This is a genomic window from Streptomyces sp. NPDC026092 (assembly GCF_040638605.1).
Lineage (GTDB): Bacteria > Actinomycetota > Actinomycetes > Streptomycetales > Streptomycetaceae > Streptomyces.
The window spans coordinates 52,873-165,453 of record NZ_JBEZYN010000017.1; the positions used below are offsets into that span (position 1 = coordinate 52,873).

Sequence of the window (112,581 nt, forward strand, 5' to 3'; positions counted from 1 at the left end):
ACATCGACTCGCCCGAGGCGATGCAGGAGCTCGGCCGCCGCCTCGCCAAGCTGCTCCGCCCCGGCGACCTCGTCATGCTCACCGGCGAGCTCGGCGCCGGGAAGACGACGCTCACCCGCGGCCTCGGCGAGGGCCTCGGCGTGCGCGGCGCCGTCACCTCCCCGACCTTCGTCATCGCCCGCGTCCACCCGTCCCTGGTCGGCGGGCCCGCGCTGGTCCACGTCGACGCGTACCGCCTGGGCGGCGGCCTCGACGAGATGGAGGACCTCGACCTGGACGTCTCGCTGCCCGAGTCGGTGGTCGTCGTGGAGTGGGGCGACGGCAAGGTCGAGGACCTTAACGACGACCGGCTGCACGTGCTCATCCACCGGGTCGTCGGCGACACGGACGACGACCGGCGCACGGTGGTGCTGCGCGGGATCGGTACGCGGTGGGCGACGGAGGACCTCGCGCTGAGCTGAGTCCCGAGGTGCGACCGGTGTGAGTCCCGAGGTGACCGCTTTGAGCTGAACGTACGTAGGTTCCGACAAGGTGTCGGCAAGATGTTGCGTCGGCCCCACGCGCCGTGGTGACATGGATGCACGAGCTGGTTAGGTGAACCTAACCTACGGGAGGCATGCATGGCGACGCCGGAGCGCGAGCACGCGGAAGCGCGGCCGCGGAGGGGCACGTCGATGAGCGAGCTGCTGGCGTCCTGTGCCGCGGCGGAAGCGGTGTCGACACCCCCGCGCACCCCCGAGCACACGCAGGAACCGGACGCCGCCGAGCCGTCGCGCGAGCCGGGGATCCTCGGGGCCGAGCGCGAGGCTGCGTAACCCGTACGGGTTAACCGCGTTCCGTAACGCGGACTACGACGACCTTCGCGTCGACCGCGTCGTACGACGCAGGGCGGACTACGGAACGACGACGACCTTCGCGCCGATCGACGCGAACGTCCACATCGCGTCCCCGTCCGCGCGCTTCATCCGGATGCCGCCGGTCTTCCGCGTCGGGTCCGGCTTCGGCAGCGTGCCGTCGACCGCCGCGCTGAAGCCGATCGAGACGTCCTGCTCCGTCGTGAACCGCACCACGTGCTCGATCTGCACCCCGTCGGAGCCGGTGACCGAGCCCGAGCGGGACGTCACCTTGTACGCCCCCGGGGCCGGGTGGACCGTGCTCGGCATGACCGAGAAGGAGGACGTGGCCTGGCCCTTCGCGTCCACCAGCCACACCCGGCGGTCGGTGAGCGCGTACACGACGCGCGCGCCGGTGCCCGAGTCAGCCGGAACGGCGAGCGGGTCCTTCACGGGCTTCTTGGGGCCGCCGGTCGGGGCCGTCGACGGCGCCGTGCTCGGGGCCGTCGGCTTGGCCGAGACGTCCGCCGGAGCGTTCGCCGACGCCTGGTAGGCGAGGAAGGCGACCGCGGCGATCGCCGCCGCCGTGAGCCCGGCCACGAATCCCGAGCTGCTCCGTGCCACCCTGCTGCCCACCTTTCGTACGTACGTATCGGTCGTGACGGTAGCAGTCGCGGGCCACCGGGACGGGGCGCCGTGCGGACCGCCCGGGAGCCGTAGGCTGTTTGCGTGCTCTTGCTCGCCATGGATACCGCCACACCCGCCGTCACCGTCGCCCTCCACGACGGCGACTCCGTCGTCGCCGAGTCGCGGCAGATCGACGCCCGCCGCCACGGGGAGCTGCTGCTGCCCGCCGTCGACCGGGTCCTCGCCGAGGCCGGGCTGAAGCTCGACGCGGTCACCGGCATCGTCGTCGGCGTGGGGCCGGGGCCGTACACCGGACTGCGCGTCGGGCTCGTCACGGCCGCGACCTTCTCCTCCGCCCTCGGCGTGCCCGTGCACGGCCTGTGCACGCTGGACGGGCTCGCGTACGCCTCCGGGATCGAGGAGCCGTTCGTCGTCGCGACGGACGCGCGCCGCAAGGAGGTCTACTGGGCGCGGTACGAGAACTCTCGTACGCGCGTCACCGACGCCGCCGTCGACCGGCCGGCCGAGATCGCCGAGCAGCTCGCCGGGCTGCCGGTCGTGGGAGCGGGCGCCCGGCTGTACCCAGAGGTCTTCCCCGACGCCCGCGACCCCGAGCACCAGTCGGCGGGCGCGCTCGCCGCCCTGGCGGCCGAGCGGCTCGCCGCGGGCGGCGACGGCTTCCTCGACCCGCTGCCGATGTACCTGCGCCGCCCCGACGCCCAGGTGCCGAAGAACTACAAGGTGGTCACGCCCAAGTGACCGCCGTGACGTCCACGAGCGGCGCCGTCCTGCGCGAGATGCGCTGGTGGGACATCGCGCCCGTGCTCGTCCTCGAACACGAGCTGTTCCCCGAGGACGCCTGGTCCGAGGGGATGTTCTGGTCGGAGCTGGCGCATGCACGCGGGCCCGCGGCCACCCGCCGCTACGTGGTGGCGGAGGCCGAGGGGAAGCTCGTCGGGTACGCCGGGCTCGCCGCCGCGGGCGGCCTCGGCGACGTCCAGACGATCGCCGTCGCCCGCGACCAGTGGGGCACCGGGCTCGGCGCCCGGCTCCTCACCGACCTCCTCCAGCACGCCACCGCGTTCGAATGCGACGAGGTGCTGCTCGAGGTACGGGTGGACAACACCCGGGCCCAGAAGCTGTACGAGCGCTTCGGCTTCGAGCCGATCGGCTTCCGGCGCGGCTACTACCAGCCGGGCAACGTCGACGCGCTCGTGATGCGACTGACCGTCCAGGCAACCGAGACCGAAACCGAAACTGGAACTGAGACTGATTCCGATGGCTGCTGACGAACCGCTCGTACTCGGCATCGAGACCTCCTGCGACGAGACCGGCGTCGGTATCGTCCGGGGAACGACGCTGCTCGCCGACGCCATCGCCTCCAGCGTCGACACCCACGCCCGCTTCGGCGGCGTCGTGCCCGAGATCGCCTCCCGCGCGCACCTGGAGGCCATGGTCCCGACCATCGAGCGCGCCCTGAAGGAAGCGGGCGTCTCGGCCCGCGACCTCGACGGCATCGCCGTCACCGCCGGCCCCGGCCTGGCCGGTGCGCTGCTCGTCGGCACCTCGGCGGCGAAGGCGTACGCGTACGCGCTCGGCAAGCCGCTGTACGGCGTGAACCACCTGGCCTCGCACATCTGCGTCGACCAGCTGGAGCACGGCCCGCTGCCCGAGCCCACCATGGCGCTGCTCGTCTCCGGCGGGCACTCCTCGCTGCTGCTCGCCCCGGACATCACCGCCGACGTCCGGCCGATGGGCGCGACCATCGACGACGCGGCCGGCGAGGCCTTCGACAAGATCGCGCGCGTCCTCGACCTCGGCTTCCCCGGCGGCCCGGTCATCGACCGGCTCGCCAAGGAGGGCGACCCGAAGGCGATCAACTTCCCGCGCGGCCTGTCCGGCTCCAAGGACCCCGCGTACGACTTCTCCTTCTCCGGCCTGAAGACCGCGGTCGCCCGCTGGATCGAGGCCAAGCGCGCGGCGGGCGAGGAGGTGCCGGTACGGGACGTGGCGGCGTCCTTCCAGGAGGCCGTCGTCGACGTGCTCACCCGTAAGGCCGTACGCGCCTGCAAGGACGAGGGCGTCGACCACCTGATGATCGGCGGCGGGGTCGCGGCCAACTCGCGACTGCGGGCGCTGGCCCAGGAGCGGTGCGAGCGGGCCGGCATCCGGCTGCGGGTGCCCCGGCCCAAGCTGTGCACCGACAACGGCGCGATGGTGGCGGCCCTGGGCGCGGAGATGGTCGCCCGCAACCGGCCGGCCTCCGACTGGGAGCTGTCGGCGGACTCGTCGCTTCCGGTGACGGACCCGCACGTGCCGGGCGCGGCTCACGGGCACGCGCACGACCACGACCACGTGCACGAGATCAGCAAGGAGAACCTCTACTCATGAGGGTCGCCCTGATGTGGGAGGCGCGGGCCGTCCAGGGCCGGGGCGCCGAGCTCCTGGAGTGGGCGCGGGCGCAGGAGCTCGCCCACGAGCCGCTGCGCCGCGAGTCCTTCCGCGCCCCGCAGGACCGGGTGCTCGTCCTGACCTGGTGGGACGCGGAGGCGCTCGACGCCGAGCTGCCGGAGCTGCCCGAGCCGGCGGCGGACCTGGTCACCCGACCGGTGCACCGCTGGCGCTTCGAGGCCGTGGACTGAGGGAACCCGCAGGTCCCGTATCGCATCCTCCACGGCGTGACTCTCGGCGTGGACAAGAAGATCGTGACCTGGGCGGCACTGACCGCCGCCGCACTGCTCATATCCGGCTGCGGCGGCACGGCCGGAGCGGACACCGCGACCGCTCCCACGAGACCGGCCTCGCCGACGACGGCACCGGCTGAGGCCAAGGCCCCCGATCAGGCCGCCCAGGCCTCCGCCGCGTACAAGAAGTGGGGCCTGAAGCCCTTCGCCGCGCCGCCCGCCCCGCCGCGGACCAAGCCGGTGACGCGGAAGCCCGGCGAGCCGGTCCCCGTCATCAGCGACATACCGACCGAGGACAAGGTCGTCTTCATCACGATCGACGACGGGGCCGAGAAGGACCCCGAGTTCGTGAAGATGATGGAGGAGCTCAAGGTCCCGGTGACGATGTTCCTCACCGACTCCGCGATACGCACCGACTACGGCTACTTCAAGCCGCTCACCGCCCTCGGAAACGGCGTCGCCAACCACACCCTCACCCACCCGAACCTCCGCACCCTCGGCCGGTCCGCCCAGCAGCACGAGATATGCGGCCAGCAGACGAAGCTGGAGAAGGAGTACGGGACGACCCCGCGGCTCTTCCGCCCGCCCTACGGCAACTGGAACGAGGACACCCGCGCGGCCGCCGGCGCGTGCGGCGTGGACGCGATCGTGCTGTGGCGCGAGTCGATGCAGATCAAGAACATGCAGTACCAGCGCGGCGACAAGAAGCTGCACCCCGGCGACATCATCCTGGCCCACTTCCGGGGCCCGGCCGAGCTCAAGGGCACGACGATGACCCGGATGACGGCCAACATGCTCCGCCACATCCAGGAGCAGGGCTTCACGGTGGCCCGCCTGGAGGACTACGTCTAAAAAGATCTCTCCTCGTGGTGTCGATGCGGGCCGAGCCCGTTCGACGTATGAGTGAAAGGCGGGGAACGGCCCCGCCCGCCACGCAAGGAGAACGACCATGCCTCGCTACCTGACGATGATCCGGATCGAAGAGGGCTCCTTCGAGATGGAGGACGCCGACCCCGGGTTCGACGAGCGCATGGGCGCGCTCTTCGAGGAGATCACCAAGGCCGGCGTGATGCTGGAGACGGCCGGGCTCAAGCCGACCAAGGAGGGCAAGCGCGTCGTCTGGGAGGGCGGGACGATCTCGTACACCGACGGCCCGTTCACCGAGACCAAGGAGGTCATCGGCGGCTACTCGATCACCCAGTGCCGTGACCTGGCCGAGGCCACCGAGTGGGCGAAGCGGTTCCTCGAGGTCCACCCGCCGCAGTGGAAGGTGGGCTGCGAGGTGCGCGAGATCGAAGAGATGTGACGCGGCCGGGGCGGGTGGTGTCATGGTTGATCCATGACCGCACCCGCCCCCGGCGCCGTCGAGACCGTCTTCCGGATGGAGTCGCCGCGGATCATCGCCGCCGTCGCGCGGATCGTCCGTGACGTCGGCATCGCCGAGGAGATCGCCCAGGACGCCTTCGTCGTCGCCCTGGAGCAGTGGCCGCGCACGGGAGTGCCGGACCGGCCGGGGGCGTGGCTGACGGCCGCCGCGAAGAACCGCGCCGTGGATCTCGTACGGCGCCGTGAGACGTACGCGCGCAAGCTGGCCGAGGTCGGCCGGGAGCTGCCGGAGGCCTCGTACGACCCCGAGCCGTCCGGGCCCGGTGACATCGACGACGACCTGCTGCGGCTGATCTTCACCTCCTGCCACCCGGTGCTCTCCGCCGAGGCGCGGACCGCGCTGACCCTGCGGCTCGTCGGCGGCCTGCGCACGGACGAGATCGCCCGCGCCTTCCTCGTACCGGAGGCGACGGTCGCGCAGCGGATCGTCCGGGCGAAGCGGACGCTGGCGAAGGCGGGCGTGGAGTTCGAGGTGCCGTACGGGGAGGAGCGGGCGGCCCGGCTCGGCTCGGTCCTGGACGTCATCTACCTGATCTTCAACGAGGGGTACGCGGCGACGGCGGGCGACGACCTGCTGCGCCCCGCGCTCTGCGAGGACGCGCTGCGCCTCGCCCGGGTGCTCGCGGGGCTCATGCCGAAGGAGGGCGAAGTCCACGGCCTGGCGGCCCTGTTGGAGATCCAGGCCTCGCGGACGGCGGCCCGGACGGGGCCGGACGGGAAGCCGGTCCTGATCGCCGAGCAGAACCGGAGCCGCTGGGACCGGCGGCTCATCCTCCGCGGCTTCGAGGCCCTCGCGCGGGCGGCCGAGTGCGGTCCGTACGGTCCGTACGCCCTCCAGGCCGCCATCGCCGCCTGCCACGCGAAGGCGGCCACGTACGAGGAGACGGACTGGCGGACGATCGCCGGTCTCTACGGGCGGCTCGCGGCCGTCGCGCCGTCCCCGGTGGTCGAGTTGAACCGCGCGGTCGCCGTCTCGATGGACGAGGGGCCGGAGGCCGGCCTCGCCCTCGTCGACGCCCTGGCGGCCGAAGGCGCCCTGGCCGGCTACCACTTGCTGCCGAGCGTCCGCGGCGACCTGCTGTCCCGCCTCGGCCGACCGACCGAGGCCCGCGCCGAGTTCGAACGGGCGGCCTCGCTGACCCGTAACGAGCGGGAGCGGGAACTTCTGCGGGAGCGGGCGGAACGGGCGGATCCGAAGCGGGCTGCGGATCGGGTCGAACGGGCGGACGGGCGGGGCGCGTCGGAGGCTCGATAGGGTCGGCGGTATGTCCCCACGCGCCCCCCTGCCTCCCCCTCCGCCGCCCGCCGAGATACAGAGCTGGCCCGACCGTGAGGCCCGACTGGCCGACCGGGGGCGGGCGATGGCCGAGCTGAACCGCCGTCTGCTGGGCGGAGCCCGGCTGTCGGTCTTCCTGGCGTGGGTGGCGACCCTCCAGCTCGGCTGGGGGATCTGCGGCGCCGGGTTCATCATGCTGGACGAGTCCCTCGACCCGTTTTCGGGCCTGTTCGCCTGCTTCTTCGTGGCCTTCGGGCTCTGTGCCGTGGTCCCCGCCGTCTTCTTCCTCGCCCGGGGCTTCCGCCGCGACCGCCAGGCGCGGGAGCGGCTGGTCCTGTGGGCCGCCCTGGACGGCGACCGCGAGGCCGACGCGCGGCTGCGCGAGCCCGTGCTGAGCACGGTCTGGCTGCTGGTCTCGTTCGCCTTCTGCGCCGTCGGCCTCTGGGTCTCCCTTGCCGCGCCCGCGGAGCTGGTCGGCCCGGGACGCGGCGGATACGGGCTGGTCACCTACCTCATGGGGGCGGCGCTCGGACTCTGGATCAACGGCCTGATCGGCGCGACGAAGGCGATCAACCACTACCGGCTGGCGGTCCGGCTGGTGGCCTAGGGCTCAGGCTTTCGCCGGTCCGCCGATCAGCATCGTCGGGGCGCCCGCGACGCGGGTCAGGAAGACCGTGGCGGCGTTCGGGCCCTTCGGCTTGACCCGGCGGCGGATCTCCTCCGGCTCGACCGCCGAACCGCGCTTCTTCACCGTCAGCGTGCCGACCTCGCGCTCGCGTAGCAGGGCCTTCAACTTCTTCAGGTTGAAGGGGAGTTCGTCGGTGATCTCGTACGCCGTGGCGAACGGGGTCGGCGTGAGGGCGTCCGCCGTGACGTACGCGATCGTCTCGTCGATCAGGCCGCCGGAGAGCTCCTCGGCGACCTCCGCGACCAGATGCGCGCGGATGACGGCGCCGTCCGGCTCGTAGAGGTACCGCCCGAGCGGGCGGACCGCCGGGTCGGGCAGGCCGCGCCCGGTCAGGCTCGCGCCGGCGGGCAGGAGGGTCGCGCGGCGCGCGCCGGGGGAGGTGCCGAACCAGAGCACGGCCTCCTTCACGTCCCCGCCGTCCGAGATCCACTCCGCCTCGGCCTCCTCCGGCACCGCCTCGTGCGGGATGCCCGGGGCGATCTTCAGCGCCGCGTGCGGGGCCTTGCGGGCGGCTTCGACGGCCCAGGAGAGCGGCGGCGAGTACGCCTCCGGGTCGAAGATCCTGCCCCGGCCGCCGCGCCGCGCCGGGTCCACGAAGACGGCGTCGTACGGGCTCGTGTCGATCTCGGTCACGTCCGCGCACCGCACCTCGATCAGCTCGGCGAGCCCGAGCGCCTCGGCGTTGGCGCGGGCGGCCTCCGCCGTCAGCGGGTCGCGGTCGACGGCCAGGACCGCGATCCCGGCCCGGGCGAAGGCGAGGGCGTCCCCGCCGATCCCGCCGCACAGGTCGGCCACCGAGCGCACCCCGAGCGCGCGGAGGCGCTCCGCGCGGTAGGTCCCGACCGTCGCCCGGGTCGACTGCTCGACGCCGTGCGGGGTGAAGTACATCCGGTACGCGTCCTCGGCGCCGAACTTCGCCACCGCGCGCTGCCGCAGCCGGGCCTGCCCGAGGGCGGCCGAGACCAGTTCGGCGGGGTGCTCGCGGCGCAGCCGGGAGGCGACGGCCAGCTCCTGGGCGGGGTCGTAGTCGCGCAGGGCGGCGAGCAGCGTCTGGCCCTCGGGGGCGAGCAGGGCGGTGAAGTCGGCGAGGTCGGTCACCCGTCCCATTGTGGGCCAGCCGGGGGATGGTGCGGGCCGGGTGGCGGTGTCGACGGCCGTGCGGGTCGATCCGCTGACAGGATGCGGCGCCATGCAGCTAGTACGACAAGCAGAGGAAATGCGCTCGAAGCGGGCGGCGGCGCGCCTCCGCCGCTCGGTGGGCGCCGCACTGGTCGTCGCCGCGCTCGGGTCCGCGTGCGCGGGCCCCTCCGGCGACGGGGGGAACGCCGGGGACGGCCGCAAGGGCCCCGAGCGCCCCGCCGCCGGTCAGCCGCAGGCGCCGGGCGCGGCCGCCGCGCTCGACGCGTACGTCGAGAAGGTCCGCGAGCGCCGCGCCGCGCGGATCGTGGCCGCCAAGAAGTGGGGCCTGGACCGGCCGCCCCTCGAAGCGCCCGCCCCGCCCGCCGTGAAGCCGAAGATCACCACCCGCAAGGGCTTCGAGACGGACGGCGAGGGCCTGCCGCCGGTCTTCACCACGGTGCCGACGAAGGAGAAGATCGTCTTTCTGACGATCGACGACGGCGCCGAGAAGGACCCGGAGCTGCTGCGCATGATGAGCGAGCTGAGGATCCCGTACAGCGCCTTCCTCAGCGACTACCTCGTCAAGGAGGACTACGGCTACTTCAACAAGATGCAGGACGCCGGGGTCTCCCTGCACAACCACACCCTCAACCACCGCTACCTGCCCGGGCTCTCGTACAGCGCGCAGAAGCGGGAGATCTGCGGGATGCAGGACGTCATCGAGAAGCGGTACGGGAAGCGGCCCCCGCTCTTCCGGCCGCCGTACGGCAACTACAACGAGGACACCCTGCGCGCGGCGCGGACGTGCGGCGTGAAGGCGGTGCCGCTGTGGGCCTCGGAGGCGTTCCCGGACCGGATGGAGTGGCGCGAGTGGGACCGGGACCTGCACCCCGGCGACATCGTGCTCACGCACTTCCGGGGCAAGGGGGACTGGAAGGGCTCGATGCCCGACATGGTGCGCCGGGTCATGAAGACGATCACGGCCAAGGGGTACGCGGTCGCGAAGCTCGAGGACTACGTGTGAGCCGGGCGCGCCGGCCGCTGCTCGGCCTCGCGCTGGCCGGCGCGCTCCTGGGGATCTCGGGGTGCGCGTCCTCCGTGGACCCGATCGAGCGCCTGGGCCGGAAGGCGGCGCAGCGGCTCGACACCCGGGTGGGGGAGCGGGGCGAGGGCGGAGCGCTCTCGGGGGCGGCGGCCCGGGTCCTGCACCGGCTCGCGCGGATGGACGACGGCTTCGTCGACTCAGGGCCGGACCGGCAGCGCGCCGGACATCGCGAGGAGCGATGACCCGCGGTCCGACGCGGTAGGGGCGGACGCGGGCGCGGACGGGGAGCCGGGCGTGGATGCGGGTGCGGAGATCGGGGTGGGCGCGGGTTCCGGGTCGGGATGCGCGTACGTCCACTCCTCCGCCGCGATGAGCAGCGTCGCGAGGCCGAGCAGCCCCATGGCGAGGAACTGACCCCCGGCCGTCCAGACCCAGCCGCCCCGCAGCATCGCGACGGCGAGGAGCAGGGCGGCGCCGGTGACCACGCCGAAGACGATCACGGGCACCCAGTCCATCGGCGGCGGATCCGGAGTCGCCGGATCCAGCCGACCGGCGCCCAGCTTCCGCGCGGCCAGGAAGACGGCCGCGGCGAACGCGAGCACGCACTCCAGGACCAGGAACACCACTGCGGTGGCGATGTCGACTCCCGTGCGGACCGGGCGGCGTGAGGTTGTCATGTCCGCACCTTCGTACGGAACCTCCGGGTCCGCCGAGCCGTTTCCCGTACCGAGACCGAATCGAACGCGACGCGGTACCGAACAGCCCCGCGGTCGCCTCGCGGCCGCCACGCGGCACTGAATTGGCACTCCGCTTGACCGAGTGCTAATCGCGGTCATAGTCTCGGCTCTGGCACTCCCCACTGGAGAGTGCCAACACAGCGACGGGCAGGTCCGGCACCCGCGACGACGGATCCACCTGGTCGCCACCTCAGACAGTTAACCCCGTGAGATCTCCGAAGGGGGAGGTCGGATCGTGACGACCACCAGCTCCAAGGTTGCCATCAAGCCGCTCGAGGACCGCATCGTGGTCCAGCCGCTCGACGCCGAGCAGACCACCGCCTCTGGCCTGGTCATCCCGGACACCGCGAAGGAGAAGCCCCAGGAGGGCGCCGTCCTCGCCGTGGGCCCGGGCCGCTTCGAGAACGGCGAGCGTCTTCCGCTCGACGTCCAGGTCGGCGATGTCGTGCTGTACAGCAAGTACGGCGGCACCGAGGTGAAGTACAACGGCGAGGAGTTCCTCGTCCTCTCGGCTCGCGACGTGCTCGCGATCATCGAGAAGTAATTCACCGAAGTATCTGAAACAGATGCTTTGAGCTGCGCCCCTGACCCCGCACCGGGCGTCCGGGGCGCAGTTCGTTTCACCAGTTTCACCACGAATTCCGAGAGGGCTGAATCGCTCCCATGGCGAAGATCCTGAAGTTCGACGAGGACGCCCGTCGCGCCCTTGAGCGCGGCGTCAACAAGCTTGCCGACACGGTGAAGGTGACGATCGGCCCCAAGGGTCGCAACGTCGTCATCGACAAGAAGTTCGGCGCCCCCACCATCACCAACGACGGTGTCACGATCGCCCGCGAGGTCGAGATCGAGGACCCGTACGAGAACCTCGGTGCCCAGTTGGTGAAGGAGGTGGCGACCAAGACCAACGACATCGCGGGTGACGGCACCACCACCGCCACCGTGCTCGCCCAGGCGCTCGTCCGCGAGGGTCTGCGCAACGTCGCCGCCGGCGCCTCCCCGGCCGCCCTGAAGAAGGGCATCGACGCCGCGGTCAAGGCCGTCTCCGACGAGCTGCTCGCGACCGCCCGTCCGATCGAGGACAAGTCCGACATCGCCGCCGTGGCCGCGCTCTCCGCGCAGGACCAGCAGGTCGGCGAGCTCATCGCCGAGGCGATGGACAAGGTCGGCAAGGACGGTGTCATCACCGTCGAGGAGTCCAACACCTTCGGCCTGGAGCTCGACTTCACCGAGGGCATGGCCTTCGACAAGGGCTACCTGTCCCCGTACATGGTGACCGACCAGGAGCGTATGGAGGCCGTCCTCGACGACCCGTACATCCTGATCAACCAGGGCAAGATCTCCTCGATCCAGGACCTCCTGCCGCTCCTCGAGAAGGTCATCCAGGCCGGCTCCTCCAAGCCGCTGCTGATCATCGCCGAGGACGTCGAGGGCGAGGCCCTGTCGACCCTGGTCGTCAACAAGATCCGTGGCACCTTCAACGCCGTGGCCGTCAAGGCCCCCGGCTTCGGCGACCGCCGCAAGGCGATGCTCGGCGACATGGCCACCCTCACCGGTGCCACCGTCATCGCCGAGGAGGTCGGCCTCAAGCTCGACCAGGCCGGTCTGGACGTGCTGGGCACCGCCCGCCGCGTGACGATCACCAAGGACGACACCACCATCGTCGACGGTGGCGGCAACTCCGAGGACGTCGCGGGCCGCGTCAACCAGATCAAGGCCGAGATCGAGTCCACCGACTCCGACTGGGACCGCGAGAAGCTCCAGGAGCGCCTCGCGAAGCTGGCCGGCGGCGTGTGCGTGATCAAGGTCGGCGCCGCCACCGAGGTGGAGCTGAAGGAGAAGAAGCACCGTCTGGAGGACGCCATCTCCGCGACCCGCGCCGCGGTCGAGGAGGGCATCGTCTCCGGTGGTGGCTCCGCTCTGGTCCACGCCGTCAAGGTCCTCGAGGGCAACCTCGACAAGACCGGCGACGAGGCCACGGGTGTCGCGGTCGTCCGCCGCGCCGCCGTCGAGCCGCTGCGCTGGATCGCCGAGAACGCCGGCCTCGAGGGCTACGTCATCACCTCGAAGGTCGCCGAGCTCGACAAGGGCCAGGGCTTCAACGCCGCCACCGGCGAGTACGGCGACCTGGTCAAGGCCGGCGTCATCGACCCGGTCAAGGTGACGCGCTCCGCGCTGGAGAACGCCGCCTCGATCGCCTCCCTCCTCCTCACCACCGAGACCCTCGTGGTGGAGAAGAAGGAAGAGGAGCCGGCGGACGCGGGCCACGGCCACGGCCACGGTCACTCGCACTGACGCGACGCGCGGCCGATCGCTCGCTCGTAGCTGATCACTGAGGTCCGGTGTCCCCGAGAGGGGCGCCGGACCTCGGCGTTTTCCCCGCTCCTGTTTCTCGCTCCTACCCTTCCACCGCGCCGAGCTGCCCCATGAGCCCGAGCAGGTCGTACTGCCACCAACCCTCCGTGATCTTGCCGTCCTCGCGGCACTGGTGGATGGTCGTGCCGGTCATGGAGACCTTCATGCCGGTGGGCTGGAGCCCCATGAAGTCGCCGGTGTGCGTGCCGATCCAGGTCCACCGGGTGCACACGCGGTCGCCCTCCGCGATCTGGTCGTTGATGGTGAAGGCGAAGTCGAAGCCCGCCCGCCACATCTCCACCTCTCGGCGGACCGCGTCCATGCCGATGACGTCCTGCTCGTTGGTCGGATCGTGGTCGTGGTACCCCTCCGCCAGCACCTCGTCGAGCGGCGGCAGCTCGCCCTCGGAGGCCATGAGCTCGAAGAGGCGGCGCGCGTTGGACTTGTACAGCTGCTCGTCCCGGATGATGTCGAGATCCGTGAACGTCGGCATCTCGTCACAGAGCGCGACCATCTCCCGGAAGATGCGATCCGTCTCCGGGAGCTGTGAGTTGGTCATCGCGACCTCGTAGGAGGGGAACTCCACGATCTCCACGAGGTGGGACGAGTCCGAGCGGTCCTTGCCGATGACGCTGTGCGTGGCCGTCCGCTTGCCCTTGGTCTGTTCGACCCACTTGTCCATGAGCCGGTTCAGGTCGTCGAACCGACTGGTCTTGCAATCGATTATCTGTACGAAAGTCATGGTGCCTCCCGGACCGGGTGGGACACCTCCAGTCTAGGTCCGGGGCCGTCCCGGGCCCTGGCAACATGGGCGCCATGCAGCAGGCGCGGGGGAAGCGGTCGGTGGCGGTCGGGGGCGATGCCTGGATAGTCGTCACCGGCGACCACAACCAGGTCGTGACGGCGCCGCCGGTCCGATCGGCGTACTGGGAGCAGGTTCGCCGGATCGCCCCGGCGGAACTGGTGGACCGGGAGTCGGAGTTGGCCGCGCTGGCGGCCTTCTGCACCGCGGACTCCGGCCCCACGTACACGTGGTGGCGGGCGGAGGCATGGGCGGGCAAGACGGCGCTGCTGTCCTGGTTCGCGCTGAACCCGCCGGCGGGGGTGCGGATCGTCCCGTTCTTCATCACCGCCCGCCTGGGCGCGCAGAACGACGTCGTGGCCTACGTGGACGTGGTCCTGGAGCAGCTCGCCGAGCTGGCCGGCGAAGGACTCCCCGCCCACCTGACGGCCGCGACCCGCGAAGCCCATCTGCTCCGCCTCTACGGGGAGGCGGCGCGCTCCTGCGCCGAGAGGGGCGAACGGCTGGTCCTGCTGGTCGACGGCCTGGACGAGGACCGGGGCGTCACCACGGGGCCGGACGCCCACTCGATCGCGAGCCTGCTGCCGGGCTCCGACGTCCTGCCCGTCATCGTCTCCGGCCGGCTGAACCCTCCCGTGCCCGTCGACGTTCCCGCCGGCCACGCGCTCCGCGACCCCACGATCGTCCGCACCCTGGAGCCCTCGTCGCACGCCCGCACCATCCGGGCCGAGGCGGAGCGCGAACTGAAGCGCCTCCTGGAGGCCGGAGGCCTGGAGTACGACCTCCTGGCCCTGCTGACCGCCGCCGGAGGCGGCCTCACGGCGAACGACCTGGCCGAGCTGACGGGAGCGGTGCCCTATGGCGTACGCGACGTCCTGAGAACGGGCTCCGGCCGCACGTTCGCCCTGCGGACGGACGCGTACCTCCTCGCTCACGAGGAACTCCAGGTCCGGGCCGAGGAGATGCTGGGCACGCGTGAGCTGGACCGGTACCGGGGGATGGTGCACTCCTGGGCGGAGGAGTGGCGGTCACGTGGCTGGCCGGTGGGTACGCCGGCTTACCTCCTCCGCGACTGGTTCCCGATGCTGAGGGCGGCGGGCGACCTGGAGCGGATGGTGGGGTGCGCGACGGACGCCGTGCGACAGGACCGCATGCTGGACGTCGCGTTCGGCGACTTCGCGGCGCTCGGCGAGATCCACGCCACCGAGGAACTGATCATCGCGGCCGGGGTTCCGGACCTTCTGGACAGCGTACGACTGGCCGTTCGCCGTGACGCGCTCGAAGGCCGCAACTCACGTGTGGACGTCTCTCTTCCGCATGCCTGGGCGGCATGCGGCCACTTCGGCCGCGCCGAGGCGCTCGCCCGCAGCATCCCCGAGCCGGACGACCGGGCGGACGCGCTCATCCGCGTCGCCGAGGAGTTCATCGAGCACGGAGATCCCGGTTCCGCCGTCCGGTTGATCGAGGTCGCGGAGAACACCGCGCTGGGATATGACAGCGACGGACGGCGCCGGTCCGATGTCCTGGAGCGGACGGCCCGCGCCTGGCTGCGCGCCGGATCGCCGGAGCGGGCCGGTGCCGTGGTCCGCCTGATCGAGGGCGTGTCGGAGAGGGAACCGCTGGTTCCCGACATCGCCCGGCAGTGGGTCCGAGCGGGCGAGTCCGCACGGGCCGAAGCCCTGGCTCTGGCCGAGCCGGATCGGCGCGTCCGTGCCCTGGGCCTGGCGGCCGTGGCAGAGGCGTGGGCCGAAGCCGGCGACGTCGAACAGGTCAGGACCTTCCTCTCCGCCGTGGACCCCGAGGCCGCCCCTCTCGCACGGGTGAGTGCCGCAGCCGCTCTCCTGGTCGCGGGGCGCCGGACAGAAGCGGAACGCCTCGCGGAAGGCATCGAAGAGGGACTGTCGGCGGAGTCGCCGGTCGTCGCCGATGTGATCGGCCTCCTGGCGCGTGCGGGTTGGTGTGATCGCGCGCTGGCCGTCGCGGCCGGGATCGACGACATCCGGTCCCGGGAGGCAGCAGTGATCGGGGTGGTTCGGGCCATGGCGGCAGCCGGCGCGTACGAGGAGGCCGAGGCGCTCGCCCGCGCCATCGAGGACTCGGACCGTCGTGGGGACGCGCTGCTCGGTGTCGTCGTCGAACTGGCGGATGCGGGGCGGTGGGACGAGGCGGAGCACTTGGCTCGACGCATGTCCCGCCCGTACCTGCGCCATGCGGCACTGAGTTCGCTGGTCGGACGGCTTGCGGACATGGGTGAGTTCGACCGGGCGGAGGCACTCGCGCCCGAATGCGGCGCCGACGCGTACGACCCGCTGTGTCTGGTCGTCCTAGCGCTCGCGGCAGCGGGTGAGTTCGTCCGGGCGGAGCACCTGGCCCGCACCGTCGAACACGACGAGGGGCTCGTCGCGCTGGTGCGCGGGGTGGCGGTCTCCGTCGACCGTGGTGTTCGGGCGACGAGCCTGCTGGCCGCGGTGGAGGCGGAGGTCCGGGTGGCGTACCAGCCGCGGCTCCTGAGGGACCTGGTCGACTTCGCGAGTGTCCTCGTGGACGCAGGGCACGGTGCGGCCGCACTGCCGCTGGTGGAGGACGCCGAGGCGCAACTGCCCGATCTGCCGGGTCCCGACGCACCGGATGTCGAGTCGTACCGGCGGGACATCATGATCGACGCGACAGCCGACGTCTACGCCCGCATCGGGGAGCTGGACCGCGCGGAAGCGCTGTTGCGCACGTGCGTGCAATGGGCCCACAAAGGGTGGCCGGCCGTCGTGGAGGCGCATGCCCGCGCGGGGAACGGACAGCGGCTGAGCGCCGCCTTGGAACGTCTCGACACCGGGGACAGAACACGGAGCATGATGTCCCCGCGGCTGGCCGCCGCCGGGGAAGTGGACCTGGCGTTCTCCCTCGCCGCGGGGGTGGAGTCCCCGGACGAACGGCTGCGGGCCTGGGCGGAGACCGCGGCGGTGCTCGCCGCGGCGGGGGAGGAGCGGCAGGCCCGAGCTGCCCTGGCACACGCCGAGTCCGTCGCCCCGAGCGCGCACATGCCGCTCATGGCGAGCAGCGGCATGCTCAAGACGTACGTACGGCTCGGGCAGGACGAGAAGGCCGACCGGATCCTCGCGGAGATCGAGGCGTACTCGGACTCCCCGGTGGACGTCAACGGGCCCCTCGTACAAGACCTCGTGGAGCTCGGACGGTACGACCGTGCCGAGGCGGTCGTCCGACGCGCCGGAGACCCGGCCGGGGCGGCCGGACGATACGCCCTGGCGACAACGCTGGTGATCGCGTTGGTCGACGCGGGAGAGCATGACCGGGCCGCCCGCGCGGCCACGCACCTGCCCGAGCTCAGGAACGGGCAGACAGCCGCTTGGGCGGCGCTGGCGCCCGTCGTCGAGCCGCGGCGCGGCCGGATCCTGGCCGCTCGTGTCCTGCAGGCCGGGGACCTGCGCGAGGCGTTGCCCGCTGCCCTGCGCCTCGAACCCCGCGCCGTCCCCGTCGTCGTCGAGGCCCTGCGCCGACCGCGTCAGGTGTGACAACCGCACCGGATCCGCGAACGGCCCGGGGCGGTCACGTCCAGGACCGCGTGGCGTCAGACGTCGCCGCCAGGAGTGCCGTCGGAGGCCCCACGCGGGACCCCGGCCGAAGCGTCGGCCGCCCCGCACGAAGACCGCACACGCAGCCGCGGCAGCAGGCTCAGGTGGCGCCGCGCGGCCTCCTCCGCGCGGTCCTCCGTCAGCCGCTCCACCAGCAACTCCATGGCATGCCGCCCCACTTGGCGCTTCGGCGGGGCGACCGCCGTGAGCGGGGTGTCGGCGAGCGCGGCGACCTCGTCGTCGTACGCGATCAGGGCCAGGTCCTCCGGCACCTTCACGCCGAGCTCCGCCAGGCGGCGCACGATCTCGATCGCGTCCACGTCGTTGTGGACCAGGGCCGCGCTCGCCCGGCCCGTACGCACCGCTTCGTACAGTGCTCGTACCGTGCGCTCGAACCCCGCCGGGTCCTGGTCCGCCGGTACGGAGTCGACCACAGGCCCTGGCGCGGTCAGGTCGAGCGTGGCCAGCGCCTCCGCGTACCCGGCGCGCACCGCGAGGGCGGTCGGGCTGTCGCCGCGCGCGACGAGCAGCGGGGTGCCGTGTCCGAGGCCGAGCAGGTGGCGCAGGGCGAGCAGGACGCCGTGGCCGTGGTCGGAGACCACCCGGTCCAGGGCGTCGAGCGGGCTGCCGGGCTCGGCCCTGCGCTCCAGGAGCACGGCGGGCACGGGGAGTTCGGCCAGCCAGGTTCCGTACGCGGGCCGGTCCTCCGGGCCCCGCCAGCCGGGCGCGACGAGCACTCCCTGGGCGCCGGCCGAGAGCAGGCCCTCGGTGCGCGCGCGGTCCTCCTCGGGCCGGTAGTCCGAGATCCGCAGGATCAGCCGGGCCCCCGCCCGCGCCGCCGCCTCGTGCGCGCCCCGGATGACCTCGGCGAAGTAGTACGTGGCGGAGGGCGCGAGCAGCCCGAGGACCAGGCCCTCGCCGGAGCGCCGCGCCGCAGCCGGGCCGCCTGCCGCACCCGCCCTGCCCGTGCCACCCGTGCCACCCGTCCCACCCGTGCCGCCCGGTTCGCCCCGCCGTCCGGGCCAGGACACCTGGCCGTGCACCCGGTCGAGCCGCCCCTGGGCGGCCAGCGCCTCGACGTCGCGGCGGGCGGTCACGGCGGAGACGCCGAGCAGGTCGGCCAGTTCGGCGACGCGGGCGGTGCCGCGCTCGCGCACCAGGGCCAGGAGTCGGTCGTGTCGTTCGGCGGCACTCTCGCGCACGGTGCATCCCCTCGCGGTGGGTCGGTCCGGCGGGACGCCGGACCTCGCGCCGGAGCCTACGCCAGAATGATCGAACGCAAGGAGTTTCGATCATTCGCTCCGATCTCATTGACGTTCGATCGAAGGCTGTTCATGATTCCCGGCGACGACGTCCGCCTCAGGGACCACTCAGGGAGCATCAGCAACATGGCCATGCCGCCCGAGAACCGTGAGCTCAGTCCGTTCACCGGCTGGACCCGCGCCCACTGGGAGGACGCGGCCGACCGGCTCCTCCTCGCCGTCCGGCCGTACGCCTCACCCCGCCACGGCCGCTTCGACCTGCCGGGACCCCGCCCCAGCTGGTCCGGCGTCCGCTCCGACGGCCTCGAAGGCCACGCCCGTACGTTCCTGCTCGCCGCCCTGCGCGTCGCGGGCGCCGGCGGCGCCGATCCGCACGGGCACCTGCCCCGCTACGCCGAGGGCCTCGCCGCCGGCACCGAGGCACCGGCCGCCGAGCCGCCGGGTGCCCACGGGCCCGATTCCTGGCCGCTCCTCACCGACGTGCGCCAGGCCGTCGTCGAGTCCGCCTCCGTCGCCCTCGGGCTGCGGCTGACCCGACCCTGGCTCTGGGACACCCTGGACGACCGCACCCGACAGCACGTCGTCGACTGGCTGCGCCCCGCCCTCGACCCGTCCCCGGTCGACAACAACTGGTGGCTCTTCGGCCTCACCGTCGCCGGCTTCCTCCAGGACGCCGGCATCGAGACCGACCGCGCGGCCCGCACGATCGAGCGCTCCCTCGACCGGATCGAACCGTGGTACCGCGGCGACGGCTGGTACAGCGACGGCGACAACCGCGCCTTCGACCACTACAACGGCTGGGCCCTGCACTTCTATCCCGTCCTCCACGCCCACCTCGCCGGCGACCGGGACCTCCTCGCCCGCTACGGCCCCCGGCTGCGGGCCCATCTCGCCGACCACGTCCACCTCTTCGACGCGACCGGCGCCCCGCTCCCGTACGGGCGTTCCCTGATCTACCGCTTCGCCGCGGCCGCCGCGCCCTGGCTCGGCGCGCTCACCGGCCACACGCCGCTCACGCCGGGCGCCACCCGCCGCCTGGCCTCCGGGGCGGTGCGTTACTTCCTCGACCGGGGTGCGTGCGACGAGCGCGGGCTGCTCACGCTCGGCTGGCACGGCCCGTACCCGCCGGTCGTCCAGGACTACTCGGGACCCGCCTCCCCCTACTGGGCGGCCAAGGGTTTCCTCGGCCTCCTCCTGCCCGCCGACCACCCGGCCTGGACCGACCCCGAGGAACCCCTCCCCGCCGAACGCGCCGACACCGTACGGGCCGTGGCCCCGGCCGCGCTGCTCCTCCAGACCACGGCCGCCGACGGACTCGTACGCCTCCACAACCACGGCAGCGGCAACCAGGCGGCGGGCGCCTCGACGGCCGAGGACGACCCCGGCTACGCACGCTTCGCGTACTCCACCCGTACGGGACCGACGGCCGCCCCCGACACCGCCGACAACCACTTCGCCCTCGTCGTCGACGGCCGGGTCACCCGGCGCGGCCCCGCGACGCCCCTGGGCACGGGCCCCGACTGGGCCGCCTCGCTCCACACCCCGCTCCCGGGGATCCGCGTCCTCTCCGCGACCCTGGCCCACGGCCGCGCCGAGGTGCGCGCCCACCTCGTCCTCGGCGCCCCGGACGGAACTCCCGTACGCCAGACGGGCTGGGCCACCACGCCGGACGGACCGACCGCCCAACTCCACGCCGTCCACGGCTACCCGCCCGCGACCGACACCGTCCCCCTGGTCACGGGCGCCACGCTCCAGGGCGGCCCGGCCTCGCGCACGGTGGCCCTGCACGGCACCACGGCGGGCCCCGGCTCCCTCTTCGTGGCCCTGGCCTCGCTCACCGCCGAACCGGGCCCGGCCCCCGTCACCACCCTCGCGACCGTCCGCATCACCGCCCGCACCGTCCACGTGACGTGGCAGAACGGCACCACGACCGAACTCGACCTCGAATCCCTGCCGGCCCTCGAAGTCCTCGACTCCCTCGCCGACTAGCCGGCGCCGGTGCTCACTTCGGGCCGTACTTGCGCCCCGCCTTGGAGGAGACCCCGCCGAGCAGGCCGCGGGGCGCCAGCTTCACCACGCCCATCAGCGCCTTGTAGCGGGGGTCGGGGATGGACAGCGACTTGCCGCGCGCCAGGTCGCTCAGCGCCTCGGTCACCAGCTTGTCCGCGTCGAGCCACATCCAGCCCGGGATGTTGTCCGTCCCCATCCCGGCCCGCTCGTGGAACTCGGTCCGTACGAAGCCCGGGCAGAGCGCCATGAGCCGTACGCCGCTGCCCGCCAGGTCCCGTGCCGCGCCCTGGGTGAACTGCACGACCCACGCCTTCGACGCCCCGTAGGTGCCGCGCGGGACGAAGGCCGCCACCGAGGCCACGTTGACGACCCCGCCCCGGCCGCGGGCGCGCATGGACTCCGCGGCCGCCGAGGTCAGCCGGAGCACCGCCTCGCAGTGCACGGTCAGCATCTTCAACTCGTCGGCCATGGAGACTTCGAGGAACCGGCCCTTGTTGCCGAACCCGGCGTTGTTCACCAGCAGGTCCACCGGCTGCTTGGGGTCGGAGAGCCGGGCCTCGACGGCCGCGATCCCCTTCTCCTCCGCCAGGTCGGCCGCGAGGACCTCGGCCTCGATGCCGTGCCGGTCGTGCAGTTCGGTCGCCTGCTCCCGCAGTCGCGTCACATCGCGGGCGACGAGCACGACATCGTGTCCGTCCGCCGCCAGCTTCCGCGCGAACGCGGCCCCGATCCCCGCCGTCGCGCCCGTAATCAGTGCAGTCGTCATACGGGGCAACGTTAGTGCCCCGCTCGGCGGCGCCGGAGGTCAGGAGCCTGTGCCGTACTTCTCCACGTAGCCGCGGGCCTTGCGCAGGGTGTCCGGGTGCAGCGCGTCCCCGGCGGCGAGCACGAGCGGCAGCAGTGGCCGTTCGGTCGTGACGGCCCGGAACTCGAAGGCCACGGTGACCTCGTGGTCCGGTCGGTGCACCACCTGGATCGCGTCGCCCTGCCGGATCTCGCCCGGCTCGACGACCCGTAGATACGCGCCCGGCACGGCCTCCCCGGTGAACCGCTTGACCCAGCCCTTCTCGTCCAGGTGCCCCTGGAAGGTCCGGCACGGGATCCGGCTGGAGGAGACCTCCAGGAGCAGGTCGGGGCCGATCCGCCACCGCTCGCCGATCAGCGCGCCGGAGACGTCGACGCCCGCGGTGGTGAGGTTCTCGCCGAAGGCGCCGCTCGGGATCGGGCGGTCCAGGAGCTTCTCCCAGGTGTCCAGGTCCTCGCGCGCGTACGCGTAGACCGCCTGGTCGTTGCCGCCGTGGTGCCGGGTGTCGCACACGGTGTCCCCGGCGACCCCGCTCGCGCCGATCCCCTTGGGGCCGGGCGCGGACACCCGCACGGGCCCGGTCACCGGCCGCTTGTCGATGCCGGTCACACCCTGGGGGTGGTCGGTGTACGCGACGGTCTTCGGGCGGCCCAGGTTCAGGGACAGAAGCTTCATGAGGGAACAATAGGCGACCCCACTCAAAGCGTCGAGCGAATATTCGCCCGATGGCCCAAGCTTCGCTTATGCTTGACCCATGATCGAGGCCCGTCATCTCCGCGTCCTGCGCGCCGTCGCCGCGACCGGCTCCTTCTCCGCCGCCGCGCGCGAACTGGGCTGCACCCAGCCCGCGGTGAGCCAGCAGATGAAGGCGCTCGAGACCTCCGCCGGCACGCCCCTGCTGATCAGGACCGGCCGCGAGATGCGCCTCACGCAGGCCGGCGAGGCCCTCGTCCGGCACGCCTCCGGCATCCTCGCGGGGCTCACCGCCGCCGAGGAGGAGGTCGCCGCGATCGCCGGGCTCCGCGCCGGCCGCGTCCGGCTCGTCTCCTTCCCCAGCGGCAGCTCCACGCTGGTCCCCACCGCCCTCGCCGCCCTGCGCGCGGCGCACCCGGGCACGCGCGTCTCGCTGGTCGAGGCCGAGCCGCCGCGCTCGATCGAGATGCTCCGCGAGGGCGACTGCGACGTGGCCCTGGCGTTCCGTTACGGAGCGGGGCAGGCCGAGTGGGACGACCTGATCGTCCGTCCGCTCCTCGCCGACCGCCTCGTGGGCCTGGTCCCCGAAGGGCACCGGCTCGCCGACGCGGAGGCCGTGTCCATCGCCGAACTGGCCGACGAGTCCTGGATCGCGGGCTGCCCGCGCTGCCGGCGCCAGTTGGTGGACGTGTGCGAGGAGGCGGGGTTCGTCCCCCGCATCGACTTCGCCACCGACGACTACCCGGCCGTGGTCGGCCTCGTCGGCGCGGGCCTCGGCGTCGCGGTCCTGCCGCAGCTCGCCATCGAGTCCGTACGCCCCAAGGGGGCCAGGACCGTGGCCGTGGAACCGGCCGTGGAGCGCGAGATCGTCGCCCTCACGCTGTCCGACCTGGCCCAGGTCCCGGCGGTCGCCGCCACCCTGGACGAGCTGACCCGCGCGGCGGGCCGGGCGGCCACGCGCGCGTAGCGGCTCTTCGGTGGGTGCGTCGGCCGGTGGGTGCACCGGCCGGCCTTGTGGTCGTACCGGTTAGGTGTACCGGCCCGGCCGGTGCCGCTCCGCGCGCCCCCGGGCCGCGTGCGGCACGGCACCGTACCCGGCCGTCACCGCCCGAGCAGAAACGTTCCTTCAGATCGTCGTGTCCTCAGGTTCAGGCTCGCCCCAGACCTGCCGGACCCGCTGTCGACGCCGTCGCCGGCCGTGGCGACGAGGTCGTGGCCGAAGCCGTGATCAGGCGATTGCGGGCTCGTCCCATGAGCTCTTCGCGTTCGTCCTCGGTGAGGCCGCCCCATACGCCGTAGGGCTCGCGTACGGCGAGTGCGTGTGCCGCGCACTCCGCGCGTACCGGGCACCGCATGCAGACCTCTTTCGCCGAGTTCTCACGCGCACTCCGTGCCGCGCCGCGCTCTCCCTCGGGGTGGAAGAACAGGGAGCTGTCGACTCCGCGGCAGGCCGCGAGCAGTTGCCAGTCCCACAGATCGGCGTTGGGTCCGGGAAGGCGGGAGAAATCTGCCATTGCGCTTGTCCCCTTGAAACCGTGTCGAACGGATTGGTTGGGCGGGTGGATGGCCGATGAGCCGGGGGCCCTTCACCCCCCGTGGGTCTCGCGTACCCGCTGCCGCGGGCTTGATCCGACCGTACAACTACTGTCTAAGTAGATGTAAATATGACTCATTGCGAATCTAGCCACAGACACCTCAAAAAGGGAAGAAATCCCGCTAAATGGGGCATAGCTTCCACTGAAGGACGGATGACCTGCGGCGCTCTCCTCCGCGTTCGCTCCCTCACGTAGAGTGCCGAAGGCGGCCGTCCGACCCGTAACTCTTTCGAGTGACCGTCGTTGAGAGTGCGGAGGCGGTTGAAGGAACAAGTGCTCGGGCAGGTGTCCGAGGGCGTCAACCGCACAGGTGACGATACGTACCAGCCCTGGAGGCTTTAGGTGACGTGCAACAGCTGCGGAGGGCGGCCATGACATCCGTCCTCGTCTGCGACGACTCCCCGCTTGCCCGAGAGGCTCTTCGCCGCGCGGTTGCGACCGTGCCCGGTGTGGAGCGCGTGACCACCGCGGCCAACGGCGAGGAAGTCCTCCGCCGCTGGGGCGCGGACCGCTCGGACCTGATTCTGATGGACGTACGCATGCCCGGCCTGGGCGGCGTCGAGACCGTCCGCCGGCTGCTCTCCGCGGACCCGGGCGCCCGCATCATCATGCTGACCGTCGCCGAGGACCTGGACGGGGTCGCGCTCGCGGTCGCCGCAGGTGCCCGCGGGTACCTGCACAAGGACGCCTCGCGCGCCGAGCTGCGGGCCACGGTCACCCAGGCGCTCGCCGACCCGACCTGGCGGCTCGCCCCGCGCCGGCTGCGGTCGGCCGAGATGGGCGCGGCGCCGACGCTCACCGCGCGCGAGATCCAGGTGCTCGAAGGCATGAGCCACGGCCGGTCCAACGCGGAGATCGGGCGCGAGCTCTTCCTCTCCGAGGACACGGTGAAGACGCACGCGCGACGGCTGTTCAAGAAGCTGGGCGCCTCGGACCGGGCGCACGCCGTCGCCCTCGGCTTCCGTTGGGGCCTGGTCCGCTAGGACCTCGCGTGCCGACGACAGGCCGCGTCCCCGTCCGCCGAACGCGGGCGGGGCGGCAGTCCGGGGCACCGCGACGACGGCGGCCCGGATCTCCGATGACGACGGCTTGTGTCACTTCCGCGCGGGATGCCGCATCCTTGATGGTGTGGAGTTCCTCGGGGACGAGTCGATCGAGCGGAAGGGGAGGGCGCAGGAGATGAGTTCCGGCGCACCTACTCATAACGCTTCGGTGCACAACTATGGACGCGGTGCCACGGATTCTGAGGCGTCAAGGCACCATGGAGCGATGCGCGACGACGAGACCACGGTGATCGGTGCACTCGTTCACCGTGCCGTCGAGGGCGACGCACAGGCCACGCACGACCTTCTGGCGCGCGTGCACCCCCTCGCCCTGCGCTATTGCCGTACGCGACTGAACCGGCTGCCCGGTGATGCTCGCCACTTCGTCGAGGACCTCGCGCAGGAGGTCTGCGTCGCCGTCCTGATGGCGCTGCCGCGCTACAAGGACACGGGCAGGCCCTTCGAGGCCTTCGTCTTCGCCATCGCCGGACACAAGGTCGCCGACCTCCAGCGCGCCGCGATGCGGCACCCGGGCTCGACGGCCGTCCCGTCCGACGAGATGCCCGAGCGGCCCGACGACTCCCTGGGCCCCGAGGAACGTGCGCTGCTCAGCGACGATGCCGAATGGGCCAAGAAGCTTCTCGCCAACCTTCCGGAGAACCAGCGGGAGCTGCTGGTGCTGCGGGTGGCGGTGGGCCTCACGGCCGAGGAGACCGGCCAGATGCTCGGGATGTCCCCGGGGGCGGTACGGGTCGCGCAGCACCGCGCGCTCAGCCGGCTGCGGGCCCTGGCCGAGCAGTAAGGGTCGACGAGGGCCGGTGGCCCTCACGTACACGTACGAACGTCCAAAGCTGCTCTCTGATCTTGATCGTGGAATGAGACACCGTCGAGGCCCGTTAGCATGGACATCCGCACCGATCAAGGCCATCTGGGGAAGGTGTCATGACTGCCAACGTCGACGGAGTGCCCGAGAAATTCGCGACACTCGGGCTGACCTACGACGATGTGCTGCTGCTGCCAGGCGCGTCGGAAGTGCTGCCGAACGCGGTCGACACCTCGTCCCGCATCTCGCGCAATGTACGGGTGAACATCCCCCTGCTCTCCGCCGCGATGGACAAGGTCACCGAGTCCCGCATGGCCATCGCCATGGCGCGGCAGGGCGGCGTCGGCGTGCTGCACCGCAACCTGTCCATCGAGGACCAGGTCAACCAGGTCGACCTCGTGAAGCGCTCCGAGTCCGGCATGGTGACCGACCCGATCACCGTGAACCCGGACGCCACGCTCGCCGAGGCGGACGCGCTCTGCGCCAAGTTCCGCATCAGCGGTGTCCCGGTCACGGACGGCTCGGGCAAGCTGCTCGGCATCGTCACCAACCGCGACATGGCCTTCGAGTCCGACCGCGCCCGTCAGGTCCGCGAGGTCATGACGCCCATGCCGCTCGTCACCGGCAAGGTCGGCATCAGCGGTGTGGACGCCATGGAGCTGCTGCGCCGCCACAAGATCGAGAAGCTTCCGCTCGTCGACGACGCCGGTGTGCTCAAGGGCCTCATCACGGTCAAGGACTTCGTGAAGGCCGAGCAGTACCCGCACGCGGCGAAGGACTCCGAGGGCCGGCTGATCGTCGGTGCCGCGGTGGGCGCGAGCCCGGAGGCCCTGGAGCGGGCCCAGGCGCTCGCCGCCGCCGGTGTGGACTTCCTGGTCGTGGACACCTCCCACGGCCACAACAGCAACGCCCTGAGCTGGATGGCGAAGATCAAGTCCACCGTGAACGTGGACGTGATCGGTGGCAACGTGGCGACCCGCGACGGCGCCCAGGCCCTGATCGACGCCGGTGTCGACGGCGTCAAGGTCGGCGTCGGACCCGGCTCGATCTGCACCACGCGCGTGGTCGCCGGTATCGGCGTCCCGCAGGTCACCGCGATCTACGAGGCCGCGCTCGCGGCCCGCGCGGCCGGGGTCCCGGTCATCGGCGACGGCGGCCTGCAGTACTCCGGCGACATCGGCAAGGCGCTCGCCGCCGGTGCCAGCACGGTGATGCTGGGCAGCCTGCTCGCGGGCTGCGAGGAGTCGCCCGGCGAGCTCCAGTTCATCAACGGCAAGCAGTTCAAGTCGTACCGCGGCATGGGCTCGCTCGGCGCCATGCAGTCGCGCGGCCAGGGCCGCTCGTACTCGAAGGACCGCTACTTCCAGGCCGAGGTCGCCTCCGACGACAAGCTCGTGCCCGAGGGCATCGAGGGCCAGGTGCCCTACCGCGGCCCGCTCGCCAACGTGCTGCACCAGCTCGTCGGCGGTCTGCGCCAGACGATGGGCTATGTGGGCGCCGCCACCATCGACGAGATGGAGTCCAAGGGCCGCTTCGTCCGGATCACCTCGGCGGGCCTCAAGGAGAGCCACCCGCACGACATCCAGATGACGGTCGAGGCGCCGAACTACAGCAGGAAGTAACGCGGCGCGACGCGTGGGGCGGTTCCGGCATGCGGCCGGAACCGCCCCACGCGCGTGTGTCGGGGATACTGGTAGGCGCAGACGTAGAGGGAAAGGCCACACATCGTGACTGAGATCGAGATCGGGCGCGGCAAGCGCGGCCGCAGGGCGTACGCGTTCGACGACATCGCCGTCGTACCGAGCCGGCGCACCCGGGACCCGAAGGAGGTCTCGATCGCCTGGCAGATCGACGCCTACCGCTTCGAGCTCCCCTTCCTGGCCGCCCCCATGGACTCGGTCGTGTCGCCGCAGACCGCCATCCGGATCGGCGAGCTGGGCGGCCTCGGCGTCCTGAACCTCGAAGGCCTGTGGACCCGGTACGAGGACCCGCAGCCGCTGCTCGACGAGATCGCCGAGATGGACGAGGCCACCGCGACCCGCCGCCTCCAGGAGATCTACGCCGCTCCGATCAAGGAGGAGCTGATCGGGCAGCGCATCAAGGAGGTGCGCGACTCGGGCGTCGTCACCGCCGCCGCGCTCTCCCCGCAGCGCACCGCGCAGTTCTCCAAGGCCGTCGTCGACGCCGGCGTGGACATCTTCGTGATCCGCGGCACCACGGTCTCCGCCGAGCACGTCTCCGGCGCGGCCGAGCCACTGAACCTCAAGCAGTTCATCTACGAGCTCGACGTCCCGGTCATCGTCGGCGGCTGCGCCACGTACACCGCGGCCCTGCACCTGATGCGCACCGGCGCGGCGGGTGTCCTGGTCGGCTTCGGCGGCGGCGCGGCGCACACCACGCGCAACGTGCTGGGCATCCAGGTCCCGATGGCGACCGCGGTCGCCGACGTGGCCGCGGCCCGCCGTGACTACATGGACGAGTCCGGCGGCCGATACGTCCACGTGATCGCCGACGGCGGTGTGGGCTGGTCGGGCGACCTGCCGAAGGCGATCGCCTGTGGCGCCGACTCGGTCATGATGGGCTCCCCGCTGGCCCGCGCGACGGACGCGCCGGGCAAGGGGCACCACTGGGGCATGGAGGCCGTCCACGAGGACGTGCCGCGCGGCAAGCTGGTCGACCTGGGCATCGTCGGTACGACCGAGGAGATCCTCACGGGCCCGTCGCACTCCCCGGACGGCTCGATGAACTTCTTCGGCGCCCTGCGCCGCGCGATGGCGACGACGGGCTACAGCGAGCTCAAGGAGTTCCAGCGCGTCGAGGTCACGGTCGCGGACTCGCAGCACAAGCGCTGACGCGTTCTCGTTCGTAGGCGCTTCTCGTACGTACGGAGAGGGGCCCCGCACCGGGTGGTGCGGGGCCCCTCTCCGTCTTTGGCGGGTGTCAGAGGCGGTGGGCCGCGCCCGCCGGGGTGGCGCCGCGGGTGTCGAGGAGGAGCTGGGCCTTGACCGCCAGGCCCTGGAGGTCGTACGTGCGGTGGTGCTGCAGAAGCACCGTCAGGTCGGCGTGGGCGGCGGCCTCGTAGAGCGAGTCCGCGCGGGGGACCGGGAGGTCGCGGACGCGCCAGTCCGGGACGTGCGGGTCGTGGTAGCTGACCACGGCGCCCAGGTCCATGAGGCGGCGGGCGATCTCGTCGGCCGGGGAGCTCTCGCGGTCGGCGAGATCGGGTTTGTACGTGACGCCCAGCAGAAGCACCCGGGCGCCCCGGGCGGACTTGCCGTGCTCGTTGAGGAGGGTCGCTGAACGCTGGACGACGTAACTCGGCATGCGGTCGTTGACCTGGCTCGCCAGCTCGACCATGCGGAGCGGGCGGTGGGGGCCGATGGTGTCGACGGGGACGCCGTGGCCGCCGACGCCGGGGCCGGGGCGGAAGGCCTGGAAGCCGAAGGGCTTGGTCTCGGCGCAGCGGATGACGTCCCAGAGGTCGACGCCGAGCTCGTGGCAGAGCACCGACATCTCGTTGACCAGGGCGATGTTGACGTGCCGGAAGTTGGTCTCCAGGAGCTTGACCGTCTCGGCCTCGCGCGGGCCACGCGCGCGTACCACCTTGTCGGTGAGCCGGCCGTAGAAGGCGGCTGCGGACTCCGTGCAGGCGGGGGTGAGGCCGCCGATGACCTTGGGGGTGCCCGCGAAGCCGTGGGCGCGGTTGCCGGGGTCGAGGCGGCCGGGGGAGTAGGCGAGGTGGAAGTCGCGGCCCGCGCGCAGCCCGGAGCCCTCCTCCAGGACGCCCCGCAGCACACCTTCGGTGGTGCCGGGGTGGGCGGGCGATTCGAGCAGCACCGTCGTGTGGGGGCGCAGCCGGGCGGCGAGGGCGCGGGCGGCGTCGAGCACGGCGGTCAGGTCGAGGGTCCGGTCCGGGCCGAGCGGGGTCGGGGCGCAGATGACGGCGGTACGGACCCGGCCGAGTTCGGCCGGGTCGGTGGTGGGCCGGAAGCCCCCCGAGAGCATCCGGCGGATCTCCGATGCGGTGAGCGAGCCGTCGACGGGCGAGCGGCCGGCGGAGAGTTCGGCGACGGGTCGCGGATCGGTGTCGTAGCCGATGGTGTTGACGCCGGCGGCGATCGCGGCCTGGGCGAGGGGGAGTCCGATGTGGCCGAGGCCGATGACGGCGAGGTCAGCGGGCATGGGGGGTGGGCCGTCCTTCCCTGTAGCCGGAGGGGACGAGACGCGCAAGCCCGGTGGACAGAACGGGGCGAACGCAATGTCAGACTAGGCGTAAATATGACCGATATGCCGTATTGCGGGGCCAAAGGTCGCCGAGTGTTATCCACAGGCGGTGGCTGAAGTCGGAGGGCCGGGCCAGAATCGAGTCTGTGGTGCCCGATCACGCGGGGGACGACGGGAGGCAGCGGTGAGGACAGCGACACTGGGACCGGCCGAGCGCGCCGAGGCGCTCGCGGCGATGGCCGAGCGGGAACTGGACGTGCTGGTCGTCGGAGCCGGAGTGGTCGGCGCGGGGACGGCCCTGGACGCGGTCACGAGAGGACTCTCGACGGGGCTCGTCGAGGCCCGGGACTGGGCGTCCGGCACGTCGAGCCGGTCGAGCAAGCTGATCCACGGCGGCCTGCGCTATCTGGAGATGCTGGACTTCGCGCTGGTGCGGGAGGCGTTGAAGGAGCGCGGCCTGCTCCTGGAGCGGCTCGCCCCGCACCTGGTGAAGCCCGTGCCCTTCCTCTACCCCTTGCAGCACAAGGGCTGGGAGCGGCTCTACGCGGGCTCGGGCGTCGCGCTGTACGACGCGATGTCCCTCTCCTCGGGCCACGGCCGAGGCCTCCCGGTGCACCGCCACCTCTCGCGGCGCAACGCCCTGCGGGTGGCCCCCTGTCTGAAGAAGGACGCCCTGGTCGGCGCGTTGCAGTACTACGACGCCCAGATGGACGACGCCCGCTTCGTCGCCACCCTCGTCCGGACGGCCGCGAGCTACGGCGCGAAGGTCGCCAGCCGCGCGAGGGTCGTCGGCTTCCTGCGCGAGGGCGAGCGGGTGGTCGGCGCCCGGGTCCAGGACGTCGAGGCGGGCGGCGAGTACGAGATCCGCGCGAAGCAGCTCGTGAACGCGACCGGGGTGTGGACGGACGACACCCAGGCGCTCATCGGGGAGCGCGGGCAGTTCCACGTCCGTGCCTCGAAGGGCATCCATCTGGTCGTGCCCAAGGACCGGATTCACTCCAACAGCGGACTGATCCTGCGGACCGAGAAGTCCGTGCTGTTCGTGATCCCGTGGGGACGGCACTGGATCGTGGGCACCACCGACACCGACTGGGACCTGGACAAAGCCCACCCGGCCGCCTCCAGCGCCGACATCGACTATCTCCTGGAGCATGTGAACAGCGTCCTCGCGGTGCCGCTCACCCGGGACGACGTCCAGGGCGTCTACGCGGGACTGCGGCCCCTGCTGGCCGGCGAGTCGGACGCCACGAGCAAGCTCTCGCGCGAACACACCGTCGCGCACCCGGTCCCCGGCCTGGTCGTCGTGGCCGGCGGCAAGTACACCACCTACCGGGTGATGGCCAAGGACGCCGTGGACGAGGCCGTGCACGCGCTCGACCAGCGGGTCGCCGCCTGCGTCACCGAGGACATCCCGCTCCTGGGCGCCGAGGGGTACAAGGCGCTGTGGAACGCGCGGGCCAGGATCGCCGCCAGAACGGGCCTCCATGTCGTGCGCGTCGAGCATCTGCTCAACAGGTTCGGTTCGCTGACGGAGGAGCTCCTGGAGCTCATCGCCGCCGACCCCGGCCTCGCCGAGCCGCTGACGGGGGCCGAGGACTATCTGCGCGCCGAGATCGTCTACGCCGCCTCGCACGAGGGCGCCCGGCACCTGGACGACGTCCTGACCCGGCGCACCCGCATCTCGATCGAGACCTTCGACCGCGGCACGCGCAGCGCGCGGGAGTGCGCCGAGCTGATGGCGCCGGTGCTCGGCTGGGACGAGCGGCAGATCGAGAAGGAGGTCGAGCACTACGAGAAGCGAGTGGAGGCGGAGCGCGAGTCGCAGCGGCAGCCGGACGACCTGACGGCGGACGCGGCCCGGCTCGGCGCCCCCGACATCGTGCCGATCTGACCCGTTCGGGCGGGTCCGGTACGAACTCCGCGTCCGGGAGGGGACGTTGAGGGCGGGGTGCGGCATCCTGTCCGTACGGGTGTGGAACCCGAAGGGGGTGCGCCCGCGTCGGGTGTCGGAGTGGGAGCGCTTTCCCGCGGGGCCGTCCTCTCGGAGTGCGGACCCGGGAGCGGGAACGGTCCCGGGGTGAGAGACAATGGGCTCTCTTCCAGGGCGGGTTACCGCATCGCGCGGCAAGCGGCGGACGCGGGCGAAGATCAGGGATCGCAGAGGGGACGCATGTCGGAGGCGGAGCAGTCGCGGGACACGGCGCGGGACCCTCGGCGGGACGCCGGCGCGGGTGCCGGAACCGACGGCGACCGGGGCGTGGTCCCCGCGGCACGTGAGGCGGAGCCGGACGTGAAGTCCGGCACGGACGCGGGCACGGACGCGGGTCCGGGCACGGAGTCGGCCGCGGCCGAGAGCGCGGCCGAGGCCGCGCCCGGCGGCGCGGAGAAGACGCCGGAGCCGGAGAAGGTGTCCGAGCCGGAGAAGAAGCCGGAAGCCGAGAAGAAGCCGGACGCCGAGCGGAAGTCCGCTGCGGCGAAGGCCGACGCGGTGAAGGCCGCCGCGCCGGGTGCGGAGTCGAAGGCGGCGAAGGCGAAGGCCTCCGAACCGGCCGACGGCGTGCCGTCTGACGCGCGGCCCGCCGGCGACGAGCGGTCCGAGGCTCGACGCGCCGACGGCGAGTCGTCCGGCGACGCGCAGCCCGCCCGCGGTGGTGGGGCGGCGTTCCGGAAGTCCGGCGCGGGGGCGGGTGGGGGAGTGCCCGCCGAGGGGCGGTTGCTCGCCGGGCGGTACCGGCTCGACGGGGTGCTCGGGCGCGGCGGCATGGGCACGGTGTGGCGCGCGGTCGACGAGACCCTCGGCCGGACCGTGGCCGTCAAGGAGCTCCGCTTCCCCAACAGCATCGACGACGACGAGAAGCGACGCCTCATCACCCGGACCCTGCGCGAGGCGAAGGCCATCGCCCGGATCCGTAACAACGGCGCCGTGACCGTCTACGACGTCGTCGACGAGGACGACCGGCCGTGGATCGTCATGGAGCTGATCGAGGGCAAGTCCCTCGCCGACGCCGTCCGCGAGGACGGCACGCTCACGCCGCACCGCGCCGCCGAGGTCGGCCTCGCCATCCTCGACGTGCTCCGCTCCGCGCACCGTCAGGGCATCCTGCACCGCGACGTGAAGCCGTCCAACGTCCTGATCGCCGAGGACGGCCGGGTCGTCCTCACCGACTTCGGCATCGCGCAGGTCGAGGGCGACCCCTCGATCACCTCCACCGGCATGCTCGTCGGCGCGCCCTCGTACATCTCGCCCGAGCGGGCCCGCGGCCACAAGCCGGGCCCCGCCGCCGACATGTGGTCGCTCGGCGGACTGCTGTACGCGAGCGTCGAGGGCAGCCCGCCGTACGACAAGGGCTCCGCGATCGCGACGCTGACCGCCGTGATGACCGAGCCCGTCGACCCGCCGAAGAACGCCGGGCCGCTGCTCGAGAAGGTCATCTACGGCCTGCTGGCCAAAGACCCCGACCAGCGCCTCGATGACGCCGGTGCGCGCGTGCTGCTGAGCGCCGTGCTCGACGCGCCCGCGCCGGTCGCCGAGCCGGAGCCGTCGGTCGAGGCCACCAGGGTCGTACCGCTGCCGCCGGTTCCCCCGGAGCCGCCGCGGCAGGCGCCGACCGCCGCCAGGGAGAAGGGTCCGGACGCGGGCGCCGAGCGGATGCGCGGCGCGCTGAAGTCCGTACGGAACGCGGCCGCGACGTCGCGCTCCGAGCCGCGGCCCAAGCCGGAGCCGATCCAGGGGGCGAACAGGCCGGCGCAGCCGCGGGCCTCGCTCACCGACGTCGTACCGCGCCGCACGCTCGTCATCATCGCGGGGATCGTGGTCCTCGCCCTGCTCGGCACCATCCTCGCCGTCGCCCTCGGCGGCGGTGACGACGCCAAGGACAACAAGGGCGGCGGCAAGGGCTCCGACAAGACGGCCTCCGCGGGCGCCACCGCCGGCAACGGCGACACCGCCAACCAGGGCAAGGGCCAGACCCCCAGCGACCCCGGTCAGCAGGGCGGCGAGCAGACGGCCGACCCGGGCTCCGGCTCGGGTTCGGGCGGGCAGACCGGTACGCCGTCCGGGAAGCCCGGCACGGGCGCGCCCGGGACCCAGCTGCCGGCCGGCTACACCATGGTGACGAACAGCCGCTTCCACTTCTCCATGGCGATGCCGTCCACGTTCCGGCTCAACGCCATAGCGGGCCGGAACTCGGGCGGGATCTTCAACGCCGACGGCGGGTACCCGCGCGTCCAGGTCGACTACAACGACAGCCCGAAGGACGACGCGGCCGCCGCGTGGAGCGCGGCCGTGGCCGCCGTCTCCGCCAGCAGCAACGGCTACAGGCACATCGGCATCAAGTCGGTCTCGTACAAGGGGTACCCGACGGTCGCCGACTGGGAGTTCGAGCGCACCGAGAAGGGCATGCGCGTCCGGATACTGAACCGGGGCTTCAAGGTCGACGCCACCCACGGCTACTCGATCATGATCACCTGCAAGGCGGACGAGTGGGACGGCCCCGCGTGCAAGACCCTGCGGGACACGGCGTTCGCCACGTTCAGCCCCAAGGACTGACCGGCGCCACGTATCGTGAGAGGTCGTGGACCGTACGCAGCCGAAAACCATCGCCAACTGTGCGGTCCCGGATCGGAATTGATGGTTTCGCGCGGTCCGCGCGATTCATGAGCTGAGCGGGATCCGTGCGACCCGGGGGACAGCGCGCTCGGTGGGGAGGCGTCGTGGACGACTACGCGGGAAGGGTGCTCGCCGACCGCTATCGCCTGCCCGTACCGCCCGAGGACGCGTACGAACTCGTCGAGACCCGCGCCTTCGACACCTACAGCGGCCAGGAAGTCCTGGTCCACCAGGTGCCGTTGCCCGAGGTGATCGACGCCGAAATGGTCGACGAGGACGGCCGGGGACACGCCCCGCACCGGGCGAGTTCCGGCCGGGCGACCCGGCGGCCCACCGACCCCGCGGTGCGCCGCGCGGTCGAGGCGGCCCAGGCCGCCGCGCAGATCCCCGACCACCCCAGGCTGGACCAGGTCTTCGACGTGTTCGCGGAGGCCGGTTCGCTGTGGATAGTGAGTGAACTGGTCGCGGCCAGGCCGCTCGCCGCGCTCCTCGCCGAGGAGCCGCTGACCCCGTACCGCGCGGCCGAGATCGGCTCCGACGTCCTCACCGCCCTGCGCGCACTGCACGCCCACGGCTGGACCCACCGGAACATCACGCCCAGGACCGTCCTCGTCTGCGACGACGGACGCGTGGTCCTGACCGGCCTCGCGGCGGGCGCGGCGGAGGAGGCCCTGTGCGGCTACGCACCGGTGCCGTTCGCCGACGAGGACGAGGGCGAGGCGGAGGGCGCGGAGTGGCCCGTCGCCGGGGAGGAGCCGTCGGAACGGGAAGCGCAGGGCGCCGATGCCGCCTACGCAGCGGAGGCGGAGGCGGGTGCGGCTGCGCCCGTCGCGCGGCCCGAGCTTCCCGCGGGTGCCGCCCCGCCCGCCGCCGACGTACGGGCCGCCCGTGCGGGCGCCATCGCGGCGTACCGGGCGGGTGCCCGCGCCGCCGCGCACATCGGCGAGACCGGGGTCGTCCCGGTGCAGCGCCCGACCCCCGAGCCCGCCCCCGAAGCCGAACCTCCGTCGCCCTACCCTCCGATGCCACCGGCGCCCGCCCCCGTGCCCGCCCAGGGCCTCGGGCCCGAGCCGCACTGGTGGTCCCAGACCGGGGACGACGAGGACGAAGACGACGTCGACGAAGACGAGTACCCGGCGCCGTACCGCAAGGGGTACGGAGACGAGGGCGGCGGCCCCACGCGCGCGATGCTTGCCGGGACCTGGAGCGACGGCCCGCACGCCTCGCGCGACGGCTCCGGTTCCATCCCCGCGGGCGGCAGCCCCGCGCTGCCCGCCCTCCCGGCCGGCTACACCCCCGCGCAGCTCCCGGACCCCGAGCCCGTCCCCGTACCCGCACCGGCCTCCGGCGGCTGGGACGGAGCGGCGGCCGGGCAGGGCGACGCGCCCCTGGCCGTCTACCGGGGCCCCGCCACCCGGCTCGCCGCCGAACGGGCCCGCCAGGCACGGATCGCCGTCGTCGGCGCGGTCACCGAGCGGTGGGCGCCCGAGCAGGCGGGACCGGTCCACGAGAACTGGCGTCTGGCCCCGCCCATCGGCCCCTCCACCGACCTCTGGGCGCTCGGCGCGCTGCTCTACCGTTCCGTCCAGGGCCACGCCCCGTACCCCGAGGACAACGCCGCCGAGCTCGTCCAGCTGGTCTGCGCCGAGCCCCCGGCCTACGCCGAGGAGTGCGGCCCGCTGCGGCCCGTCGTCGAGTCGCTGCTCCGCCAGGACCCCACCGAGCGCCCCGACTTCGAGGAGCTGAGTGGCTGGCTCCGCTCCCTCGTCCGCTCCGCCCCGGAGCCCGACGCGGGCGTCGGCGTCATACCGCTGCCGTCCGTCGACGAGACGAAGCTGCCGATCGTACGGCGCCGTGGCGAGCTGGTCCGCAGACGCCGAGGGGGAGCGGCGGGCGGCCGTCACCGCCACCGGAAGGGCGGCGGCCGGCAGGGCGTCGCCACCCGCGAGGAGCCGAGGGAGGAGCAGCGCGAAGGCCGGCGACGGGAGTTCCGGCAGGAGTCCCGCCAGGACTTCCGGCAGGAGTTCCCGCAGGAGCACTTCCACGAGGAGCTTCCGCAGCGTGCCCCACGCGCCCCGCGCGCGCCCCGGGCCCCGCGCGGCGCGGGCGCGGGTGCCCGTTCCCCGCGCTCCCTCGGCCTGACGCTGCTCCTGGCGATCCTGCTGCTGCTCGTCGGTGTGATGGCGTACGCCGTGCTGTTCCTGCCCAAGGACGGCGAGGACGGCGCGGACGGGCAGGGGCCCGCCGGGCGGTCCGTCACGCCGACGGGCGGACCGACCTCGGCACCGACCCCCGGCCCGACCGGTTCCAAGCCCGGTTCCGCGCCCAGCGCCAAGCCGAGCACCGCGAAGACGACTCCGCCGGCCACCACCGCCAACCCCGGCGCCGCCGGACTCGCCGCCGGGTACACCCTCCGCAAGGACCCGGAGGGCTTCGAGGTCGGTGTGGCCGAGGGCTGGCGGCGCAGCCCGATCAACGACGCCGGACAAATCCGGTACACAGGGGGCGATTTCGTCCTCGTCGTCGTCCCCGGCCGGGACACCGTGCAGGCCAACGGCTCGGACCCGATGGCGTACCAGCGCACCAAGGAGCGCGAGCTCCAGCCGTGGCGGGACTCCTCCTGGTCGAGTGCGTCGGGTCTGCGCCGGATCGAGGTGGGGCAGCAGGTCATGGCGGTGGGCCAGTTCACCTGGCAGGACACCACGGGGCGTGAGGTCTTCGTCCGCAATCTCGCCCTGATCGAGGGCGGCCGCTACCACGTCGTGCAGGTCATCGGCCCGGAGAGCGAGCGCGACAAGGTCTCCGAGATCTACGACCAGGCGGTGAAGGTCTACCGCGCGACCCGCTGAACCGCTCCCCACCGGGCCCCCGTGGGACCGCCGTCGGGCCGCCGAACCGCTCCCCGCCGGTCACAGTGCGGTTCCTTTGCGAGCCCCGAGGTTCCGTCCCCCGTCTCCCCCTCCGTAACCTGTCTTCCGAAGGAACGGGCGGGGGACTGTGGAACATTCTCAGGGCACGGACACGGGCGCGGGGCTGCTGCTGGCCGGACGGTACAGGCTGGGCGAGACCATCGGTCGCGGCGGCATGGGCAAGGTCTGGCGGGCGCACGACGAGGTCCTGCACCGAGTCGTGGCGGTCAAGGAGTTGACGGCGGGTCGGTTCGTCGCCGAGGCCGACCGCCTCGTGCTGCACGCCCGTACGCAGAAGGAGGCCCGCGCCGCCGCGCGGATCACCCACCCGGGCGTGGTCACCGTCCACGACGTCCTTGAGCACGACGACCGGCCGTGGATCGTCATGCAGTACGTCGACGGGCCCTCGCTCGCGGACGCGGCGAAGGAGGCCGGCACGATCGAGGCGCGCGAAGCGGCGCGGATCGGGCTGCACGTCCTCGGGGCCCTGCGCGCCGCGCACGCCGCCGGAGTGCTGCACCGGGACGTCAAGCCCGGCAACGTGCTCCTCGCCCGCGACGGGCGGGTCCTGCTCACCGACTTCGGCATCGCGGCGATCGAGGGCGACTCGACGATCACCCGGACCGGTGAACTCGTCGGCTCCATCGACTATCTGGCGCCGGAGCGGGTACGGGGCGGCGATCCCGGCCCGGCCTCGGACCTCTGGTCCCTCGGCGCGACGCTGTACACGGCGGTGGAGGGCACCTCGCCGTTCCGGCGGACCTCGCCGATCAGCACCATGCAGGCCGTCGTGACCGAGGAGCCGCCGCACCCGGCGAAGGCGGGCGCGCTGGCCTCCGTCATCGTCGCCCTGCTCCGCAAGGACCCGGCGGAGCGGCCGGGCGCCGACGAGGCCGAGCGGATGCTGCTCGACGCCATGGAGGGCCGTACCCCGGAGGCGGCCCAGGCGTACGTACCGACGCAGACGGTCGGGCGCGACGAGCTGACCTCCGCCACCACCCCGCTCCCGGCCACCCAGGACGACCCGGCGTCCACGGCCACCCCCGGGCCCGCCACCGTGCCCCAGCTCGCCGGTCCCGGCCGCCGTCCCGGTCCCGAGCCCAAGAGCCGCGGCCGGTGGCGTACGGCGGTCCTGGCGGCCGTCCTCACGGGACTGGTCGCCGGTGGAGCCGTCTTCGCCGCCATGAACCACTCGGGCGGCGGCAAGGGCGCACAGGGCGGCGGCCAGAGCACGCAGCCCTCCGTGACGCCGACGAAAAAGCAGGACACCGTGCCGGCCGGCTGGCGCCGCGTCGAGGACCGCAAGGGCTTCAGCCTGGTGGTGCCCGACGGCTGGAAGCGGCGGGAGGACGGCGACAACGTCGACTACACGCCGGACAACGGCCGCCACCGGATCCGGATCAGCATCGACCCCACGCCCGACTTCGAGAACCCGTACGTGCACGTGCTCGACCTGGAGAAGACGCTGAAGAAGCGGTCCCAGTACCAGCGCGTCTGGCTGAACCAGAACACGTACCGCGACCAGGTCCGTTCCGCCCGGTGGGAGTTCACCTGGCTCGAGAAGCAGAACTTCCCGGGCCCGAGGCACGCCATCGACCAGCTGTACTTCGGGGACGACGGCACCGAGTACGCCATCTTCATGGCCTCGCCGGAATCGAGCTGGGAGACGACCCGGGAGCAGTTCGACGTCGTCCTGCGGCACTGGCGGGCCCCGGGCGAGAAGACGGACTGAGGGATACGGAGCGCGCGGAAATCGCGCTCCCGGCCGACCGTAAGCCCCTGATCAGGGCTTATATGCCAGCGATCGCTGGCGCGATTGTGCGCACCCGGTGAAAACGCATTACCGACGGGTACCCAAAGGGCGTTCCGCGGCCTACCCTCGCCCTCATGACGGACTCGCAGGCACTCACCACCCCGGCCACCGCCGCCGGCACGAACCCCCTCGCGCCCTCGCCGGCCGGTGCCCGCACCGCCGCCGACGTGGTCACGCCGGAGGTGGTCGCCCAGCTCACCCGCGGCGTCGCCGGTTCCGGCCGCACCGCGAACCACACCCCCTTCACCGGGGAGAAGCTGGCCGACCTGCCCGAGTCCACCCCCGAGGACGTCGCCGAGGCCTTCGCCCGCGCCCGCGCCGCCCAGGGAGCCTGGGCCGCGACCCCCGTCAAGGCCCGCGCCGCCGTGCTGCTCCGCTTCCACGACCTGATCCTCGAGCGCCAGGCCGAGGTCCTCGACCTCATCCAGCTGGAGACCGGCAAGGCCCGGCTGCACGCCCACGAGGAGATCCAGTCGGTCGCGGTCGCCGCCCGCCACTACGGCCGCAAGGCCGCCTCCTACCTGCGCCCCAAGCACCACACCGGCGTCGTGCCGACCCTCACCAAGGTCACCGAGCTGCGCCAGCCGCGCGGTGTCGTCGGCCAGATCGCGCCCTGGAACTACCCCCTGGAGCTGTCCGTCGGCGACGCGCTGCCCGCCTTCGTCGCCGGCAACGCGGTCGTCATGAAGCCCGACACCGAGACCGCGCTCACCGCGCTCTGGGCCCGTGACCTGCTCATCGAGGCCGGCCTTCCCGCCGAGGTCTTCCAGGTCGTCATCGGCGAGGGCCCGGTCGTCGGCCCCGAGGTCGTCAAGCACGCCGACTACGTCTCCTTCACCGGCTCCACCCGTACCGGCCGCCAGGTCGCCCAGGGCGCCGCCGCCCGGCTCGTCGGCGTGACCCTCGAACTCGGCGGCAAGAACGCCATGCTCGTCCTCAAGGACGCCGACATCGAGAAGGCCGCCGCCGGCGCCGTCCGCGCCTGCTTCTCCTCCGCGGGCCAGCTCTGCATCTCCATCGAGCGGCTGTACGTCCACGAGTCGATCGCCGACGACTTCGTCGCCCGCTTCGCCGCCCGTACGAAGGCGATGCGGCTCGGCAACTCGCTCTCCTACGGCGCCGACATGGGCTCCCTCGTCGGCGAGCGGCAGTTGGAGACGGTCACCAAGCACGTCGAGGAGGCCGTCGCCAAGGGCGCCAAGCTCGTCGCGGGCGGTGTCGCCCGCCCCGACATCGGCCCGCTCTTCTACGAGCCGACCATCCTCGACGGCGTCGAGGCCCCGATGGCCGTCTGCACCGAGGAGACCTTCGGCCCGGTCGTCTCCATCTACCGCTTCAAGGACGAGGACGACGTCGTCGAGCTGGCCAACGGCACCCCGTACGGCCTCAACTCCTCCGTCTGGACGAAGGACTCCCGGCGCGGCCACGCCGTCGCCGCCCGGCTGCGCACCGGCACCGTCAACATCAACGAGGGGTACGCGCCGGCGTACGGCAGCGTCCAGGCGCCGATGGGCGGCATGAAGGACTCCGGGCTCGGCCGCCGCCACGGCTCGGAGGGCATCCTCAAGTTCACCGAGGCCCAGACCGTGGCCCAGCAGCGGCTGCTGCCGCTCGCGCCGTCCTTCGGGATGGACGACGAGAAGTACGCCGCCTTCATGAGCCTGTCCCTGAAGGCGATGAAGGCCCTGCGCCTGCGCTGACGCCCACCTGCGCCGACGCACACCGCCCGATTCCGCACCTTTTCGTACGAGGAGAGCCATGACCGCGGTACCCCCTTCCCAAAATCGGGAGCAGGAAGAGGACGACGCGTACGACTACGACGTCATCGTCGTCGGCTCCGGCTTCGGCGGCTCGGTCACGGCCCTGCGCCTGACAGAGAAGGGCTACCGGGTCGGCGTCCTGGAGGCGGGCCGCCGCTTCACCCGGGCGGAGCTGCCCAAGAACTCCTGGGACCTGAAGAACTTCCTCTGGGCCCCGGCCCTCGGCCTCTACGGCATCCAGCGCATCCACCTGCTGGGCAACGTCATGGTCCTGGCCGGCGCGGGCGTGGGCGGCGGCTCGCTGAACTACGCCAACACCCTCTACGTACCGCCCACGCCGTTCTTCGAGGACCCGCAGTGGCGGGACATCACGGACTGGCAGGAGGAGCTGGCCCCGTACTACGACCAGGCCAAGCGGATGCTGGGCGTCCGGCTCAACCCGACCATGACCCCCTCGGACGTCCACCTGAAGGCGACCGCGCAGGCCATGGGCATCGGCGACACCTTCCACATGGCGCCGGTCGGGGTCTTCTTCGGCGACGGCGAGGATGCCGAGGGTACGTCGAAGGCCGCGCCGGGCAAGGAGGTCGCCGACCCGTACTTCGGCGGCGCGGGGCCCTCGCGCAAGGCCTGCACCGAGTGCGGCGAGTGCATGACGGGCTGCCGGCACGGCGCCAAGAACACCCTCAACGAGAACTACCTCCACCTCGCCGAGAAGGCCGGCGCCGTCGTCCACCCCATGACCTCCGTCGTCGCCCTGACCGAGGACTCGCGGGGCGGGTACGCCGTCAAGACGCTGCCGACCGACAACCGTAAGAAGGGCAAGGGGCGTACCTTCAGGGCCCCGCGGGTCGTCGTCGCGGCCGGTACGTACGGCACGCAGACCCTGCTGCACCGGATGAAGGACACCGGGCTTCTGCCCCGGATCTCGGCCCGGCTCGGCGAGCTGACCCGTACCAACTCGGAGGCCCTGGTCGGCTCCCAGACCACCGACCGGCGCTACCGCAGGAAGCACGGCGTGGAGAAGGCCGACTTCACACGCGGGGTCGCGATCACCTCGTCCATCCACCCGGACGAGAACACCCACATCGAGCCGGTCCGCTACGGCAAGGGCTCCAACGCCATGGGCGGCATGACGATCCTCCAGGTGCCCTACGGGGCCCATCGGGTACGGAACTGGCTCCTGGAACTGGTCAAGCACCCCACCCTCGCCGCCCGGTCCCTCTCCAACCGCCGCTGGTCGGAGCGGACCATCATCGGGCTCGTCATGCAGTCCCTGGACAACTCCCTGACGACCTACCGCAAGCCGGGCGGCCTCGGAAAGGGCCTGCTCACGGCCCGGCAGGGGCACGGGGCGCCGAACCCGAACCAGATCCCCGAGGCGACCCGGGCCGCGTCCCTGCTCGCCGAGGAGATCAACGGCTTCGCCGGCTCCAACATCGGCGAGCTGATGGGCACCCCGCTCACCGCGCACTTCCTGGGCGGCTGCCCGATCGGCGCGGACGCGGAGTCCGGTGTCATCGACCCGTACCACCGGCTCTTCGGCCACCCGGGCATCTCGGTCGTCGACGGTGCGGCGGTCTCCGCCAACCTCGGCGTCAACCCGTCGCTGACGATCACGGCGCAGGCGGAGCGGGCGATGTCCTTCTGGCCCAACAAGGGCGAGGCGGACCCGCGCCCGGGCCAGGGGGAGACGTACGTCCGTGTCGGGGCCGTCGCCCCGAAGGCCCCGGTGGTCCCGGCGGACGCGTTCGGCGCGCTGAAGCTGCCGTTCCTGGGGATTCCGGCGGTGCCGCCGAAGAAGGCGTAGCCGCAGGCGGTGAAAACGGAAGAGGCGCTGCACCCCCCTCCGAGTGCAGCGCCTCTCCAGCTTCTGGGTGGTGCTGCATGCATGACCTGTGGCCAGGGAGATTGGTTGTAGGCCGGAACAGGAAATGTCATGTGACGCCTGTCACATGGCCATGCGGAGGTGTGTGCGGTCATGCGGGCGCCTGGGCGGCTCTGGCTGCGCGCAAGGGCCCCGCGGCGCGATTCCGGTCGCGCGGCGGGGCCCTTGGAGGTCGGCACCGGTGTCAGGGCAGCGGCGGTGCCGAGGGAGCGCGGCGCCGGGGGTGCGCCGTGCGGGGTGTGTGGGGAGGAGGGGACGGGTGGTGTGGGGGTGTGTTCGTCTGGACCGGTTGCGGTCGGCCCCGGGCGTCCCCGGGGCCGACCGCCCTTTTGGGTGACCGGGCTGCTGTCCCCTGCCGTCCGGTCACACGCGCTGGGGCGAGGTCCCACGACGTACTTGCGGTACGTCACACGCCCCAGCGAAGCCACGCGTGGTTTTTTCGGGCCCGCCCCTGGGTGGCACGGACAACGGGACCAACGAAGGGGTGCGGGAGCCGGTCACGCGCCGTACGGGTGAGAGCGGGCCCGAACTCAGGTCCGTACAGACGCCCGCTTGCGGGGGCGCTCAGATGCGGCCGCGGCACAGCTCCAGCATCGTCATCGCGAGCGCCGTGCCCGGCTTGCCCAGCGCGTCCCTGTAGTGGCCGAGCACCTCCATCTCGCGCGCGAGGTTCACCCGGCGGCCGCCCGAGCCGATGCGGGCCTCCTGGATCACGGCCGAGACGGCCATCCGTTCCTGGATCAGGCCGATGATCCGGTCGTCGAGCGCGTCGATGCGCTCGCGCGCGTCGCCGATGAGCGCGGCCGCCTCGTCGGTGCGGGCGCCGGTCTTCTCGGTCTTCTCGGTGGTGGTGGCGGTCATGGTGGGGCTCCTCGGGGTGGTGTCGGATGCCCCGGAGCGACTCGGCCCGGAAACGACAGAACGCCCCGGGCCTTGTCGGCCCGGGGCGCCTGGGAAGTCGCTTGTCAGTTGCTCAAGCAGCACGACCATGGCAGCCGGACGGGCCGGTGCCATAGGTAAAGACGAAGGTCGAGAGCTTGCGCATGCGGACAGTATGTCCCCTCGTGCGGGACCGGGGACAACCCGGGTTCGGATGGTGAGACGAAAAGTGGCACCGCCGCGCCGGTAGAATCGACAAATAGCCCCCCGTTCGGGGGACCCCTCGGACCCCCTCCCTACCGCCGGAAGGCCGCCGTAGTGTCATCAGCGACTCCCGCTGCCGCGCCCGACGTCACCAACCCGGACGTAGTCCTCGTTGTCGACTTCGGCGCTCAGTACGCCCAGCTCATCGCCCGTCGCGTCCGTGAGGCGCGGGTCTACAGCGAGATCGTCCCGTCCACCATGCCGGTGGCCGAGATGCTGGCCAAGAAGCCCAAGGCGATCATCCTCTCCGGCGGCCCGTCCTCCGTCTACGCGGAGAACGCCCCGCGCCTCGACCGCGCGCTCTTCGAGGCCGGCGTCCCCGTCTTCGGCATGTGCTACGGCTTCCAGCTGATGGCGACCACCCTCGGCGGCACCGTCGACAACACGGGTGCCCGTGAGTACGGCCGTACGCCGCTGCACGTCTCCAAGGCCGGTTCGACCCTCTTCGAGGGCACCCCGACCGAGCAGTCCGTGTGGATGTCGCACGGCGACGCCTGCTCCGCCGCCCCCGAGGGCTTCACCGTCACCGCGTCCACGGACGTCGTGCCGGTCGCCGCCTTCGAGAACGACGCGCAGAAGCTGTACGGCGTCCAGTACCACCCCGAGGTGCTGCACTCCACGCACGGCCAGCAGATCCTGGAGCACTTCCTCTACCGCGGCGCCGGCATCGAGCCGTCGTGGACCACGGGCAACGTGATCGAGGAGCAGGTCGCGGCCATCCGCGAGCAGGTCGGCACCAAGCGCGCCATCTGCGGTCTCTCCGGCGGCGTCGACTCCGCCGTGGCCGCCGCGCTCGTGCAGAAGGCCATCGGTTCGCAGCTGACCTGCGTCTACGTCGACCACGGTCTGATGCGCAAGGGCGAGACCGAGCAGGTCGAGAAGGACTTCGTCGCCGCGACCGGCGTCCAGCTGAAGGTCGTCGACGCGCAGGAGCGGTTCCTCACCGCGCTCGCCGGGGTCTCGGACCCCGAGGAGAAGCGGAAGATCATCGGTCGCGAGTTCATCCGCGTCTTCGAGCAGGCGCAGGCCGAGATCGTCGCCGAGTCGGCGGGCCACGGCGAGGACGTCGCCTTCCTCGTCCAGGGCACGCTCTACCCGGACATCGTCGAGTCCGGCGGCGGCACCGGCACCGCCAACATCAAGTCCCACCACAACGTGGGCGGCCTCCCCGAGGACCTGGAGTTCGAGCTCGTTGAGCCGCTGCGCCAGCTGTTCAAGGACGAGGTCCGCATGGTCGGCCAGGAGCTCGGACTGCCGGAGGAGATCGTCCAGCGGCAGCCGTTCCCCGGCCCCGGCCTCGGTATCCGGATCGTCGGCGAGGTCACCAAGGACCGTCTGGACCTGCTGCGCGAGGCCGACGCCATCGCCCGCGAGGAGCTGACGGCGGCCGGTCTCGACCGCGAGATCTGGCAGTGCCCGGTGGTCCTGCTCGCCGATGTGCGCTCCGTGGGCGTGCAGGGCGACGGCCGGACGTACGGCCACCCGATCGTCCTTCGCCCGGTCTCGTCCGAGGACGCGATGACGGCGGACTGGACGCGGATGCCGTACGACGTGCTCGCGAAGATCTCGACGCGGATCACGAACGAGGTCGCCGATGTGAACCGCGTGGTGCTCGACGTGACGAGCAAGCCGCCGGGCACCATCGAGTGGGAGTAGTCGCTCCCGTACGCGTGTGAAACCGCCGCCCCCACCATCCGGGGGCGGCGGTTTCGTCGTGTAGGTCGTTGTCGGTCGTGTGATCTGTCTGGTCAGTTGCGGGGCCCGGCGTTACCTTCCCGCGCATGAGCGAGACACCGGCCTCCGTACCCGCCCCCGCGCCCGTACCTGTCGATCGGCTGCATGTCGCGATGCCTCCCGTCCACGGGACCGTCGAGGAGGAGCGGACGTACCGCAAGCGGAGACTCGCGGGCGCGCTGCGGCTCTTCGCCCGGTTCGGGTACGAGGAGGGCGTCTCCGGTCATGTGACCGCCCGGGACCCCCAGTACGCCGACTGCTTCTGGGTGAACCCCTTCGGCGCGCCCTTCGCCGAGCTGACCGCGAGCGACCTCGTCCTGGTCAACGGGGACGGGCAGGTGGTGCGGGGCGGCGAACACGTCAACCAGGCGGCCTTCGCCGTCCACGCCGAGGTGCACCGGGCGCGGCCGGACGTCGTCGCCGTCGCGCACAGCCACTCCGTCCACGGGCGGGCGCTTGCCGCGCTCGGCGAGCTGATCGAGCCCATCACGCAGGAGGCCTGCGCCTTCTACCAGGACCACGCGCTCTACGACGCGTACACCGGTGTCACCGTCGACCGCGAGGAGGCGCGGCGCATCGCCGTCGCCCTCGGCCCGTACAAGGGGATCGTGCTGCGCAACCACGGGCTCCTGACCGTCGGGACCTCGGTCGACGCGGCGGCCTGGTGGTTCATCGCCATGGAACGGTGCGCCCAGGTGCAGCTGACCGCGCGGGCGGCGGGCAAGCCGGTGCCGATCGGGCACAAGGACGCGGTCGCCACCCGGGAGCAGCTCGGCGCCGATCTCGCGGCCTGGATCAACTACCAGCCGCTCTGGCGCAGGATCAGCCGCACGGAGCCCGAACTGCTGTCGTAACACGGTGTCCTCAGCTGTCTTTACGTCAATGTGATGACGGTTCAATCACCCCCGCGCGGGGCGCTCGGAGCGCGTGGGAGGCGTTTCGGTACGGCACAATTCCCCATACTCAAGGGTCAGTTGACGAAGGGTCGACGGACGGTCGGACGGATCGGGAAGTGAGCGCCGTGGCGGTGCAAGAGGCGAGACAGTGCCATGACCACGCGGGGTGCGCGGAGAGCGGGCGCGCGGGTCACCGGCGTGCGGTCGCCGCCTTCCTCGCCCGGCGGGACGAACTCGCCGTCGGCGAGGGCGTGCCCGCCGCCGTCGCGCACTCGCCGGGTGCCTCGCGGCAGTGGGTCTCCGACGCGCTCGCCCAGTCGGCGCGCGCGGTCGCGGCGGGCGGGCGCGGTGCGGGCGAGGCCTGGCTGCGGCGGGTCAGGTCCGGGACGCTGGGCGTCGTCTGGGGCGGGGTCGTCGCCCTGCTGCTCGCCCAGGCGCTCACCGCGAGCGGTGCGGGCTGGACCGGGCCGCGCACGGCTGGCCTGGTCGCCGCGCTCGCCCTCGCCGTCCCGCTCACCTTCGCCGCCCACGCGCACCGGGCGCGCGGCGGGGTCCTCGCCCCGCTGATCGGGGAGGACAACCGGCTCTCCACCTCCCGCGCGGTCGCCGCCGGCTGGCTGCTCCTCGCCGTCTACACCGTGCTCTTCCTGGCCCTGCGGCTGGCCACCGGCGACGTCGAGCGGGTCGGCCTGGGGGTGCGGCACGGCGCCGGGCTGCTCACCGTCTTCGCGTTGACGGCGGCCGTCGCCGTCGCGGCCCGGCGGATCGTGTGGGGCCGGGTGGTCGGGCAGCGGCTGCAGAAGGTGCGGGCCGACCGGCCCCGCGCCGCCGACCTGCTGTGCGACGACGACGGCCGCGCCGCTCTTGGGGATGTCGCCTACGTCCTGGCCTCCGGCGCCGTCCTGGTCCTCGCCGCCGTGCGGCTCGGGCGCGATCCCGGCCGGCTGCCCGAGGTGCCCTGGGCCCTCGTGCTCCTCGTCGCCGTGGCGGCGGCCGGCTACGTCGCCGCCCTCTGCGTCCAGGGCGGCCGGCCCGTCGTCCTCTCCGTCGTCCGCTCCCGCGAGGCCGGCGACCTGGACGCCCCGATCCGCACGGGCGACGACATCGAGATCCGGGGCGCCGGATTCGTCCCGCCGGGGGCCTCCGGCCCGGACGCGTTGACCCGACTGGTCGTGCGCGTCGGCGCCGTCCACGCCCACGTTCCGCTGGTCCCGGTCCCGGGCGGCTTCGCCAACCCCACGGACTCGTCCCTCACCGTCCCGCTCCCGGTCGACGTGGAGCCGGGGCGGGTCGAGGTGTGGGTGGTGACGGCCTCGGGCGTGGAGACCAATCGGGTCGTCATCGACGTCGTCGACTGAACACGCGCGGCGTTCTCCACGTATCCACACAGCGGGGCTCCGGGGACAATCGGTTCTGCGGACAGTGGCGTGGAGAGGCAGGCCGACGATGTCACAGCACAGCGCGGGACCGACGTGGGCGAGAACGGCGGGGACGGGCGGGCGGTTCGCCGCCTGGAAGGAGGCCGGATCGCGGTACGCGCTGCTGCCGCTGCGCGTCTTCCTCGGCGTCACCTTCATCTACGCCGGGCTCGACAAGCTCACCGACTCCGCCTTCATGGCCGACACCGGGAGCGGGTCGATCGGCGAGATGATGCGCGGCGTCCGGGACACCTCGGCCATCCCGGCCCTGGTCGACCTGGCGCTCAAGAGCCCCGTCGGCTTCGGCTACGCCATCGCCTTCGGCGAGCTGGCCGTCGGTATCGGCACCCTGGTGGGCCTGTTCGCCCGCGTCGCCGCGCTCGGCGGTGCGCTGATCTCCCTGAGCCTCTGGCTGACCGTGAGCTGGCAGGTCAACCCGTACTACTACGGCAACGACCTCGCCTATCTCATGGCCTGGCTCCCGCTCGTGCTGGCCGGCGCCTCGTCCTTCTCGCTCGACGCCGTCCTCGCCGCGCGACGGCGCACCCGGTAGGCGACCCAGGTCACCAGGGCGGCCACGCCCAGGCCTCCGCAGAGCACCGGGATCACTCCGTACCAGGGGGTCGCCCAGGCGTTCGTGGCGTCGCCCGCGTACATCACGGCGAGGGCGAGGGCCGTCCCGCCGGCGACCAGCCGGCCCGGTCGGAACTCATGAAGCAGCACGGGTGACCTCCACCTGTCCGAGACCTGTCTTCAGCGAGAGCTCCACCGTCCCACCGGGCGTGGTGCCCGCCGGCGGGGCCAGCGTCCGGCTCTCGTCGATGTCGGGTGCGATGTCGATGTCCTCGGCGCGCTGCTGCGGCAGCTGCACATCGCCCAGGCCCACCTGCGCCCGCAGCTTCACCGTCACGTTCTTCGGCACGATCACCTCCAGCTTGCCCGCGCCGACCTCCGCCTCGGCGTCGACCGTGGTGCCCGCGGGGACGGCGAGCTGGGACAGGTCGAGCGTGCCGACGCCCGTGCCCAGTTCGTACCGGGGCTGGACGGCGGCGACCGAGGCCGGCTTCCAGGTCGTCCGGACCCACTCCGTGGAGATGTCCTTGGGCAGCGCCGCCGCCGCCGCGAGCAGGCCCGCGGTGACCACGGTCAGGAAGATCGTCCCGAACCCGGTCCGGCCGAGGAAGCTGCTGATCACCAGACCCAGGCCGAACACCGCGAGCGCGGCGACCAGGCCGATCTGCAGGCTCGTCCCGAACGGCTGGGTCTCCCACGACAGGCCCGTCCCGAGCCCGCCCGCGAGCAGCGCGAGGAGGAAGACCGGCCCGCCGATGGAGCGCGGTCCGCGCCGGACCGTGGAGGCCTGCGGCCGCCGCGCGGCCGCCGAACCGTCCGAGCCCCACTGGCTGCCGGGCACCGGGACCTCGCCGCTCGGGAGCCGGCCCTCCGCGTCCGCGCCGTGCGGACCCCAGAGATAGCCGACGGCGATCCTGCCGGTCGAGCCGTCCTTGACTATGGGGTCCTTCCACCAGGACGGGAACTCCACCAGCGGCGGAGCCTTCGCCTCCGGCGGGGCGTCCGCGACGGTGGCCGCCGTCGCCGCGTCCTTCCGTCCCTCGGTGTCGCCGGCGGAGACCTGCGCACGCCGCTGGGACCAGACCGCCGCGCCGCACACCGCTATCGACAGCATCACCGCGAACGCGAGCGTCCCGCCGTTGCGCAGCATCGACAGGAAGACACCGCAGCCCACCAGGGCCATCAGCACCGCCGCGAGCGCGGCTCCGTCGACGCGGCCGGAGAGCAGTCTGCGGCCCTCGTTCTCCTCCTCGCCCGCGACGGGGATCAGCAGCCACGCGAAGCCGTAGAAGATCAGCCCGAGGCCGCCGGTCACGGACAGCACGCCGATCGCGATACGGAAGATCACCGGATCGAGGTCGAAGTGCCGGCCGAGACCACCGCACACACCGGCCACGACCCGGTGCTGCCGCGAGCGGCGCAAGGACGCGAACGGTGGGTCCTCCGCCGGGGGCGGGGCCTCGTGCGAGGAAGGCGTGGAACTCGTCATGCGTCCATGGTGACCGCCGCCGTCCCGCCGCGGCACCGGGATCGACCCTGGCCCGACCCTGATATTCCGGCGCCGGTCCACCCCGAGAGCCTCCTAGGGGGCGCTTCCTAGGGGCGATCTCAGGGACCGACCCTGATGTGCCGCCCGGGCCGGACGTGTGACGATCGGTGCATGCCAGCAGCCGCCCGCGTTCCGGAGACCGACGAACCGCCCGTGCGCAAGCTCTACCGGAGCGCCGACGGACGGTGGCTCGGCGGTGTCGCGCGCGGCCTCGCGGGCCATCTGGGACTGCCCGTGGTCTGGGTCCGCGTGCTGTTCGTGGGCCTCCTCCTCGCGGACGGCCTCGGCGCCCTGCTCTACGCGGTGTTCTGGATCGTCGTCCCGCTCGGCGTCGGCGGCCGCAGCGCGCCCCGCCCGGTCTTCGAGACCACCCCGGACGGCCGCCGCCGGCTGCGCAAGCCCGACCGGGGCCAGATCTTCGCGCTGATCGCACTGGCCGTCGGCGCCGCGGTCTTCGCGGGCAACATCGACTGGGGCAACCGGACCGACCGCTATGTCTGGCCCACCCTCCTCATCGGCGTCGGCGTGGTCCTCGTCTGGCGGCAGGCGGACAACGCCCGCCGGGCCAGCTGGACCGAGGCCGGCCGCCGCCGGCGCACCCTCCAGCTCGCCCGCGGCTTCGCGGGCGTCGCCCTCGTCGGCATGGGCCTGACCGTCTTCATGGTGGTCCGGGGCTCGGCGGCCCAGCTGGGCACGGCGCTGACCGCCGCGATAGCCGTCCTCACGGGCATAGCCCTGCTCGCCGGACCGTGGCTGGTCCGGATGTCGCAGGACCTCTCCGAGGAGCGGACCATGCGCATCCGCGCGCAGGAGCGCGCCGAGGTCGCGGCCCATGTCCACGACTCCGTCCTGCACACGCTCACGCTGATCCAGCGCAACGCGGACGAGCCCGGCGAGGTGCGCCGGCTGGCCCGCGCGCAGGAGCGGGAGCTGCGGAACTGGCTGTACAAGCCGGAGGGCACGGGCAAGGACGAGGGCGAGGAGCCCGAGACCCTCGCGGAGGCGGTCAAGCGGGCCGCCGCCGAGGTGGAGGACCAGCACGGCGTCCCCCTGGAGGTGGTGGTCGTGGGCGACTGCCCGCTCGACGAGAAACTGACCGCGCAGATGCAGGCCGCGCGCGAGGCGATGGTCAACGCCGCCAAGTACGGTGGCGAGGGCGGGGCCGTTCAGGTCTACGCGGAGGTGGAGGGCCGTACGGTCTTCGTCTCCGTGCGGGACCGGGGACCGGGCTTCGACCTCGACGCGGTGCCCGAGGACCGGATGGGCGTACGAGAATCGATCATCGGCCGGATGCAGCGCAACGGCGGTTCGGCCCGGCTGCGGTCCGTGCCGGGCGGGGGCACCGAAGTGGAGCTTGAGATGGAGAGGGCGGACGGATGAGCGACGAGACCGGGACCGGGACGACGGCGGAGCCGAGCGCGGAGCGTCGGGTGCGGGTCGTGCTCGTCGACGACCACCGGATGTTCCGTACGGGCGTGCAGGCGGAGATCGGCCGGACCGACGTTACCGGCGTCGAGGTGGTCGGCGAGGCCGCCGATGTCGACCAGGCGGTCACGGTGATCACCGCGACCCGCCCCGAGGTCGTCCTCCTCGACGTCCACCTGCCGGGCGGCGGCGGGGTCGAGGTGCTGCGCCGCTGCACGAACCTCATGACGGCGAGCGAGGACCCGGTGCGGTTCCTGGCCCTGTCGGTATCGGACGCCGCGGAGGACGTGATCGGGGTGATCCGCGGCGGCGCCCGCGGCTACGTGACGAAGACGATCACGGGCACCGACCTGGTCGACTCGATCTTCCGGGTCCAGGAGGGCGACGCGGTGTTCTCCCCCCGCCTGGCCGGCTTCGTCCTCGACGCCTTCGCCTCCACCGACGCCCCACCGGTGGACGAGGACCTGGACCGCCTGACCCAGCGCGAGCGCGAGGTCCTGCGGCTGATCGCCCGTGGCTATGCGTACAAGGAGATCGCCAAGCAGCTCTACATCTCGGTGAAGACGGTCGAGTCCCACGTCTCGGCGGTCCTCCGCAAGCTCCAACTCTCCAACCGCCACGAACTCACCCGCTGGGCAACCGCCCGCCGCCTGGTCTGACAGGCGTTCAGCCCTGGTGCTCCGGTCCGCCGGGGTTGTCCGACGCCGCCTCCGCCGCCTGGGCCGTGAGGCGTTGTCTGGCCTCGTTCCAGGTGATGGGCAGCTGGTCCGCCGGGGTTTGCCAGAAGGTGAAGGTGGAGGCGCGCATCGTGGGGCGTAGGGCGGTTGTGATCGAGCGGTGGGGTTCGGTGCGGGCGTAGGTGTAGAGGGCGTCGCGGTTCTCCCAGGCCGAGAGGGTGTAGAAGATCCGTTTCAGGGGCTGGGCGATCAGGGAGGCGCCCAGGGCGCCGGGGGCCGACTTCACCTGGCGCCAGGCGGCGAGGGACTTCAGGAAGAACCGGGGGACGTCCGCCAGGGAGCGCACCTCGAAGCGTGAGGCCATGACGTAGGCCTCGGTGCCGGGGCGGGCTTGGTTCGGAACGGTCCAGGGGAGGGTGGGCATGGTTTGTCCTCCACGTATGGATAGTGGCGCTACCTATATAAGTAGATAGCGCCACTATCCAATGGTCAAGCCGTTTCGGCCTCGGCGGGTCATCCCACCCGCGTCGCCCCCGCGAAAGGCATCTCGTCGATCGGGGCGACCCGTACCGGCGCGCCCGGGCGGGGCGCGTGGATCATCTGGCCGCCGCCGATGTACAGGCCGACATGGCTGATCCCGGAGTAGAAGAACACCAGGTCGCCCGGGGCGAGTTCGGAGCGGGAGACGCGCTTGCCGGCGTTGATCTGGGTGTACGTCGTCCGGGGCAGCGCCACCCCGGCCGCGCGCCAGGCGGCCTGCGTCAGGCCCGAGCAGTCGTACGCCGACGGGCCCGTGGCGCCCCACACGTACGGCTTGCCGAGCTGGTTCCGGGCGAAGGAGATCGCCTCCGCGGCGCGGGCGTTCGGTGCCGCGATCGGTCCGCGAGGGCTGCCCGCATCCCGGTCGGCCCGGTTCGCGGAACCGGTGTCGCTCCGGCCCGAGCCGGCCACCGCCGCCTCGTAGCGGGACCGTTCCTCCGCCGTCAGCCGGGCCAGCAGCGTGCGCGCCTCCGCGAGCTTGGTCTGCACGGCCGCCTTCTGCGTCCGCAGATCCGTCTCGTGCCCGCGCAGTTGGGACAGGCGCTCGTCCGCCTCGGACCGCAGCTGCCTGAGGCCGGTGAGCTCACGGCGTACCGAGGTGATCGCCGCCGCCTGCCGCTCCCCGGCCTTCTCGGCGATCGCGGCGCGCGCCAGGTACTGCGCGGGGTCGGAGGTGAGCGCGAGCTGCACCGCGGGGTCCAGGCCGCCGGAACGGTACTGCGCGGTGGCGATGGAACCGAGCCCGTTGCGCACGGTGTTGAGCCGCTCGGTCCTGCGGGCCGACTCGTCCCGCAGCCGGTCGAGCGCGTTCCGGGCCGCGTCCGCCTTCTCCTTCGCGCCGTTGTACTTCTCGGTGGCCACCTCGGCCTCCTGGTACAGCCGGTCCACCTTCGCCTTGACCTGAGCGGGCGTGAGCCGGGGCTCGGCGTGCCCTGAGCCCTCGAAGACGGTCGCCGTCGCCGCGGAGGCGAGGGCGAGCGTGGCGGCGGTCCGTGCCGCCTGGCCACCGAGGGGGGAGTGCTTGGGCTTCCGGTGCGCTGCCACGAGGGCGGGTCACATCCTCTCCCTGTGGGGGTCGATGCCCACCGGGTCCGGCGATGGGCCGCACAGGGGAGACGGCCCACCGCCGGATTTTCTCGGCGGGGGCGACCGACTGCCGCCGGAAGGACCGACGGTGGTGGGGAGCCGGCCACCTGGGGGAGGACGCTAAACCTGCCCCTCACCCGGGGGCGGGGAGTTGATCGCTATTGGCGTCAGTTGATGCTTGGGGACCGTTCCCGTCCGGCCGCCGTGACGGGAGGACACCGCATTCCGGCCCGCGCCTGACCGAACGGCCCGAGGAACTGGACCCGGACGAACGTAGGTGCTATGCCCCGGTTAGGCTCCGCCCCATGGACGTACTCATCAATGTCTTCGTCGCCCTGCACATCATCGGAATCGCCGCGCTGCTCGGTGGATTCCTCACGCAGATGAAGGCGATGGGCGCGGGTACGGCCCGCTTCAGCCCCGCCATGCTGCACGGCGCGCTCACGATGCTGGTCACCGGCATCGCGCTGGTCGGCCTCAACCAGGCGGACGACCAGGCGGTCAACAACGTGAAGGTCGGCATCAAGATGGCCGTCCTCGTCGTCATCCTCGCGCTCGTGTACGTGAAGCGGGACGAGGAGAGGGTCGACAAGGGGCTCTTCGCCGCCGTCGGTGGCCTGACCGTCGCGAACATCTTCATCGCGACCCTCTGGACCTGATCGCCACCCGGCATTCGGGACCCGCCGGTCGGACCTGATCGCGCGCAAGCCGAACGGCGACCTGTTCCGCTACTCGGGCACGGGCGACGCCGCGGGCCGGCCCCGGCGGAACGAAGGGCCGGCCCGCGCGTGACTATGCCGGGCGGACGCTGCCGTAGATCGGCATGTAGTAGATCGACTCCTCGCGCACGTTCGCGCCCGGCTTCGGCGCGTGGATCATCTTCCCGCCGCCGATGTACAGGCCGACGTGGCTGATGTCGTCGTAGAAGAAGACGAGGTCGCCCGGGAGGAGATCGTCCGTCGCGATCCTGGTCCCCACCTCCACCTGGTCCCAGGTGGTACGGGGCAGGTCGACGCCCGCGGCCTTCCAGGCGGCCTGCGTCAGGCCCGAGCAGTCGTACGAACTGGGGCCCGTCGCGCCCCACACGTACGGCTTGCCGATCTGGGCCCGGGCGAACGCCAGGGCCTTCTCCGCCTTCGCCGCGTACGTCGAGCCGCCGTTCGCCGGGGGCTGGACGGGCTCGGTCGGCTGCGTCTTACGGGCCTCCTCCTGGCGCTGCCGCTCGGCCTCCGCCGCCTTGGCCCTGGCCTCGGCCTCCGCCTTGGCCCGCGCCTCCGCCTTGCGGCGCGCCTCGGCCTCCCGCTTGGCCTCCAGCTCCGCGAGCCGCTTCTTCTCCTCGGCCGTCAGCCGGGTCAGCAGCGTCCGCGCCTCGCCCAGCTTCCGCTGGACGGTCTCCTTGGTCGTGCGCAGGGTGGCCTGGGACTCGGTCAGCGTCTCCAGGCTCTTCGTCGCCTCCGCGCGCTGCTTCGCCGCGGCGACGCGCTTGCCCTCGTAGTCCGCCACCGCGCTGCGCTGGCGCTCGGAGAGCCGGTCCATCAAGTGGGTCTGGTCGAAGTACGACTGCGGGCTGTCGGCGAAGATCAGCGCGGCGGTCGGGCCGACGGCCCCCGCCCGGTACTGTGCCGCCGCGTAGGAGCCGAGCGCCCGCCGGGACTCGTTGATCTCCTCCGTGCGCTTGGCCACGTCGTCGAGCAGCCGGTCGACCTTGCGGCGCTGCTCGTCGGTGGACTCCTTGGCCTTGTTGTACTGCTGCGTCGCCGTGCCGGCCTGCCGGTAGAGGTCGTCGACCTTCTTCTGGACCTCCTCCACCGTGGGCTTCGGCGGGGAGGTGGGCACGGCCTGGGCGCTCTGCGAGGTCAGCAGGGTGACCCCGGCGAGGGCGGCCGTCGTGACCCCGACGGCGGGGGAATGCGGGCGTGTGGGGCGCGGCTTGCGATGGGACGCCAAGACCGGCATCTCCTTCCGTGGCCGCCGAGGGTGACGACCGGCGTCGACTGCCGGAAGGCAGGGCCGGGTTCGGCGTGAGCTGCCCGCTCGGCGCGTTTCGCCGCCGGAGAGGAACGGGCTGCCTGGGCGAGCACGCTAGCCAACCCGTGGGGCGGCTGGGAAGGGCGATGTTCGATATGCCCGATACATTTTCGTGACCTGAAGCGGACTGTCACCCTCCGTAAGATTCGGGTCACTTCGGGAGGTGGCAGCGGGCTGTCAGTGCGGCGGCCTAGACTCGATAGGCGATGAGCAGCCTCTTTGACGACAGCTTCCTGGCGAGCCTCCAGAACCACTCCTCGGAGGAGCCCCCGCCCCCGCCCGAGGACGACGAGCACCACCCCCACGGCGCCCAGGCCGCGGAGGAGGTCCCGCACGACCTCTTCGAGGGCCGCTTCGACGCGCCGTCGAACCGGGACGCCTACTACCGCGACGGAGCCGCCCGCCCCGTCGTGGACGCCGCCGCGCTCCTGGACGGGCTGAACGAGCAGCAGCGCGCCGCCGTCGTCCACACCGGCTCCCCGCTGCTCATCGTCGCGGGCGCCGGCTCCGGCAAGACCCGGGTGCTCACCCACCGCATCGCCCACCTCCTGGGGACACGGCACGTCCACCCCGGCCAGATACTGGCGATCACCTTCACCAACAAGGCCGCCGGCGAGATGAAGGAGCGCGTCGAGCAGCTCGTCGGCCCGCGCGCCAACGCCATGTGGGTCATGACCTTCCACAGCGCGTGCGTCCGCATCCTGCGTCGCGAGAGCAAGCGCCTCGGCTTCACGTCCTCGTTCTCGATCTACGACGCCGCCGACTCCAAGCGCCTGATGGCGCTGGTCTGCCGCGACCTGGACCTCGACCCGAAGAAGTTCCCGCCGAAGTCCTTCAACGCCAAGGTCTCCAACCTCAAGAACGAGCTGATCGACGAGGAGACCTTCGCCGACCAGGCCGCCGACGGCTTCGAGAAGACGCTCGCCGAGGCGTACCGGATGTACCAGGCGCGGCTGCGCGAGGCCAACGCACTGGACTTCGACGACATCATCATGACGACGGTCCACCTGCTCCAGGCGTTCCCGGACGTCGCCGAGCACTACCGCCGCCGCTTCCGCCACGTCCTCGTCGACGAGTACCAGGACACCAACCACGCGCAGTACACCCTCGTACGGGAACTGGTCGGTACGGGCTACGACGACCTGGACCCGGCCGAGCTGTGCGTCGTCGGCGACGCGGACCAGTCGATCTACGCCTTCCGCGGCGCGACGATCCGCAACATCCTCCAGTTCGAGGAGGACTACCCGAACGCGACGACGATCCTCCTGGAGCAGAACTACCGCTCCACGCAGACGATCCTCTCCGCCGCCAACGCCGTCATCGAGCGCAACGAGTCCCGCCGCCCCAAGAACCTGTGGACGAACGCGGGCGCGGGCGCGCAGATCACCGGCTACGTCGCCGACACCGAGCACGACGAGGCCCAGTTCGTCGCCGACGAGATCGACCGGCTCACGGACGCGGGCGACGCGAAGGCCGGCGACGTCGCCGTCTTCTACCGGACGAACGCCCAGTCCCGTGTCTTCGAAGAGATCTTCATCCGCGTCGGCCTGCCCTACAAGGTCGTCGGCGGCGTGCGCTTCTACGAGCGCAAGGAGGTCCGCGACGTCCTCGCCTACCTGCGCGTCCTCGCCAACCCCGAGGACAACGTCCCGCTGCGCCGCATTCTGAACGTGCCCAAGCGCGGCATCGGCGAGCGCGCCGAGGCGATGATCGACGCCCTCTCCCTCCGGGAGAAGATCACCTTCCCGCAGGCCCTGAAGCGCGTCGACGAGGCGTACGGCATGGCGGCCCGCTCCGCCAACGCGGTCAAGCGCTTCAACACCCTCATGGAGGAGCTCCGTACGGTCGTCGACTCCGGCGCGGGCCCGGCCGTCGTCCTCGAAGCCGTACTGGAGCGGACCGGGTACCTCGCAGAGCTGCAGGCGTCCACCGACCCGCAGGACGAGACCCGTATCGAGAACCTCCAGGAACTGGCCGCCGTGGCCCTGGAGTTCGAGCAGGAGCGCGGCGAGGAGGGGACCGGCACGCTGGCCGAGTTCCTGGAGAAGGTCGCGCTCGTCGCCGACTCCGACCAGATCCCCGACGAGGACGAGGAGGGGTCGGGAGTCATCACGCTCATGACCCTGCACACCGCCAAGGGCCTCGAATTCCCGGTGGTGTTCCTGACCGGCATGGAGGACGGCGTCTTCCCGCACATGCGCGCGCTCGGCCAGGCCAAGGAGCTGGAGGAGGAGCGGCGCCTCGCGTACGTGGGCATCACGCGCGCCCGCGAGCGGCTCTATCTGACGCGTTCCTCGATGCGGAGCGCCTGGGGCCAGCCCTCGTACAACCCGGCGTCGCGCTTCCTCGATGAGATCCCGCCGACGTATCTGGAGTGGAAGCGCACCGGCCCCATGGTCAAGCCCGCCGGGCCGACCTCCGGGATCACCTCCTCGCTCTCCTCCTCCCGCGCGCGCTCGGGCCCCTCGGGCTTCGCCACCCGCCGGACCAGCGACAAGCCGGTCATCGCCCTCCAGGTCGGCGACCGGGTCACGCACGACCAGTTCGGCCTCGGCACGGTCATGCAGGTCACGGGCGCCGGATCCGACGCGCAGGCGACCATCGACTTCGGCGACGAGAAGCCGAAGCGGCTGCTGCTGCGGTACGCGCCGGTCGAGAAGCTGTAGGACGGCGGGCATGCGAGAGGGCCCCGGCTTCGGCCGGGGCCCTCTCGCATGGTCGGTGCTGGTGTCGGTCTCAGCCCGTCGGGTTGAGACCGTGGCTGCGCAGCCACGCCTCGGGGTCGATCGCCGCGCCGCCGCCCGGACGGACCTCGAAGTGGAGGTGAGGACCGGTGGAGTTGCCCGAGTTGCCCGAGTACGCGATGACGTCGCCGGCCTGGACCTTGCCCGAGCGGATCTTGGTGCTGCTCAGGTGGCAGTACCAGGTCTCGGTGCCGTCCGGCGCGGTCACGATCGCCATGTTGCCGTAGGCGCTGTTGTACTGGGTGCGGACCGTGCCGTCCGTCGCGGCCATGACCTTCGTGCCGTACTGGACGGGGAAGTCGATGCCGGTGTGCACGGACATCCAGTTGACGCCCGCCTGGCCGTAGCTCGCGCTGAGCTGGTGCAGCTTCACCGGCAGCGCGAACTTGGGGCGCAGCGCCTCCTTGCGGGCCGCCTCCTCCTCGCGCTTCTTCCGCTCCGCCTCCTGGCGGGCCTTGAGGTCGATGCGCTCCTGGGTGCGGCTGGCGCGGTCGCCGAAGTCGCGGGCGTCGGCGCTCAGCGCGGCGAGCTGGGTGTCCAGCTTGTTGTTGGCGGCGACCGGCTTCACGGAGGCGGGGTCGGCGGCGGCGAGCGCCGTCGTGTCGTCCTTCGTGCCGGCGCCGGTGTCCGACAGGCCGCCGACCGAGGCGGCGGCGATCCCGGCGACGCCCATGACACAGGCGGACGGGACGGCGACGGTCAGCAGCGCGGAGCGCTTCGCGGGCGTACGGCGGCGGCCTCGGCTGCCACCGGAGGAACGGCGCACGGGGCGGCCGGCGGCAGGCGCGGGAACGGCCGGAGACTCCGTGAGGGTCTCGACGGCGGGGTCCTCGGAGTCGTGCTCGTACGCGTACTCCTGGTCGTAGCCGTCCTCGTAGGACTCGTACGATCCATGGGACTCGTGGGTCTCGTACGACTGGTGCGTCTCGTGCGACTCGTGTGAGGGGTCGGCCTCGTACGCGGTGGTGGATTCGGTCGCGTACGTGACGTCCTCGTAGGCGACTTCTTCGTACGCGGCGGGCTGCTCGGGGACGTACTCGTACTCGGGGGTGTACTGCTGCGGAACGACGGGCTCGGCCTGGTTCCAGGCGGTGGCGTCGTAGGTACCCGTCTCGAAGGAGGGGTTCGTCCACTGGCCCGTGGTGTCGTACGAGGCGAAGTGCGCGGTCTCGTACTGGCCGGTCTGCTGGGCCTCGTTCCAGGCGGAGGCGTCCCACTGGCCGGTGGTGTCGTACTGCGCGGCGTCGTACTGGGCGGTGACGGTGCCGTACTGGGCGGCGGTGGTGTCGTACTGCCCGGTGGTGTCGAACTGGCCCGTGGTGTCGTCATGCGTGGTGGCGCCGTACGCGGTGGTGTCCCACTGCTGGGTGCCGGTCCACTGGGTGCTGTCGTACTGGCCGCTGTGACCGGCGTCGTAGCCGCCCGGGAGGGCGCCGAAGAGCGGGTCGGTGGCGAAGCTGCCGGTGCTGTGGGCGTCGTCTCCGACGTACCCGGCGTGGGGGTGCTGGTCGTTCACCAACTTCTCTCTCGCCTCGGCGGCAGGGCCAGTCCGGGGCGGGCCCGACGAGGGTGTCCCGGGTTAAAGCAGTGGCGCGACTGTACCCGGCGGTATACGCAAGCGACAATCTTCCGAGGGTTTTGGTTCCACAGGAAACGGGCAATCGGCCGTGTTTCGGCGGCCTCGGGGGAGAGCCTTGGCCCTGTGTTCGAGGAACGTTCGAAGAACAGACACCTTCTGGCGGGTCGTCAGAGGAGCCGGGTCATGCCACGGAGGCGGCTCCGGGCTCGGTGGCTTCGGTGTCGTCGTCGGCATCGAGCGCTTCGCGGATCCCTGCCGCCACGGTCGGATGCACCGGCAGGGCGAGATGACCGATGCCGCTGACCCGAACGTTGTGCACGCGCAGATCGGGGTGGTCGAGCCGGGCCGTCTCCACCGGGACCATCACCTGGTCCAGGTCGCTCCAGAAGCTGACGCAGCGTGTCCGGCAGCCCGGGGTGGGTTCGGCGAGTTCCTGGAGCACGTCCGAACCGGGGCGCATCTGGCGCACCAGGGGATGGGCGCCGGCCCAGGGGGCGGCGGTGGTGCCGGAGTGGGGGGTGCCGAGCATGACGAGCGTGCGCACGCGCGCGTCACCGCCCTGGCGCTGTACGTAATGACGGGCGATGAGGCCGCCCAGGCTGTGGCCGACGATGTCCACCTCGTGGTGGCCGGTCCGGGCGCACAGCTCCTCGACGTGGCGGCCGAGCAGCTCGGCGGCCACGCGCAGGTCGTTCGTGAGCGGAGAGTAGTTGAACGACTCGACCGGGTGACGGCCGTGGCGGACCAGGGAGCGGCGGAGCAGGACGAAGACGGAGCGGTTGTCGGCGAAGCCGTGGAGGAGGACCACGGGGCGTCCGGTCCCGGGCCGCCGGTTCGCGCCGTCCTCGCCGACCGTGTCGGTCTCGGGGCGCGCGGCGATCATTCCGGAGGGGTAGAGGAGCAGGTGGCCGGTGAGGATGGCCAGCTCCAGGGCGTTGGCCTTCAGTGCGGTCGTGACCTTGGTGAGCCTGGTGAGCTCCATCGTCGGCCTCCCGAACGGCACGCGGGGCCGAACGGCAGTGCGGTGAGCCGTACGTCCGGACCTGCGGCTGCGGCCCGGACGTACGGCTACCCCGTAGCGGCTCCCTTTGCGCACGACCCTTTGCGGCTGGTGGGCCCAGGAGGAGGGCCCGGGCGGGTCCGGCGCAGAGCGAACAATGTCCCACGTGTGATTTCCCCCTCGGAGTCCTCCGCGAAACAGCAGGGTGCGGGATGCTGGCGATAACGTTCGTTCACCTCCCCGGCAATGAAGCGCGGGGGTCGCATGTGGAGGCAGAGATGGGTGTGACCGGTCCGATCCGCGTGGTGGTGGCCAAGCCGGGTCTCGACGGCCACGATCGCGGGGCCAAGGTGATCGCGCGGGCGCTGCGTGACGCCGGTATGGAGGTCATCTACACGGGGCTGCACCAGACGCCCGAACAGATCGTGGACACGGCGATCCAGGAGGACGCCGACGCGATCGGCCTGTCCATCCTCTCGGGCGCGCACAACACGCTGTTCGTGAAGGTGCTGGAGCTGCTGAAGGAGCGCGACGCGGAGGACATCAAGGTCTTCGGCGGCGGCATCATCCCGGAGGCGGACATCGCGCCGCTGAAGGAGAAGGGCGTGGCGGAGATCTTCACCCCGGGCGCGACGACCACGTCCATCGTCGACTGGGTGAACAAGAACGTCCGGGTCGCCGCGTAGCTCTGCGTTACGCCACGGAGCTCCGTGTAGCTCTGTGTAGTTGTTTTGAACGGCCGCCTCCGCAGGGTCGAGCCGGGCGCCGCCGCCGCGACGGCGCCCGCCCCGAGGCGGCCGGCATGGTCCGGTCATTGCGGCGGGGGTGTCAGTTCCGTCTGCATCTGGGATCTCAGGCGGAGGGTGGAGACCAGGCGCTGGAAGGCCTCCGACCAGTAGCCGCCGGCTCCCGGGGAGGCGTCTTCCGGTTCTGTGGTGAGGGCGGTCAGGGACTCCAATTGGGGGGCCGACTCCGGGGAGAGGCAGCGCTCGGCCAGGCCCATCACGCCGCTGAAGCTCCAGGGGTAGCTGCCCGCGTCGCGGGCGATGTCGAGGGCGTCGATCACGGCGCCGCCCAGCGGCTCCGACCAGGGCACCGTGCAGACGCCGAGGAGTTGGAAGGCCTCCGACAGGCCGTGCGCCGCGATGAACGAGGCGACCCAGCGGGCCCGTTCCTCGTCCGGGAGCGTCGACAGCAGCTGCGCCCGCTCCGCCAGGGACGACGTGCCCGGGCCGGTTGCCGGCGGGGTCGCGGGGGAGCCGAGCAGGGCGCGTGACCAGTCGGCGTCCCGTTGGCGGACCGCCGCGCGGCACCACGCCGCGTGCAGCTCGCCCGCCCAGTCGTCCGCGACCGGCAGCGCCACGATCTCCTCGGCCGAGCGGCCCGCGAACCGCGCCGGCCAGCACGACAGCGGCGCCGAGTCGACGAGCTTGCCCAGCCACCAGGACCGCTCACCGCGGCCCGCCGGCGGGGTGGCGACGACGCCGTCCCGCTGCATCCCGGCGTCGCACTCGTGCGGCGCCTCGACCACGATCGTCGCGCTCCCTTCCGTACGGTCGAGGGAGACGCAGGAGGTCGCCCGGTCCGCCATCCGGCCGGCGAGCGCCGATCCGGGCAGGGCGGAGAGCAGTTCGGCGGCGGTCGAGCGGACGTTACGGCTCCGGTCGGACAGGGCCTCCTCCAGGAACTCCTCGTCCGCGCCGGAGAGTCCGGCCCGCAGCGAGTCCAGGAACATCAGCCGGTCCTCGGCCCGCTCCGCCGCCCAGGTCGAACGCAGAAGAGCCAGCGCGGCCGCCGGGTCCTCGGCCCGTGTGGCGGCGAGCAGCGCGACCCGCTCGGCGAACAGGCCCTCGTCCCACAGGGACTTGACCGCCTCGCCGTCCCCGGGGTCGGGGAGCGCGGCACCACTCGCCGCGCCGCGCAGGGCGAACTTCCAGTCCGGGTTGAGCCCGGCCAGCCACAGGCCGCGCGGCCCGGCGAGGGCGAGCGCCTGGGGGCGCAGGTCCGTCCGGGCGCGGGCGGCGTCGAGAAGGGCGGGCAGCGCGGACGCCGGTGCCCGGTAGCCGTGTTCGTTGGCGGCGGCGAGCCACTGGGGGAGCAGCTCGGCGAGGTCGGGCGCGGCCCCGCGCCGGCCGCCGGACGGGGCGGGGGCGGCCCGGCCCGCGAGGAGCAGGCCGAGCCGGTGGCGGGCGGCCGCGGGCAGGGGCGTGCGGTGGTCGTGCGGGGCGGGCTCGGGTGCGGCGGCCGCGGGCCCGGGCCGCAGGCCCGCCCTTCTCCGTACGGTGTGCAGCGCGGCGGCGTCGAGCAGGGCTACGGGAGCGTTGCCCGCGCCCGCGTCGGAGGGCGCGGAGCGCGTCGTGCGCGCGGGGAGCGTCGGCGGGCGGCGGTCCGTGCCGAGCAGCGCCGAAGTGACGAGTTCTTCCCAGGCGTCCATGGAGGCCTCCAGGCCGTCGTGCCGATCGAGGTTCAGTGGAGCGGGACCGTCTCGCCCGGGGCGTCGGCCGACCATGCGGCGAGCGGGGTGAACCCGCGGTGCCCGCACTCCCCGAAGACGGTCACCGGGCCGCCCCCGGAGAGCGCGGCGAGCCGCCACAGGCCGGGCCGTCCGAGCGCGGCACCGCTCAGCGGCACCGCCTCGCCGGGGGCCGCGTCCGGGGCGGCGTCCAGCAAGGGCGCCGCGTCCGCGAGCTGCCAGCCGTGCTCCGTAGGCAGGGGGACGACGTCGGTGAGCGTCACCGGCCACGAGTCCAGCCAGGGGTCCTCCCGCAGCGCGAGCCCGTAGGCGGTGAGCGCGTCGCCGACCGTGGCGCCCGGGGGCGGGGCGTCGAACGGGGCCGGGGCGGCGAACTGCTCGCCCAGCTCCGCGCGGAGCGCCCCCGCGCCCGCGTGGAGCACGAGCGCGGCGTCGACGACCACGCCCACCGGCAGGGCCAGTTCGGGCGCGTGGCCGGCCGCCCCGAAGGAGAGGAGCAGCGCCGTGCGCCCGGTGGCCCGGCCGTGCAGCCAGATGCGGCGGGTCGTCAACTTGCCGTCCCCCGTGTCGTACTGGGCGAGGACCAGCCAGTGGTCCCGCACCGAGGGGCCCTCGGCGGGCGCGGTCAGGCCCACCCGGGTCCGTACGGTCGCCGCCAGCGGGTCCGGGAGCCGGTCGACGGAGAGCCAGGCCCGGTCGAGGAGATGGGTCAGCGCGCACTCCTCCAGGAGCCGGACCGGCCAGCCGGGCCCCGAGCCCGGTATCGCCCCCAACTCCCGTACCCGCCCCGCGAGTCCCGGTGCCTGCGCGTCGACCATGCGAGCCGCCGTCTCCTCCCACAGGGCGTACCCGGCCTGCTCCGCCGAGGCCAGGCCGCCGCGCAGCAGGTCGGCCAGGCGCTGCTCCAACTCCTCCGCACCCGACGTGATCCGGGCCGCGCGCCGCTCCGCCCTGCGCCGGGCGGCCTCGGGATCGGCGGTGGCGGCCGGTCCCGTCCCCTCCGCGCCGCGCGTGCGGGCGGCGGCGCGCTCGCGCCGGCCCGTCAGCCACGTCGCCGCCCAGTCGGGCACGTCGGGGTCGGCGGCGAACGCCTCGGCGTCCCCCGCCCAGAGCAGCAGGAGCCCCAGCGCGTGCTTGCACGGGAACTTCCGGCTGGGGCAACTGCACGAGTACGCCGGGCCCGTGGTGTCGACGACCGTGCGGTACGGCTTGCTGCCGCTGCCCCGGCACAGCCCCCAGACGGCCCCCTCGCCGCCCGTGCCCGTACCGGACCACGGCCCGGCCGTGCCGAGCTTGCTTCCCGCTTTGCGCGAGGCGTCGTCAGGAGCCAGTGCCAGCACCTGATCCGCCGTCCAGCGCACCCCCTGTGTGTCCATGCCCTCGACCGTAGGGGGCGCCACTGACAACGGAGTTGACCTGCACTTTTCCGGGTCGGGGCGGGCTCGTTCCGGGCTGGGGACAACGGCGTGGCGGCATTTGACTTTGCCTTCTCTTTACGATTGTCTGCCGAGGTCGAACCACCGACCTCACTGGGGGACCCACCATGAACCGCACCATCCGCACCGCCGTCGCGACGCTCGCCGTCACCGGCCTGGCGTTCGGCCTCGGCGCCTGCGCGGCCGCGGAGAAGGCCGCCGACCAGGCCGACAAGGCCGTGAACGAGACCTACGAGGTCACGTACGAGGTCACCGGCAAGGGCGTCGAGTCGATCCAGTTCCACGGCGGCAGCGGTTCGGCCATGGAGCCGAAGCTGGAGACCGAGGCGAAGCCGACCACGCCGTGGAAGAAGACGGTGACGCTGAAGGGGATCATGCCCCCGGCCGTCATGCCGATGGCGCTCGACCCGGCCGACCTCACCTGCAAGGTCATCCACGACGGCAAGGTCATCAAGGAGGCCAAGGGCCAGGACGCGATGGCCGGCGGCTGCGTCGCGGTCTCCCCGATCGCCGGCTGACACCCGTACGCACCCCTGGAGTTCGCCGCTGACCTGCGGTGACGGCCGACTGTCAGTGGCATGGTGCACGGTGGATCCCACATCAGGTCGAACGATCTGGAGGGGGATCCATGACCGTGTCCGAAACCATCGCGAGCACCGTCCCCGGTGCCGGAACCGACACCGGGACGGGCGCCGCGGCGCTGCCCGGCCAGGCCGCGCCGAGCGGCCCCGACCTCGGCTCCGAGGCCCTGCGGCCGCACGCCGAACACGCCTTCGCGGACGAGCTCAAGGCGCTCGCCGCCGCCGACGACCGGCCGCGGCCCGCCCGTTGGCAGCTGTCCCCGTGGGCCGTCGCCACCTATCTCCTCGGCGGGACGCTCCCCGACGGCACGGTGATCACACCGAAGTACGTCGGGCCGCGCCGGATCGTCGAGGTCGCCGTCACCACACTCGCCACCGACCGGGCCCTGCTGCTGCTCGGCGTCCCCGGCACCGCCAAGACCTGGGTGTCCGAGCACCTCGCCGCCGCCGTCAGCGGCGACTCGACCCTGCTCGTGCAGGGCACGGCCGGCACGCCCGAGGAGGCGATCCGGTACGGCTGGAACTACGCCAAGCTGCTCGCCCACGGCCCCAGCCGGGACGCGCTCGTGCCCAGCCCCGTCATGCGCGCCATGTCCGAGGGGCTGACCGCCCGGGTCGAGGAGCTCACCCGCATCCCGGCCGACGTGCAGGACACGCTCATCACGATCCTGTCCGAGAAGACCCTGCCGATCCCGGAGCTCGGCCAGGAGGTCCAGGCGGTACGGGGCTTCAACCTGATCGCCACCGCCAACGACCGCGACCGGGGGGTCAACGACCTCTCCAGCGCGCTGCGCCGCCGCTTCAACACGGTCGTGCTGCCGCTGCCCGCGACCCCGGAGGCGGAGGTCGACATCGTCGCGCGCCGCGTCGACCAGATCGGCCGCTCGCTCGACCTCCCGGCCGTGCCGGAGGGGGTCGAGGAGATCCGACGGGTCGTCACCGTCTTCCGCGAGCTGCGCGACGGGGTGACCGCGGACGGCCGCACGAAGCTCAAGTCCCCTTCGGGGACGCTCTCCACGGCCGAGGCGATCTCCGTCGTCACCGGCGGCCTGGCGCTCTCCGCCCACTTCGGCGACGGCGTCCTGCGCTCCGCCGACGTCGCCGCCGGCATCCTCGGCGCGGTCGTCCGCGACCCGGCGGCGGACCGCGTCATCTGGCAGGAGTACCTGGAGACGGTCGTCCGGGAAAGAGACGGCTGGAAGGACTTCTACCGCGCTTGCCGCGAGGTGAGCGCATGACGGCGGGGCCCCTGTTCCTCGGCGTGCGGCACCACGGGCCCGGCTCCGCCCGGGCCGTGCTCGGGGCGCTGGAGACACGGCGGCCCGCCGCGGTCCTCGTCGAGGGGCCGCCCGAGGCCGACGGGATCCTCGCGCTCGCCGGCGACGACGCGATGCGGCCGCCCGTCGCGCTGCTCGGCCACGCCGTGGACGACCCCGGGCGCGCCGCGTTCTGGCCCTTCGCCGAGTTCTCGCCCGAGTGGGTGGCGATCCGCTGGGCCCTCGCCCACGGCGCCGCCGTCCGGTTCATCGACCTGCCCGCCGCCCACACCCTCGCCGCCACCGACCCCACCTGGGGCGACGGCGAGGGCGACGAACCCGAGGCCGACCAGGGCCTGCGCGTCGACCCGATCGCCGAGCTCGCCCGGGCCGGCGGATACGACGACCCCGAGCGCTGGTGGGAGGACGCCGTCGAACTGCGCGGCGCCGCCGACCCCGTCGCCCCCTTCGAGGCGCTCGCCGACGCCATGGGCGCGCTGCGCGAGACCCACGGCGACGGCGGCCACGCCCGCGATCTGATCCGCGAGGCGTACATGCGGCTCCAGCTGCGGGCCGCCCGCAAGGAGTTCGGTGACGAGGTGGCCGTCGTCTGCGGCGCCTGGCACGTGCCCGCGCTGACCGTCGCGACGACCGCCACCGCCGACCGCGCCCTGCTCAAGGGCCTGCCCAAGGTGAAGACCGAGATGACGTGGGTGCCCTGGACCCACCGCCGCCTCGCCCGCCGCTCCGGCTACGGCGCCGGCATCGAGGCCCCCGGCTGGTACGGACACCTCTTCGCCGCCCCCGACCGCCCGATCGAGCGCTGGATGACCAAGGTCGCCGGCCTCCTCAGGGACGAGGACACCTTCGTCTCCTCCGCCCACGTCATCGAGGCGGTCCGGCTCGCCGAGACCCTCGCGGCGATGCGCGGCCGGCCCCTCGCCGGGCTCGGCGAGACCACCGACGCCGTCCGCGCCGTGATGTGCGACGGCTCCGACGTCCCGCTCGACCTCGTGCGCGACCGCCTCGTCGTCGGCGACGTCCTCGGCGAGGTCCCCGACGACGCCCCCGCCGTCCCCCTCCAGCGCGACCTCGCCCGGCTCCAGAAGAGCCTGCGGCTCAAGCCGGAGGCCCAGGAGCGGGAGCTCGAACTCGACCTGCGCAAGGAGAACGACGCCGCCCGCAGCCGACTCCTGCACCGCCTGCGGCTGCTCTCCGTCGAGTGGGGCACGCCCGTCGCCGGACGAGGCAGCACCGGCACCTTCCGCGAGACCTGGCGGCTGCGCTGGCAGCCCGAACTCCACGTCCGGGTCGCCGAAGCCGGCGTCTGGGGCACCACCGTCGAGTCCGCCGCCGTCGCCAAGGCAGAGGCCCGCGCCCAGGAGGCGACCGCGCTCGCCGACGTCACCGCGCTCGCCGAGCAGTGCCTGCTCGCCGGACTCGGCGCCGCCCTCCCCGTCGTCATGACCGCCCTCGCCGACCGCGCCGCGCTCGACACGGACGTGGCCCACCTCGCCCAGGCCCTGCCCGCGCTGGCCCGCTCGCTGCGCTACGGCGACGTCCGGGCCACCGACACCGCCGCGCTCGGCGAGGTCGCGGCCGGGCTCGCCGAGCGGATCTGCGTCGGCCTGCCGCCCGCCTGCACCGGCCTCGACACCGACGCCGCCGCCGAGATGCGCGGCCACCTCGACGCCGTCCACGGCGCGCTCCCCCTGCTCCCCGACAGCGACAGCACGGACAGCGAGGGCACGGCCGCCCGGTGGACCGGCGTCCTGCGCGGGCTCGCCGCCCGCGACAGCGTGCCCGGCACCATCCGGGGCCGGGCCGCCCGACTCCTCCTCGACGAGGGCGGGCTCGACGAGGAGGAGGCCGCGCGGCTCATGGGCCTCGCCCTCTCGCCCGGCACCCCGCCCGCCGACGCCGCCGCCTGGATCGAGGGCTTCGTCGGCGGCGCCTCCGGAGGAGGCATGCTCCTCGTCCACGACGAACGGCTGCTCGCCCTCGTCGACACCTGGCTGACCGGCGTGACGGCGGACGCCTTCACCGACGTCCTGCCCCTGCTGCGCCGCACCTTCTCCGCGTACGAACCAGGCGTGCGCCGCACCCTGGGCGAGCTGGTCGCCCGCGGCCCGTCCGCCACCGCCGCGAACCGTACGGACGCCGCCGTACCCGGCTTCGGCACCGCGCTCGACGAGGAACGGGCCGACGGAGTCCTGCCCGTGCTCGAACTGATCCTGGGACCGACCGACCTCGTGGGGGTGGACCGATGACCGCGACGACCGACAGCCCGGCCGCGGCCGGAGCCGGGCACGACGAACGGCTGCGCCGCTGGCGCATGGTCCTCGGCGGCGGCGAGGCCGACGGCACCGGCTGCGCCCTCACCGGCACGGACGCCGCCATGGACGGAGCCCTGACCGCGCTCTACGGACGGAGCGACGGCCGCACCGACCGCCGCGCCCGCGAGCGCGACAGGTCCGCGGGCCTCGGCGGCTCCGCGCCCTCCGTGGCCCGCTGGCTCGGCGACATCAGGACGTACTTCCCGAGCTCCGTCGTCCAGGTCATGCAGCGCGACGCCATCGACCGCCTCGGGCTCTCCACCCTCCTCCTGGAGCCCGAGATGCTGGAGGCCGTCGAGGCCGACGTCCATCTCGTCGGCACGCTGCTCTCCCTCAACAAGGCCATGCCCGAGACGACCAAGGAGACGGCCCGCGCCGTCGTCCGCAAGGTCGTCGACGACCTGGAGAAGCGCCTCGCCACCCGCACCCGGGCCACGCTCACCGGCGCGCTCGACCGCTCCGCCCGGATCAGCCGCCCGCGCCACCGGGACATCGACTGGGACCGGACGATCCGCGCCAACCTCAAGAACTACCTGCCCGAGTACCGCACGGTCGTCCCCGAGCGCCTCATCGGCTACGGCCGCGCCGCCCAGTCGGTCAAGAAGGACGTCGTCCTCTGCATCGACCAGTCCGGCTCCATGGCCGCGTCCGTCGTCTACGCCTCCGTGTTCGGCGCGGTCCTCGCCTCCATGCGGGCCATCGCGACCCGGCTCGTCGTCTTCGACACCGCCGTCGTCGACCTGACGGACCAGCTCGACGACCCGGTCGACGTCCTGTTCGGCACCCAGCTCGGTGGCGGCACCGACATCAACCGCGCCCTCGCGTACTGCCAGTCCCAGATCACCCGCCCGGCCGACACGGTCGTCGTCCTCATCAGCGACCTCTACGAAGGGGGCATCCGCGACGAGATGCTGAAGCGGGTCGCCGCGATGAAGGCCTCCGGAGTGCAGTTCGTCGCCCTGCTCGCGCTCTCCGACGAGGGCGCCCCCGCCTACGACCGCGAGCACGCCGCCGCCCTCGCGGCGCTCGGCGCGCCGGCCTTCGCCTGCACCCCCGACCTCTTCCCCGAGGTGATGGCGGCGGCGATCGAGAAGCGCCCGCTGCCCGTGCCGGACACGGCGCAGGGACCGCGGAATCCGTAGCGCCGTGGGTCAGGAATCCGTAGCCCCGGCACCACCCGAGCGGACGCGTCCGGACGCACTGAGTCCCATATCACACCTCGGCCGCCCGGACCCTCACTTCGGGGACGGGCGGGTCGTGAGGCGGCCGGAGCCCTGTTCCCACCTGTGCCGCGGGCGCCGGGGCCATCGGCCCGGTACTCCACGGACCGCCCCCGTACCCCTACGATCTGTGACCCGTATCACCGCTCCGGTGTGACCTGCGATTTAGGGACCAACGTCCTGCGGGGATAACCTGCGGGACGGACATGCCGCGTCCACGGACACCGTGTACGCCTCCCTTGTGACAGCGCAGTCACGTTGCCCTTCGCGGCACGCCCACGCAGACAACGAACCGCGATCATCAGAAAAGGGACGGACGCGCGTGGACCTGTTCGAGTACCAGGCGAGGGACCTCTTCGCCAAGCACGGAGTACCGGTGCTGGCCGGTGAAGTCATCGACACGCCTGAGGCCGCGCGCGCCGCGACCGAGCGCCTCGGCGGCAAGTCCGTCGTCAAGGCCCAGGTGAAGGTCGGCGGCCGCGGCAAGGCCGGCGGCGTCAAGCTGGCTGCCGACGCGGACGAGGCGGTCGCCCGTGCGACCGACATCCTCGGCATGGACATCAAGGGCCACACGGTCCACAAGGTGATGATCGCCGAGCTGTCCCCGGAGATCGAGGCCGAGTACTACGTCTCCTACCTCCTCGACCGCACCAACCGCACCTTCCTCGCGATGGCGTCGGTGCAGGGCGGCATGGACATCGAGGAGGTCGCGGAGAAGACCCCCGAGGCCCTCGCGAAGGTCCCGGTCAACGCCGTCGACGGCGTGAGCATCGAGAAGGCCCGCGAGATCGTGGCCCTGGCGAAGTTCCCGGCCGACGTGGCCGAGGGTGTCGCCGAGGCCCTGGTGACCCTGTGGAAGACCTTCGTCGCCGAGGACGCGCTCCTCGTCGAGGTCAACCCGCTGGTGAAGACCAAGGACGGCCGCATCCTGGCCCTGGACGGCAAGGTGTCTCTCGACGAGAACGCCGACTTCCGTCAGCCGGAGCACGAGGCGCTCGAGGACAAGGCCGCAGCCAACCCGCTCGAGGCTGCCGCCAAGGCCAAGAACCTCAACTACGTCAAGCTGGACGGCGAGGTCGGCATCATCGGCAACGGCGCCGGCCTGGTCATGTCGACCCTGGACGTCGTCGCGTACGCCGGTGAGAACCACGGCGGCGTGAAGCCGGCCAACTTCCTCGACATCGGCGGCGGCGCCTCCGCCGAGGTCATGGCGAACGGCCTGGAGATCATCCTGGGCGACCCGGACGTCAAGTCCGTGTTCGTCAACGTCTTCGGTGGCATCACCGCCTGTGACGAGGTCGCCAACGGCATCGTCCAGGCGCTGGAGCTCCTCGCCTCCAAGGGCGAAGAGGTCACCAAGCCGCTGGTCGTGCGCCTCGACGGCAACAACGCGGAGCTGGGTCGCAAGATCCTGTCGGACGCGAACCACCCGCTCGTGCAGCGTGTGGACACCATGGACGGCGCGGCCGACAAGGCCGCCGAGCTCGCGGCTGCGAAGTAAGGGACGAGGTCAAGCACACCATGGCTATCTTCCTCACCAAGGACAGCAAGGTCATCGTCCAGGGCATGACCGGTGCCACGGGCATGAAGCACACCAAGCTCATGCTGGGTGACGGCACCAACATCGTCGGTGGCGTGAACCCCCGCAAGGCCGGCACGTCCGTCGACTTCGACGGCACCGAGGTCCCGGTCTTCGGCTCCGTCGCCGAGGCGATGGAGAAGACGGGCGCCAACGTCTCCGTCCTCTTCGTCCCGCCGGCCTTCGCCAAGGCCGCCGTGGTCGAGGCGATCGACGCCGAGATCCCGCTCGCCGTGGTCATCACCGAGGGCATCGCCGTCCACGACTCCGCCGCCTTCTGGGCGTACGCGCAGTCGAAGGGCAACAAGACCCGCATCATCGGCCCGAACTGCCCCGGTCTCATCACCCCGGGCCAGTCCAACGCCGGCATCATCCCGGGCGACATCACGAAGCCGGGCCGCATCGGCCTGGTCTCGAAGTCCGGCACGCTGACGTACCAGATGATGTACGAGCTCCGTGACATCGGCTTCTCGTCCGCCGTCGGCATCGGTGGCGACCCGGTCATCGGCACCACGCACATCGACGCCCTCGCGGCGTTCGAGGCCGACCCCGACACCGACCTGATCGTCATGATCGGCGAGATCGGCGGCGACGCCGAGGAGCGTGCGGCGGACTTCATCGCGAAGAACGTCACCAAGCCGGTCGTCGGCTACGTCGCGGGCTTCACCGCGCCCGAGGGCAAGACCATGGGCCACGCCGGCGCCATCGTCTCCGGCTCCTCCGGCACCGCCCAGGCGAAGAAGGAGGCCCTCGAGGCCGCCGGTGTCAAGGTCGGCAAGACGCCGACCGAGACCGCCAAGCTGGCGCGCGCGATCCTCGCGGGCTGAAGCTGAGCGGCGTCGTCTGAACCGCACAGGTGGGCCCCGCCCCCTCCCGGGAAACCGGGCAGGGGCGGGGCCCACTCGCGTACGCCCGCACTCGGCGTACGGCCGCGCTACTGCGTGTCGGGGATGAGCCGCTCCGGGCCGTGGTGGGGCCGGGAGCGCAGGCTGTCGCGCAGCTCCACGTCCTCCGGGGTGAGCTTCTGCGAGCCGCCGCGCACCGGCACGCCGTTGACGGTCTCGCCGGGGTGGTTGACCGGCAGGTACCGCGTCGGCGCGGTCGCGGCCGTGAAGGCCGTGACCCCGATGAGCGCCGCCGTCACGGCGAGGACCGCGCGCGTCCACATCCGCGCCTGCCGCTCGCTGCCCGTCCGTACGCTCCTGGCCTCCGCGAGCGTCGCCGTCGGCGCCTCCTCGACCAGCGCGCCGAGGCGCCGGTGGAGGGCGTCGGGGTCGGCCAGGTCGGGCACGCGCTCCCCGATGACGGTACGGGCGTGCAGCAGCCGGTTGGCGGCCGCGGGGGTGCTCGCCTCGGTCTCGGCGGCCGTGTCGGGCAGGTCGAGGCCGAGCCCGTCGTAGAGCAGGACGGTACGGCGGTACGGCGGCGGCAGTTCGAGCAGCGCCGCGAGCAGGTCCCGCCGCCCGGCCTCGGTGGGCGGGGCGTCCGGGTGCTTGTGGCCGCGGCGCAGCCGGTGCCAGGGGGAGAGCGCGTACTCGTACGCCGCCGCCCGCACCCAGCCCACCGGGTCACGGTCGACCGCGACCTCGGGCCAGTGCTGCCAGGCGTGGTGGAAGGCGTGCTCCACGGCCTCCCGGGAGAGCCGGCGGCGGCCGGTGAGCAGGTACGTCTGGTGGACGAGACCGGGCGCGGCGTGCGCGTAGAGGGCGTCGAAGGCCTCTTCCGGGGTGAGCGAGGGCTCGACGGGGGCTTCGAGGGCTTCGGGGGCCGGGGGTTCCGCAGTGGGCATGGGCTCGACCGGTTTCAGCTTCTCCAGGGGCTGCTGGGCGGCGGCCCAGCCCGCCCGGACGGCGCGGGGGGCCTTCTGACCGGTGCCGGAGCCGGGGGCGGCCGCCGCAGGGGTCTTGGGCGGCTTCGCGGCGCGCTTGGCCGCGGCTCTCGGGCGGGTGTTCGCGGTGGGCGCCGCGCCGGCGGTGGCGGGCTTGGCCACGTGCGTCGGGGGTTCCACGTGCTGCGGGGGCTCGGCCACTCGGGTGGGCGGCTCGGCGGGCGTGGGTGGCGTGGGCGGCTCGGCGGGGGGCGCGGACTCGGGGGTGGGGGCGCCCTGGTCCTCGTACGCGCCGATCAGCTTCGCGTACGCCTCCTGCTTCCGCCCCCGTGGTGTGGTGCGGCCGGTCTCCCAGGACCTGACCGTGGCCCGCGTGACCCCCATGGCCTCCGCGACCTGGTCCTCGCTCAGTCCCCTGGCCTCGCGCAGTCTGCGCCGCTCCTTGGGGGAGGGCATGCTCCGGTTCATCGGCGACGACCTCCCGCAAGGGCGTTCCGGGCGGAAAAGTACATAAACGTATCTTGAGCGACACAACGGCGTTTTGCCTGTTACGCGAGAAAAGCGCGTGTCGTTGGCAGCATGGGCGCGTGACCCACCTGACCGAGCACACCCCCGCGCTGCCGGCCGAGCCACTGGCCCAGGGCGGCCGGTCCGCCGCTCTCGGGGCCGCGTTCGTGCGCGGCGGGGTCGCGGCGGGGCTCGGGCTCGGCGCCCTCGCGGTCCTGGTGACGGCGGCGTGGATCAGCTCGCCGTACCCCGACAGCGGTCCCGGCGAGGCGCTGCACACGGCCGCCGGTCTTTGGCTGCTCGCCCACGGCGTGGACCTGATCCGCACGGACACCGCCTCGGGCCTGCCCGCGCCGCTCGGGATCACCCCGCTGCTGCTCATGGCGCTGCCGGCCTGGCTCCTGCACCGGATCGCGCGGGGCGCCATGGAGCCGTACGCGGAGGAGCGAGCGGCCGGAGTGGCGGCCGGAATGGCGGCCGTGACGGCCGTGTGCGCCGGGTATCTGCTGGTCGCGGCCGGTGTGGTGCTCTACTCGGTGAGCGGTTCGCTCCCCGCCGACCTGCTGAGCGCCGGCCTGTGGCTGCCCCTGACGGTGGCCGCCTTCGCCGGGCTCGGCGCGTGGACGTCGGCAGGACGGCCCCTCCCGCGCCAGGAACACGCGGCCGTGGCGCTGCGCTCGGTGGCGCCCGCGCTCGTGGTCCTGCCGGCCGGCGGGGCAGCGGTGTTCGGGGCCTCGCTGGTCTGGCACGCGGCCGCGGCTCAGGAGTCGTTCGCCGGGCTCGCGGGGGAGTGGTCGGGGCGCGCCTCGGTCCTGCTCCTTGCCGTCGCGCTGGTGCCGAACGCGGCGGTGTGGGGGGCTTCGTACGGCCTCGGGCCGGGGTTCGCGCTCGGTACGGGTGCCTCGGCGACCCCGCTGGGCCTCACCGGCGCGGCGGCCGTCCCGCCCTTCCCGCTGCTTGCCGCGCTGCCCGGCGCGGGACCGGGCGGCTGGGTCCACTGGGCGGCGGCGACGGTCCCGCTCGTGGCGGCCGTGGTCCTCGGCGCGGGTGTGGGCCGGTCGGCACGGGCCTGGACGGCCCGGGAGGCGGCGCTGACGGCCCTGATCGGCGCCTGGGTGTGCGGTGCGGCGACGGCCCTCCTCGCGGGGGCCGCCGGAGGGCCCCTCGGCGCGGGCCGGCTCGCGGTGTTCGGCCCGGTGTGGTGGCAGACCGGGGCGGCGGCGGTGCTGTGGTGCGCGGCGGTCGGGGTGCCGGTGGCGCTGGGCGTACGGGCCTGGGGCCTGCGCGGCACGAAGCCGGCGCCGGCCGTGACGGCGGGGCCGTGGGCCGAGGCCGAGGCGGAGCCGCTGCCGCCGGTGCAGGCGCCGACCCCGACCCCGGTCGTCCCCGTACCGACTCCTGCCCGCGAGGTCGAGGCCGAGGACGACGACGCGTACGACGACACCGGGTTCGAGTCGTACGACTTCCTCCCGGCGGCCTGGGAACCGGCCCTTCCGCCTCCGCCACCTCCGCCGCCGGCCCCTGAGGCCCCGGCGAAGGACGGAGACGAGTAGCCGCTACTCCCGGACGCCGATGACGTCCCGCAGCGGCTTGGGCAGCAGGTCGTTGCAGGCCAGCTGGCCCGACTTGGTCAGGGCGTCGTCGGCGCAGGTGTAGAAGTCGCGGTAGACGAGCTGGAGCGTGAAGCTGCCCGCGACGATCAGCAGGGACAGCGAGGCCGCGATCAGACCGCTGACCGCCGCCGTGCGCTGCGTACGGGCGGCCAGGCCGGACGGGGCTCCGGTCTTCGCGGGCGGCTGCTGAGCGGCCGCCGGGCTCTGCGGCTGGTCGAAAGCGGTCGCCTGCGCCGGGGCCTGCGCCTTCGGCTTGGCGCGCAGCGCGCTGATCGCCCAGTACAGACCCAGGGCGCCCAGGAGCAGCGCCAGCTCCGGGATCTCGAAGAGGGCGAAGAAGAAGCCCCACATGCCCGCGAGCAGCGAGTACCGCGCCCGCCGCTGCATCGGATCCTTCGGGTCCCACCGGGGCCCGGGCTCCTGGCCCTGTCCGTCGGGGCCGGAGGGGCGCTCGGGGCGGCGGCCGAAACCGTCGGAGGAGCGGCCGGGCTGGCGGCTGCTCCAGCGGCCTCCGGAGCGGCCGGAGCCGTCGGCGGGTCCGGACGACCCGGACGACGCGTCGTCGTCCGAGCCCTCCGGCCGCCGCGGCTGCCACGGCTGGTCCGGCTGCCCCTCGGGCGGCGGCGCGAACGGGTTGTTGTCGTCCGTGGACTGGCGTTCCGGCATCTGCTGAACGTCTTCCCTCTGTCGTCGCAACTGCTGTCTCAACTGCCGTCTCAAGGTACGGGCTCAACTGTCGTGAACCCGACGCTACCCCGCGGCCACGCCCCCGTCCCGTGGGGGCCTTCCCGTGTGCCGGTATCGTTGCTGACGGTCGGGACCTTCGTAGGGTTCCCCGTATCCAGAGGCACGATTCGTTCGTGCGACCGTACAAACACCACGGAAAGAGTGACCCTGTGGCCGCCGCCCGCCTCGTCGTCCTGGTCTCCGGCTCCGGCACCAACCTCCAGGCCCTGCTCGACGCGATCGCCGCCGACCCCGAGGGCCCCGAGGGCTACGGCGCCCGGATCGTCGCCGTCGGCGCCGACCGCGACAACATCGCCGGTCTGGAGCGGGCCGAGCGCGCAGGACTGCCCACGTTCGTGTGCCGGGTGAAGGACCACGCGACCCGCGAGGAGTGGGACCGCGCCCTGACCGAGGCCACCGCCGCGTACGAGCCCGACCTCGTCGTCTCGGCCGGCTTCATGAAGATCGTCGGCAAGGAGTTCCTCGCCCGCTTCGGCGGCCGGGTCGTCAACACCCACCCGGCGCTGCTGCCCAGCTTTCCCGGTGCCCATGGAGTGCGGGACGCACTCGCGTACGGCGCGAAGGTCACCGGGTGCACCGTCCACTTCGTCGACGACGGCGTCGACACCGGACCGATCATCGCCCAGGGCGTGGTCGAGGTCCGGGACGAGGACGATGAAGCCGCGCTCCATGAGCGCATCAAGGAAGTCGAGCGCTCGCTGCTCGTCGAGGTCGTGGGGCGTCTGGCCCGGCACGGCTACCGCATTGAGGGACGAAAGGTAACAATCCCGTGACCGCCGAAGGTACGAAGCGCCCCATCCGCCGCGCACTCGTCAGCGTCTACGACAAGACCGGCCTTGAGGAGCTGGCCCGCGGCCTGCACGAGGCGGGTGTCGCCCTCGTCTCCACCGGCTCCACCGCCTCGAAGATCGCCGCGGCCGGCGTCCCGGTCACCAAGGTCGAGGAGCTCACCGGCTTCCCCGAGTGCCTGGACGGCCGGGTGAAGACCCTGCACCCGCGCGTGCACGCCGGCATCCTCGCCGACCTGCGTCTGGAGGACCACCGCAACCAGCTCGCCGAGCTGGGCGTCGAGCCCTTCGACCTGGTGGTGGTGAACCTGTACCCGTTCAAGCAGACCGTCGCCTCCGGCGCCACCCCCGACGAGTGCGTCGAGCAGATCGACATCGGCGGCCCGTCGATGGTCCGCGCCGCCGCGAAGAACCACCCGTCCGTGGCCGTGGTCACCTCCCCGGAGCGGTACGCCGACGTCCTCGCGGCGGCCAAGAGCGGCGGCTTCGACCTGACCGCCCGCAAGCGCCTGGCGGCCGAGGCCTTCCAGCACACGGCCGCGTACGACGTGGCGGTCGCCTCCTGGTTCACCGACAGCTACGCGGCCGACGAGGACGCGGAGCTCCCGGAGTTCCTCGGGAAGACCTGGGAGCGCAAGTCGTCCCTGCGGTACGGCGAGAACCCGCACCAGAGCGCCGCGCTCTACACCGACGGCCTTCGTGGCGGACTCGCCAACGCCGAGCAGCTGCACGGCAAGGAGATGTCCTTCAACAACTACGTGGACACCGAGGCGGCCCGGCGCGCCGCCTTCGACCACGACGCGCCCTGTGTCGCGATCATCAAGCACGCCAACCCGTGCGGCATCGCGCTCGGCGCGGACGTCGCCGAGGCGCACCGCAAGGCGCACGCCTGCGACCCGCTGTCGGCGTTCGGCGGCGTCATCGCCGTGAACCGTCCGGTCTCCGTCGCGATGGCCGAGCAGGTCGCGGAGATCTTCACCGAGGTCATCGCGGCCCCGGACTTCGAGGACGGCGCGGTCGAGATCCTGGCGCGGAAGAAGAACATCCGCGTCCTGAAGGTCGACGGCTACCCCGCCGCGATGATCGACGACATCAAGCCCATCTCCGGTGGCGCGGTCGTCCAGCACCTCGACCTCTTCCAGGCCGAGGGCGACGACCCGGCGAACTGGACGCTCGCGACCGGCGAGGCGCTGTCGGCCGACGACCTTGCCGAGCTCGCCTTCGCGTGGAAGGCGTGCCGGGCCGTGAAGTCCAACGCGATCCTGCTCGCCAAGGACGGCGCCTCGGTCGGCGTCGGCATGGGCCAGGTCAACCGCGTCGACTCGGCGAAGCTCGCGGTCGAGCGCGCCGGCGAGGAGCGGGCGCGCGGCGCGTACGCGGCCTCGGACGCGTTCTTCCCGTTCCCGGACGGCCTGGAGATCCTCACGGCGGCCGGCATCAAGGCGGTCGTGCAGCCGGGCGGCTCGGTCCGCGACGAGCAGGTGATCGAGGCCGCGAAGAAGGCGGGCGTGACGATGTACCTCACGGGCACGCGCCACTTCTTCCACTGACGCGCTGACGCACTGACGGCGAGGTCGGCACGGACTGCCGACAGGTCGGCACACGCCGACACCCCGGGGCCCGCCGGTCTTCACCGGCGGGCCCCGTCGCCCCCGTACCGTCGCTCCGGTCGGCCGCCACCGGCGCTCTGGTCTAATGGGTTGCTCTTTTGTCGGCGGCTCTAGGTGGGGGCGCGATGTTGGAAGTACAGAACGGGGTGCCGGCCCAGGCCGCCGCCCCGGAGGCCGAGCGCGCCGGAAGGGCCGGGCCGGCCGAGCACGCCGAGCGTGAACTCGCCGCCGCGCCCCTGCTCCCGTACGCCCTGGTGGCGGGCGTGCTCTGCGCGCTCTACTTCCTCTACTCCTGGGTCCAGTACGCGCACTTCCGTACGCCCTCCTGGGACCTCGGGATCTTCAACCAGTCCGTCCGGGCCTACGCCGAGTTCCGGGCCCCGATCGTCGACATCAAGGGCCCCGGCTTCCTCATACTCGGGGACCACTTCAGTCCCGTGACAGCGCTCCTCGCGCCCCTGTACTGGATCTGGTCCTCCCCGCTCGCCCTGCTCTTCGCACAGGCCGCGCTCTTCGCCGCCTCGGCCGTCGTCGTCGGCCACACCGCCCACCAGGTGCTCGGCAGCCGCGCCGCAGGACTCGGGCTCACCGTCGCCTACGGCCTGTCCTGGGGCCTCCAGGAAGCCGTCAAGTCCGACTTCCACGAGATCGCCTTCGCCGTCCCGCTGCTCGCCCTGACCTGCCGCGCCCTGCTCCTCGGGCGCTGGACGGCGGCCGCCGCCTGGTCCGCGCCGCTGGTCCTGGTCAAGGAGGACATGGGGCTCACCGTCGCCATGGTCGGCGCCGTCCTCTTCCTCAAGGGGCAGAAGCGGCTCGGCGCGGCCCTGGCCGCCTTCGGCGCCGCGTTCTTCGCCCTCACGGTCCTGGTCCTGATCCCGGCGGCGAGCCGGGTCGGTCAGTACGACTACTGGGCCAAGATCGAGAAGACCGGCGAGGGCGCGGACGTCTCCTTCGCCCAGGTGCTCCTCACCTCGCTCGGCTCCGACGTGAAGTGGGAGATGGTCTTCTTCCTCGTCGGCATCACCGGCTTCCTGGCGCTGCGCTCCCCGCTGATGCTGCTCGTGCTGCCGACGCTCGGCTGGCGCTTCCTCTCCCAGGACCCGAACCACTGGGGGATGATCTGGCACTACAGCGCCATCCTGATGCCGATCGTCTTCCTCGCCCTGGTCGACGCGGTCCGCACCGTCCGCACCTCGCCGCGCGCGTGGCTCGTGTCGTACGGCAAGGTCGTCGTCCCGGTCGTCACGGCCGTCGCGATCGTGCTCGCCCTCGACCTGCCGCTGCGGGAGCTGCTGCGCTCGGAGACGTACCGTACGGACGCCCGGACGCTGGAGGCCCGGCGGGCGGTCGACGCGGTGCCGACGGGGGCGAGCGTCGAGACGAACGTGCCGCTGATGGCGCACCTCACCGCCGACCGCACGGTCTACTGGGTCGGCGGGGCGAAGGGGGTCAGCCCGGACTACCTCGCCCTCGACCTCTCCTCCGGCTGGTCCCAGCCGGTCACCGACCCCGTGCAGCTGGCGTCCCAGCTGCACCCGGAGGCGCGGTACGAGGTGTCGGCGCAGGCGGGACAGTTCGTGGTGCTCAAGCGGAGCTGATCGAGAGTCGCATGCCGAAGGGGCCCGGTTCCGAGAACGGAACCGGGCCCCTTCGGTGTGGCATGACCGCCGGTGTCAGCGATCAGCAGTGATCAGTACTGCTGCTTCTGGCGGTTGAACCAGGCCGCGCCGTCCGCCTTCGCCACGAAGACGATGATCAGGATGCCGAGCACCAGGCTGATGATGCCCGCGGGCAGCGAGAAGATGCTGAACAGCACCATGAACGACGCGTAGACGATGGTGCAGACGCGAACGCCGCTGCCGCCCGTCTTGAACTTGGCGGCGAGCACCATGCCGAGAACGCCGATGATCGCCGAGAAGATGCCGAGACCGATCAGCACGCCCTGGCCCAGGTCCGCGAACATCTCGGCGTCGGCCGACGAGGCGCCGGACCGCTCGAGCTCGCCCTCGATCGCGAACGACATGGCGATGACGGCGAGCGCGCCGATCACGTTGAGGCCGCTGACGATCCAGAGGATCACGCGCGCCGACTTCACACCGCCCGGCATCTCCATGGCCATGCCCGGGTAACCGCCCGCGCCGTACGGCTGCTGGATCGGGGGAGCCTGCGGGTAGCCGTAGCCGGGCTGCTGGCCCGGCTGCTGCTGGGGGTAGCCGTAGCCCGGCTGCTGCCCCTGCGGCTGCTGGCCGTAGGGGTTGTTCGGTTCGCCGAAGCTCATCGCGGGATTCCTCCGTTGGTCTGTGCGGGGACGACGCGGCCCGCGCGGAGGAACTTTCACGGCATATGAGCGGTTCGCCCCCCGGCACTGCCCGCGGCACTTCGCCGACATCGTCGTCGTACCGTCGACTTTTTGTCCAGTCGGTAGTCGGTGCGTTGTGCGAGTGCAACCTTCCCAGAACCGTTCCCTCCGCCTCCGCGCGGTCCGCGTCCAGGCGAATTGGAACTAGCGAGGGGTCATCCGGGAGGATGGGCCCATGAGCGCCCAGATTCTCGATGGCAAGGCCACCGCAGCCGCGATCAAGACCGAACTGGCCGTCCGCGTGGCGGCCCTGAAGGAGCGGGGCGTCACGCCCGGCCTCGGCACGATCCTGGTCGGCGACGACCCGGGCAGCCAGAAGTACGTCGCGGGCAAGCACCGCGACTGCGCGCAGGTCGGCATCGCCTCGATCCAGCGCGAGCTGCCCGCGACCGCCACGCAGGAGGAGATCGAGGCGGTCGTACGGGAGCTCAACGAGGACCCCGCGTGCACCGGGTACATCGTCCAGCTCCCGCTCCCCAAGGGAATCGACGAGAACCGCGTCCTGGAGCTGATGGACCCGGCCAAGGACGCCGACGGTCTGCACCCGACGAACCTGGGCCGCCTCGTACTGAACGAGCCGGCGCCGCTCCCGTGCACCCCCAACGGCATCATCACGCTGCTGCGCGGCCACGGCGTGGAGATCAACGGCGCGGAGGTCGTGGTCGTCGGGCGCGGTGTCACGATCGGCCGCCCGATGCCGCTGCTGCTCACGCGGCGCTCGGAGAACGCGACCGTCACGCAGTGCCACACCGGTACGCGCGACCTGTCCGCGCACCTGCGGCGGGCGGACATCATCGTCGCGGCGGCGGGCGTGCCGCACCTGATCAAGCCGGAGGACGTGAAGCCGGGCGCGGCCGTCCTGGACGTCGGCGTCTCGCGCGACGGCGAGGGCAAGATCCTCGGCGACGTGCACCCGGGGGTGACCGAGGTCGCGGGCTGGATCTCCCCGAACCCCGGTGGCGTCGGCCCGATGACCCGCGCGCAGCTGCTCGTCAACGTCGTCGAGGCCGCCGAGCGCGCGGCCGAGGCGCTCTGACGATGACGTCGAAGGTCGTGGGGGGCGACACACCGGGCGCCGAGGGCGCGGAAGGCGCCGAGGGCGCCGAGGGGGTCACGGCCGACGCGGAGGGCGCGCCGGTCGGGTCTTCGGGTGCCGAGGGCGGCGAAGACGTCGAGGGCGGCGAGGGCGTCGAGGCCGCCGAAGGTACGGCGTCGGCCCAAGCGGACTCCGATGCCGACTCCCGTACGGACTCCCGTACTGACTCCGGTGCGGCGGCGGGTGCCGCGGCCGGTGCCGCGACCCCCGTCCCGCCCGGCCGTAGGCGGCGGCCCCCGTCGCTCACGACCGACACCGCGCGCCCCGAAGGGGGCGGGCGGGCCGCCGCCGGGGACGCCTCCGCCCCCGCGCGTCAGTGGCCGCTCCTGACGGTGCTCGGGCTCGCGGCGCTGGGGCTGCTGATCGTCGGGACGGACCTCTTCGCGCAGTCGTTCCGGGTCGGGACGATGCTCGTCGGTGTCGCGCTGCTCGTCGGCGCCTGTCTGCGGCGCACGCTGCCGTCGGTCGGCATGCTCGCCGTGCGGTCGCGGTTCACCGACATGGTCACGTACGGCGTCATGGGCGGGCTCATCGTGCTGCTGGCGCTCATGGTGCAGCCGGATCCCTGGCTGAGGATCCCGTTCCTGGAGGACATCCTCCATCTGACGATCACTTAGGCCTCAGGGCCCAGGACTGTGAGGCCGGCGCCCGCCCTCTCCCCCGTGGGAGGGCGGGCGCCGTCCCTCTATGAGGGTCATGTACGTGCCAACGATGGTTCAAGGTCCGTCTGCGCGCTGTGGCACGGAAGTGACCATTCCGGAACTCCGTCACTCCCGCCCGCCCCAGGAAGCTGCCATCCTGAGCGGGAGGATCCCTCCGGGGGTCGCGAGGAGGCGAGGGGGAACCGCACATGCCTCGTTGGCAGGCGCTGCCTGACGAACTCGACCCGCGCGTGCGCGAGTTCGCGGGCCGGTTACGACGCCTCGTCGACCGCAGCGGACTGAGCCTCGCCGCCGTCGCCGACCGCACCGGCTACAGCCGGGCCGCCTGGGAGCGGTTCCTCGACGGCCGCGTTCTCGCCCCCAGGGCCGCCGTCCTCGCCCTCGCCGAGGTGACCGGCGCCGATCCCGTACGGCTCACGGCGGAGTGGGAGCAGGCCGAGCGCGCCTGGAAGGGCGCCGGGCAGGGCCCCGGGGCCGCCGCCGGCACCACCGACGCCGCGCCCAGCGCGAACGCCTCGACGGAGACCAGCGTCAGCAGCCACCACAGCGCGACCGGCAGCACGGGAAGCGCCGGAGGAGCCGGAAGTATCGGAAGCTCCGGAAGTCCCGGAAGCGCCGCCCCCGCGCGGCAGCCGGAGCCCCAAGCCGCCCCCGCAGCACCCCGCCCCCGCCCCGCCCTTCGCGTACTCCTGCTCCTCACCGGCGTCCTCGGCGCCCTGCTCGTCGTCACCGCCGCCGTCCTCCTCGCCGACCTCGGCGGCGGAGAGGGCTCCACCGACGACCGGGGCGGCGCGGCCACCCGTACGCCCACCACCGCCCCCGGGTCCCCCGGCGCAGGGCCGAGCGCGACGACCCTCCCCGCCGGAGTGAAATGCTCGGGCGCCGGATGTACGGGCCAGGACCCCGAAGTCATGGGCTGCGGCGGCACGTTCGCCACCACCGTCTCCCGCGCCCCGGTCGGCTTCGCCGGGCAGGTCGAGGTGCGGTTCAGCAGGACCTGCGGCGCCGCCTGGGCGCGCGTCACCGGCGCCTCGCCCGGCGACACCCTGCACGTCACCGCCGCCGGGAGCGGCCAGGACGTGACCGTGGGCGCGGATCCGGACGCGTACACCCCGATGGTCGCGACGACGGACGCGGCGGACGCGCGGGCGTGCGCGACGCCGGCGAACGGCACCCGGACGTGCACCGGCGGTCGCTGACCCCAGTCGGGTGGCAGTGAGCCGGACCACAAGGGGGTGGGGGTTCGACCCGTCCCGGGTCGGATAGCCTGACCGCTGGAAATATCTCTTCACGTCGAGACACCGATCGATCAAGAAGAGTTGTCCAGCACCCGGGGCAGGGACCCCCACCCGCCAGCTGTCTTACGGAGATCGCCATGACCCGCACTCCCGTGAATGTCACCGTGACCGGCGCGGCCGGCCAGATCGGCTACGCGCTGCTGTTCCGCATCGCCTCCGGCCACCTGCTCGGCGCGGACGTGCCGGTCAAGCTGCGCCTCCTCGAGATCCCGCAGGGCGTCAAGGCCGCCGAGGGCACCGCCATGGAGCTCGACGACTGCGCCTTCCCGCTGCTCAAGGGCATCGACATCTTCGACGACCCGAACCAGGGCTTCGAGGGCGCCAACGTCGCGCTGCTCGTCGGCGCCCGCCCGCGTACCAAGGGCATGGAGCGCGGCGACCTGCTCGCCGCCAACGGCGGCATCTTCAAGCCGCAGGGCAAGGCCATCAACGACCACGCCGCGGACGACATCAAGGTCCTCGTCGTCGGCAACCCGGCCAACACCAACGCCCTGATCGCCCAGGCCGCGGCCCCGGACGTGCCGGCCGAGCGCTTCACCGCGATGACCCGCCTGGACCACAACCGCGCGCTGTCGCAGCTGGCCCAGAAGACCGGCGCGTCGGTCGAGGACATCAAGCGCCTCACCATCTGGGGCAACCACTCGGCGACCCAGTACCCGGACATCTTCCACGCGGAGATCGCCGGCAAGAACGCCGCCGAGGTCGTCAACGACGAGGCGTGGCTGGCCGACACCTTCATCCCGACCGTCGCCAAGCGCGGCGCCGCGATCATCGAGGCCCGTGGCGCGTCCTCGGCCGCCTCCGCCGCCAACGCCGCCATCGACCACGTCCACACCTGGGTCAACGGCACCGCCGAGGGCGACTGGACCTCCATGGGCATCCCGTCGGACGGCTCCTACGGTGTCGCCGAGGGCCTCATCTCCTCGTTCCCCGTCACCTGCAAGGACGGCAAGTACGAGATCGTCCAGGGCCTGGACATCAACGAGTTCTCCCGCGCCCGCATCGACGCCTCCGTGCGCGAGCTGGCGGAGGAGCGCGACGCCGTTCGCGAGCTCGGCCTCATCTGAGCCTGAGAGAAACCACCGCACCGCCCCGGCCGCTTCGGCCGGGGCGGTGCGCTTTTCGGTTCCCGCTTCTCCTTGAAGCCCGCTTCCTACTTGAACTGGCCCGGCGTGTAGTGGCCCGGCGTCATGCGCGTGGTCACCGCGATGCGGTTCCAGGCGTTGATGACGGTGATGGCGCCGATGACCCGCGCCAGCTCCGTCTCGTCGAAGTGGGCGGCGGCCCGCGCGTAGACCTCGTCCGGGACGAAGCCGTCGGTGAGGACGGTGACTGCCTCGGTCAGCTCGAACGCGGCGAGCTCGCGCTCGGTGTAGAAGTGCCGCGACTCGCGCCAGGCGTTGAGCTGGACGATCCGCTCCACGGACTCGCCCTCGGCGAGGGCATCCTTGGAGTGCATGTCGATGCAGAACGCGCAGTGGTTGACCTGCGAGGCCCTGAGCTTGATCAGGTGGAAGAGGGTGGGGTCGATGTCCTTGGCCGCGGCCTGCTCGAGCCGCAGCATGGCCCGGTAGAACTCGGGGACGCGCTCGCCGAAGTTGAGGCGGGGAGCGTGCTCGTGGGCGTACTCGGGCTTCACGGATTCAGTGGTCGTCGTCGTCATGTCTCTCACCGTACGAGCTGGATGGCACAGGAGTATGGTCCATTCGTATGGCAGAAGAGTGGGCCACTTTTGGCGCCGACCTCCACCTCGACCTGCGCGATGCGGGGCAGGGTACGGGGCTGCGCGCGGCGCTGATGGACGCGTTGCGGGAGGCGGTGCGCAGCGGGCGGCTGTCGGCGGGCGTACGGCTGCCGTCCTCCCGGACGCTCGCCGCGGACCTGGGGATCGCCCGGAACACGGTCGCCGACGCGTACGCCGAGCTGGTCGCCGAGGGCTGGCTGACCGCCCGGCAGGGCTCAGGGACGAGGGTCGCCCAGCGGTCGGTGCCGCGCCGCCGGACCGGTTCGGGCGGGCCGGGAGGGCAGGGCCGGCCGGGCGGCGCGCGGCAGGGGGCGGCGGCCGCCCGCAGGGCCCGCGCCAGGCCGACGTACGACCTCAAGCCGGGCATGCCCGACCTCGGCTCCTTCCCGCGCGCCGAGTGGCTCAAGGCCTCCCGGCGGGCGCTGACGGCGGCGCCCAACGAGGCTTTTGGGTACGGCGATCCGCGCGGCCGGATCGAGCTGCGCACGGTGCTCGCCGAGTACCTCGCGCGGGCGCGGGGCGTGTACGCGCGGCCGGAACGGATCGTGATCTGCTCGGGGTTCGTGCACGGGCTCTCCCTCATGGGGCAGGTGCTGCGGGCGCGGAGGGTGCGGGAAGTGGCGGTCGAGGCGTACGGGCTCGAGGAGCACTGGCGGCTGCTGACCCGCTCGGGGCTGCGGCTGCCCGCCCTGCCGTACGACGAGCTCGGCACGAGGACCGACGGGCTGCCCGGGATGAAGGGGGTCGGCGCGGTGCTGATGACGGCCGCCCACCAGTTCCCGCTCGGCGGCGCCCTCCACCCCGACCGGCGGGTCGCGGCGATCGACTGGGCGCGAGCCTCGGGCGGGCTCGTCCTGGAGGACGACTACGACGGGGAGTTCCGCTACGACCGTCAGCCGGTCGGCGCCCTCCAGGGCCTCGACCCGGAGCGGGTGGTGTACCTGGGCACCTCCAGCAAGTCCCTCGCGCCCGGGCTGCGGTTGGGGTGGATGGTGCTGCCGGAGAGCCTCGTGGACGAAGTGGTCGAGCTGAAGGGCCACATGGACTGGACGGGCAGCGCCCTGGACCAGCTGACCTTCGCGGAGTTCCTCGAATCGGGGGCGTACGACCGCCATGTACGGGCGATGAGGCTGCGCTACCGGCGGCGCCGCGACGAGCTGGTGGCGGCCGTGGCCGCGCACTCGCCGCAGACCCGGGTGAGCGGCATCGCGGCCGGCCTCCACGCGGTCCTGGAACTCCCGGCGGGCCAGGAGCCGGAGGCCCTGCGCTCCGCCGCCTGGCAGGGCCTCGCGGTCCTCGGCCTCAACCGCTTCCGCCACCCGGACACCGCCCCGGCCCAGGACGGCCTGGTGGTCGGCTACGCCACGCCCCCGGACAGCGCCTGGTCGGGCGCCCTCGCCGCCCTCTGCCGGGTCCTGCCGGCGCCGTGACGCGCGGGATGGCCGGGCGACGCCGTGACGCGCGGGATGTCGGGGTGCTTCAGGGCGTTGGGCTCTCCGCCCTGGCCTCCTCGGGCACCGGCGCCTCACCGAACCGGGCCAGGACCAGCGCCCCCGCGACCGCGATCGTGAAGCCGAGGATCGCCAGCCAGGCCAGGCCCTCCCGCGTCTTGTCGCCCAGCCACACGACCCCCACCAGCGCCGGGCCGATCGTCTCGCCGAGGACCGCACCCGCCGTCGCCGTCGTCACCGACCCCCGCTGCAGCGCCGACGTCAGGAGCAGGAAGGCGGCCCCGCCGCCGACCAGCAGCCCGTAGAACGCGGGGTTGGTCAGATCGATCCCGTCGATGAGCCGGACCGCCACCTCCACCACCCCGAAGCCGAACCCGGCCCCGAGGCCAAGCGCGAGCGCCCGCGGCCCCTCGGGCAGCCGCCCGGCCAGCATGCCGACCCCGAGGACCCCGAAGGCCGTCACCAGCATCGCCCACTCCAGCGCGTCCGAACCGGTCTTGTGGCCCTCCGTCCCCGAGGAGACGGCCAGCATGGCGAGACCCCCGCAGACGACGGCCACCGCGGTCCACTCCACCCGGCTGAGGCGGACCTTCAGGAGCCACGAGGCGACCACCGCGGTCACCGCGAGGCTGGCCGCGAGCGCCGCGCCCACGGTGTAGATGGGCAGGGTGAGAAGGGCGACGATCTGGAGGCCGAAGCCGATCCCGTCCAGCGAGAGTCCGGCCAGATATCGCCACTGCCGCACCGCTCGCAGAAACAGGGCGACGTCGACGCCCGCGCCCGTCCCGGGCGTCGCCGCCCGGGCGCCGAGCGCCTGCAGAACCGACGCCGTACCGAAGCAGACCGAGGAAGCCAGCGCGCAGATCATCCCAAAGAGCACGAAAGGACTCTAGTGCGGGGCCGCTCGAACAGCGGCCTAAACTGTGCGGTCGCGACCACGGGATGGGGAGGCAGATTCATGCGCAGGCTGAGGTCGAGCACGGTCGTGCTCGGCGGTATGGGGGTGCTCGCGGCGACGATCACGTCCTGCGGATCCGAGCCCGACAAGCGGTGTGTCGACCCGCTGACGCGCGAGAAGCTCCCGAGCTACGAGTGCGAGAGCGGCAACGGCAGCGGGAGCAGCGGCAGCGGTACGGCCCGCGGCTCGTACTACTACGGCGGCAGTGTCAGCGACAACAAGGTCAGCGGCGGCAGCTTCGACAAGAAGGCCGTGGACACCGGCGGCTTCGGCTGCTCCGGTTCCAGCGGCGGCTGAGCGGGCGGACGGGCGGACAGGGACCATGCGGCGGCACACGATCGAACCCCGGCCGGGGTGGCAGCAGACGGTGGAGGAGCAGGGGCTCGTCTACCCCCTGACCCGCTACCCCGACGACTCCCTGCGCCCGTACTGGGACGAGAGCGCGTACTACTCCTTCACGCTGCCCGAGGTCGAGGCGCTGGAGGAGGTCGTCGAGGAGCTGCACGCGATGTGCCTGGCGGCAGCCGCCCACATCGTCGAGCAGGAACGGTTCGCCGACCTCGGACTCACCGATCCCCGGCTCGCCTCGCTCGTCGCCGAGTCCTGGCGCCGCCGCGCGGAACTGCCCTCGCTCTACGGCCGGTTCGACCTCCGCTACGACGGCACGGGCCCGGCCAAGATGCTGGAGTACAACGCCGACACGCCGACCTCGCTGGTCGAGGCCGCGAGCCCGCAGTGGTTCTGGATGGAGGACCGGTTCCCCGGCGCCGACCAGTGGAACTCCCTGCACGAGCGGCTCGTTGACGCCTGGAAGCGCCAGGCCCCGCTGCTGCCGCCCGGCAGCCCGGTGCACTTCGTCCACTCCGAGGGGGACGAGCTCGGCGAGGACCTGATGACGGTCGCGTATCTGCGCGAGACCGCCCAGCAGGCCGGGCTCGACACGGAGGCGCTGTCGGTCGAGCAGATCGGCTGGGACCGGCTCTCGGGCCGGTTCGTGGACGACCGGCTGCGGTTCATCCGCAGCTGCTTCAAGCTCTATCCGTGGGAGTGGCTGGCCACCGACCGCTTCGGGCCGTACGTCCTGGACACCCTCGACAACGGCGGCGGTACGGGCACGACCTGCTGGATCGAGCCCGCCTGGAAGATGTTGCTCTCCAACAAGGCGCTGCTCGCGATCCTCTGGGAGCTGTACCCGGACCACCCGAACCTGCTGCCGGCCTACCTCGACGGCCCGCGCGAACTCGCCACGCGCGGCGGCTACGTCGCCAAGCCCCTCCTCGGCCGCGAGGGCGCGGGCGTCACCGTCCACGAACCCGGCTCCGCGCCTGTCCTTCGTGAGGATCCCTGCTGCTACCAGGAGTTGGCCCCGCTGCCCGACTTCGACGGCAACCGGGTGGTGCTCGGCGCGTGGGTCGTCGAGGACGAGGCGGCGGGGCTCGGCATCCGGGAGTCGGCGGGCCTGATAACGGACGAGTACGCCCGCTTCCTGCCGCACGTCATCCTCTGAGTCCTGGTGACGGCTAATCGGGTACGTACTCCCTGAGCGGCGCGGGCTTCAGACCGGCCGCCTCGGCGGCGGCCAGGGCGCGCGTGAGGTCCTGCTCCAGGGTCTCGTTGAAGTGCAGCAGGATGATGTCGCCGGCCTTCAGGGTGGGGGTCGGCGGGGTCCACTGGCCCCAGGTGGTCAGGTCGTACGTCCAGGTCACCAGGGCCTTCGCGCCGCACGTGCGGGCGGTGGTGCGGGTGGTCTCGTCGTACGTGCCGTAGGGCGGGCGGAGCAGGCGCGGGCCGTCGCCGAACTCGGCGAGGTGCTGGTCGCGGGCGCCGCAGAGCTCCGCCTTCTGGCCGGCCGCGTCGAGCCCGGTGAGGTCCGGGTGGCTGACGGTGTGGTTCTCGACCCGGGAGCGGCCGTGGTCGAGGAGCGCGTGGAAGTAGCCGGAGTCGTACGAGTAGGCGCCCGGGAGCAGGAACAGCGAGGCGGGCACCCGCCGGTCGATGAGGATCTTGGCGGCGGCGGGGTCGTGGAACCAGCCGTCGTCGATGGTGATGAAGACGACCGGGTCGGTGGTCTCGACATGGGAGACGACGGGGACGGGCGCGGGCCAGACCGCCTTGGGGGCGGCCTGTGCTGGGCCCGCGAACGCGCCCAGCAGCGCGAGCGGGACGAGAACGGCGAGTGCGCCGCGCAGCGCGCGGCGGGGGCGGGGTCTCGGCATGGCGGCATCATTGGCCTAGACCAACTGCGCTGTCAATGCCCCGAGTTGCCCCACCCTCCACCTCACGAACCGGACCGAACCGGTCCGCCGACGGACCCCGTCAGCCCGCCAGTACGGCTCGCAGTTGTTCCAGGCCCCAGTCCAGGTCCTCCTTGCTGATCACCAGGGGTGGGGCGATCCGGATCGTCGAGCCGTGCGTGTCCTTCACCAGCACGCCCCGCTCCATCAGCTTCTCCGAGATCTCCCGGCCCGTGCCCCGCGACGGCGCGATGTCCACCCCGGCCCACAGGCCGCGCCCCCGCACCGCCTCCACCGCGCCTCCGCCGACGAGCAGCCCCAGCTCCGCGTGCAGGTGCTCGCCCAGCTCCGCCGCCCGCTGCTGGTACTCGCCCGTCCGCAGCATCGCGATCACCTCCAGGGCCACCGCGCACGCCAGCGGGTTCCCGCCGAACGTCGACCCGTGCTCGCCCGGCCGGAACACCCCGAGCACGTCCCGGTCCGCCACCACCGCCGAGACCGGGACGACACCGCCGCCCAGCGCCTTGCCCAGGACGTACACGTCCGGCACCACGCCCTCGTGCTCGCACGCGAACGTCCGCCCGGTCCGGCCGAGGCCCGACTGGATCTCGTCCGCGATGAACAGCACGTTCCGCTCGCGGGTCAACTCCCGTACCCCGCGCAGATATCCGGCAGGCGGGACGAGGACCCCCGCCTCGCCCTGGATCGGCTCGATCAGCACCGCCACCGTGTGCGCGGTGACCGCGGCCTCCATCGCCGTCAGATCGCCGTACGGCACGATCTCGAAGCCCGGCGTGTACGGGCCGTAGTGGTCGCGGGCCTCGTGGTCCGTGGAGAAACTGACGATCGTCGTCGTCCGGCCGTGGAAGTTGTTCGCCGCGACGACGATCTTCGCGTGCCCGTCCGGCACGCCCTTGACCTCGTACCCCCACTTCCGGGCGGTCTTCACCGCCGTCTCGATCGCCTCCGCGCCCGTGTTCATCGGCAGGACCATGTCCTTGCCGCACAGCTCCGCGAGCCGGGTGCAGAACTCCGCGAAGCGGTCGTGGTAAAACGCCCTCGACGTGAGCGTCACCCGCTCCAGCTGCGCCCGCGCCGCGTCGATCAGCCGGCGGTGGCCGTGGCCGAAGTTGAGCGCCGAGTACCCGGCGAGCATGTCGAGATAGCGGCGCCCCTCGACATCGGTCATCCAGGCCCCGTCGGCCGAGGCGACGACGACGGGCAGGGGGTGGTAGTTGTGCGCGCTGTGCGCCTCCGCGGAAGCGATCGCGTCTTGCGTACTCGACACGGGATCTCCGTTCGTCCTGCGGCCAGGGGCGGGTGTGGCTCCCTTTCCTATCGTCGCTCGGATACCGGACGAAGAAACCTTGAGCGACGGCGCGCCCGCTAATGTGGAAACACGCACGGCGACTGGCGTACGGGGAATCGACCCTGGGGGAGCCGTGCGCGGCAGACCACACGCGGTGCCGCCCGCCTGGGCACCACAAGGACCCCGTCCCGTGTGGTGCCGCGCCGAGCCGCACCGCTCCGGGACCCGCCGCCGCAACGCCCGGAGGAACGCCATGAGCGACATCGCGACCGACGCCACCAGCAACGCCCCTGTCCAGCACCCCGTCCAGCACCCCGCCCTCGCCGCGGCCGACCCCGAACTCGCCGCGCTCGTCGGCGCCGAGGAGCGGCTGCAGGCCGAGACCCTGCGGATGATCCCCAGCGAGAACTACGTCTCCGCCGCCGTCCTCGAGGCCTCCGGCACGGTCCTGCAGAACAAGTACAGCGAGGGCTACCCCGGCCGCCGGTACTACGAGGGCCAGCAGAACATCGACCAGGTCGAGACCCTCGCCGTCGAACGCGCCAAGGCCGTCTTCGGCGTCGACCACGCCAACGTGCAGCCCTACTCCGGTTCCCCCGCCAACCTCGCCGTCTACCTCGCCTTCGCCGAGCCGGGCGACACCGTGATGGGCATGGCCCTGCCCATGGGCGGCCACCTCACCCACGGCTGGGGCGTCTCCGCCACCGGCAAGTGGTTCCGCGGCGTGCAGTACGGCGTACGCCAGGACAACGGGCTCGTCGACTTCGACCAGGTCCGCGAGCTGGCCCTGAAGGAGCGCCCGAAGCTGATCTTCTGCGGCGGCACCGCGCTGCCCCGCACGATCGACTTCGCCTCCTTCGCCGAGATCGCCCGCGAGGCCGGGTCCGTCCTCGTCGCCGACATCGCCCACATCGCCGGCCTCATCGCGGGCGGCGCCCACCCCTCACCGGTCCCGTACGCCGACGTCATCTCGACGACCACCCACAAGACCCTGCGCGGCCCGCGCGGCGCCATGCTGATGTCCCGCGAGGAGCACGCCAAGGCCCTCGACAAGGCCGTCTTCCCCGGCCTCCAGGGCGGCCCGCACAACCAGACCACCGCCGCCATCGCCGTCGCCCTGCGCGAGGCGTCCCAGCCCTCCTTCCGCGACTATGCCCACGCCGTCGTCGCCAACGCCAAGGCCCTCGCCGAGGAGCTCCTCGCCCGCGGCTTCGACCTGGTCTCCGGCGGCACCGACAACCACCTGATCCTGATGGACCTCACCCCCAAGGAGGTCCCCGGCAAGGTCGCCGCCAAGGCCCTCGACCGCGCCGGGATCGTCGTCAACTACAACACCGTCCCCTACGACCCCCGGAAGCCCTTCGACCCCTCCGGCATCCGCATCGGCACCCCCTCCCTCACCTCCCGGGGCCTCGACACCACGCACATGACCCAGGTCGCCGACTGGATCGACCGGGGCGTCGCCGCCGCCGGCTCCGGCGACGAGGACGCGCTCCGTACGATCCGCGCCGAGGTCGCCGAGCTGATGGCCGCCTTCCCGGCCCCGGGCCTCCCGGTCGGCTGACCCGCCGGTGCTGATCTGAGCCAAAGGCAGTCGTCCGGCGCTCAGCCCGCCGACTCGGCTATGCGGCGGGCCTCCTCCATGGACGGCTCGCCCTCGAGGCGCAGGGTCAGGGCTCCCGCGTTCCTCGTCCAGAGGAGCGTGGGGCCCGCCGTGCGTATGGAGTGGGTCCAGGTCCGCCCGCTCGCGTCCAGCATCGGGACGCTCAGCAGATGCGGCTCGGCGAACCAGTAGCCTTCCGCGCCGTCCGGCAGGTCGACCCACTCCGGGTGCGTCCGCACCTGCTTGGCGAAGCCCGGCTCGAGCCGGGCGGGGAACTCGTCCAGCCGGACCGTCCGGCCGTCCTTCCCGCGCCAGCACAGGCTGATCACCGCCCGCCCCAGCTCCGCCGAGCCGGTCACCGAGACCGCGTCCGGCGTGCCGAGCGCGCTCGGTATCAAGGGCTCGAACCCCGCCCTGCGCCCGGCCTCCGCCGGCGGGACCGCCCCGTCGGCGCACCCGGGGACCGCCGCACCCGGCGCCGGACGCGCCCCGGGGTCGTACCGGACCTCGACCCCGCCGAAGCCGAACCACTCCGCCACCGTCGCCCGCACCGGAGGCGTGAGCACCAGGACCATCAGGACCCCGGAGACCGCCGCGAGCAGCGCCTTCCAGCGCCTGCGCAGGGAGCCGCGCAGCGACTCGAAGCGGACAGGGCGCCGCACCGGCGTCTCCACCCGCTCCGCCAGGAGCTGAGCGAGCACCCGCTCGGCCATGGTCTCGCCGCCGACGTCCGGCACCTTCAGTCGCCGCCCCAGCTCCCGCAGCTCCTCCGGCAGCTCCTCCGGCAGGTCCTCCGACAGCTCCGCCCCGCGCCTGCCCGCGGACCCGTCACCGGCCCTCCCGTCCGTCCCGTCCCTCTCCTCCGTCATGCTCCTCACCTCCCTCCAGCACCAGTCCGAGCTTCTTCAGCGCCCGGCTCAGCCGGGACTTCACCGTCCCGCGCGGCCAGCCGAGCGCGGCCGCGGTCTCCGTCTCGTCCAGCTCCAGCAGATAGCGGTGGATCACCACCTGGCGGTGGTCCTCGCTCAGCCCGTCCAGGGCCCCGAGCAGCTGACGCCGTCTCTCCCGCTCCTCGGCCGCGACGGCCGGGTCCGCCTCTTCCGGTATCAGCGGCTCGGCGGCGAGCAGCTCCGCCTCCCGCCCCGCGACCGCCCGCTGCCGGCCCGCCGCGCGCACTGTGTTCCTCGTCTCATTGAGCACGATCCGCAGCAGCCACGGACGGAACGCGGCCCCCTCCTTGAAGCGCCCCAGCGACCGGTACGCCTTGAAGAAGGCCTGCTGCACCACGTCCTCGGCCTCCGCGCCCGCGCCGTACGCCACCGCCGCCCGCAGCGCGACCGCCGTGTGCGCGCGGACCAGCGACGCGTACGCCTCCGGCTCCCCGGCGCGTACCCGTGCGATCACCGCGGCCTCTGCCTCGTCTCCGACGACCCGGCCCCCCTCCAGCGTCCTCACACCTTGAATACACCGGCCGAACCGGATCGGTTCCCGGCTCCAGGGAAGTCCGGGATCGCCTCCCGCACCTGAGAGAATGTGGAGCATGGCCTCTGAACGCCCGCCCGTCGCCCACCACCACCCTCAGGGGAATGGCTTCGCCATGCAGCGTCCTCCGCGAGTGCTCTCCGGAATCCAGCCGACCGCAGGCTCGTTCCACCTCGGCAACTACCTCGGTGCCGTCCGTCAGTGGGTCGCGCTGCAGGAGTCCCACGACGCCTTCTACATGGTGGTGGACCTGCACGCGATCACGGTCCCGCAGGACCCGGCCGAGCTCCGCGCGAACACCCGGCTCGCCGTCGCGCAGCTGCTCGCCGCCGGTCTCGACCCGGAGCGCTGCACCCTCTTCGTCCAGAGCCACGTGCCCGAGCACGCGCAGCTCGGCTGGGTCATGAACTGCCTCACCGGCTTCGGCGAGGCCTCCCGCATGACCCAGTTCAAGGACAAGTCGTCCAAGCAGGGCGCCGACCGGGCCACCGTCGGCCTCTTCACGTACCCGATCCTCCAGGTCGCCGACATCCTCCTCTACCAGGCCGACCAGGTCCCGGTCGGCGAGGACCAGCGCCAGCACATCGAGCTGACCCGCGACCTCGCGGAGCGGTTCAACGGCCGCTTCGGCGAGACGTTCACGATCCCGGCGCCGTACATCCTCAAGGAGACCGGGAAGATCTACGACCTGCAGGACCCGACGATCAAGATGAGCAAGTCGGCGTCCACGCCGAAGGGTCTGATCAACCTGCTCGACGAGCCGAAGGCGACGGCGAAGAAGGTCAAGAGCGCGGTCACCGACACCGACACGGTGATCCGCTTCGACCCGGAGAACAAGGCCGGCGTCTCCAACCTGCTCTCGATCATGTCCACGCTCACCGGGACGAGCATCGCCGACCTGGAGAAGAGCTACGAGGGCAAGATGTACGGCGCCCTGAAGACCGACCTGGCCGAGGTCATGGTGGACTTCGTCACTCCGTTCCGGACCCGTACGCAGGAATACCTGGACGACCCGGAGACGCTGGACTCGCTCCTGGCCAAGGGCGCGGAGAAGGCGCGGGCGGTCGCGGCCGAGACCCTGGCGCAGACGTACGAGCGGGTGGGCTTCCTGCCCGCCAAGCACTGAGTCCAAGGACCCTGGCACAAGGGGTGGTGCAGGCCGCACACTGGCGGCTGCACCACCACCAGTCCTGAATCGACACGACAACGGAGGAGAACGACGTGGGGACCGTAACGCTCGGCGTTTCGATCGCGGTCCCGGAGCCCTATGGCAGCCTGCTCCAGGAGCTGCGCGCCGGCTTCGGGGATCCCGCCGCGCACGGCATCCCCACGCACGTCACGCTCGTCCCGCCGACCGAGGTGGACGCCGAGCGGCTCCCCGCGGTCCAGGCGCACCTCGCCGAGGTCGCCGCGGGCGTCCGCTCCTTCCCGGTCCGCCTGAGCGGCACGGGAACGTTTCGCCCGCTCTCCCCGGTCGTCTACGTGAGGCTCGCCGAGGGCGTCTCCTCCTGCGGCTGGCTCCAGGAGCGCGTCCGGGACGAGTCCGGGCCGCTCGTGCGCGAGCTGCAGTTCCCGTACCACCCGCACGTCACCGTCGCCCACGGCATCGCCGAGGAGGCGATGGACCGGGCGTACGCCGAGCTGGCCGACTTCGAGGCTGCCTGGACCTGCGCCTCCTTCGCCCTGTACGAGCAGGGCGAGGACGGGGTGTGGCGCAAGCTCCGCGTCTTCGAGTTCGGCGACGCCCGCAACGCCTCCGGGGTCCCGGCCCAGAGCTGCGCGCCCGTCGACGAACCCACCCCGACGGCCGGCTGACCCCCCAGGCCCCAGGGCCCTCTCAGACCGGCAGACGGCGGAACAGCGGCCTCGGCACGTGCCGCAGGGCCGACATCACCATCCGCAGCGCGCCCGGCACCCACACCGTCTCCGAGCGCCTCCGCAGCCCCAGCTCGACGGCCCGGGCGACCTCCTCCGGAGTCGTCGCCAGCGGCGCCTCCTCCAGGCCCGCCGTCATCCGCGACCGTACGAATCCTGGGCGTACGACCATCACGTGCACCCCCGTCCCGTGCAGCGCGTCCCCGAGCCCCTGGGCGAACGCGTCGAGGCCCGCCTTGGACGAGCCGTAGATGAAGTTCGCGCGCCGGGCGCGCTCGCCGGCCACCGACGACAGCACCACCAAGGAGCCGTGCCCCTGCGCCTGGAGCGCCGCCGCGCAGATCAGGCCCGCCGAGACCGCGCCCGTGTAGTTGGTCTGGGCGACCCGGACGGCGGCGAGCGGATCGGCCTCGTCGTGCGCCTGGTCGCCGAGGATCCCGAAGGCGAGCAGCACCATGTCGATGTCGCCCTCGGTGAAGATCTTGCCGAGCCGCTCCGGGTGCGACTCGGTGTCGAGCGCGTCGAACGCCACCGTGCGCACCTCCGCGCCGAGCGCGCGCAGCGAGTCGGCGGCGGCGGTCAGGGCGGGCGTCGGGCGTCCGGCCAGCCAGACCGTACGGGTGCGGCGGGCGATCAGCCGGCGGGCCGTGGCGAGCCCGATCTCGGACGTGCCGCCGAGCAGGAGCAGGGACTGCGGGGTGCCGAAGGCGTCCTTCATGACGATCAAACTCCTCGGAGAGAGCGATTCACAGGGCGAGGCGACGGGAGAGGTCGGACGTGAACACGGACCGCGGGTCGAGCGCGGCGCGCAGCGCGCGGAAGTCGGCGAGCCTCGGATACATCGCGTCGAGCAGCTCGGGCCGCACGCGCGCGTCCTTCGCGAGGTAGACCCGGCCGCCCGCGTCCGCGACCTCCTCGTCCAGCTCGTCGAGGAACGCGCCGAGACCGGAGAGCCGCGTCGGGATGTCGAGCGCCAGTGTCCAGCCGGGCACCGGGAACGACAGCCAGCCCGGGTCGCCGGCGCCGAAGCGCTTCAGGACGGCGAGGAACGACGGACAGCCGCGCCGCGCGATCCGCCGCACGATCCGGCGCAGGGTCTCCTCGTGCCCGTGACCGACGACGAACTGGTACTGGACGAAGCCGCCGCGCCCGTAGATCCGGTTCCAGTGCGGGACGCCGTCCAGGGGGTGGAAGAACGTGGAGATCCGCTGGAGTTCGCCGGTGCGGCGGCGGGGCGCCCTGCGGTACCAGAGCTCGTTGAACAGGCCCACGGCCGTGCGGCCGAGCAGCCGCTCGGGGACGAACGAGGGCGCGGCGGGCAGCTGCCCCGGGCGGAACGCGAGGGGCGCGCGGCGCGCGCGGCGGTCCCGGACCGGGATCGCGTCGTACGGGGCGTGGTCGCCGCGCGTGAGGACGGCACGGCCGGTGGCGGCGCCGCGCGCGAGGAGGTCGATCCAGGCGACCGAATAGCGGTACCGGTCGTCGTCGGCGGTGAGCCGGGCCATCAGGTCGTCGAGGTCCGTGGCGCGCTCGGTGTCGACGGACATGAGGGAGGTTTCGACGGGCAGCAGCCGGAGGGTCGCGGAGAGGATGACGCCGGTCAGGCCCATGCCGCCCGTGGTGGCGTCGAACAGGTCCGTGCCCGGGACGACGGTGTGGATCTCGCCGTCGGCGGTGAGGAGTTCGAGGGAGGCCACATGGCGGCCGAAGGAGCCGGAGACATGGTGGTTCTTGCCGTGGATGTCGGCGCCGATCGCCCCGCCGACCGTGACGTACCTGGTCCCGGGGGTCACCGGGACGAACCAGCCGAGCGGGAGCAGGACCTCCATGAGGCGGTGCAGGCTGACCCCCGCCTCGCAGTCGACGGTGCCCGCGAGGGCGTCGACGGAGCGGATCCGGTCGAGCCCGGTCATGTCGAGGACGGAGCCGCCGGCGTTCTGCGCGGCGTCGCCGTAGGCGCGGCCGAGGCCACGCGCGATGGAGCCTCGGGCGCCGCAGGCGCGGACGGCCTCGGAGGCCTCCTCGTAGGTGCGGGGACGGTGCACGCGCGCGAGGGTGGGGGCGGTGCGGCCCCAGCCGGTGAGGGGCTCGTCGTCGGTGTGGGCAGCCATGGAGGCGACCGTATCGCCCTGTATGCGCGATATGACGGGTATGCAGGGGTGTTGAGCGAAATGGGTGATAAAAGGAGTGTCAGGAAAGAATGCCGTGCGGTCGGCGAGCCGCCGCGCCAGAGTCGTCTCCGGTCGGCTGTCAGCGCGACCACAGCTCGACCGGGTCGACGGCGTCGGTGGCGTCGCCGACCCGGCATCCGGGGAGGCGGAGCCGATGCGACACGTGGACGTGGCCGGGGCCGAGAGGCGGCTGTTGGCGGCCCTGCGCGGCTGCGGGCACCGCCCGCCGGTGGCGACCGCCGCCCGCGCGCTGTCCTTCGGCGGCGAGCACGGCGCCCTCTGGCTCGCCGCCGGGCTCACCGCCGCCGCGGTGGACCCGGAACGGCGGGCGAGCTGGCTGCGCGGCACGGCCCTGATCGCCGGGGCACACCTGGCCAGCATGGGCGTCAAGCGGGTGGTACGGCGGCCACGACCGGCCACCGCGGAGTACGCGCCCCTGGTCCGTACCGCCGGACGGCACTCCTTCCCCAGCTCCCACGCGACCTCCGCCGTCGCCGCCGCCGTCGCCTTCGGCGCCCTGCACCCGACAGCCCGCCGCCTCGCCGCACCCGTGGCCGCCGCGATGTGCGCCTCCCGCCTGGTCGTCGGCGTCCACTACCCGACGGACGTCGCGGCGGGCGCCCTCCTGGGCGCCGTGACGGCCACCCTCGGCCGCGCCTGGCTCCGGGCACCAGGACCCGCCTGCACCCCGCCCCACGCGCGCGTGGCACCCGTACCCCAGGCGGCACCGAACCTCGTCAAGGGCGCCGTCGCCCTCCGCGGCGGTGGCCGTGACTGACCGCGCCACCGGCCTCGCCGCCGTCCTCGACACCCCCGCCCCCGTACCGGAACGACAGCGCGGCCACGCCGGCCGGCAGACGGCCGCGACGGCCGCCGGGCTCGTCAGGACCGCGCGGCCCCGCCAGTGGGTCAAGAACGTCCTCGTCCTCGCCGCCCCCGTCGCCGCGGGGCAGCTCGCCTCGTGGCACACGGCCGCCCGACTCGCCCTCGTCTTCGCCCTCTTCACGGCCGCGGCCTCCGCCGTCTACCTCGTCAACGACGCCCGCGACGCCGCCGCCGACCGCGCCCACCCCGTCAAACGCCACCGCCCGGTCGCCGCGGGACTCGTCCCCGTACCCCTCGCGTACGCCACCGGCGCGCTCCTCGCACTCGGAGCGGCCTGCGCGAGCGCGGTCCTGTGCAACCCCATGACCGCCGCGCTCCTCGTCGCGTACCTCGTCATGCAGTTCGCGTACTGCCTGCGCCTCAAGCACGTCCTCGTCGTCGACCTCGCCGTCGTCACCACCGGCTTCCTGATGCGCGCGATGATCGGCGGGGTCGCGCTCTCGATCCCGCTCTCCCGCTGGTTCCTGATCACCACCGGCTTCGGCGCCCTCTTCATGGTCGCCGCCAAGCGCTACTCCGAGGCCGTCCGGATGGAGGCCGCACAGGGCGCCACGCGCGCGTTGCTCACCCAGTACACGACCGGATACCTGCGCTTCGTCTGGCAGTTGGCCGCCGGCGTCGCGGTCCTCGGCTACTGCCTGTGGGCGCTGGAGAGCGGCGGCGTCGCCACCGGCACGCTGCTGCCCTGGCGCCAGCTCTCCATGATCGCGTTCATCCTCGCGGTCCTGCGCTACGCCGTCTTCGCCGACCGGGGCGCCGCCGGAGCCCCCGAGGACGTCGTCCTGCGCGACCGCCCCCTCGCGGTCGTCGGCCTGGTCTGGGCGGCGATGTACGGCATGGCCGTAGCGGACGTGTGAGGCCGCCGGCCGCACACGGTATCTGTACGAGATCAAGGGGTACGCGTACGACATGGACTGGCTGACCAAGCTCCCCGTCATCGGACCCTGGGTCACGCGGCTCATGAAGACGCACGCCTGGCGTTCGTACGAGACCCTCGACGCCGCCCACTGGACCCGGCTCGCCGCCGCCATCACCTTCATCAGCTTCCTGGCCCTGTTCCCGCTGATCGCCGTCGCCGCGGCCGTCGGCGCCGCGCTGCTCAGCAAGGAGCAGCTCGACAAGATCGAGGACAAGATCTCCGACCAGGTCCCCGGCATCTCCGACCAGCTCAACATCGGCGGGCTCGTGGACAACGCGGGGACGATCGGTCTCATCGCCGGCGCCCTGCTGCTCTTCACCGGCATCGGGTGGATCGGCTCGATGCGGGACTGTCTGCGCGCGGTGTGGGGGCTCGACGACCAGGACGAGGGCAACCCCTTCGTACGCAAGGGCAAGGACGCGCTCGTCCTGTTCGGGCTCGGCGCGGTCGGGCTCTGCTCGCTCGCCGCGTCCTGGCTCGGCTCCACAGCCGTCGGCTGGAGCGCGGACCGGGTGGGAATCTCCGGCGAAGGGGCCACCGGGATCCTGCTCCAGGTGGCCTCCGTCGCCGTCGCCGCCGTCGCGGGCTTCCTCGTCCTGCTGTACCTGCTGACACTGCTCCCCGGCGTCCAGCCGCCGCGCCGCCGCCTCGTGGTGGCGGCGGTGATCGGCGCGATCGGCTTCGAACTCCTGAAGCTGCTGATCGGCGGCTACATGCGGGAGGTCGCGGGCAAGTCGATGTACGGCGCGTTCGGCGTCCCGGTCGCGCTGCTGCTCTGGATCAACTTCACCGCGAAACTGCTGCTGTTCTGCGCCGCATGGACGGCTACGGGGTCACGCTCGGCTCAGAGCTCTCCGGCTCCTGCTCCGGAGCGTCCGGCCGGGGGCGGCGCAGCGGCCAGCGACGGTTGACGAGGAACACGGCCCCCGCGAGCACCACCAGCACCCCGCCGATGACGGCGAGGGCGGTCCCCACGCCCCCGGACTTCGCCGCCGCGACGTTCGAAGCGGTGTCCGGCGCGTTCTTGCCCGGCGCGGGCGTCGAACCGCCGCTCTCGGTGCCCGGCGTCGTCCGCGCCGACTTCGGCGGGACCAGCTCGCCGACCGGCGTCACCTTCCCGGTCGCCGCGAAGCCCCAGTCGAGGAGCCGCGCGGTCTCCTTGTAGACGGCGTGCTGCTCCTTGGAGGACGGGTTGAGCACGGTCACCAGCAGGACCTTGCCGTTGCGCTCCGCGACGCCCGTGAACGTGGAGCCGGCGTGCGTCGTGTTGCCGTTCTTGACACCGGCGATGCCCTGGTACGCCGGGACACCGAGGTCTCCGGTCAGCAGCCGGTTGGTGTTCTGGATCTCGAAGGTCTCGCGCTTCTTGCCCGGCTTCTGCTCGCCGGGGAAGGCGGCGCGGGCGGTCGCCGCGTACTCCCGGAAGTCCGCCTTCTGCATGCCGCTGCGGGCGATCAGCGTGAGGTCGTACGCGGAGGAGACCTGGCCCGGAGCGTCGTAACCGTCCGGCGAGACGACGTGCGTGTCGAGGGCCTGGAGCTCGTCGGCGCGGGCGTTCATGTCCGCCACGGTCTGCGGGATGCCCTGGTTCATCGAGGAGAGCACCCGCACCGCGTCGTTGCCGGAGCGAAGGAAGACACCGAGCCAGAGGTCGTGGACGGTGTAGGTCTGCTTCTCCTTGATCCCGACCAGACTGGAGCCCGAGCCGAGCCCGGCCAGGTCCTGGGCCGTGACGGTGTGCGTCGCCGTCCTCGGGAACTTGGGCAGGACCGTGTCCGCGAAGAGCATCTTGAGCGTGGACGCGGGGGCGAGCGGCCAGTGGGAGTTGTGCGAGGCGAGCACCTGCCCGCTCTCGGCGTCCGCGACGATCCACGACCGCGCACTCAGCTCCTTCGGCAGCACCGGCGCCCCGGGCCCGAGGTTCACCTGCGTACCGGGCCTGCTGAGCAGCGACCCGCCGACGGAGGACATGAGGGCGGGCGGCTTGGGCTGCTGGTCCTCCTTGTTGTCCACCGTGTCCGCGTGCGCGGGGGCGGTGGCGAGGAGCGGGAGCAGCGCGGCAGCAAGGACCGCGCGAGCGGTCTTCTTCGAAGCAGACACGATCGAAAACGTACAGGCACCACCGAACGAACCGAACCCCGCCCGGCGCTTCCCCCGAACCCGACCACCCGGACGCACACGCCCCCGCTCCACTCGGCCTCCCACCCCCGACCGCCCCGCCGCCGGGGCCTGTGCGGCGGGCGGTGATACTGGGGCCATGAAGCTCAGCCGGCCGGTCTCCTGGTTCCTGCTCGCCTTCGGAGTGTGGAGCTGGTTCATCTGGATCACTTTCGTCAAAAATCTGTGGAACGACGGGAGCGGTCTCGCCTTCGACGACGCGGGCGATCCGACGGCCTACTTCTGGGTTCATCTGCTGCTCGCCATCACGTCCTTTGTCCTGGGGACGGTGGTCGGTGCGATCGGGTTGCGTGGCGTGCGCGCATTGCGGCGCGGGCGCGGATAAGGGGTGGGGCGCGTGCTCGGGTTTCTGGTGGGGGCTGTCGTGGTCCTCGGCCTGCTGGGCGGGGTTCACCGGTATGTGTGGCGGCGCCTTGTGCGCGATGTCACCGCGCGGGGGAGCGTGGCTCGGCGGCTGGGCACGGCCGCCGCGTTCGTGCTGCCCGCGCTGGCCGTCGGTGCCCTGGTCTCCTCACGGGCGGGCGCCCCGTTCTGGCTCCAGCAGGTCGTGGCCTGGCCCGGGTACCTCTGGCTGGCCCTGCTGCTGTACCTGACCCTCGCCCTCGTCGTGGGGGAGGCTGCCCGGCCCCTTCTGCGGCGTGTGCTCGAGCGCCGGGCCCCGGCGGCCCCGGCTCCCGCGCAGGCCCCGAGCGCCGTCGAAGCCCCCGCGACCGTGCCCGCTTCCGCGCCCGCCCCGGCGCCGGAGGTGCCCGAGGCGCCGGAAGCGCCCGAGCCGGTCGTCACCGGTGGCACCGCCGTGTCCCGGCGGCTGTTCGTGTCGCGGGTCGTCGGCGGGGCCGCGGCCGCCGCCGCCGTGGGGACCGTCGGGTACGGGACGTACGGCGTGCTGCGCGGGCCCGGCGTCAAGCGGGTGACCGTGCCGCTGGCCAAGATTCCGCGCGCGCTGCACGGGTACCGGATCGCCGTCGTGTCCGACATCCACATCGGGCCGATCCTCGGCCGCGCGCACACCCGGCGCATCGTGGAGACCATCAATTCCACCCAGCCCGATCTGATCGCCGTCGTCGGCGACCTCGTCGACGGCACCGTCGAGAACCTGGGCTCCGCCGCCGAGCCCCTCGCGCGGCTCCGGGCCCGGCACGGCTCGTTCTTCGTGACCGGCAACCACGAGTACTTCTCCGGCGCTGACGCCTGGGTCGACCACGTCCGCGAGCTCGGCCTGCGCCCGCTGCGCAACGCGCGCCTGGAGACCGCGGCCGGCTTCGACCTCGCCGGGGTCGACGACATCGCCGGCGAGGCCGAGGGCCAGGGCCCCGACTTCGCCGCCGCGCTCGGCGACCGCGACCGTGCGAAGGCCGCCGTCCTTCTCGCGCACCAGCCGATCGTGATCGACGACGCCGTCCGTCACGGCGTCGACCTCCAGCTCTCCGGCCACACCCACGGCGGCCAGCTCTGGCCCGGCAACTACCTCGCCGAGCTGGCCAATCCGACCGTCGCCGGGCTCGAGCGGTACGGCGACACCCAGCTGTACGTGTCGCGCGGCGCGGGTGCCTGGGGCCCGCCGGTCCGGGTGGGCGCGCCCTCCGACATCACCGTCGTCCAGCTCGCCTCCCTGCAGGCGTAACCGGCCGGCGCGAGCGGAAGGTGTCACTCATCGCGCCGGGGGTGATACGTACCGTTCGACCTCCGGATTCGCATCCCGGACATATGCCTGCATCGTGAAGGTTTCCTCTTCCACTTGTGAAGCCCGTGTGATTGGGTGACGCCATCGCGGCATGGCTCGGCGCCGTCGCGGCAGGGGTGGGCTCGAAAAAAGGAAGCACGGCGATGCGGTCGACGGTCCGTCTTCGGATCCTCATCACTTGTGGAGTTCTGGTGGTCGCCGGGGTGGGCGGCTGGCAGCTGCTTCCCTCGGACGATGTCAGGACCGATCCGATCACCATCGGCACCACGGACGAGGTGACCTCGCTCGATCCGGCCGCCGCGTGGGACGCCGGTTCCTGGGCGATGTACAGCAACGTCTACCAGACGCTGCTCAGCTTCAAGCCGGGTGTCATCACGCCGGTCCCGGACGCCGCCGAGAACTGCAAGTTCGTCGGCGCGAGGCTCACCACGTACCAGTGCGAGCTCCGGGACGACCTCACGTTCTCCAACGGCCGCAAGGTGACCGGCGAGGACGTGAAGCACTCCTTCGAGCGGATCCTGGACATCAAGTCGGACACGGGTCCCGCGCCGCTCTTCCCGACCCTCAAGAACGTCGTGGCCGACGGGCAGAAGGTCACCTTCAACCTGAACAGCCGGGACGCGACCTTCCCGTTCAAGCTCGCCACGGGCGCCGGCTCCATCGTCGACAGCAGCCAGTACCCGGCCAAGAAGGCGCGCGAGGGCGTCACGGCCGACGGTTCGGGGCCGTACGTCCTGAAGGAGTTCAAGCCCGGCGAGAGCGCGCGTCTCGAGCCCAACCCGAAGTACCGGGGCGCGGCCAAGGCCGGCCATACGGTCGTCGTGAAGTACTACAAGGAGTCCGAGCAGCTCGCGGCCGCCTGGAAGGCCAAGCAGGTGGACATCACGCACCGCCAGATGCCGCCGGAGTTCCTCTCCCAGGCGGGCGACGGCAAGGACTCCGCCCGGATCACGGAGGCGCAGACCGCCGAGATCCGCAATCTCTACTTCAACGTGAAGCCCGGCTCGCCGATGGCCAAGAAGGAGGTCCGGCAGGCCGTCGCCGCCGTCATCGACCGCCCGGCCATCGTCACCGGCGCGTACCACGGCACGGTCGAGCCGCTGTACTCCCTCATCCCGCAGGGCTTCAACGGCCACAACACCTCGTTCTACGACGCCTACCCCGAGCCGTCCAAGAAGAAGGCCAAGAGCCTCCTCAAGGACGCGGACATCGAGACGCCGGTGAGCTTCACCCTCGGCTACCGCAAGGACGCCACGTACGCGGCCGAGGCGAAGGAGCTGCAGCGGCAGCTGGAGTCGACCGGTCTGTTCAAGGTGGAGCTGGTCGCGGCGGAGTGGCAGGAGTTCCAGAAGGCGTACGCGAAGGGCGAGTACGACGCGTACCCGGTGGGCTGGCTGCCCGACTTCCCGGACTCCGACAGCTTCACCGCCCCGCTCGTGGGCGCGGGCAACGCCATGCACAACGGCTTCGCCAGCAGCAAGATCGACTCGCTGATCTCGGCGACGCAGCAGTACAGCGACCGGGCGGCGGCCGCGAACGACTTCGAGGACATCCAGACGGAGGTCGCGAAGGACGTGCCGCTGGTTCCGCTCTGGCAGAAGAAGGACTACGTGCTCGCGACGACGGAGGTCGCCGGCTCGCAGTACCTCACCGACGGCACCGGGGTCTGGCGGCTCTGGGAGCTGAGCTGGATCTGACGTCCGTCTGCCCTGCAGCCCGAGGGGCCCCGAGCCGTGCACCGGCTCGGGGCCCCTCGGCTGTTCCTCGTCGTCCCTCAGGACTCCTTGGCGGTCTTGGTGCGCTTGGGCTTGCCCGAGGCCGCCATGCCGGCCGCCGTCGGCATGAAGTCGGCGAGCAGGTCGTGGGTCTCGCGCACCAGCGGGCGCAGCAGCCGGAAGCGGGAGAGGTGGATCGCCCGGGCGGTGACGGGCGCGAGGCGCTCGACGAGCCGGCGGCTGTTGGCGCAGCCCTCGGAGCGGTCGTACACCCAGAACAGCACCAGGCCCATCTGCTGGAGCCAGAGCAACTGGGGGAGCGGCTCGGCCAGTTCGGGGTCGATCTTGACGCTCGCCCCGGAGATGACCCGGCGGTGGACCTCGATCGCGGCCTCGCGCGGGCCCTCCGACTCGGGGGAGAAGGGGCTGAGCGGGCTGTCCGGGTCGGCGGCGTTCTTGAAGAACTGGGAGGCGAACTCGTGGTACGGCTCGGCGATGTCGAGCCAGCCGAGGAGGACCCCGCGGATGCGGGCCGTGAGGTCCTTCTCGTCGCTGGCCAGGATGGATTCGACGGCCGACTGGTGTTCCTCGGCGATCCGGTCGTAGAAGCCCTGGACGAGGTGTTCCTTGGACGCGAAGTAGTAGTACGCGTTGCCGACGGAGACCCCGGCCTCCTGGGCGATGGCCCGCATCGTCGTCTTGTCGTAGCCGCGCTCCTTGAAGAGCCGGAGGGCGGTTTCGAGGATCAGCGTGCGGGTCTGTTCGCTCTTCGCGACCTTGGGCTGCGCGGCGGGCTCGGCGGCCTCCGCGGGCTCGGCGGGCTTCTCTTCCTTCACGTCCTTCACAGTCCCCGAGCCTAGCCGGGCGCGCCGGGTGCTTCGCAGCGCCCGTCCTCGCAGGCGGGCCCGCCGGTCGGTCCGCCGGCCTTGAGCGCCTCGCGCCACTTGGCGGCGGCGAGGACGGTCACCCGGGCGAAGGGCTGCCCGGCCGGGGTGGCCAGCCAGGCGGCCCTGGGCCGGTGGTCGGCCAGGGCCCAGAGGCAGACGATCCAGGCGGCGGTGGAGGTGTAGATCTGGCCCCGGTCCCCGATCACGGTGATCTCCTTGAGGGTGGCCGCGTGGTCGAGGCCGGGGAAGCGGCGCCTGGCCTCCTGCGAGGCGGCCGGGACGAGGTCGAGCGGCACGAGCTGACGCTGCCGCAGGAGCCAGTGCCGCAGATGGACGCAGAGCGGGCAGTCGGCGTCGTAGAGCACGGTGAGGCGGTGTACGGGGGTGCCGGTCCGGCTCATGCGTCCTCCCTCACGCTTCGGCGACGGGCGGTGCCCAGGGGCCCTTGGCGGCGGGGCCTGTCCAGCCCTGCGGGGGTACCGGCGGGACCTGTTCGCGCTCCATGACGCCCCGGCGGCGGATCTTGTTGAGGACGTAGACGTTGCCCAGGTGCATCACGCCGAGGACGAGGAGCACCACGCCGAGCTTGACGGACAGGGCCTCGAAGAGGGCCCGGGCGTCGACGACGGCCTCGTCCTGGCTGAGGTAGAGGGCGACGAAGCCGAAGTTGACCAGGTAGAAGCCGACCACCAGGAGGTGGTTCACGGCATCGGCGAGCTTCTCGTTCCCGTGCAGGACGTCGGAGAGGAAGATCCTTCCGTTGCGGCTGAGTGTGCGGGCGACCCAGATGGTCAGAGCCACGCTGATCAGCAGGTAGACGATGTACGCGACGACAGTGAGGTCCATGCCCCACCCTCCCTTGAACGCGTTCAAATGCTTTCTGGGCATGACTGTAGACCCCCACTTGAACATGTTCAAGTGGGGGTCCTGGGTGGGTCTTGGGGTGGGTCCTGAGGTGGGTCCTCAGGTGGTGCTGTACGGCGGAACTCCCGTGCGGCTCCCGCTACTCGGCGTCCGTGGACGCCACGCTCGCGAACAGGTCGACGTCCCGCAGCGCCTCCGACAGAGCGAGCGCAGGTACGTCGGTCAGCGCGGCCTCCTGCCAGGCGCCGCGCGCCCCCGCCGAGGCCCTGGCCCTGCGCCGCTCGAAGCGGACCGGGCCGGTGGAGCAGTGGGAGGCGAGCCCGTTCTCCCGGGACAGCGGGTCGACCGGCTCGACGAAGAGCAGCGCCCGCCAGAACGCGCCCTCCCCGACGGGCAGTTCACCCGGGCGCGGCAGCTCCCGCACCACTTCGGCGGAGTCGCCGTCGCTGAAGAACCCCAGGTGGTCGCCGGTCCAGCCGCGCTCGGCCATCAGCGCCCTGGCCCGGTCGTAGTGCAGGACCCGGCCGGCGAAGCGGTCGGAGTGGGCTCCGGCGGCCACCTCGGCGGGTGCGAGCACGTACACCTCGCGGAAGACCTGCTGGAACGGCTGGGCCTGCTCCCGCCCCGCGAACTCGGCCCGCCACTCGGCGATCTCCTCGCCGTCGGCCCGGAGCGGGTGCCACAGCCGCAGGCGAGCCCCCGGGGCGACCGGGAGCGCGGTGCCGTCCGCACCGGCCAGCGCCCAGCCTCCGCCGGTCCGCTCGGGCAGCCCCGCCGTCCAGTGCCCGTCGCCGTCCGGGTCGGCCTCCCAGAGCAGCGCCCGGGCGACGGCCCCGGTCACCGGATGGTCGATGTAGTACCGCTCCCAGTCCTCCGTCGGCCAGGTCGTCCCCGCCGCCAGATGCTCCTCCAGGCGGGACCGCTCCACGGCCAGCAGGGTCCGCAGCTCCTTGAACCCGGCCCTGAGCGGTGCAAGCCGCTCTCCATGCGCCTCCCGGACGGGCTTCGGCGCGGACTTCAGGACCTGGCCCTGGGGGCCCCGGAACGACAGCGCGGCCACGCCCGGCTCGCTCGCGGCGAGGACCGCCGTGTACTCCCCGAACTCCTCCTCGCGCACCCCGCGCGCGTCGAGCCCGTGCGCGGGGACGCCGCGCTCGCGCAGCATCGACGGCGTGAGCCCCGACCGCCCCGCGACGGTCTCCAGGGCCTTGGCGGTCGCCTTCAGGATCGTCCGGTTACGGACGCGTCCCCGGACCCGCCCGAGCCACTGGACGGCCTCCTCGGCCCGGACGCCCTCGAACTCGCCGAGCACCGCCACGGCCGTCGAGGCCAGCGGCTGACTGCGGCACTCACCCCCCGATCCGCCGAGCCCGGTCCCCGCGTGCAGGGCGACGGCGCCCGTCACCGGAGCCGCCCACGCCGCGTCCAGGTCGAGCGCGGTCCACAACAGGCCCCGTACCAGGCAGGTGTTGGTGTCGCCCGCGATGCCCCGGACGATCACGCCCCAGGGGTTGAGATCGGCCACCGTGTGCTCGGGCTGTGCGGCGATCCCCTCCAGCAGCCGCCGCACCAGCTCGGCACCCGACTCGGTCTCCGCCAGGAGCGCCGAGGCCCGCCTGCGCCAGGTCCGGGTGGCCCGGACCTTGTCCACGAGCACGCAGTGCGCCAGGAAGGCGACCACGCCCCTTCCCGCCAGCAGTTCGGCGTGCGCGGCCCGCATCGCCGGACCGTACGCGTCCAGGCCGTCGAGCAGTTGGCGCGGCAGCCGGCCCTCGACCAGGGGCGTCTCGCGCCGCAGCAGGGCGTCGATCCGGTCCCGCGGCCCCGCGAACTCCTTACCGGCGTGGACCCGCAGATTCTCCACCGCCCGCCGCAGGGCCCGCAGGCGCGGCCGGTCGTACTCCTCGACCTGCTCGGCCGCCGCGAGCGCGAGCGGCACCAACGCCCCGAAGTTGTTCCGCAGTTCGTGCGGCGCGACCTTGGCCTCCGGCCCCGCGAGGCGCCCGAGCAGCAGGTCCGACTCCGCCGTCGACCAGCCGAGCTCCTGCCCCGCCAGCCGCTCCAGCGCCCGCTCCAGGACCGGCTCCCGGCCCCGGCACGCCCGCGCGTGCATCAGCAGAGCGAACTCCCGCCGGGCCACCGGGTCCAACGCGTCGACCAGCGCCTGGACCGCCCCGCCCGTGTCCTCCCCGGCCTCCCCGTCCTTGCCCGCGTACTTGTCCGACTCCAACGCCGCGTTCAGCCTGAGCCCCAGGCTCGTGGTCCCCACCATGGGTATGAAGGTAGGGGACGCCGCCGACACTGCCTCCTCCCGTGTCCCCCTGGGCGACGACAGGAGCCGGAAGCCACCCCGACGTACCGCCCCGGGCCAGTCCCTGAGAAACCCTCAGATGCTCAGCGAACGCGCATAGTTCAGCTGCCCCATGACCCAGTGGATCGTGTCCGGCCCCCGCGCCGGGATCATCGTGGCGTGGTGCCGGCCGCCGCTCGTCACGGTGACCTGGATGAAGCCGGTCGTCTGCTTCTCCTTCATCAGCAGGAACAGCAGACCCAGCAGGCACAGCACGAAGAAGATGATGGCCAGCACGATCGCGACCGTCGGGATCTTCTCCTCCGTCCGCGACATGTCCATCGCGTTCCACACCGCGCCCCTGAGCGGCATCTGACCGGCCGGGGTGATGATCTGGTCCCCGACGACCGTGATGTCACCCAGGCTCAGCAGCGGCGCGCCCCCGGCCATCCCCGCCGGCGGGTACTGCGGCGGCACCGGCAGCCCGCCCGCGAGGGTCGGCTCGTACCCGCCCGGCGTCCCCGCCTGCGGATACCCGTAACCGGGCCCGTATCCGGGCGTCCCCGCCTGCGGATAGCCGTAGCCCGGGCTCCCCGGCTGCTGCCCGGGCCCCCACTTGTACTCACCGTCCGCGTAAGGGTTCGGCTCGCTCATCTCTCCCCGCTTTCTCCCGCGACAGCCGCCAAAGGCCACCAACGCCAAAGGCAACCGACGACAAGGGCAACCGACGACAAGGGCCACCAACGACAAAGCCCGCTTCTGCACGCATGAGCGTACAGAAGCGGGCCTCGCCGCACTGAGTGCCGACCGATCGCCGGCCAGGTGTCAGAAGCGGCGCGTGATCAGCGCGCGCTTGACTTCCTGGATGGCCTTCGTGACCTCGATGCCACGCGGGCAGGCGTCCGTGCAGTTGAACGTCGTGCGGCAACGCCACACGCCGTCCTTGTCGTTCAGGATCTCCAGGCGCTGCTCGCCCGCCTCGTCGCGCGAGTCGAAGATGAAGCGGTGCGCGTTGACGATCGCGGCCGGGCCGAAGTACTGCCCGTCGTTCCAGAACACCGGGCAGGACGACGTGCACGCGGCGCACAGGATGCACTTGGTGGTGTCGTCGAAGCGCTCGCGGTCCTCGGCCGACTGCAGACGCTCACGCGTCGGCTCGTTGCCCTTGGTGACCAGGAACGGCATGACGTCCCGGTACGCCTGGAAGAAGGGCTCCATGTCGACCACGAGGTCCTTCATCACCGTGAGGCCCTTGATGGCCTCGACCGTGATCGGCTTCTCGGGGTTGATGTCCTTGATCAGCGTCTTGCAGGCGAGCCTGTTCTTGCCGTTGATCCGCATCGCGTCCGAACCGCAGATGCCGTGCGCGCACGAGCGGCGGAACGTCAGCGAGCCGTCGATGTCCCACTTGATCTTGTGAAGGGCGTCGAGCACACGCTCCTTCGGGTCGATCTCGATCTGGAAGTCCTCCCAGACCGACGCGTCCGACACCTCGGGGTTGAAGCGCCGGACGCGCATCGTGACCGTGATGTACGGGGAGGCGGCGGACTCCGCCTCGACCTTGTCCAGTACGGGGGTAGCCATCAGTACTTACGCTCCATCGGCTGGTAGCGGGTCTGGACGACCGGCTTGTAGTCGAGACGCACGGTCTCGGAGCCGTCCTCGCCGACCTCGCGGTACGCCATCGTGTGGCGCATGAAGTTGACGTCGTCGCGGTTCGGGTAGTCCTCGCGGTAGTGACCGCCGCGGGACTCCTTGCGCGCCAGGGCCGAAACGGCCATGACCTCGGCCAGCTCGAGCAGGTTGCCCAGCTCGACGGCCTCCAGCAGGTCCGTGTTGAAGCGCTTGCCCTTGTCCTGGATGGACACGTTCTCGTAGCGCTCGCGCAGTTCGGCGATCTTCTCGACGGCCGTCTTGATGGTCTGCTCCGTACGGAACACCATCACGTTGGCGTCCATCGTCTCCTGGAGCTCACGGCGGA

98 protein-coding genes, 1 pseudogene and 1 riboswitch (2 of these 100 cut by a window edge) are annotated in these 112,581 nt (G+C 72.4%); of the genes and pseudogenes, 62 read left to right on the forward strand and 37 right to left on the reverse strand.

Going from position 1 to position 112,581, the window contains the following annotated elements; genetic code table 11:
* Together tsaE and AB0F56_RS25825 are read left to right on the forward strand one after the other, a co-directional pair.
* A protein-coding gene (gene tsaE / locus AB0F56_RS25820; protein WP_362013680.1) for a tRNA (adenosine(37)-N6)-threonylcarbamoyltransferase complex ATPase subunit type 1 TsaE crosses the window boundary here: on the forward strand, nt 1–461 show its 3' portion. 49 nt of this gene lie to the left of the window's left edge; only the last 461 of its 510 coding nucleotides appear in the window; its start codon lies off the left edge, out of view; its stop codon occupies nt 459–461.
* Nucleotides 462–674: 213 nt separating this feature from the next.
* On the forward strand, nt 675–815 hold the full coding sequence (locus AB0F56_RS25825; protein WP_362013681.1) for a hypothetical protein: 141 nt from the start codon (nt 675–677) through the stop codon (nt 813–815).
* A 78-nt stretch (nt 816–893) separates the two neighbouring features.
* Here AB0F56_RS25825 and AB0F56_RS25830 read toward each other — a convergent pair whose 3' ends face one another.
* The gene (locus AB0F56_RS25830; protein WP_362013683.1) at nt 894–1,457 is read right to left on the reverse strand and encodes a hypothetical protein; all 564 of its coding nucleotides are present in this window, start codon (nt 1,455–1,457) and stop codon (nt 894–896) included.
* Between the two features lie 105 nt (nt 1,458–1,562).
* Between AB0F56_RS25830 and tsaB the strand changes: the two genes are divergently transcribed.
* From tsaB to AB0F56_RS25870, 8 genes are all read left to right on the forward strand, one after another.
* Nucleotides 1,563–2,219 (forward strand): tRNA (adenosine(37)-N6)-threonylcarbamoyltransferase complex dimerization subunit type 1 TsaB, encoded by a 657-nt coding sequence (gene tsaB / locus AB0F56_RS25835; protein ID WP_362013684.1) that lies wholly within the window; start codon nt 1,563–1,565, stop codon nt 2,217–2,219.
* A 38-nt stretch (nt 2,220–2,257) separates the two neighbouring features.
* Nucleotides 2,258–2,749: a ribosomal protein S18-alanine N-acetyltransferase gene (gene rimI, locus AB0F56_RS25840; RefSeq protein WP_362013890.1), complete on the forward strand. Its 492-nt coding sequence runs from the start codon at nt 2,258–2,260 to the stop codon at nt 2,747–2,749.
* Nucleotides 2,739–3,851: a tRNA (adenosine(37)-N6)-threonylcarbamoyltransferase complex transferase subunit TsaD gene (tsaD, locus tag AB0F56_RS25845; RefSeq protein ID WP_362013686.1), complete on the forward strand. Its 1,113-nt coding sequence runs from the start codon at nt 2,739–2,741 to the stop codon at nt 3,849–3,851. Before rimI ends, tsaD begins: the two co-directional genes overlap by 11 nt.
* Nucleotides 3,848–4,102 carry a hypothetical protein gene (locus AB0F56_RS25850; protein WP_362013688.1) on the forward strand — a complete coding sequence of 85 codons (255 nt, stop codon included), beginning with the start codon at nt 3,848–3,850 and terminating at the stop codon, nt 4,100–4,102. The genes tsaD and AB0F56_RS25850 overlap by 4 nt, the downstream gene beginning before the upstream one ends.
* Nucleotides 4,103–4,138: 36 nt before the next feature.
* Nucleotides 4,139–4,996, forward strand: a complete 858-nt coding sequence (locus AB0F56_RS25855; RefSeq protein ID WP_362013690.1) for a polysaccharide deacetylase family protein — start codon at nt 4,139–4,141, stop codon at nt 4,994–4,996.
* Between the two features lie 97 nt (nt 4,997–5,093).
* Entirely contained in the window at nt 5,094–5,450 is a 357-nt protein-coding gene (locus AB0F56_RS25860) for a YciI family protein (RefSeq protein WP_362013692.1), read from the forward strand.
* Nucleotides 5,451–5,483: 33 nt separating this feature from the next.
* Entirely contained in the window at nt 5,484–6,785 is a 1,302-nt protein-coding gene (locus tag AB0F56_RS25865; protein ID WP_362013694.1) for an RNA polymerase sigma factor, read from the forward strand.
* A gap of 10 nt (nt 6,786–6,795) precedes the next feature.
* Complete coding sequence (locus tag AB0F56_RS25870) at nt 6,796–7,413, forward strand: hypothetical protein (protein ID WP_362013696.1); 618 nt, start codon at nt 6,796–6,798, stop codon at nt 7,411–7,413.
* Between the two features lie 3 nt (nt 7,414–7,416).
* Here AB0F56_RS25870 and AB0F56_RS25875 read toward each other — a convergent pair whose 3' ends face one another.
* The gene (locus AB0F56_RS25875) at nt 7,417–8,601 is read right to left on the reverse strand and encodes a class I SAM-dependent methyltransferase (protein WP_362013891.1); all 1,185 of its coding nucleotides are present in this window, start codon (nt 8,599–8,601) and stop codon (nt 7,417–7,419) included.
* A 109-nt stretch (nt 8,602–8,710) separates the two neighbouring features.
* Between AB0F56_RS25875 and AB0F56_RS25880 the strand changes: the two genes are divergently transcribed.
* On the forward strand, nt 8,711–9,637 hold the full coding sequence (locus AB0F56_RS25880) for a polysaccharide deacetylase family protein (RefSeq protein WP_362013698.1): 927 nt from the start codon (nt 8,711–8,713) through the stop codon (nt 9,635–9,637).
* Complete coding sequence (locus AB0F56_RS25885; RefSeq protein ID WP_362013700.1) at nt 9,634–9,900, forward strand: hypothetical protein; 267 nt, start codon at nt 9,634–9,636, stop codon at nt 9,898–9,900. The genes AB0F56_RS25880 and AB0F56_RS25885 overlap by 4 nt, the downstream gene beginning before the upstream one ends.
* Here AB0F56_RS25885 and AB0F56_RS25890 read toward each other — a convergent pair.
* Nucleotides 9,856–10,335, reverse strand: coding sequence for a DUF6234 family protein (locus tag AB0F56_RS25890; RefSeq protein WP_362013702.1), 480 nt, complete (start codon nt 10,333–10,335; stop codon nt 9,856–9,858). The two genes, AB0F56_RS25885 and AB0F56_RS25890, sit on opposite strands and share 45 nt — an antisense overlap.
* A 295-nt stretch (nt 10,336–10,630) precedes the next feature.
* Between AB0F56_RS25890 and groES the strand changes: the two genes are divergently transcribed.
* On the forward strand, nt 10,631–10,939 hold the full coding sequence (gene groES / locus AB0F56_RS25895; protein WP_024756677.1) for a co-chaperone GroES: 309 nt from the start codon (nt 10,631–10,633) through the stop codon (nt 10,937–10,939).
* A gap of 119 nt (nt 10,940–11,058) precedes the next feature.
* Nucleotides 11,059–12,687 carry a chaperonin GroEL gene (gene groL / locus AB0F56_RS25900; protein WP_362013704.1) on the forward strand — a complete coding sequence of 543 codons (1,629 nt, stop codon included), beginning with the start codon at nt 11,059–11,061 and terminating at the stop codon, nt 12,685–12,687.
* A 103-nt stretch (nt 12,688–12,790) separates the two neighbouring features.
* Here groL and AB0F56_RS25905 read toward each other — a convergent pair whose 3' ends face one another.
* Nucleotides 12,791–13,489 carry an ester cyclase gene (locus tag AB0F56_RS25905; RefSeq protein WP_362013706.1) on the reverse strand — a complete coding sequence of 233 codons (699 nt, stop codon included), beginning with the start codon at nt 13,487–13,489 and terminating at the stop codon, nt 12,791–12,793.
* A 74-nt stretch (nt 13,490–13,563) separates the two neighbouring features.
* On the opposite strand from AB0F56_RS25905, the gene AB0F56_RS25910 reads away from it, so the two are divergent.
* A complete protein-coding gene (locus tag AB0F56_RS25910) occupies nt 13,564–17,076 on the forward strand; it encodes a hypothetical protein (protein ID WP_362013708.1) in 3,513 nt (1,170 codons plus the stop codon).
* A gap of 56 nt (nt 17,077–17,132) precedes the next feature.
* Here the strand turns inward: AB0F56_RS25910 and AB0F56_RS25915 are convergent, their stop codons facing one another.
* Complete coding sequence (locus AB0F56_RS25915) at nt 17,133–18,338, reverse strand: substrate-binding domain-containing protein (RefSeq protein ID WP_362013710.1); 1,206 nt, start codon at nt 18,336–18,338, stop codon at nt 17,133–17,135.
* 186 nt (nt 18,339–18,524) lie between these two features.
* On the opposite strand from AB0F56_RS25915, the gene AB0F56_RS25920 reads away from it, so the two are divergent.
* Nucleotides 18,525–20,387, forward strand: coding sequence for a DUF2264 domain-containing protein (locus AB0F56_RS25920; protein ID WP_362013712.1), 1,863 nt, complete (start codon nt 18,525–18,527; stop codon nt 20,385–20,387).
* A 13-nt stretch (nt 20,388–20,400) separates the two neighbouring features.
* Here the strand turns inward: AB0F56_RS25920 and AB0F56_RS25925 are convergent, their stop codons facing one another.
* Nucleotides 20,401–21,174, reverse strand: coding sequence for an SDR family oxidoreductase (locus tag AB0F56_RS25925; protein ID WP_362013714.1), 774 nt, complete (start codon nt 21,172–21,174; stop codon nt 20,401–20,403).
* A gap of 39 nt (nt 21,175–21,213) precedes the next feature.
* Entirely contained in the window at nt 21,214–21,888 is a 675-nt protein-coding gene (locus tag AB0F56_RS25930) for an MOSC domain-containing protein (protein ID WP_362013716.1), read from the reverse strand.
* Nucleotides 21,889–21,967: 79 nt separating this feature from the next.
* On the opposite strand from AB0F56_RS25930, the gene AB0F56_RS25935 reads away from it, so the two are divergent.
* The gene (locus AB0F56_RS25935) at nt 21,968–22,873 is read left to right on the forward strand and encodes a LysR family transcriptional regulator (RefSeq protein WP_362013718.1); all 906 of its coding nucleotides are present in this window, start codon (nt 21,968–21,970) and stop codon (nt 22,871–22,873) included.
* 181 nt (nt 22,874–23,054) lie between these two features.
* On the opposite strand, the gene AB0F56_RS25940 is transcribed toward AB0F56_RS25935, so the two are convergent.
* Nucleotides 23,055–23,420: a WhiB family transcriptional regulator gene (locus AB0F56_RS25940; RefSeq protein ID WP_362013720.1), complete on the reverse strand. Its 366-nt coding sequence runs from the start codon at nt 23,418–23,420 to the stop codon at nt 23,055–23,057.
* 452 nt (nt 23,421–23,872) lie between these two features.
* Between AB0F56_RS25940 and AB0F56_RS25945 the strand changes: the two genes are divergently transcribed.
* The 4 genes from AB0F56_RS25945 to AB0F56_RS25960 all read left to right on the forward strand — a co-directional run bounded on the left by AB0F56_RS25945 (nt 23,873) and on the right by AB0F56_RS25960 (nt 28,219).
* A complete protein-coding gene (locus AB0F56_RS25945; RefSeq protein WP_003948568.1) occupies nt 23,873–24,484 on the forward strand; it encodes a response regulator transcription factor in 612 nt (203 codons plus the stop codon).
* Nucleotides 24,485–24,770: 286 nt separating this feature from the next.
* Nucleotides 24,771–25,346, forward strand: coding sequence for a sigma-70 family RNA polymerase sigma factor (locus tag AB0F56_RS25950; protein WP_362013722.1), 576 nt, complete (start codon nt 24,771–24,773; stop codon nt 25,344–25,346).
* 140 nt (nt 25,347–25,486) lie between these two features.
* On the forward strand, nt 25,487–26,989 hold the full coding sequence (gene guaB, locus AB0F56_RS25955) for an IMP dehydrogenase (protein WP_362013724.1): 1,503 nt from the start codon (nt 25,487–25,489) through the stop codon (nt 26,987–26,989).
* Nucleotides 26,990–27,094: 105 nt separating this feature from the next.
* Entirely contained in the window at nt 27,095–28,219 is a 1,125-nt protein-coding gene (locus tag AB0F56_RS25960; protein WP_315891650.1) for a GuaB3 family IMP dehydrogenase-related protein, read from the forward strand.
* Nucleotides 28,220–28,307: 88 nt separating this feature from the next.
* Here AB0F56_RS25960 and AB0F56_RS25965 read toward each other — a convergent pair whose 3' ends face one another.
* On the reverse strand, nt 28,308–29,549 hold the full coding sequence (locus AB0F56_RS25965; protein ID WP_362013726.1) for a nucleotide sugar dehydrogenase: 1,242 nt from the start codon (nt 29,547–29,549) through the stop codon (nt 28,308–28,310).
* Nucleotides 29,550–29,775: 226 nt separating this feature from the next.
* On the opposite strand from AB0F56_RS25965, the gene AB0F56_RS25970 reads away from it, so the two are divergent.
* The 6 genes from AB0F56_RS25970 (at nt 29,776) to AB0F56_RS25995 (ending at nt 42,492) form a co-directional block, all read left to right on the forward strand.
* Nucleotides 29,776–31,482: a glycerol-3-phosphate dehydrogenase/oxidase gene (locus tag AB0F56_RS25970; protein WP_362013728.1), complete on the forward strand. Its 1,707-nt coding sequence runs from the start codon at nt 29,776–29,778 to the stop codon at nt 31,480–31,482.
* Between the two features lie 279 nt (nt 31,483–31,761).
* Nucleotides 31,762–34,140: a serine/threonine-protein kinase gene (locus tag AB0F56_RS25975; protein WP_362013730.1), complete on the forward strand. Its 2,379-nt coding sequence runs from the start codon at nt 31,762–31,764 to the stop codon at nt 34,138–34,140.
* Between the two features lie 164 nt (nt 34,141–34,304).
* Entirely contained in the window at nt 34,305–37,049 is a 2,745-nt protein-coding gene (locus tag AB0F56_RS25980) for a protein kinase (protein WP_362013732.1), read from the forward strand.
* 148 nt (nt 37,050–37,197) lie between these two features.
* On the forward strand, nt 37,198–38,841 hold the full coding sequence (locus tag AB0F56_RS25985) for a serine/threonine-protein kinase (protein WP_362013734.1): 1,644 nt from the start codon (nt 37,198–37,200) through the stop codon (nt 38,839–38,841).
* A gap of 155 nt (nt 38,842–38,996) precedes the next feature.
* The gene (locus tag AB0F56_RS25990; protein ID WP_362013736.1) at nt 38,997–40,622 is read left to right on the forward strand and encodes a succinic semialdehyde dehydrogenase; all 1,626 of its coding nucleotides are present in this window, start codon (nt 38,997–38,999) and stop codon (nt 40,620–40,622) included.
* A gap of 58 nt (nt 40,623–40,680) precedes the next feature.
* Nucleotides 40,681–42,492 carry a GMC family oxidoreductase gene (locus tag AB0F56_RS25995; RefSeq protein WP_362013738.1) on the forward strand — a complete coding sequence of 604 codons (1,812 nt, stop codon included), beginning with the start codon at nt 40,681–40,683 and terminating at the stop codon, nt 42,490–42,492.
* 642 nt (nt 42,493–43,134) lie between these two features.
* Here the strand turns inward: AB0F56_RS25995 and AB0F56_RS26000 are convergent.
* Nucleotides 43,135–43,431, reverse strand: a complete 297-nt coding sequence (locus tag AB0F56_RS26000) for a chorismate mutase (RefSeq protein WP_362013740.1) — start codon at nt 43,429–43,431, stop codon at nt 43,135–43,137.
* 336 nt (nt 43,432–43,767) lie between these two features.
* On the opposite strand from AB0F56_RS26000, the gene guaA reads away from it, so the two are divergent.
* From guaA to AB0F56_RS26020, 4 genes are all read left to right on the forward strand, one after another.
* Nucleotides 43,768–45,369, forward strand: coding sequence for a glutamine-hydrolyzing GMP synthase (gene guaA / locus AB0F56_RS26005; RefSeq protein ID WP_362013742.1), 1,602 nt, complete (start codon nt 43,768–43,770; stop codon nt 45,367–45,369).
* A gap of 125 nt (nt 45,370–45,494) precedes the next feature.
* Entirely contained in the window at nt 45,495–46,301 is an 807-nt protein-coding gene (locus AB0F56_RS26010) for a class II aldolase/adducin family protein (RefSeq protein WP_362013744.1), read from the forward strand.
* A gap of 167 nt (nt 46,302–46,468) precedes the next feature.
* A complete protein-coding gene (locus AB0F56_RS26015) occupies nt 46,469–47,701 on the forward strand; it encodes a hypothetical protein (protein ID WP_362013746.1) in 1,233 nt (410 codons plus the stop codon).
* Nucleotides 47,702–47,789: 88 nt separating this feature from the next.
* Complete coding sequence (locus AB0F56_RS26020) at nt 47,790–48,314, forward strand: DoxX family protein (protein WP_362013748.1); 525 nt, start codon at nt 47,790–47,792, stop codon at nt 48,312–48,314.
* A 156-nt stretch (nt 48,315–48,470) separates the two neighbouring features.
* Here the strand turns inward: AB0F56_RS26020 and AB0F56_RS26025 are convergent, their stop codons facing one another.
* Complete coding sequence (locus AB0F56_RS26025) at nt 48,471–49,823, reverse strand: PspC domain-containing protein (RefSeq protein WP_362013750.1); 1,353 nt, start codon at nt 49,821–49,823, stop codon at nt 48,471–48,473.
* A 171-nt stretch (nt 49,824–49,994) separates the two neighbouring features.
* Between AB0F56_RS26025 and AB0F56_RS26030 the strand changes: the two genes are divergently transcribed.
* Together AB0F56_RS26030 and AB0F56_RS26035 are read left to right on the forward strand one after the other, a co-directional pair.
* Nucleotides 49,995–51,263 carry a PspC domain-containing protein gene (locus tag AB0F56_RS26030; RefSeq protein WP_362013752.1) on the forward strand — a complete coding sequence of 423 codons (1,269 nt, stop codon included), beginning with the start codon at nt 49,995–49,997 and terminating at the stop codon, nt 51,261–51,263.
* A complete protein-coding gene (locus AB0F56_RS26035; protein WP_362013754.1) occupies nt 51,260–51,967 on the forward strand; it encodes a response regulator transcription factor in 708 nt (235 codons plus the stop codon). The genes AB0F56_RS26030 and AB0F56_RS26035 overlap by 4 nt, the downstream gene beginning before the upstream one ends.
* Before the next feature lie 7 nt (nt 51,968–51,974).
* On the opposite strand, the gene AB0F56_RS26040 is transcribed toward AB0F56_RS26035, so the two are convergent.
* Both AB0F56_RS26040 and AB0F56_RS26045 read right to left on the reverse strand, forming a co-directional pair.
* Nucleotides 51,975–52,409, reverse strand: coding sequence for a DUF3291 domain-containing protein (locus AB0F56_RS26040; RefSeq protein ID WP_362013756.1), 435 nt, complete (start codon nt 52,407–52,409; stop codon nt 51,975–51,977).
* 89 nt (nt 52,410–52,498) lie between these two features.
* Nucleotides 52,499–53,569, reverse strand: coding sequence for an NlpC/P60 family protein (locus tag AB0F56_RS26045; RefSeq protein ID WP_362013758.1), 1,071 nt, complete (start codon nt 53,567–53,569; stop codon nt 52,499–52,501).
* Between the two features lie 347 nt (nt 53,570–53,916).
* Here AB0F56_RS26045 and AB0F56_RS26050 point away from each other — a divergent pair, with 347 nt between their 5' ends.
* Nucleotides 53,917–54,270, forward strand: coding sequence for a hypothetical protein (locus tag AB0F56_RS26050; protein ID WP_362013760.1), 354 nt, complete (start codon nt 53,917–53,919; stop codon nt 54,268–54,270).
* 133 nt (nt 54,271–54,403) lie between these two features.
* Here AB0F56_RS26050 and AB0F56_RS26055 read toward each other — a convergent pair whose 3' ends face one another.
* A complete protein-coding gene (locus AB0F56_RS26055; protein ID WP_362013762.1) occupies nt 54,404–55,567 on the reverse strand; it encodes an NlpC/P60 family protein in 1,164 nt (387 codons plus the stop codon).
* A gap of 278 nt (nt 55,568–55,845) precedes the next feature.
* Here AB0F56_RS26055 and pcrA point away from each other — a divergent pair, with 278 nt between their 5' ends.
* Entirely contained in the window at nt 55,846–58,305 is a 2,460-nt protein-coding gene (pcrA, locus tag AB0F56_RS26060; RefSeq protein ID WP_362013764.1) for a DNA helicase PcrA, read from the forward strand.
* Nucleotides 58,306–58,375: 70 nt separating this feature from the next.
* On the opposite strand, the gene AB0F56_RS26065 is transcribed toward pcrA, so the two are convergent.
* Nucleotides 58,376–59,899, reverse strand: a complete 1,524-nt coding sequence (locus tag AB0F56_RS26065; RefSeq protein ID WP_362013766.1) for a M23 family metallopeptidase — start codon at nt 59,897–59,899, stop codon at nt 58,376–58,378.
* Nucleotides 59,900–60,143: 244 nt separating this feature from the next.
* On the reverse strand, nt 60,144–60,944 hold the full coding sequence (locus AB0F56_RS26070) for an alpha/beta fold hydrolase (RefSeq protein ID WP_362013768.1): 801 nt from the start codon (nt 60,942–60,944) through the stop codon (nt 60,144–60,146).
* A 296-nt stretch (nt 60,945–61,240) separates the two neighbouring features.
* On the opposite strand from AB0F56_RS26070, the gene AB0F56_RS26075 reads away from it, so the two are divergent.
* Nucleotides 61,241–61,648 (forward strand): cobalamin B12-binding domain-containing protein, encoded by a 408-nt coding sequence (locus AB0F56_RS26075; RefSeq protein WP_362013769.1) that lies wholly within the window; start codon nt 61,241–61,243, stop codon nt 61,646–61,648.
* Between the two features lie 125 nt (nt 61,649–61,773).
* Here AB0F56_RS26075 and AB0F56_RS26080 read toward each other — a convergent pair whose 3' ends face one another.
* Entirely contained in the window at nt 61,774–63,396 is a 1,623-nt protein-coding gene (locus AB0F56_RS26080) for a DUF5691 domain-containing protein (RefSeq protein ID WP_362013771.1), read from the reverse strand.
* A gap of 32 nt (nt 63,397–63,428) precedes the next feature.
* On the reverse strand, nt 63,429–64,811 hold the full coding sequence (locus AB0F56_RS26085) for an SWIM zinc finger family protein (protein WP_362013772.1): 1,383 nt from the start codon (nt 64,809–64,811) through the stop codon (nt 63,429–63,431).
* 167 nt (nt 64,812–64,978) lie between these two features.
* Here AB0F56_RS26085 and AB0F56_RS26090 point away from each other — a divergent pair, with 167 nt between their 5' ends.
* From AB0F56_RS26090 to sucD, 6 genes are all read left to right on the forward strand, one after another.
* Complete coding sequence (locus AB0F56_RS26090) at nt 64,979–65,389, forward strand: hypothetical protein (RefSeq protein WP_362013774.1); 411 nt, start codon at nt 64,979–64,981, stop codon at nt 65,387–65,389.
* 110 nt (nt 65,390–65,499) lie between these two features.
* Nucleotides 65,500–66,690 carry an AAA family ATPase gene (locus AB0F56_RS26095; protein ID WP_362013775.1) on the forward strand — a complete coding sequence of 397 codons (1,191 nt, stop codon included), beginning with the start codon at nt 65,500–65,502 and terminating at the stop codon, nt 66,688–66,690.
* Entirely contained in the window at nt 66,687–68,978 is a 2,292-nt protein-coding gene (locus tag AB0F56_RS26100; RefSeq protein ID WP_362013777.1) for a DUF5682 family protein, read from the forward strand. Before AB0F56_RS26095 ends, AB0F56_RS26100 begins: the two co-directional genes overlap by 4 nt.
* A complete protein-coding gene (locus tag AB0F56_RS26105) occupies nt 68,975–70,186 on the forward strand; it encodes a VWA domain-containing protein (RefSeq protein ID WP_362013779.1) in 1,212 nt (403 codons plus the stop codon). Before AB0F56_RS26100 ends, AB0F56_RS26105 begins: the two co-directional genes overlap by 4 nt.
* A 400-nt stretch (nt 70,187–70,586) precedes the next feature.
* On the forward strand, nt 70,587–71,765 hold the full coding sequence (gene sucC / locus AB0F56_RS26110; protein WP_362013780.1) for an ADP-forming succinate--CoA ligase subunit beta: 1,179 nt from the start codon (nt 70,587–70,589) through the stop codon (nt 71,763–71,765).
* A gap of 20 nt (nt 71,766–71,785) precedes the next feature.
* Entirely contained in the window at nt 71,786–72,670 is an 885-nt protein-coding gene (gene sucD, locus AB0F56_RS26115; protein ID WP_260229316.1) for a succinate--CoA ligase subunit alpha, read from the forward strand.
* Nucleotides 72,671–72,777: 107 nt separating this feature from the next.
* Here the strand turns inward: sucD and AB0F56_RS26120 are convergent, their stop codons facing one another.
* Nucleotides 72,778–74,139 (reverse strand): sigma factor-like helix-turn-helix DNA-binding protein, encoded by a 1,362-nt coding sequence (locus AB0F56_RS26120; protein WP_362013782.1) that lies wholly within the window; start codon nt 74,137–74,139, stop codon nt 72,778–72,780.
* A gap of 119 nt (nt 74,140–74,258) precedes the next feature.
* On the opposite strand from AB0F56_RS26120, the gene AB0F56_RS26125 reads away from it, so the two are divergent.
* Nucleotides 74,259–75,731 (forward strand): DUF6350 family protein, encoded by a 1,473-nt coding sequence (locus AB0F56_RS26125; protein ID WP_362013783.1) that lies wholly within the window; start codon nt 74,259–74,261, stop codon nt 75,729–75,731.
* Between the two features lie 3 nt (nt 75,732–75,734).
* On the opposite strand, the gene AB0F56_RS26130 is transcribed toward AB0F56_RS26125, so the two are convergent.
* Entirely contained in the window at nt 75,735–76,457 is a 723-nt protein-coding gene (locus AB0F56_RS26130; protein WP_362013785.1) for a hypothetical protein, read from the reverse strand.
* Nucleotides 76,458–76,687: 230 nt separating this feature from the next.
* On the opposite strand from AB0F56_RS26130, the gene purN reads away from it, so the two are divergent.
* The 3 genes from purN to AB0F56_RS26145 all read left to right on the forward strand — a co-directional run bounded on the left by purN (nt 76,688) and on the right by AB0F56_RS26145 (nt 80,534).
* On the forward strand, nt 76,688–77,311 hold the full coding sequence (purN, locus tag AB0F56_RS26135) for a phosphoribosylglycinamide formyltransferase (protein ID WP_362013786.1): 624 nt from the start codon (nt 76,688–76,690) through the stop codon (nt 77,309–77,311).
* Nucleotides 77,308–78,876, forward strand: coding sequence for a bifunctional phosphoribosylaminoimidazolecarboxamide formyltransferase/IMP cyclohydrolase (purH, locus tag AB0F56_RS26140; protein WP_362013787.1), 1,569 nt, complete (start codon nt 77,308–77,310; stop codon nt 78,874–78,876). The genes purN and purH overlap by 4 nt, the downstream gene beginning before the upstream one ends.
* 185 nt (nt 78,877–79,061) lie before the next feature.
* Nucleotides 79,062–80,534 carry a DUF2079 domain-containing protein gene (locus AB0F56_RS26145; protein ID WP_362013789.1) on the forward strand — a complete coding sequence of 491 codons (1,473 nt, stop codon included), beginning with the start codon at nt 79,062–79,064 and terminating at the stop codon, nt 80,532–80,534.
* Nucleotides 80,535–80,626: 92 nt separating this feature from the next.
* Here AB0F56_RS26145 and AB0F56_RS26150 read toward each other — a convergent pair whose 3' ends face one another.
* Nucleotides 80,627–81,214: a hypothetical protein gene (locus tag AB0F56_RS26150; RefSeq protein ID WP_362013791.1), complete on the reverse strand. Its 588-nt coding sequence runs from the start codon at nt 81,212–81,214 to the stop codon at nt 80,627–80,629.
* A gap of 256 nt (nt 81,215–81,470) precedes the next feature.
* On the opposite strand from AB0F56_RS26150, the gene AB0F56_RS26155 reads away from it, so the two are divergent.
* The 4 genes from AB0F56_RS26155 (at nt 81,471) to AB0F56_RS26170 (ending at nt 85,418) form a co-directional block, all read left to right on the forward strand.
* Entirely contained in the window at nt 81,471–82,331 is an 861-nt protein-coding gene (locus tag AB0F56_RS26155) for a bifunctional methylenetetrahydrofolate dehydrogenase/methenyltetrahydrofolate cyclohydrolase (protein ID WP_362013792.1), read from the forward strand.
* A 2-nt stretch (nt 82,332–82,333) separates the two neighbouring features.
* Nucleotides 82,334–83,008, forward strand: a complete 675-nt coding sequence (locus AB0F56_RS26160) for a DUF3017 domain-containing protein (protein WP_362013793.1) — start codon at nt 82,334–82,336, stop codon at nt 83,006–83,008.
* Nucleotides 83,009–83,241: 233 nt separating this feature from the next.
* The gene (locus tag AB0F56_RS26165; protein ID WP_362013795.1) at nt 83,242–84,252 is read left to right on the forward strand and encodes a DUF2690 domain-containing protein; all 1,011 of its coding nucleotides are present in this window, start codon (nt 83,242–83,244) and stop codon (nt 84,250–84,252) included.
* Nucleotides 84,253–84,428: 176 nt separating this feature from the next.
* Nucleotides 84,429–85,418 carry a malate dehydrogenase gene (locus AB0F56_RS26170; protein ID WP_362013796.1) on the forward strand — a complete coding sequence of 330 codons (990 nt, stop codon included), beginning with the start codon at nt 84,429–84,431 and terminating at the stop codon, nt 85,416–85,418.
* A gap of 86 nt (nt 85,419–85,504) precedes the next feature.
* Here AB0F56_RS26170 and AB0F56_RS26175 read toward each other — a convergent pair whose 3' ends face one another.
* A complete protein-coding gene (locus AB0F56_RS26175; protein ID WP_362013797.1) occupies nt 85,505–86,014 on the reverse strand; it encodes a carboxymuconolactone decarboxylase family protein in 510 nt (169 codons plus the stop codon).
* Nucleotides 86,015–86,061: 47 nt separating this feature from the next.
* Between AB0F56_RS26175 and AB0F56_RS26180 the strand changes: the two genes are divergently transcribed.
* Nucleotides 86,062–87,525 (forward strand): PLP-dependent aminotransferase family protein, encoded by a 1,464-nt coding sequence (locus tag AB0F56_RS26180; protein WP_362013799.1) that lies wholly within the window; start codon nt 86,062–86,064, stop codon nt 87,523–87,525.
* 49 nt (nt 87,526–87,574) lie between these two features.
* Here AB0F56_RS26180 and AB0F56_RS26185 read toward each other — a convergent pair whose 3' ends face one another.
* Complete coding sequence (locus tag AB0F56_RS26185; protein WP_362013800.1) at nt 87,575–88,426, reverse strand: hypothetical protein; 852 nt, start codon at nt 88,424–88,426, stop codon at nt 87,575–87,577.
* 78 nt (nt 88,427–88,504) lie between these two features.
* Here AB0F56_RS26185 and AB0F56_RS26190 point away from each other — a divergent pair, with 78 nt between their 5' ends.
* Nucleotides 88,505–88,801 (forward strand): hypothetical protein, encoded by a 297-nt coding sequence (locus tag AB0F56_RS26190; protein WP_362013802.1) that lies wholly within the window; start codon nt 88,505–88,507, stop codon nt 88,799–88,801.
* A gap of 25 nt (nt 88,802–88,826) precedes the next feature.
* The gene (locus AB0F56_RS26195; RefSeq protein ID WP_362013803.1) at nt 88,827–90,011 is read left to right on the forward strand and encodes a glutathionylspermidine synthase family protein; all 1,185 of its coding nucleotides are present in this window, start codon (nt 88,827–88,829) and stop codon (nt 90,009–90,011) included.
* Between the two features lie 13 nt (nt 90,012–90,024).
* On the opposite strand, the gene AB0F56_RS26200 is transcribed toward AB0F56_RS26195, so the two are convergent.
* Both AB0F56_RS26200 and rocD read right to left on the reverse strand, forming a co-directional pair.
* Entirely contained in the window at nt 90,025–90,720 is a 696-nt protein-coding gene (locus tag AB0F56_RS26200; RefSeq protein ID WP_362013805.1) for a polysaccharide deacetylase family protein, read from the reverse strand.
* 100 nt (nt 90,721–90,820) lie between these two features.
* The gene (gene rocD / locus AB0F56_RS26205; protein ID WP_362013807.1) at nt 90,821–92,026 is read right to left on the reverse strand and encodes an ornithine--oxo-acid transaminase; all 1,206 of its coding nucleotides are present in this window, start codon (nt 92,024–92,026) and stop codon (nt 90,821–90,823) included.
* Between the two features lie 108 nt (nt 92,027–92,134).
* Nucleotides 92,135–92,225, forward strand: a riboswitch (ZMP/ZTP riboswitch).
* Between the two features lie 75 nt (nt 92,226–92,300).
* Between rocD and glyA the strand changes: the two genes are divergently transcribed.
* Complete coding sequence (gene glyA, locus AB0F56_RS26210; RefSeq protein ID WP_362013808.1) at nt 92,301–93,611, forward strand: serine hydroxymethyltransferase; 1,311 nt, start codon at nt 92,301–92,303, stop codon at nt 93,609–93,611.
* 41 nt (nt 93,612–93,652) lie between these two features.
* Here the strand turns inward: glyA and AB0F56_RS26215 are convergent, their stop codons facing one another.
* On the reverse strand, nt 93,653–94,519 hold the full coding sequence (locus AB0F56_RS26215; protein ID WP_362013810.1) for a hypothetical protein: 867 nt from the start codon (nt 94,517–94,519) through the stop codon (nt 93,653–93,655).
* Nucleotides 94,479–95,105, reverse strand: coding sequence for a sigma-70 family RNA polymerase sigma factor (locus AB0F56_RS26220; RefSeq protein WP_362013811.1), 627 nt, complete (start codon nt 95,103–95,105; stop codon nt 94,479–94,481). Before AB0F56_RS26220 ends, AB0F56_RS26215 begins: the two co-directional genes overlap by 41 nt.
* A gap of 142 nt (nt 95,106–95,247) precedes the next feature.
* On the opposite strand from AB0F56_RS26220, the gene trpS reads away from it, so the two are divergent.
* Nucleotides 95,248–96,258, forward strand: a complete 1,011-nt coding sequence (gene trpS, locus AB0F56_RS26225) for a tryptophan--tRNA ligase (protein ID WP_362013893.1) — start codon at nt 95,248–95,250, stop codon at nt 96,256–96,258.
* A gap of 95 nt (nt 96,259–96,353) precedes the next feature.
* The gene (locus tag AB0F56_RS26230) at nt 96,354–96,947 is read left to right on the forward strand and encodes a 2'-5' RNA ligase family protein (protein WP_362013813.1); all 594 of its coding nucleotides are present in this window, start codon (nt 96,354–96,356) and stop codon (nt 96,945–96,947) included.
* Nucleotides 96,948–96,969: 22 nt separating this feature from the next.
* On the opposite strand, the gene AB0F56_RS26235 is transcribed toward AB0F56_RS26230, so the two are convergent.
* Nucleotides 96,970–97,725: a decaprenylphospho-beta-D-erythro-pentofuranosid-2-ulose 2-reductase gene (locus AB0F56_RS26235; protein WP_362013814.1), complete on the reverse strand. Its 756-nt coding sequence runs from the start codon at nt 97,723–97,725 to the stop codon at nt 96,970–96,972.
* Between the two features lie 28 nt (nt 97,726–97,753).
* Nucleotides 97,754–99,118 carry an FAD-binding oxidoreductase gene (locus AB0F56_RS26240; protein ID WP_362013816.1) on the reverse strand — a complete coding sequence of 455 codons (1,365 nt, stop codon included), beginning with the start codon at nt 99,116–99,118 and terminating at the stop codon, nt 97,754–97,756.
* Between the two features lie 214 nt (nt 99,119–99,332).
* On the opposite strand from AB0F56_RS26240, the pseudogene AB0F56_RS26245 reads away from it, so the two are divergent.
* The 3 genes and pseudogenes from AB0F56_RS26245 to AB0F56_RS26255 all read left to right on the forward strand — a co-directional run.
* Nucleotides 99,333–99,845 (forward strand): annotated as a pseudogene (locus tag AB0F56_RS26245) (phosphatase PAP2 family protein); the annotation flags it as partial.
* Between the two features lie 103 nt (nt 99,846–99,948).
* On the forward strand, nt 99,949–100,920 hold the full coding sequence (locus tag AB0F56_RS26250; protein WP_362013818.1) for a decaprenyl-phosphate phosphoribosyltransferase: 972 nt from the start codon (nt 99,949–99,951) through the stop codon (nt 100,918–100,920).
* Nucleotides 100,921–100,972: 52 nt separating this feature from the next.
* Nucleotides 100,973–101,893, forward strand: a complete 921-nt coding sequence (locus AB0F56_RS26255; protein WP_362013819.1) for a YihY/virulence factor BrkB family protein — start codon at nt 100,973–100,975, stop codon at nt 101,891–101,893.
* Here AB0F56_RS26255 and AB0F56_RS26260 read toward each other — a convergent pair.
* Nucleotides 101,808–103,082 (reverse strand): D-alanyl-D-alanine carboxypeptidase, encoded by a 1,275-nt coding sequence (locus AB0F56_RS26260; RefSeq protein WP_362013821.1) that lies wholly within the window; start codon nt 103,080–103,082, stop codon nt 101,808–101,810. The genes AB0F56_RS26255 and AB0F56_RS26260 overlap by 86 nt on opposite strands.
* Nucleotides 103,083–103,239: 157 nt before the next feature.
* Between AB0F56_RS26260 and AB0F56_RS26265 the strand changes: the two genes are divergently transcribed.
* The 3 genes from AB0F56_RS26265 to AB0F56_RS26275 all read left to right on the forward strand — a co-directional run bounded on the left by AB0F56_RS26265 (nt 103,240) and on the right by AB0F56_RS26275 (nt 106,541).
* Complete coding sequence (locus AB0F56_RS26265; protein WP_362013823.1) at nt 103,240–103,485, forward strand: hypothetical protein; 246 nt, start codon at nt 103,240–103,242, stop codon at nt 103,483–103,485.
* 12 nt (nt 103,486–103,497) lie between these two features.
* Complete coding sequence (locus AB0F56_RS26270; protein WP_362013824.1) at nt 103,498–104,784, forward strand: metallophosphoesterase; 1,287 nt, start codon at nt 103,498–103,500, stop codon at nt 104,782–104,784.
* A 203-nt stretch (nt 104,785–104,987) separates the two neighbouring features.
* Nucleotides 104,988–106,541 (forward strand): ABC transporter substrate-binding protein, encoded by a 1,554-nt coding sequence (locus AB0F56_RS26275; RefSeq protein WP_362013895.1) that lies wholly within the window; start codon nt 104,988–104,990, stop codon nt 106,539–106,541.
* 77 nt (nt 106,542–106,618) lie between these two features.
* Here the strand turns inward: AB0F56_RS26275 and AB0F56_RS26280 are convergent, their stop codons facing one another.
* The 7 genes from AB0F56_RS26280 to sdhA all read right to left on the reverse strand — a co-directional run.
* Nucleotides 106,619–107,404 carry a TetR family transcriptional regulator gene (locus tag AB0F56_RS26280; RefSeq protein ID WP_362013825.1) on the reverse strand — a complete coding sequence of 262 codons (786 nt, stop codon included), beginning with the start codon at nt 107,402–107,404 and terminating at the stop codon, nt 106,619–106,621.
* An 11-nt stretch (nt 107,405–107,415) separates the two neighbouring features.
* Nucleotides 107,416–107,847, reverse strand: a complete 432-nt coding sequence (locus AB0F56_RS26285; RefSeq protein WP_362013826.1) for a DCC1-like thiol-disulfide oxidoreductase family protein — start codon at nt 107,845–107,847, stop codon at nt 107,416–107,418.
* Between the two features lie 10 nt (nt 107,848–107,857).
* Nucleotides 107,858–108,292, reverse strand: coding sequence for a hypothetical protein (locus tag AB0F56_RS26290; protein WP_362013828.1), 435 nt, complete (start codon nt 108,290–108,292; stop codon nt 107,858–107,860).
* Nucleotides 108,293–108,449: 157 nt separating this feature from the next.
* Entirely contained in the window at nt 108,450–110,582 is a 2,133-nt protein-coding gene (locus tag AB0F56_RS26295; RefSeq protein ID WP_362013830.1) for a DUF4132 domain-containing protein, read from the reverse strand.
* 114 nt (nt 110,583–110,696) lie between these two features.
* Nucleotides 110,697–111,254 carry a hypothetical protein gene (locus AB0F56_RS26300; protein ID WP_362013831.1) on the reverse strand — a complete coding sequence of 186 codons (558 nt, stop codon included), beginning with the start codon at nt 111,252–111,254 and terminating at the stop codon, nt 110,697–110,699.
* A 171-nt stretch (nt 111,255–111,425) separates the two neighbouring features.
* Nucleotides 111,426–112,184 carry a succinate dehydrogenase iron-sulfur subunit gene (locus tag AB0F56_RS26305; RefSeq protein ID WP_362013833.1) on the reverse strand — a complete coding sequence of 253 codons (759 nt, stop codon included), beginning with the start codon at nt 112,182–112,184 and terminating at the stop codon, nt 111,426–111,428.
* Nucleotides 112,184–112,581 carry the end of a succinate dehydrogenase flavoprotein subunit gene (gene sdhA, locus AB0F56_RS26310; RefSeq protein WP_362013834.1) on the reverse strand. Its footprint extends 1,357 nt past the window's final position, so only the last 398 of its 1,755 coding nucleotides appear in the window; the start codon falls outside the window, past its right edge; its stop codon occupies nt 112,184–112,186. The genes AB0F56_RS26305 and sdhA overlap by 1 nt, the downstream gene beginning before the upstream one ends.

Excerpts from the sequence above, each read along its gene's own strand:
- AB0F56_RS25945 (WP_003948568.1), top strand. The coding sequence starts at position 23,873 with ATGACATCCGTCCTCGTCTGCGACGACTCCCCGCTTGCCCGAGAGGCT.
- AB0F56_RS26180 (WP_362013799.1), top strand. The coding sequence starts at position 86,062 with ATGGCAGAAGAGTGGGCCACTTTTGGCGCCGACCTCCACCTCGACCTG.
- AB0F56_RS26265 (WP_362013823.1), top strand. The coding sequence starts at position 103,240 with ATGAAGCTCAGCCGGCCGGTCTCCTGGTTCCTGCTCGCCTTCGGAGTG.
- AB0F56_RS25920 (WP_362013712.1), top strand. The coding sequence starts at position 18,525 with ATGGCCATGCCGCCCGAGAACCGTGAGCTCAGTCCGTTCACCGGCTGG.
- AB0F56_RS26235 (WP_362013814.1), bottom strand. The coding sequence starts at position 97,725 with ATGAAGGACGCCTTCGGCACCCCGCAGTCCCTGCTCCTGCTCGGCGGC.
- trpS (WP_362013893.1), top strand. The coding sequence starts at position 95,248 with ATGCAGCGTCCTCCGCGAGTGCTCTCCGGAATCCAGCCGACCGCAGGC.
- rimI (WP_362013890.1), top strand. The coding sequence starts at position 2,258 with ATGCGCTGGTGGGACATCGCGCCCGTGCTCGTCCTCGAACACGAGCTG.
- AB0F56_RS25935 (WP_362013718.1), top strand. The coding sequence starts at position 21,968 with ATGATCGAGGCCCGTCATCTCCGCGTCCTGCGCGCCGTCGCCGCGACC.
- AB0F56_RS26195 (WP_362013803.1), top strand. The coding sequence starts at position 88,827 with ATGCGGCGGCACACGATCGAACCCCGGCCGGGGTGGCAGCAGACGGTG.
- AB0F56_RS26240 (WP_362013816.1), bottom strand. The coding sequence starts at position 99,118 with ATGGCTGCCCACACCGACGACGAGCCCCTCACCGGCTGGGGCCGCACC.
- AB0F56_RS25930 (WP_362013716.1), bottom strand. The coding sequence starts at position 21,888 with ATGAAGCTTCTGTCCCTGAACCTGGGCCGCCCGAAGACCGTCGCGTAC.
- AB0F56_RS26040 (WP_362013756.1), bottom strand. The coding sequence starts at position 52,409 with ATGCCCACCCTCCCCTGGACCGTTCCGAACCAAGCCCGCCCCGGCACC.
- tsaD (WP_362013686.1), top strand. The coding sequence starts at position 2,739 with ATGGCTGCTGACGAACCGCTCGTACTCGGCATCGAGACCTCCTGCGAC.
- AB0F56_RS25875 (WP_362013891.1), bottom strand. The coding sequence starts at position 8,601 with ATGGGACGGGTGACCGACCTCGCCGACTTCACCGCCCTGCTCGCCCCC.
- AB0F56_RS26295 (WP_362013830.1), bottom strand. The coding sequence starts at position 110,582 with ATGGTGGGGACCACGAGCCTGGGGCTCAGGCTGAACGCGGCGTTGGAG.
- AB0F56_RS26075 (WP_362013769.1), top strand. The coding sequence starts at position 61,241 with ATGGGTGTGACCGGTCCGATCCGCGTGGTGGTGGCCAAGCCGGGTCTC.
- AB0F56_RS26160 (WP_362013793.1), top strand. The coding sequence starts at position 82,334 with ATGACGTCGAAGGTCGTGGGGGGCGACACACCGGGCGCCGAGGGCGCG.
- AB0F56_RS26120 (WP_362013782.1), bottom strand. The coding sequence starts at position 74,139 with ATGAACCGGAGCATGCCCTCCCCCAAGGAGCGGCGCAGACTGCGCGAG.
- glyA (WP_362013808.1), top strand. The coding sequence starts at position 92,301 with ATGAGCGACATCGCGACCGACGCCACCAGCAACGCCCCTGTCCAGCAC.
- AB0F56_RS26300 (WP_362013831.1), bottom strand. The coding sequence starts at position 111,254 with ATGAGCGAGCCGAACCCTTACGCGGACGGTGAGTACAAGTGGGGGCCC.
- AB0F56_RS25925 (WP_362013714.1), bottom strand. The coding sequence starts at position 21,174 with ATGACGACTGCACTGATTACGGGCGCGACGGCGGGGATCGGGGCCGCG.
- AB0F56_RS25990 (WP_362013736.1), top strand. The coding sequence starts at position 38,997 with ATGACGGACTCGCAGGCACTCACCACCCCGGCCACCGCCGCCGGCACG.
- AB0F56_RS25890 (WP_362013702.1), bottom strand. The coding sequence starts at position 10,335 with ATGACAACCTCACGCCGCCCGGTCCGCACGGGAGTCGACATCGCCACC.
- AB0F56_RS26130 (WP_362013785.1), bottom strand. The coding sequence starts at position 76,457 with ATGCCGGAACGCCAGTCCACGGACGACAACAACCCGTTCGCGCCGCCG.
- AB0F56_RS26200 (WP_362013805.1), bottom strand. The coding sequence starts at position 90,720 with ATGCCGAGACCCCGCCCCCGCCGCGCGCTGCGCGGCGCACTCGCCGTT.
- AB0F56_RS25880 (WP_362013698.1), top strand. The coding sequence starts at position 8,711 with ATGCGCTCGAAGCGGGCGGCGGCGCGCCTCCGCCGCTCGGTGGGCGCC.
- AB0F56_RS26305 (WP_362013833.1), bottom strand. The coding sequence starts at position 112,184 with ATGGCTACCCCCGTACTGGACAAGGTCGAGGCGGAGTCCGCCGCCTCC.
- AB0F56_RS26030 (WP_362013752.1), top strand. The coding sequence starts at position 49,995 with ATGCCAGCAGCCGCCCGCGTTCCGGAGACCGACGAACCGCCCGTGCGC.
- AB0F56_RS26150 (WP_362013791.1), bottom strand. The coding sequence starts at position 81,214 with ATGAGCTTCGGCGAACCGAACAACCCCTACGGCCAGCAGCCGCAGGGG.
- AB0F56_RS25850 (WP_362013688.1), top strand. The coding sequence starts at position 3,848 with ATGAGGGTCGCCCTGATGTGGGAGGCGCGGGCCGTCCAGGGCCGGGGC.
- AB0F56_RS26285 (WP_362013826.1), bottom strand. The coding sequence starts at position 107,847 with ATGAGCCGGACCGGCACCCCCGTACACCGCCTCACCGTGCTCTACGAC.
- AB0F56_RS25910 (WP_362013708.1), top strand. The coding sequence starts at position 13,564 with ATGCAGCAGGCGCGGGGGAAGCGGTCGGTGGCGGTCGGGGGCGATGCC.
- sucD (WP_260229316.1), top strand. The coding sequence starts at position 71,786 with ATGGCTATCTTCCTCACCAAGGACAGCAAGGTCATCGTCCAGGGCATG.
- guaB (WP_362013724.1), top strand. The coding sequence starts at position 25,487 with ATGACTGCCAACGTCGACGGAGTGCCCGAGAAATTCGCGACACTCGGG.
- AB0F56_RS26020 (WP_362013748.1), top strand. The coding sequence starts at position 47,790 with ATGTCACAGCACAGCGCGGGACCGACGTGGGCGAGAACGGCGGGGACG.
- AB0F56_RS26090 (WP_362013774.1), top strand. The coding sequence starts at position 64,979 with ATGAACCGCACCATCCGCACCGCCGTCGCGACGCTCGCCGTCACCGGC.
- pcrA (WP_362013764.1), top strand. The coding sequence starts at position 55,846 with ATGAGCAGCCTCTTTGACGACAGCTTCCTGGCGAGCCTCCAGAACCAC.
- AB0F56_RS26190 (WP_362013802.1), top strand. The coding sequence starts at position 88,505 with ATGCGCAGGCTGAGGTCGAGCACGGTCGTGCTCGGCGGTATGGGGGTG.
- AB0F56_RS26175 (WP_362013797.1), bottom strand. The coding sequence starts at position 86,014 with ATGACGACGACGACCACTGAATCCGTGAAGCCCGAGTACGCCCACGAG.
- AB0F56_RS25825 (WP_362013681.1), top strand. The coding sequence starts at position 675 with ATGAGCGAGCTGCTGGCGTCCTGTGCCGCGGCGGAAGCGGTGTCGACA.
- AB0F56_RS26145 (WP_362013789.1), top strand. The coding sequence starts at position 79,062 with ATGTTGGAAGTACAGAACGGGGTGCCGGCCCAGGCCGCCGCCCCGGAG.
- AB0F56_RS25870 (WP_362013696.1), top strand. The coding sequence starts at position 6,796 with ATGTCCCCACGCGCCCCCCTGCCTCCCCCTCCGCCGCCCGCCGAGATA.
- AB0F56_RS25865 (WP_362013694.1), top strand. The coding sequence starts at position 5,484 with ATGACCGCACCCGCCCCCGGCGCCGTCGAGACCGTCTTCCGGATGGAG.
- AB0F56_RS26025 (WP_362013750.1), bottom strand. The coding sequence starts at position 49,823 with ATGACGAGTTCCACGCCTTCCTCGCACGAGGCCCCGCCCCCGGCGGAG.
- AB0F56_RS26155 (WP_362013792.1), top strand. The coding sequence starts at position 81,471 with ATGAGCGCCCAGATTCTCGATGGCAAGGCCACCGCAGCCGCGATCAAG.
- AB0F56_RS25965 (WP_362013726.1), bottom strand. The coding sequence starts at position 29,549 with ATGCCCGCTGACCTCGCCGTCATCGGCCTCGGCCACATCGGACTCCCC.
- AB0F56_RS26215 (WP_362013810.1), bottom strand. The coding sequence starts at position 94,519 with ATGACGGAGGAGAGGGACGGGACGGACGGGAGGGCCGGTGACGGGTCC.
- AB0F56_RS25940 (WP_362013720.1), bottom strand. The coding sequence starts at position 23,420 with ATGGCAGATTTCTCCCGCCTTCCCGGACCCAACGCCGATCTGTGGGAC.
- AB0F56_RS26010 (WP_362013744.1), top strand. The coding sequence starts at position 45,495 with ATGAGCGAGACACCGGCCTCCGTACCCGCCCCCGCGCCCGTACCTGTC.
- AB0F56_RS26105 (WP_362013779.1), top strand. The coding sequence starts at position 68,975 with ATGACCGCGACGACCGACAGCCCGGCCGCGGCCGGAGCCGGGCACGAC.
- AB0F56_RS25860 (WP_362013692.1), top strand. The coding sequence starts at position 5,094 with ATGCCTCGCTACCTGACGATGATCCGGATCGAAGAGGGCTCCTTCGAG.
- AB0F56_RS26095 (WP_362013775.1), top strand. The coding sequence starts at position 65,500 with ATGACCGTGTCCGAAACCATCGCGAGCACCGTCCCCGGTGCCGGAACC.
- AB0F56_RS26085 (WP_362013772.1), bottom strand. The coding sequence starts at position 64,811 with ATGGACACACAGGGGGTGCGCTGGACGGCGGATCAGGTGCTGGCACTG.
- groL (WP_362013704.1), top strand. The coding sequence starts at position 11,059 with ATGGCGAAGATCCTGAAGTTCGACGAGGACGCCCGTCGCGCCCTTGAG.
- AB0F56_RS25950 (WP_362013722.1), top strand. The coding sequence starts at position 24,771 with ATGCGCGACGACGAGACCACGGTGATCGGTGCACTCGTTCACCGTGCC.
- AB0F56_RS26070 (WP_362013768.1), bottom strand. The coding sequence starts at position 60,944 with ATGGAGCTCACCAGGCTCACCAAGGTCACGACCGCACTGAAGGCCAAC.
- AB0F56_RS26165 (WP_362013795.1), top strand. The coding sequence starts at position 83,242 with ATGCCTCGTTGGCAGGCGCTGCCTGACGAACTCGACCCGCGCGTGCGC.
- AB0F56_RS26050 (WP_362013760.1), top strand. The coding sequence starts at position 53,917 with ATGGACGTACTCATCAATGTCTTCGTCGCCCTGCACATCATCGGAATC.
- AB0F56_RS26170 (WP_362013796.1), top strand. The coding sequence starts at position 84,429 with ATGACCCGCACTCCCGTGAATGTCACCGTGACCGGCGCGGCCGGCCAG.
- AB0F56_RS25995 (WP_362013738.1), top strand. The coding sequence starts at position 40,681 with ATGACCGCGGTACCCCCTTCCCAAAATCGGGAGCAGGAAGAGGACGAC.
- AB0F56_RS26000 (WP_362013740.1), bottom strand. The coding sequence starts at position 43,431 with ATGACCGCCACCACCACCGAGAAGACCGAGAAGACCGGCGCCCGCACC.
- AB0F56_RS26035 (WP_362013754.1), top strand. The coding sequence starts at position 51,260 with ATGAGCGACGAGACCGGGACCGGGACGACGGCGGAGCCGAGCGCGGAG.
- AB0F56_RS26100 (WP_362013777.1), top strand. The coding sequence starts at position 66,687 with ATGACGGCGGGGCCCCTGTTCCTCGGCGTGCGGCACCACGGGCCCGGC.
- AB0F56_RS25975 (WP_362013730.1), top strand. The coding sequence starts at position 31,762 with ATGTCGGAGGCGGAGCAGTCGCGGGACACGGCGCGGGACCCTCGGCGG.
- AB0F56_RS26080 (WP_362013771.1), bottom strand. The coding sequence starts at position 63,396 with ATGGACGCCTGGGAAGAACTCGTCACTTCGGCGCTGCTCGGCACGGAC.
- AB0F56_RS26275 (WP_362013895.1), top strand. The coding sequence starts at position 104,988 with ATGCGGTCGACGGTCCGTCTTCGGATCCTCATCACTTGTGGAGTTCTG.
- AB0F56_RS25905 (WP_362013706.1), bottom strand. The coding sequence starts at position 13,489 with ATGACTTTCGTACAGATAATCGATTGCAAGACCAGTCGGTTCGACGAC.
- AB0F56_RS26255 (WP_362013819.1), top strand. The coding sequence starts at position 100,973 with ATGGACTGGCTGACCAAGCTCCCCGTCATCGGACCCTGGGTCACGCGG.
- AB0F56_RS26055 (WP_362013762.1), bottom strand. The coding sequence starts at position 55,567 with ATGCCGGTCTTGGCGTCCCATCGCAAGCCGCGCCCCACACGCCCGCAT.
- AB0F56_RS26290 (WP_362013828.1), bottom strand. The coding sequence starts at position 108,292 with ATGGACCTCACTGTCGTCGCGTACATCGTCTACCTGCTGATCAGCGTG.